The organism is Methanococcoides orientis, from assembly GCF_021184045.1.
Classification (GTDB): domain Archaea; phylum Halobacteriota; class Methanosarcinia; order Methanosarcinales; family Methanosarcinaceae; genus Methanococcoides; species Methanococcoides orientis.
Map to the genome: position 1 here is coordinate 2,359,606 of NZ_CP073710.1, position 115,343 is coordinate 2,474,948.

114 protein-coding genes and 4 tRNA genes (2 of these 118 only partly in view) are annotated in these 115,343 nt (G+C 44.8%); 61 read left to right on the plus strand and 57 right to left on the minus strand.

The genetic code is table 11. The features are described from left to right. The 7 genes from J7W08_RS11475 to pylS form a co-directional block, all read right to left on the minus strand. Window positions 1-623, minus strand: partial view of an ATP-binding protein gene (locus J7W08_RS11475; protein ID WP_233084570.1) — the 5' portion only. Its footprint begins 235 nt before the window's first position; the window shows 623 of its 858 coding nt (coding positions 1-623); its start codon is at window positions 621-623; its stop codon lies beyond the left edge, outside the window. A gap of 8 nt (window positions 624-631) precedes the next feature. After that, the gene (locus tag J7W08_RS11480) at window positions 632-1,009 is read right to left on the minus strand and encodes a NifB/NifX family molybdenum-iron cluster-binding protein (RefSeq protein WP_233084571.1); all 378 of its coding nucleotides are present in this window, start codon (window positions 1,007-1,009) and stop codon (window positions 632-634) included. Between the two features lie 400 nt (window positions 1,010-1,409). Beyond that, the gene (mtbA, locus tag J7W08_RS11485) at window positions 1,410-2,441 is read right to left on the minus strand and encodes a methylcobamide:CoM methyltransferase MtbA (protein ID WP_233084572.1); all 1,032 of its coding nucleotides are present in this window, start codon (window positions 2,439-2,441) and stop codon (window positions 1,410-1,412) included. A gap of 205 nt (window positions 2,442-2,646) precedes the next feature. Beyond that, window positions 2,647-3,426, minus strand: a complete 780-nt coding sequence (gene pylD / locus J7W08_RS11490) for a 3-methylornithyl-N6-L-lysine dehydrogenase PylD (RefSeq protein WP_233084573.1) — start codon at window positions 3,424-3,426, stop codon at window positions 2,647-2,649. Window positions 3,427-3,438: 12 nt separating this feature from the next. Further along, on the minus strand, window positions 3,439-4,521 hold the full coding sequence (gene pylC, locus J7W08_RS11495) for a 3-methylornithine--L-lysine ligase PylC (RefSeq protein ID WP_233084574.1): 1,083 nt from the start codon (window positions 4,519-4,521) through the stop codon (window positions 3,439-3,441). A gap of 1 nt (window position 4,522) precedes the next feature. Further along, on the minus strand, window positions 4,523-5,575 hold the full coding sequence (pylB, locus tag J7W08_RS11500) for a methylornithine synthase PylB (protein WP_375141050.1): 1,053 nt from the start codon (window positions 5,573-5,575) through the stop codon (window positions 4,523-4,525). A gap of 10 nt (window positions 5,576-5,585) precedes the next feature. Beyond that, window positions 5,586-6,827, minus strand: a complete 1,242-nt coding sequence (gene pylS / locus J7W08_RS11505; RefSeq protein WP_233084575.1) for a pyrrolysine--tRNA(Pyl) ligase — start codon at window positions 6,825-6,827, stop codon at window positions 5,586-5,588. 510 nt (window positions 6,828-7,337) lie between these two features. On the opposite strand from pylS, the gene cobD (J7W08_RS11510) reads away from it, so the two are divergent. The 9 genes from cobD (J7W08_RS11510) to J7W08_RS11550 all read left to right on the plus strand — a co-directional run bounded on the left by cobD (J7W08_RS11510) (window position 7,338) and on the right by J7W08_RS11550 (window position 15,533). Beyond that, window positions 7,338-8,834, plus strand: coding sequence for a threonine-phosphate decarboxylase CobD (gene cobD, locus J7W08_RS11510; protein ID WP_233084576.1), 1,497 nt, complete (start codon window positions 7,338-7,340; stop codon window positions 8,832-8,834). A 59-nt stretch (window positions 8,835-8,893) separates the two neighbouring features. After that, on the plus strand, window positions 8,894-9,499 hold the full coding sequence (locus tag J7W08_RS11515; protein ID WP_233084577.1) for an NTP transferase domain-containing protein: 606 nt from the start codon (window positions 8,894-8,896) through the stop codon (window positions 9,497-9,499). 175 nt (window positions 9,500-9,674) lie between these two features. After that, complete coding sequence (gene cobD / locus J7W08_RS11520; RefSeq protein ID WP_233084578.1) at window positions 9,675-11,171, plus strand: threonine-phosphate decarboxylase CobD; 1,497 nt, start codon at window positions 9,675-9,677, stop codon at window positions 11,169-11,171. After that, the gene (locus J7W08_RS11525; protein WP_233084579.1) at window positions 11,168-12,163 is read left to right on the plus strand and encodes a cobalamin biosynthesis protein; all 996 of its coding nucleotides are present in this window, start codon (window positions 11,168-11,170) and stop codon (window positions 12,161-12,163) included. Before cobD (J7W08_RS11520) ends, J7W08_RS11525 begins: the two co-directional genes overlap by 4 nt. A 22-nt stretch (window positions 12,164-12,185) precedes the next feature. Continuing rightward, window positions 12,186-12,773, plus strand: a complete 588-nt coding sequence (gene cobZ / locus J7W08_RS11530; RefSeq protein ID WP_233084580.1) for an alpha-ribazole phosphatase CobZ — start codon at window positions 12,186-12,188, stop codon at window positions 12,771-12,773. Further along, complete coding sequence (cobS, locus tag J7W08_RS11535; RefSeq protein ID WP_233084581.1) at window positions 12,770-13,585, plus strand: adenosylcobinamide-GDP ribazoletransferase; 816 nt, start codon at window positions 12,770-12,772, stop codon at window positions 13,583-13,585. The genes cobZ and cobS overlap by 4 nt, the downstream gene beginning before the upstream one ends. Next, window positions 13,570-14,178, plus strand: a complete 609-nt coding sequence (locus J7W08_RS11540) for an NTP transferase domain-containing protein (RefSeq protein WP_233084582.1) — start codon at window positions 13,570-13,572, stop codon at window positions 14,176-14,178. Before cobS ends, J7W08_RS11540 begins: the two co-directional genes overlap by 16 nt. A 28-nt stretch (window positions 14,179-14,206) precedes the next feature. Then, window positions 14,207-14,575 carry a hypothetical protein gene (locus J7W08_RS11545; protein ID WP_233084583.1) on the plus strand — a complete coding sequence of 123 codons (369 nt, stop codon included), beginning with the start codon at window positions 14,207-14,209 and terminating at the stop codon, window positions 14,573-14,575. Window positions 14,576-14,801: 226 nt separating this feature from the next. Beyond that, complete coding sequence (locus J7W08_RS11550) at window positions 14,802-15,533, plus strand: RAD55 family ATPase (protein WP_233084584.1); 732 nt, start codon at window positions 14,802-14,804, stop codon at window positions 15,531-15,533. 152 nt (window positions 15,534-15,685) lie between these two features. Here J7W08_RS11550 and J7W08_RS11555 read toward each other — a convergent pair whose 3' ends face one another. After that, window positions 15,686-16,369 carry a DUF5591 domain-containing protein gene (locus J7W08_RS11555; protein WP_233084585.1) on the minus strand — a complete coding sequence of 228 codons (684 nt, stop codon included), beginning with the start codon at window positions 16,367-16,369 and terminating at the stop codon, window positions 15,686-15,688. 112 nt (window positions 16,370-16,481) lie between these two features. Between J7W08_RS11555 and J7W08_RS11560 the strand changes: the two genes are divergently transcribed. Continuing rightward, a complete protein-coding gene (locus J7W08_RS11560; protein WP_233084586.1) occupies window positions 16,482-16,859 on the plus strand; it encodes a helix-turn-helix domain-containing protein in 378 nt (125 codons plus the stop codon). Between the two features lie 44 nt (window positions 16,860-16,903). On the opposite strand, the gene J7W08_RS11565 is transcribed toward J7W08_RS11560, so the two are convergent. Genes J7W08_RS11565 through J7W08_RS11575 form a run of 3 tightly spaced genes read right to left on the minus strand, consistent with a single transcriptional unit; the run spans window position 16,904 to window position 19,042 of the window. Continuing rightward, window positions 16,904-18,079 carry an aminotransferase class I/II-fold pyridoxal phosphate-dependent enzyme gene (locus J7W08_RS11565; RefSeq protein ID WP_310742499.1) on the minus strand — a complete coding sequence of 392 codons (1,176 nt, stop codon included), beginning with the start codon at window positions 18,077-18,079 and terminating at the stop codon, window positions 16,904-16,906. Window positions 18,080-18,129: 50 nt separating this feature from the next. Then, entirely contained in the window at window positions 18,130-18,621 is a 492-nt protein-coding gene (locus tag J7W08_RS11570) for an Lrp/AsnC family transcriptional regulator (protein WP_048193638.1), read from the minus strand. 43 nt (window positions 18,622-18,664) lie between these two features. Beyond that, window positions 18,665-19,042: a 30S ribosomal protein S8e gene (locus tag J7W08_RS11575; RefSeq protein WP_048193639.1), complete on the minus strand. Its 378-nt coding sequence runs from the start codon at window positions 19,040-19,042 to the stop codon at window positions 18,665-18,667. Between the two features lie 183 nt (window positions 19,043-19,225). On the opposite strand from J7W08_RS11575, the gene rnz reads away from it, so the two are divergent. Both rnz and J7W08_RS11585 read left to right on the plus strand, forming a co-directional pair. Then, the gene (gene rnz, locus J7W08_RS11580) at window positions 19,226-20,140 is read left to right on the plus strand and encodes a ribonuclease Z (RefSeq protein WP_233084588.1); all 915 of its coding nucleotides are present in this window, start codon (window positions 19,226-19,228) and stop codon (window positions 20,138-20,140) included. An 88-nt stretch (window positions 20,141-20,228) separates the two neighbouring features. Continuing rightward, complete coding sequence (locus J7W08_RS11585) at window positions 20,229-20,975, plus strand: hypothetical protein (RefSeq protein ID WP_233084589.1); 747 nt, start codon at window positions 20,229-20,231, stop codon at window positions 20,973-20,975. A 239-nt stretch (window positions 20,976-21,214) separates the two neighbouring features. Here the strand turns inward: J7W08_RS11585 and J7W08_RS11590 are convergent, their stop codons facing one another. Beyond that, window positions 21,215-21,484 (minus strand): hypothetical protein, encoded by a 270-nt coding sequence (locus tag J7W08_RS11590; RefSeq protein ID WP_233084590.1) that lies wholly within the window; start codon window positions 21,482-21,484, stop codon window positions 21,215-21,217. 39 nt (window positions 21,485-21,523) lie between these two features. Then, window positions 21,524-22,639 (minus strand): AAA family ATPase, encoded by a 1,116-nt coding sequence (locus tag J7W08_RS11595; RefSeq protein WP_445668779.1) that lies wholly within the window; start codon window positions 22,637-22,639, stop codon window positions 21,524-21,526. A gap of 367 nt (window positions 22,640-23,006) precedes the next feature. On the opposite strand from J7W08_RS11595, the gene J7W08_RS11600 reads away from it, so the two are divergent. From J7W08_RS11600 to J7W08_RS11615, 4 genes are all read left to right on the plus strand, one after another. Next, window positions 23,007-23,378, plus strand: a complete 372-nt coding sequence (locus J7W08_RS11600; RefSeq protein ID WP_233084591.1) for a response regulator — start codon at window positions 23,007-23,009, stop codon at window positions 23,376-23,378. A 22-nt stretch (window positions 23,379-23,400) separates the two neighbouring features. Beyond that, a complete protein-coding gene (locus J7W08_RS11605) occupies window positions 23,401-24,879 on the plus strand; it encodes a response regulator (protein ID WP_233084592.1) in 1,479 nt (492 codons plus the stop codon). 139 nt (window positions 24,880-25,018) lie between these two features. Continuing rightward, window positions 25,019-25,795 carry a sulfide-dependent adenosine diphosphate thiazole synthase gene (locus J7W08_RS11610; RefSeq protein WP_233084593.1) on the plus strand — a complete coding sequence of 259 codons (777 nt, stop codon included), beginning with the start codon at window positions 25,019-25,021 and terminating at the stop codon, window positions 25,793-25,795. A gap of 85 nt (window positions 25,796-25,880) precedes the next feature. Beyond that, a tRNA-His gene (locus J7W08_RS11615) sits at window positions 25,881-25,955 on the plus strand. A 332-nt stretch (window positions 25,956-26,287) separates the two neighbouring features. Here the strand turns inward: J7W08_RS11615 and J7W08_RS11620 are convergent. The 3 genes from J7W08_RS11620 to J7W08_RS11630 all read right to left on the minus strand — a co-directional run bounded on the left by J7W08_RS11620 (window position 26,288) and on the right by J7W08_RS11630 (window position 28,147). Further along, window positions 26,288-26,635, minus strand: a complete 348-nt coding sequence (locus tag J7W08_RS11620; RefSeq protein WP_048193647.1) for a DUF356 domain-containing protein — start codon at window positions 26,633-26,635, stop codon at window positions 26,288-26,290. 120 nt (window positions 26,636-26,755) lie between these two features. After that, complete coding sequence (proC, locus tag J7W08_RS11625) at window positions 26,756-27,565, minus strand: pyrroline-5-carboxylate reductase (RefSeq protein WP_233084594.1); 810 nt, start codon at window positions 27,563-27,565, stop codon at window positions 26,756-26,758. Between the two features lie 87 nt (window positions 27,566-27,652). Further along, window positions 27,653-28,147: a multiprotein bridging factor aMBF1 gene (locus J7W08_RS11630; protein WP_048193649.1), complete on the minus strand. Its 495-nt coding sequence runs from the start codon at window positions 28,145-28,147 to the stop codon at window positions 27,653-27,655. Window positions 28,148-28,230: 83 nt separating this feature from the next. Here J7W08_RS11630 and J7W08_RS11635 point away from each other — a divergent pair, with 83 nt between their 5' ends. Both J7W08_RS11635 and J7W08_RS11640 read left to right on the plus strand, forming a co-directional pair. Next, window positions 28,231-29,514, plus strand: coding sequence for a proteasome-activating nucleotidase (locus J7W08_RS11635; protein ID WP_310742500.1), 1,284 nt, complete (start codon window positions 28,231-28,233; stop codon window positions 29,512-29,514). A 24-nt stretch (window positions 29,515-29,538) separates the two neighbouring features. Then, window positions 29,539-30,123 (plus strand): endonuclease dU, encoded by a 585-nt coding sequence (locus J7W08_RS11640; protein WP_375141052.1) that lies wholly within the window; start codon window positions 29,539-29,541, stop codon window positions 30,121-30,123. A gap of 3 nt (window positions 30,124-30,126) precedes the next feature. Here J7W08_RS11640 and glmM read toward each other — a convergent pair whose 3' ends face one another. Further along, the gene (gene glmM, locus J7W08_RS11645; RefSeq protein ID WP_233084595.1) at window positions 30,127-31,470 is read right to left on the minus strand and encodes a phosphoglucosamine mutase; all 1,344 of its coding nucleotides are present in this window, start codon (window positions 31,468-31,470) and stop codon (window positions 30,127-30,129) included. Window positions 31,471-31,559: 89 nt separating this feature from the next. On the opposite strand from glmM, the gene J7W08_RS11650 reads away from it, so the two are divergent. Further along, window positions 31,560-31,874 carry a signal recognition particle protein Srp19 gene (locus tag J7W08_RS11650; protein WP_233084596.1) on the plus strand — a complete coding sequence of 105 codons (315 nt, stop codon included), beginning with the start codon at window positions 31,560-31,562 and terminating at the stop codon, window positions 31,872-31,874. A gap of 261 nt (window positions 31,875-32,135) precedes the next feature. On the opposite strand, the gene J7W08_RS11655 is transcribed toward J7W08_RS11650, so the two are convergent. Then, window positions 32,136-32,309, minus strand: a complete 174-nt coding sequence (locus J7W08_RS11655; RefSeq protein WP_233084597.1) for a preprotein translocase subunit Sec61beta — start codon at window positions 32,307-32,309, stop codon at window positions 32,136-32,138. Window positions 32,310-32,360: 51 nt separating this feature from the next. Beyond that, window positions 32,361-33,380, minus strand: coding sequence for an S-methyl-5-thioribose-1-phosphate isomerase (locus tag J7W08_RS11660; protein ID WP_233084598.1), 1,020 nt, complete (start codon window positions 33,378-33,380; stop codon window positions 32,361-32,363). A 144-nt stretch (window positions 33,381-33,524) separates the two neighbouring features. On the opposite strand from J7W08_RS11660, the gene J7W08_RS11665 reads away from it, so the two are divergent. Together J7W08_RS11665 and J7W08_RS11670 are read left to right on the plus strand one after the other, a co-directional pair. Beyond that, entirely contained in the window at window positions 33,525-35,375 is a 1,851-nt protein-coding gene (locus tag J7W08_RS11665) for an HD domain-containing protein (RefSeq protein WP_233084599.1), read from the plus strand. After that, entirely contained in the window at window positions 35,372-36,124 is a 753-nt protein-coding gene (locus J7W08_RS11670; RefSeq protein ID WP_233084600.1) for a tRNA (adenine-N1)-methyltransferase, read from the plus strand. Before J7W08_RS11665 ends, J7W08_RS11670 begins: the two co-directional genes overlap by 4 nt. A 26-nt stretch (window positions 36,125-36,150) precedes the next feature. Here the strand turns inward: J7W08_RS11670 and radB are convergent, their stop codons facing one another. After that, complete coding sequence (gene radB, locus J7W08_RS11675; protein ID WP_233085781.1) at window positions 36,151-36,819, minus strand: DNA repair and recombination protein RadB; 669 nt, start codon at window positions 36,817-36,819, stop codon at window positions 36,151-36,153. Between the two features lie 391 nt (window positions 36,820-37,210). On the opposite strand from radB, the gene J7W08_RS11680 reads away from it, so the two are divergent. The 6 genes from J7W08_RS11680 (at window position 37,211) to J7W08_RS11705 (ending at window position 46,238) form a co-directional block, all read left to right on the plus strand. Continuing rightward, the gene (locus J7W08_RS11680) at window positions 37,211-37,462 is read left to right on the plus strand and encodes a glutaredoxin family protein (protein WP_048193657.1); all 252 of its coding nucleotides are present in this window, start codon (window positions 37,211-37,213) and stop codon (window positions 37,460-37,462) included. A gap of 109 nt (window positions 37,463-37,571) precedes the next feature. Next, window positions 37,572-39,863: an anaerobic ribonucleoside-triphosphate reductase gene (gene nrdD, locus J7W08_RS11685; protein WP_233085782.1), complete on the plus strand. Its 2,292-nt coding sequence runs from the start codon at window positions 37,572-37,574 to the stop codon at window positions 39,861-39,863. 22 nt (window positions 39,864-39,885) lie between these two features. Next, on the plus strand, window positions 39,886-40,671 hold the full coding sequence (locus tag J7W08_RS11690; RefSeq protein ID WP_233084601.1) for an anaerobic ribonucleoside-triphosphate reductase activating protein: 786 nt from the start codon (window positions 39,886-39,888) through the stop codon (window positions 40,669-40,671). A 67-nt stretch (window positions 40,672-40,738) separates the two neighbouring features. Further along, a complete protein-coding gene (locus tag J7W08_RS11695; protein WP_233084602.1) occupies window positions 40,739-41,614 on the plus strand; it encodes a DUF4349 domain-containing protein in 876 nt (291 codons plus the stop codon). 62 nt (window positions 41,615-41,676) lie between these two features. Continuing rightward, on the plus strand, window positions 41,677-42,672 hold the full coding sequence (gene thiL / locus J7W08_RS11700) for a thiamine-phosphate kinase (RefSeq protein WP_233084603.1): 996 nt from the start codon (window positions 41,677-41,679) through the stop codon (window positions 42,670-42,672). Between the two features lie 26 nt (window positions 42,673-42,698). Further along, on the plus strand, window positions 42,699-46,238 hold the full coding sequence (locus J7W08_RS11705; protein ID WP_233084604.1) for an MA0829/MM1976 family S-layer protein: 3,540 nt from the start codon (window positions 42,699-42,701) through the stop codon (window positions 46,236-46,238). A gap of 197 nt (window positions 46,239-46,435) precedes the next feature. Here J7W08_RS11705 and J7W08_RS11710 read toward each other — a convergent pair whose 3' ends face one another. After that, window positions 46,436-46,957, minus strand: coding sequence for a helix-turn-helix domain-containing protein (locus tag J7W08_RS11710; protein ID WP_233085783.1), 522 nt, complete (start codon window positions 46,955-46,957; stop codon window positions 46,436-46,438). A gap of 164 nt (window positions 46,958-47,121) precedes the next feature. Here J7W08_RS11710 and J7W08_RS11715 point away from each other — a divergent pair, with 164 nt between their 5' ends. From J7W08_RS11715 to J7W08_RS11725, 3 genes are all read left to right on the plus strand, one after another. Next, window positions 47,122-48,117: an ABC transporter substrate-binding protein gene (locus J7W08_RS11715; RefSeq protein WP_233084605.1), complete on the plus strand. Its 996-nt coding sequence runs from the start codon at window positions 47,122-47,124 to the stop codon at window positions 48,115-48,117. A 76-nt stretch (window positions 48,118-48,193) separates the two neighbouring features. Continuing rightward, window positions 48,194-48,982: an ABC transporter permease gene (locus J7W08_RS11720; RefSeq protein ID WP_233084606.1), complete on the plus strand. Its 789-nt coding sequence runs from the start codon at window positions 48,194-48,196 to the stop codon at window positions 48,980-48,982. After that, on the plus strand, window positions 48,982-49,740 hold the full coding sequence (locus J7W08_RS11725; RefSeq protein WP_233084608.1) for an ABC transporter ATP-binding protein: 759 nt from the start codon (window positions 48,982-48,984) through the stop codon (window positions 49,738-49,740). The genes J7W08_RS11720 and J7W08_RS11725 overlap by 1 nt, the downstream gene beginning before the upstream one ends. Before the next feature lie 24 nt (window positions 49,741-49,764). Here J7W08_RS11725 and J7W08_RS11730 read toward each other — a convergent pair whose 3' ends face one another. The 5 genes from J7W08_RS11730 to J7W08_RS11750 form a co-directional block, all read right to left on the minus strand. Continuing rightward, complete coding sequence (locus J7W08_RS11730) at window positions 49,765-50,196, minus strand: polymer-forming cytoskeletal protein (protein ID WP_233084609.1); 432 nt, start codon at window positions 50,194-50,196, stop codon at window positions 49,765-49,767. An 89-nt stretch (window positions 50,197-50,285) separates the two neighbouring features. Further along, window positions 50,286-51,056, minus strand: coding sequence for a prenyltransferase/squalene oxidase repeat-containing protein (locus J7W08_RS11735; protein WP_233084610.1), 771 nt, complete (start codon window positions 51,054-51,056; stop codon window positions 50,286-50,288). After that, window positions 51,037-52,887 carry an anaerobic ribonucleoside-triphosphate reductase gene (nrdD, locus tag J7W08_RS11740; protein ID WP_233084612.1) on the minus strand — a complete coding sequence of 617 codons (1,851 nt, stop codon included), beginning with the start codon at window positions 52,885-52,887 and terminating at the stop codon, window positions 51,037-51,039. Before nrdD (J7W08_RS11740) ends, J7W08_RS11735 begins: the two co-directional genes overlap by 20 nt. Before the next feature lie 171 nt (window positions 52,888-53,058). Then, window positions 53,059-53,895 carry an Mrp/NBP35 family ATP-binding protein gene (locus J7W08_RS11745; RefSeq protein ID WP_233084613.1) on the minus strand — a complete coding sequence of 279 codons (837 nt, stop codon included), beginning with the start codon at window positions 53,893-53,895 and terminating at the stop codon, window positions 53,059-53,061. A gap of 37 nt (window positions 53,896-53,932) precedes the next feature. Then, entirely contained in the window at window positions 53,933-54,256 is a 324-nt protein-coding gene (locus J7W08_RS11750; protein WP_375141053.1) for a DUF134 domain-containing protein, read from the minus strand. A 207-nt stretch (window positions 54,257-54,463) separates the two neighbouring features. Here J7W08_RS11750 and J7W08_RS11755 point away from each other — a divergent pair, with 207 nt between their 5' ends. The 3 genes from J7W08_RS11755 to J7W08_RS11765 are packed head-to-tail and all read left to right on the plus strand — an operon-like array spanning window position 54,464 to window position 56,933. Further along, window positions 54,464-55,576: an ORC1-type DNA replication protein gene (locus tag J7W08_RS11755; RefSeq protein ID WP_233084615.1), complete on the plus strand. Its 1,113-nt coding sequence runs from the start codon at window positions 54,464-54,466 to the stop codon at window positions 55,574-55,576. Window positions 55,577-55,589: 13 nt separating this feature from the next. Next, a complete protein-coding gene (locus J7W08_RS11760) occupies window positions 55,590-56,153 on the plus strand; it encodes a molybdenum-dependent transcriptional regulator (protein WP_233084616.1) in 564 nt (187 codons plus the stop codon). After that, entirely contained in the window at window positions 56,154-56,933 is a 780-nt protein-coding gene (locus J7W08_RS11765) for an exodeoxyribonuclease III (RefSeq protein ID WP_233084617.1), read from the plus strand. It abuts the gene before it with no gap. A 155-nt stretch (window positions 56,934-57,088) separates the two neighbouring features. Here the strand turns inward: J7W08_RS11765 and thsA are convergent, their stop codons facing one another. Together thsA and J7W08_RS11775 are read right to left on the minus strand one after the other, a co-directional pair. Continuing rightward, entirely contained in the window at window positions 57,089-58,729 is a 1,641-nt protein-coding gene (thsA, locus tag J7W08_RS11770) for a thermosome subunit alpha (RefSeq protein WP_233084618.1), read from the minus strand. Between the two features lie 298 nt (window positions 58,730-59,027). Continuing rightward, on the minus strand, window positions 59,028-59,201 hold the full coding sequence (locus tag J7W08_RS11775) for a DUF5350 domain-containing protein (protein ID WP_233084619.1): 174 nt from the start codon (window positions 59,199-59,201) through the stop codon (window positions 59,028-59,030). A gap of 264 nt (window positions 59,202-59,465) precedes the next feature. Here J7W08_RS11775 and J7W08_RS11780 point away from each other — a divergent pair, with 264 nt between their 5' ends. From J7W08_RS11780 to J7W08_RS11795, 4 genes are all read left to right on the plus strand, one after another. Then, entirely contained in the window at window positions 59,466-60,728 is a 1,263-nt protein-coding gene (locus J7W08_RS11780; RefSeq protein ID WP_233084620.1) for a DNA double-strand break repair nuclease NurA, read from the plus strand. After that, window positions 60,718-62,556 carry an ATP-binding protein gene (locus J7W08_RS11785; protein WP_233084621.1) on the plus strand — a complete coding sequence of 613 codons (1,839 nt, stop codon included), beginning with the start codon at window positions 60,718-60,720 and terminating at the stop codon, window positions 62,554-62,556. Before J7W08_RS11780 ends, J7W08_RS11785 begins: the two co-directional genes overlap by 11 nt. Window positions 62,557-62,644: 88 nt before the next feature. Then, a tRNA-Lys gene (locus J7W08_RS11790) sits at window positions 62,645-62,718 on the plus strand. A 330-nt stretch (window positions 62,719-63,048) separates the two neighbouring features. Next, a complete protein-coding gene (locus J7W08_RS11795; RefSeq protein WP_233084622.1) occupies window positions 63,049-63,978 on the plus strand; it encodes a hypothetical protein in 930 nt (309 codons plus the stop codon). 36 nt (window positions 63,979-64,014) lie between these two features. Here the strand turns inward: J7W08_RS11795 and J7W08_RS11800 are convergent, their stop codons facing one another. After that, window positions 64,015-64,398 (minus strand): hypothetical protein, encoded by a 384-nt coding sequence (locus tag J7W08_RS11800; RefSeq protein ID WP_233084623.1) that lies wholly within the window; start codon window positions 64,396-64,398, stop codon window positions 64,015-64,017. Between the two features lie 34 nt (window positions 64,399-64,432). Here J7W08_RS11800 and J7W08_RS11805 point away from each other — a divergent pair. Then, a tRNA-Lys gene (locus J7W08_RS11805) sits at window positions 64,433-64,506 on the plus strand. 149 nt (window positions 64,507-64,655) lie between these two features. Then, window positions 64,656-64,835, plus strand: coding sequence for a ribbon-helix-helix domain-containing protein (locus J7W08_RS11810; protein WP_048204603.1), 180 nt, complete (start codon window positions 64,656-64,658; stop codon window positions 64,833-64,835). A gap of 83 nt (window positions 64,836-64,918) precedes the next feature. On the opposite strand, the gene J7W08_RS11815 is transcribed toward J7W08_RS11810, so the two are convergent. From J7W08_RS11815 to J7W08_RS11825, 3 genes are read right to left on the minus strand one after another with little or no spacing between them, the layout of a single operon-like run. Beyond that, the gene (locus J7W08_RS11815; protein ID WP_233084624.1) at window positions 64,919-65,692 is read right to left on the minus strand and encodes a sugar phosphate isomerase/epimerase family protein; all 774 of its coding nucleotides are present in this window, start codon (window positions 65,690-65,692) and stop codon (window positions 64,919-64,921) included. A gap of 21 nt (window positions 65,693-65,713) precedes the next feature. After that, on the minus strand, window positions 65,714-66,154 hold the full coding sequence (locus tag J7W08_RS11820) for an RNA-binding domain-containing protein (RefSeq protein WP_233084625.1): 441 nt from the start codon (window positions 66,152-66,154) through the stop codon (window positions 65,714-65,716). Beyond that, entirely contained in the window at window positions 66,151-66,690 is a 540-nt protein-coding gene (locus tag J7W08_RS11825; protein ID WP_233084626.1) for a dephospho-CoA kinase, read from the minus strand. Before J7W08_RS11825 ends, J7W08_RS11820 begins: the two co-directional genes overlap by 4 nt. 149 nt (window positions 66,691-66,839) lie before the next feature. Between J7W08_RS11825 and J7W08_RS11830 the strand changes: the two genes are divergently transcribed. From J7W08_RS11830 to porB, 5 genes are all read left to right on the plus strand, one after another. After that, entirely contained in the window at window positions 66,840-67,793 is a 954-nt protein-coding gene (locus tag J7W08_RS11830) for a tRNA dihydrouridine synthase (RefSeq protein WP_233084628.1), read from the plus strand. Window positions 67,794-68,113: 320 nt separating this feature from the next. Beyond that, window positions 68,114-68,656 carry a pyruvate ferredoxin oxidoreductase subunit gamma gene (locus J7W08_RS11835; protein ID WP_233084629.1) on the plus strand — a complete coding sequence of 181 codons (543 nt, stop codon included), beginning with the start codon at window positions 68,114-68,116 and terminating at the stop codon, window positions 68,654-68,656. A 3-nt stretch (window positions 68,657-68,659) separates the two neighbouring features. Then, window positions 68,660-68,920: a pyruvate synthase subunit PorD gene (porD, locus tag J7W08_RS11840; RefSeq protein ID WP_233084630.1), complete on the plus strand. Its 261-nt coding sequence runs from the start codon at window positions 68,660-68,662 to the stop codon at window positions 68,918-68,920. Beyond that, window positions 68,920-70,134 carry a pyruvate synthase subunit PorA gene (gene porA / locus J7W08_RS11845; RefSeq protein ID WP_233084631.1) on the plus strand — a complete coding sequence of 405 codons (1,215 nt, stop codon included), beginning with the start codon at window positions 68,920-68,922 and terminating at the stop codon, window positions 70,132-70,134. The genes porD and porA overlap by 1 nt, the downstream gene beginning before the upstream one ends. Continuing rightward, window positions 70,131-71,006 carry a pyruvate synthase subunit PorB gene (gene porB, locus J7W08_RS11850; RefSeq protein ID WP_233084632.1) on the plus strand — a complete coding sequence of 292 codons (876 nt, stop codon included), beginning with the start codon at window positions 70,131-70,133 and terminating at the stop codon, window positions 71,004-71,006. The genes porA and porB overlap by 4 nt, the downstream gene beginning before the upstream one ends. Window positions 71,007-71,115: 109 nt before the next feature. On the opposite strand, the gene J7W08_RS11855 is transcribed toward porB, so the two are convergent. Beyond that, the gene (locus J7W08_RS11855) at window positions 71,116-72,516 is read right to left on the minus strand and encodes an alanine/glycine:cation symporter family protein (RefSeq protein ID WP_233084633.1); all 1,401 of its coding nucleotides are present in this window, start codon (window positions 72,514-72,516) and stop codon (window positions 71,116-71,118) included. A gap of 189 nt (window positions 72,517-72,705) precedes the next feature. Here J7W08_RS11855 and nth point away from each other — a divergent pair, with 189 nt between their 5' ends. From nth to J7W08_RS11875, 4 genes are all read left to right on the plus strand, one after another. After that, a complete protein-coding gene (gene nth / locus J7W08_RS11860) occupies window positions 72,706-73,338 on the plus strand; it encodes an endonuclease III (RefSeq protein WP_233084634.1) in 633 nt (210 codons plus the stop codon). Between the two features lie 47 nt (window positions 73,339-73,385). After that, on the plus strand, window positions 73,386-74,102 hold the full coding sequence (locus J7W08_RS11865; protein WP_233084635.1) for an MJ1433 family protein: 717 nt from the start codon (window positions 73,386-73,388) through the stop codon (window positions 74,100-74,102). Between the two features lie 181 nt (window positions 74,103-74,283). Further along, window positions 74,284-75,378 carry a DNA polymerase IV gene (dinB, locus tag J7W08_RS11870; RefSeq protein ID WP_233084636.1) on the plus strand — a complete coding sequence of 365 codons (1,095 nt, stop codon included), beginning with the start codon at window positions 74,284-74,286 and terminating at the stop codon, window positions 75,376-75,378. A gap of 67 nt (window positions 75,379-75,445) precedes the next feature. Then, window positions 75,446-76,168 (plus strand): AAA family ATPase, encoded by a 723-nt coding sequence (locus tag J7W08_RS11875; protein WP_233084637.1) that lies wholly within the window; start codon window positions 75,446-75,448, stop codon window positions 76,166-76,168. A gap of 17 nt (window positions 76,169-76,185) precedes the next feature. Here J7W08_RS11875 and J7W08_RS11880 read toward each other — a convergent pair whose 3' ends face one another. After that, window positions 76,186-79,800, minus strand: a complete 3,615-nt coding sequence (locus tag J7W08_RS11880; RefSeq protein ID WP_233084639.1) for a hydantoinase B/oxoprolinase family protein — start codon at window positions 79,798-79,800, stop codon at window positions 76,186-76,188. A gap of 55 nt (window positions 79,801-79,855) precedes the next feature. Here J7W08_RS11880 and J7W08_RS11885 point away from each other — a divergent pair, with 55 nt between their 5' ends. Then, window positions 79,856-80,374: a phosphatase PAP2 family protein gene (locus J7W08_RS11885; protein ID WP_233084640.1), complete on the plus strand. Its 519-nt coding sequence runs from the start codon at window positions 79,856-79,858 to the stop codon at window positions 80,372-80,374. Here J7W08_RS11885 and purF read toward each other — a convergent pair. The 3 genes from purF to J7W08_RS11900 all read right to left on the minus strand — a co-directional run bounded on the left by purF (window position 80,371) and on the right by J7W08_RS11900 (window position 82,338). Further along, window positions 80,371-81,795 carry an amidophosphoribosyltransferase gene (gene purF / locus J7W08_RS11890; RefSeq protein ID WP_233084642.1) on the minus strand — a complete coding sequence of 475 codons (1,425 nt, stop codon included), beginning with the start codon at window positions 81,793-81,795 and terminating at the stop codon, window positions 80,371-80,373. The genes J7W08_RS11885 and purF overlap by 4 nt on opposite strands. 29 nt (window positions 81,796-81,824) lie before the next feature. Further along, window positions 81,825-81,995, minus strand: a complete 171-nt coding sequence (locus J7W08_RS11895) for a 50S ribosomal protein L37e (protein ID WP_081955726.1) — start codon at window positions 81,993-81,995, stop codon at window positions 81,825-81,827. Window positions 81,996-82,119: 124 nt separating this feature from the next. Next, on the minus strand, window positions 82,120-82,338 hold the full coding sequence (locus J7W08_RS11900; protein WP_048193690.1) for an LSm family protein: 219 nt from the start codon (window positions 82,336-82,338) through the stop codon (window positions 82,120-82,122). Between the two features lie 228 nt (window positions 82,339-82,566). On the opposite strand from J7W08_RS11900, the gene thiD reads away from it, so the two are divergent. After that, window positions 82,567-83,937: a bifunctional hydroxymethylpyrimidine kinase/phosphomethylpyrimidine kinase gene (gene thiD, locus J7W08_RS11905; RefSeq protein WP_233084643.1), complete on the plus strand. Its 1,371-nt coding sequence runs from the start codon at window positions 82,567-82,569 to the stop codon at window positions 83,935-83,937. A gap of 109 nt (window positions 83,938-84,046) precedes the next feature. Here thiD and J7W08_RS11910 read toward each other — a convergent pair whose 3' ends face one another. The 4 genes from J7W08_RS11910 to alaS form a co-directional block, all read right to left on the minus strand. Then, complete coding sequence (locus J7W08_RS11910; RefSeq protein WP_233084644.1) at window positions 84,047-84,577, minus strand: universal stress protein; 531 nt, start codon at window positions 84,575-84,577, stop codon at window positions 84,047-84,049. Window positions 84,578-84,636: 59 nt separating this feature from the next. Then, complete coding sequence (locus J7W08_RS11915; protein WP_233084645.1) at window positions 84,637-87,234, minus strand: valine--tRNA ligase; 2,598 nt, start codon at window positions 87,232-87,234, stop codon at window positions 84,637-84,639. A gap of 144 nt (window positions 87,235-87,378) precedes the next feature. Beyond that, window positions 87,379-88,449, minus strand: coding sequence for a response regulator transcription factor (locus tag J7W08_RS11920; RefSeq protein ID WP_048193693.1), 1,071 nt, complete (start codon window positions 88,447-88,449; stop codon window positions 87,379-87,381). A 281-nt stretch (window positions 88,450-88,730) separates the two neighbouring features. Continuing rightward, window positions 88,731-91,502, minus strand: coding sequence for an alanine--tRNA ligase (alaS, locus tag J7W08_RS11925; protein WP_233084647.1), 2,772 nt, complete (start codon window positions 91,500-91,502; stop codon window positions 88,731-88,733). A 317-nt stretch (window positions 91,503-91,819) separates the two neighbouring features. Between alaS and J7W08_RS11930 the strand changes: the two genes are divergently transcribed. Then, window positions 91,820-92,095: a hypothetical protein gene (locus J7W08_RS11930; RefSeq protein ID WP_233084648.1), complete on the plus strand. Its 276-nt coding sequence runs from the start codon at window positions 91,820-91,822 to the stop codon at window positions 92,093-92,095. Between the two features lie 137 nt (window positions 92,096-92,232). Further along, window positions 92,233-93,018 carry a 5'/3'-nucleotidase SurE gene (gene surE / locus J7W08_RS11935; RefSeq protein ID WP_233084649.1) on the plus strand — a complete coding sequence of 262 codons (786 nt, stop codon included), beginning with the start codon at window positions 92,233-92,235 and terminating at the stop codon, window positions 93,016-93,018. A gap of 37 nt (window positions 93,019-93,055) precedes the next feature. On the opposite strand, the gene J7W08_RS11940 is transcribed toward surE, so the two are convergent. Further along, complete coding sequence (locus J7W08_RS11940) at window positions 93,056-93,205, minus strand: hypothetical protein (RefSeq protein WP_233084650.1); 150 nt, start codon at window positions 93,203-93,205, stop codon at window positions 93,056-93,058. A 1-nt stretch (window position 93,206) separates the two neighbouring features. Beyond that, the gene (moaA, locus tag J7W08_RS11945; protein ID WP_233084651.1) at window positions 93,207-94,163 is read right to left on the minus strand and encodes a GTP 3',8-cyclase MoaA; all 957 of its coding nucleotides are present in this window, start codon (window positions 94,161-94,163) and stop codon (window positions 93,207-93,209) included. Window positions 94,164-94,240: 77 nt separating this feature from the next. On the opposite strand from moaA, the gene J7W08_RS11950 reads away from it, so the two are divergent. Continuing rightward, window positions 94,241-95,560, plus strand: a complete 1,320-nt coding sequence (locus tag J7W08_RS11950; RefSeq protein WP_233084653.1) for a cobyrinic acid a,c-diamide synthase CobB — start codon at window positions 94,241-94,243, stop codon at window positions 95,558-95,560. Between the two features lie 184 nt (window positions 95,561-95,744). Here the strand turns inward: J7W08_RS11950 and priL are convergent, their stop codons facing one another. The 4 genes from priL to J7W08_RS11970 form a co-directional block, all read right to left on the minus strand. Further along, complete coding sequence (priL, locus tag J7W08_RS11955; RefSeq protein ID WP_233084655.1) at window positions 95,745-96,803, minus strand: DNA primase regulatory subunit PriL; 1,059 nt, start codon at window positions 96,801-96,803, stop codon at window positions 95,745-95,747. A gap of 1 nt (window position 96,804) precedes the next feature. Beyond that, complete coding sequence (gene pcn / locus J7W08_RS11960) at window positions 96,805-97,542, minus strand: proliferating cell nuclear antigen (pcna) (protein WP_048193698.1); 738 nt, start codon at window positions 97,540-97,542, stop codon at window positions 96,805-96,807. An 87-nt stretch (window positions 97,543-97,629) separates the two neighbouring features. After that, window positions 97,630-97,941 carry a transcription factor S gene (locus tag J7W08_RS11965; RefSeq protein ID WP_233084656.1) on the minus strand — a complete coding sequence of 104 codons (312 nt, stop codon included), beginning with the start codon at window positions 97,939-97,941 and terminating at the stop codon, window positions 97,630-97,632. Then, complete coding sequence (locus tag J7W08_RS11970) at window positions 97,919-98,338, minus strand: NUDIX domain-containing protein (RefSeq protein WP_233084658.1); 420 nt, start codon at window positions 98,336-98,338, stop codon at window positions 97,919-97,921. Before J7W08_RS11970 ends, J7W08_RS11965 begins: the two co-directional genes overlap by 23 nt. A gap of 66 nt (window positions 98,339-98,404) precedes the next feature. Between J7W08_RS11970 and artA the strand changes: the two genes are divergently transcribed. The 3 genes from artA to J7W08_RS11985 are packed head-to-tail and all read left to right on the plus strand — an operon-like array spanning window position 98,405 to window position 100,535. After that, the gene (gene artA, locus J7W08_RS11975; RefSeq protein ID WP_233084659.1) at window positions 98,405-99,217 is read left to right on the plus strand and encodes an archaeosortase A; all 813 of its coding nucleotides are present in this window, start codon (window positions 98,405-98,407) and stop codon (window positions 99,215-99,217) included. A gap of 11 nt (window positions 99,218-99,228) precedes the next feature. Further along, complete coding sequence (locus tag J7W08_RS11980; protein WP_233084660.1) at window positions 99,229-99,858, plus strand: phosphatidylserine decarboxylase; 630 nt, start codon at window positions 99,229-99,231, stop codon at window positions 99,856-99,858. Further along, on the plus strand, window positions 99,855-100,535 hold the full coding sequence (locus J7W08_RS11985; protein WP_233084661.1) for an archaetidylserine synthase: 681 nt from the start codon (window positions 99,855-99,857) through the stop codon (window positions 100,533-100,535). The genes J7W08_RS11980 and J7W08_RS11985 overlap by 4 nt, the downstream gene beginning before the upstream one ends. Before the next feature lie 58 nt (window positions 100,536-100,593). Here J7W08_RS11985 and clpB read toward each other — a convergent pair whose 3' ends face one another. Further along, window positions 100,594-103,200 (minus strand): ATP-dependent chaperone ClpB, encoded by a 2,607-nt coding sequence (clpB, locus tag J7W08_RS11990; protein ID WP_233084662.1) that lies wholly within the window; start codon window positions 103,198-103,200, stop codon window positions 100,594-100,596. Window positions 103,201-103,529: 329 nt separating this feature from the next. On the opposite strand from clpB, the gene J7W08_RS11995 reads away from it, so the two are divergent. The 3 genes from J7W08_RS11995 (at window position 103,530) to J7W08_RS12005 (ending at window position 105,710) form a co-directional block, all read left to right on the plus strand. Further along, a complete protein-coding gene (locus J7W08_RS11995) occupies window positions 103,530-103,937 on the plus strand; it encodes a winged helix-turn-helix transcriptional regulator (RefSeq protein WP_233084663.1) in 408 nt (135 codons plus the stop codon). A gap of 244 nt (window positions 103,938-104,181) precedes the next feature. Continuing rightward, window positions 104,182-105,261 carry a sensor histidine kinase gene (locus J7W08_RS12000; protein WP_233084664.1) on the plus strand — a complete coding sequence of 360 codons (1,080 nt, stop codon included), beginning with the start codon at window positions 104,182-104,184 and terminating at the stop codon, window positions 105,259-105,261. 92 nt (window positions 105,262-105,353) lie between these two features. Then, window positions 105,354-105,710: a dihydroneopterin aldolase family protein gene (locus J7W08_RS12005; protein ID WP_233084665.1), complete on the plus strand. Its 357-nt coding sequence runs from the start codon at window positions 105,354-105,356 to the stop codon at window positions 105,708-105,710. 47 nt (window positions 105,711-105,757) lie between these two features. Here J7W08_RS12005 and hisC read toward each other — a convergent pair whose 3' ends face one another. The 8 genes from hisC to J7W08_RS12045 form a co-directional block, all read right to left on the minus strand. Then, window positions 105,758-106,840: a histidinol-phosphate transaminase gene (hisC, locus tag J7W08_RS12010; RefSeq protein ID WP_233084666.1), complete on the minus strand. Its 1,083-nt coding sequence runs from the start codon at window positions 106,838-106,840 to the stop codon at window positions 105,758-105,760. Then, window positions 106,827-107,999 carry an acetylornithine transaminase gene (locus J7W08_RS12015; RefSeq protein ID WP_233084667.1) on the minus strand — a complete coding sequence of 391 codons (1,173 nt, stop codon included), beginning with the start codon at window positions 107,997-107,999 and terminating at the stop codon, window positions 106,827-106,829. Before J7W08_RS12015 ends, hisC begins: the two co-directional genes overlap by 14 nt. Window positions 108,000-108,026: 27 nt before the next feature. Continuing rightward, window positions 108,027-108,857 (minus strand): polymer-forming cytoskeletal protein, encoded by an 831-nt coding sequence (locus tag J7W08_RS12020; RefSeq protein ID WP_233084668.1) that lies wholly within the window; start codon window positions 108,855-108,857, stop codon window positions 108,027-108,029. A gap of 175 nt (window positions 108,858-109,032) precedes the next feature. Next, window positions 109,033-109,503 carry a PUA domain-containing protein gene (locus tag J7W08_RS12025; RefSeq protein ID WP_233084669.1) on the minus strand — a complete coding sequence of 157 codons (471 nt, stop codon included), beginning with the start codon at window positions 109,501-109,503 and terminating at the stop codon, window positions 109,033-109,035. Window positions 109,504-109,925: 422 nt separating this feature from the next. Then, complete coding sequence (locus tag J7W08_RS12030; RefSeq protein ID WP_310742501.1) at window positions 109,926-111,386, minus strand: RtcB family protein; 1,461 nt, start codon at window positions 111,384-111,386, stop codon at window positions 109,926-109,928. Between the two features lie 61 nt (window positions 111,387-111,447). Beyond that, complete coding sequence (locus tag J7W08_RS12035; protein WP_233084670.1) at window positions 111,448-111,888, minus strand: archease; 441 nt, start codon at window positions 111,886-111,888, stop codon at window positions 111,448-111,450. A 69-nt stretch (window positions 111,889-111,957) separates the two neighbouring features. After that, window positions 111,958-112,566, minus strand: coding sequence for a CDP-alcohol phosphatidyltransferase family protein (locus tag J7W08_RS12040; RefSeq protein WP_233084671.1), 609 nt, complete (start codon window positions 112,564-112,566; stop codon window positions 111,958-111,960). Window positions 112,567-112,620: 54 nt separating this feature from the next. Further along, window positions 112,621-113,160: an aldolase gene (locus J7W08_RS12045; protein ID WP_310742502.1), complete on the minus strand. Its 540-nt coding sequence runs from the start codon at window positions 113,158-113,160 to the stop codon at window positions 112,621-112,623. Window positions 113,161-113,246: 86 nt separating this feature from the next. On the opposite strand from J7W08_RS12045, the gene J7W08_RS12050 reads away from it, so the two are divergent. Further along, window positions 113,247-113,320 (plus strand) — tRNA-Thr (locus J7W08_RS12050). Between the two features lie 223 nt (window positions 113,321-113,543). Continuing rightward, window positions 113,544-115,175, plus strand: a complete 1,632-nt coding sequence (locus tag J7W08_RS12055; protein ID WP_233084673.1) for an ABC1 kinase family protein — start codon at window positions 113,544-113,546, stop codon at window positions 115,173-115,175. Window positions 115,176-115,228: 53 nt separating this feature from the next. On the opposite strand, the gene J7W08_RS12060 is transcribed toward J7W08_RS12055, so the two are convergent. Further along, window positions 115,229-115,343: the end of a c-type cytochrome gene (locus J7W08_RS12060; RefSeq protein WP_310742503.1), read on the minus strand. 440 nt of this gene lie beyond the right edge of the window; the window shows 115 of its 555 coding nt (coding positions 441-555); its start codon lies off the right edge, out of view; it ends in the stop codon at window positions 115,229-115,231.

The window sequence follows — 115,343 nt, forward strand, 5'->3', positions numbered from 1 at the left end:
AGTGTTCGAACTACTTCCACTGCCAGCTTCAGGTCATGCAATCCAAAAGGAGTGGGTTCTGTAACAAGGATGCAGTAGTCAACATCCTCAAGTGTTGTCAGGACCGGACATGCGGTTCCTGGCGGTGCATCAATGATAGATGTCTTCCCAGGATCGATGTTCTTCTTAAGCTCACTGATCACAGGTGATGCCATAGTTTGTCCGATGTCCAGTAAACCTTCGTAGAGTTCAGGGCTTTTTTTATCATCTCCGGAAGTTTTTCTGATGATCCCTGTGACTATCTCATGTTCCTGTATGGCTCCTTCAGGACAGACCATAATGCATCCTCCGCAGCTGTGGCATAATGTCGGGAAAGTCAGGATCTTGTTCGGGATGGTTGCGATCGCGTTGAAACGACAGAAGTCAGAACATTTCTTACAATATGTGCAGTTCTCTTCCACAATTTCGGGGATCATGGATGATACTTCTGTGAGCTGATCCAGTTCCCTATTGAGGAACAGGTTGCAGTTTGGTTCTTCAACGTCACAGTCTATTAACTGAGCGTCCTGAAGCGAAAGGGCAAGGTTCACAGCTACGGTAGTTTTACCGGTACCGCCTTTTCCGCTTGCTATGGCGATCTTCATAATATCATTCAGTGTTGGTGATCATGGTCGTGATCGTGTCCCTGGCAGACATTTTCACTGTTTGGACTTGCAAGGTTGCCTTCTTTCCAATCGCTGATCGCTGTTTCTACAGTTCCCTGTGCTCCAACGAAGACCTCGATCCCAAATTCCGAGAACATGTTAACAGCTTTTGTTCCAAGTCCTCCACAAAGCATTACATGGACACCTGCTTCTGATAGTAGTTCCGGTGGCAGTCCAACGCCTCCGTTGTGCTGGCTTGTGTTCTCTACGATCTGGACATCATTTGTTTCTGTATCCAGTACAGTATAGGTCGGAACCATTCCAAAGTGCTGTCCGACATTATCTTCCAATCCACCATTTTTTGCAGAAGGTACGCATACTTTCATCTTTTTACCTCTCGTATATATTTGAATTTAATGTATTATGCTCATATACGATGAAGTATTTAAAGCCAATGGGAAACGTTAATATATTTATTCTCATCTGTACATTTTCATCTATTGGAAAACACTTTCTGGAGTATTCCTATTTCCATAGGGCTGGATTTTGGGATCTGAAGTCCTTTAGGTCCTAATGGGTCCCGAAGATAGTTCATTTTTGATTTTAAAGGATGCCGATAAAAATTAATGAATATGGGGTAGGCTCAGAGTGAAGCTCAGAATAGAATCAAGCCAGAGAAAAAGTTCAAACAGAATTAATTTGCAGAAGGATAAAATACGGACAAAATGAAGTTCAAATGCTTAATGAATTAAAAAAAAGAAATTAAAGAAAAAAAGAATTGGACAATTAGTATGTCCAAGTCTTTGCTACTTCGATCATTGCCTGGAGGTTCTCGGTTGGGGTCTGGCTTACGATACCACAGCCAGGTGCGAGAAGTCCCTTGCCATCGAGTTCCTTGAGTACTCTCTCGGACTCTGCTTTGACGTTTGCGACGTCTGTGTTCCAGAGGCAGTTGACTGGGTCGAGGTTACCTACGATGAGTGCTTTCTCTACCTTGCTGACTGCTGTTGCTGCGTTAACGTTCTGGTCAACACTGATTGCTGCTACACCACAGGTTTCCATGAGTGCAAGACCTTCGGTTGTGTCACCACAGATGTGGAGTACAGCTGGTACACCACGCTCTTTGAGTGCGTCAATGAGCTTCTGGTGGAATGGTACTACGAACTTTGCGTAGAAGTCTGCACCGATAAGCTGGTAGCTTGCGGTTGGGTCAATGATGGAGAATACGCTTGCGCCACTGTCGACCTGTGCGAGTGCGTATTTGATTGAGAATTCGGTTGCGAATTCCATGATCTCAAGACCGTATTCTTCCTTTGTCATGATGTCCATGAACCAGGAGTCACCGGTGATGTGCTGTGCGAGGGAGAAAGGACCGATCATACTTCCGATGATTGGGACTTCTTCTCCATATTTGTCAGCGAGGATCTTGATTGCTTCGAGGACGATGGAGATTCTCTTGCTTGTGTCTGTGACGTCGTATCCTTCGAACTGCTTGAGGTCATCGAGGCTGTTTACAACGTGGCTGATGACGGATGGCTGCTGTACGTCTGTACCGTCTTTGATTCCACAGCCGAAGAACTCTGCTTCTGCGGTGATGTCGAATGGTACACGGACTGCTTCGAAACCGACAACTGTGTGACCTGCTTCTGCGAGTCCTGCAAGCTGTACAGCATCATAGTTTGCTTCTGGCCAGAAGATGTTTACTGCTTTCATCTGGTCTACTGTTCCGGTCTGTGTGACACAGATAGCTGGCATCCTGTCAACTTTCTCTCCATTCAGTACGCGAATTAATCTTTCCTTCTGTGTGTATTCGGACATTTACATTCTCCTTAATTTAAATCCTTTATAATCGCTAGAAAGGTACATACGCTATGTATTTGCCATATATATACCTTTTTGTTTGGAAAAAATCAACTGCAATAGTCGCATTAGACAAGTATTATGGATTTATTATGTTGATTTCGGGCATGTTTTTAGCAGGCATTTCTTCCTGCCAAAACATAACTCCTTTTTCACTAACTTCTTAGAAAACTGAATAGAGCATTGCTGCTACTCCAATTACCAGTGGTTCCATTACAAGGTCGATATCATACTTTTCAACAAGTTCATCCGGTAGGGCGCATGGGATCCCGGGTGTTGATACAAGACAGCGTTCTGCGATCATTCCTTCTGATATGGTATTTGCATTTGGTGTTGCCTCAAAGACCATTGAGAACTTCCTCGGTTTGTCAACATCATATGCCTTCACACCAAGCTCTTCAATTGCCTTGTTCATGAAATCGGTGTTCGGATCACAAGCATATACGTTGAATCCCTTTTCTACAAGATGTGACGCGCCGGCATAACCCACACGTCCAAGGCCTATGACCAGTACATCCTTTGAATCGGCATGCTTGTACCTTGAAGCTATTTCCGAGTAGATCACGCCGGTGCATACATGGTTGGTTGCTATCTTACCATTCCTAAGGTTGTGGGCAATGAAGATATGGTCATCTGCCATCAGTATTATGTCCGCACCACCTGCCACTGCCTGATGGTATCCTGTTATGTCAGGATGCTCGGCAATAAAACCTTCAAGTCCGAAATATTCGGTTATTGCAAGCAAGGATGCCGAGAAATTTCCGATTATGCCGTTGCCGGAAGTTATGGGTACGATCCCTACTTTCTGTTTCTCTGGGGTTGTACCATAGACTGCCTCGCATATCTGTGCAATATCCATTCCGGTGGCTTCTTTGATGATGTTATTGTTCATGTTGAGCTTGTTCAACAGGTCTTCCAGGTCTTCAGGTGTCAATAGTGCCATAGTGATTACCTCTTACAATCCATAATGTTGTCCGATATATGCAATTCCTCTGCTGCGTGTAATTTTCACTTCATCTTCATCAATGCCTTTTGAGATGAGTGTGAATACAGTATCCTTTCCTTCAGATCTGAATATTTCAAGTCCGTTCTCCTCATGGAACAGGTCATAGCTGTTTCCCATGGACAGGACGTGTTCTCCAACGGGTATAAGTTCCCCATCTTTCAGTAATAAGTGCTCAAAGATGCAGTATCCTTTTTCAGGTGCCTTTTCTATCTCAGTTACACCATCAGTAAAAGCCTGCATCAGCATCTCTACAAGGTTGATGCCACTTGAATGGTATACGGCCGTTGGTGTCTGGCTTGGGAAACGGGCATCGATCTCGAGAACTTTAAGTCCCCTGTCGGAAGCTATTGCCTCTACATCCATGATACCTTTCAGGTTGAGGTTGGCAGCAAGCTGGTATGATATCTGCCTGAATTCAGGGTCGTGGTCGATAGGCGTAATCATATGACAATCGTAGGTATCATCGATATGTACCTTTGTTTCCTTCACCACTGCAAAATGCTTGCCATCACCGATTATCTCCAGTGATACAACATCGCCTTCCAGGTATTCCTCGATAATCATGGAAGGTTCGATCCCTTCAAGTTCACTATCGTCGTAGATTATCTTGGTTCCAATGCTGCTGCTTTCACAGGGAGGTTTTACAAAATATGGTGGTTGGGATGGTTTGTCATCCGGAGTTGGTATCCCGATGGATACAAAATATTCCTTGGACCTGTTCTTGTCCATACTGATGTGGTATGCATCAAAATCAAAAAGAACGGGACAATCCAGCTTGCTGCTGATATCCCTTATGAAGTTCAGGGTATTAAGGTTCTCATTTACCGGTATTATGGCATCGACATCCCTTGAGATGTCGATAAACCTTTCCGGTTCCTGAATTATGTCAAAACAGTAGAATTCGTCAACAACATTGCGGATAAGTGGCTTCTCGTTCCGGTCTATCAGAACAACGTCCATCCCCGCTTTCCTGGCAAGGTAGTTCACTTCGAATCCCTGTAGCTTGCCTCCTATTAAACAGATCGTCGTCATCCTATCGCCCCAACAACTTCTCGAACTCGCATTGTTCTGCGGGCTCCATGCCCATTGTCTTCAGTCTGGCGATGACGCTCTTAACATCCCTGTCCCTTTCGGCATGTTCTCTGTCGTAGTTAACGACACCTTCGAGGGATGAGTTGGAAGATATTATGGATGTGACAACGTTTGCTCCTGCGTTGAGCCTGTGAACCATTCCATCGATACCCTCAAGGTCAAGTGATGCCGGAATAAGCTTGTCCGGGTAGAGAAGGCGGAGTATGGATATTATCTTCAGTTCTGATGAGCTGTCCTTTATTTCCTTTCCTTCCAGTGGTGTTCCATGCTGTGGGAGGAATGTCATGACCCGTACCATATCCGGATCGGATGTTGCCAGTCCTCTTAATGATATGATGGTGGATTCAATGTCCGGTTCGACCTCTGTCAGGATACCATCCTCAACACAGTAGCCGATCCTTTTAGCATGGTTCCTTGAATTGATCCTGCCTTCAAATGATTGCTCAACCCTTAGTTGCTTGTACAGTTCCATGTCATATGTTTCCTGATACAAGGCAAGGAAGTTGGCACCGTTGTCCCTGAGCATTTCAAGGGTATCATCGTCAACAACTCCGGGGGATATCATGATCGGCTTTCCGACCTCTTCCCTCACGGTCCTGACAAACTCTGCCAGCCGTTCAGGTTTGTTGTGGAAGTATGGGTCTTCTCCCATTGTGAGGTCGACCATGTGTACATCTTCGGTCTTGATCACCTGGCAGATCTTCCTGATGTCTTCTACGCTAAGACGGTATCTGTCAATTTCATTTGCATTCCGATAGTAACAGAATGTGCATTTGTTCTTGCAGTATGTAGAGAAGTACACAAAGCTGTACATGAACACCTTATTTCCGAAGAAATTGTCCCTGATACGTCGTGCTACATAGTGCAGCTTTTCAATTTCATCAGGACTTTGTGTCTCAAGAAGTCTCCTGATATCATCATCGGATAACTGTGCCCCGTCTATGATCTGCTCTGCATAGTTGTCAAGGTCTTCGTTATCCATGTTCTTAAACAAGATATTCACCTCACAGATTAGTATTGATTCCGTTGTAGTACAGTTCGGACCTGCTTGCACGGCGTATGTTGGTGTAGTCATGCTTGACCTTAAGCAATCTTTCCAATCCGAAACCTGCTCCGATCCATGGTTTGTTGACTCCCCATTCTCTGTCAAGAGGAATAGGTCCGACAACTGCCGAGGAAAGTTCCAGGTCACCATGCATAATGTCGATGGTATCTCCATAGACCATGCAGTCATCTGCTTCTATCTGATACTCTATGCCCAGGTACTCGAGGAACTCACTTATGATGCCTTCCAGTTCTTCTCTGGTGCAGTTGGATCCCATCTGGCAGAAGTTCAGCATCGTGAACTCTTCCAGGTGTCTGCTGCCATCGGATTCCTTACGGTAGCATGGTCCTATCTCGAATATCCTTATGGGGTCCGGAAGTACCTTGTCCAGCTTGCGCAGGTAATTGTACAGGCAGGGTGCCAGCATTGGTCGCAGGCACATGTTGTCTCCTACACGGAATATCTGCTTGTAGAGATGATCGTCCTTATCGATACCCATTCTTTCGACATATTCGAATGGTATCATTATCGGGGATTTGATCTCAAGGAAACCTCTTTCCACGAAGAACGCGGTTATCGTCCTTTCAAGTTTACCGAGGCGATCTTCCCTGTCCTCTTCATACATCGATATGAGGTCGTTGCGCCTTCTTTGGATCAGTTCCTTTTCAAGATCCTTGAATTCCGGTAATTCTCCCTGCACCGGGATCTTGTCATCAGGCGCCATCAGTGTCTTCAGCCTCTCGATCTGGGAAGGTGAATATTTCACTTCCGGCTTGTTGTTGTCTTTTGCTCCTTTGTTCTCAGGTGTGGCAGGGGCTGCTTCACTTGCAGTCGTCGGAGTTGGTGTAGAAACTGAAACGGATTTAACAACAGCTTGTTTTGGCTTCTTGGGAGTAGGCTTCTTTGTGGAGAACACACTAACGGTCTGTCCTCTCTCTTTGAATGTTTTTTTGACAAAACGATTGATCTGTTCATCACTTGGACGACAGCGCTTGCAAGGTTTGCGGTACTTATTGTTCCTTAGGGATCTTGCAGAACGGCTGGATCTGGAATTTCTTACTGTAAACCGTGCCCCACACTCGGTTTCAATATGAATATGATTCCTTGTGATATCAAAGTCTCTTATCCCATGAAGTAATCCGCTTCGCGATAGCCAGACTCCGTTGAGTCCGACCAGAACATCCAGTAATTGCTTTTCCATAGGCCTATGCTCCTATTGCGAAGTACTTCATATTATCATCATCCTTTACTCACGCACGATGTTTGTCACATCATGGTGCTATATGTTTTAATGGAAAGCCATGTCCATCTGGCGGAAACTCCGGGAATCTAACCCGGCTGAACGGATTTAGAGTCCGTTCGATCTACATGATCAAGTCTCCATGTTGTATATGCTAAATGGTTATGGATACTCTGGCTTTCCTTACATATTCGTGGTAGACATTTAGTGGATATAATATCCAATGACTCCACTGATACACTCTCATTGCTGGGTTCCATATTTAACAATTTCGGATTAATTGTTTTTTATTCAATTCATATCTGTGAACATTTGCAGTTGTCTTATTTTAGTAATCGTATGGTATGTTTGCTATAGATTCCGTTTCTCTTCAAAAAAAACTGTTCGGAAATACAATTTCGGAGTTTCTAAAGAAAAGTTTACATAAATTAATATAGCTTTTGTTCATATCATAGCACGATTAATGTGACGATGAATCTGGAAGATGAAAGAAGTTTACCTCTCAAAAAACATATCGTGGGTCTTGTGCCTGCATCGCATGGCGGTCTTGTGCGAAAGGCATCGCAGGAATACGGGATATCTGAGTCGGATATCATAGATATGAGCGCAAGCCTGAACCCTTTAGACAGCCCATTCGATCATCCGGAATATGGTCTTGACCTGGCTTCTCTCTTTGCCGCTTCGAAGCCGGGGATGTATCACTATCCTGATAACCGTTATCTACAGTACAAGGAGGCCGCAGCATCCTTTTTGGGTGATGGGATAAGTGCTGTGAACATTATTCCCGGTAATGGTTCATGCGAGACCATACGCCTTGTTGCAGAGTGTATGCTTGATACGAACGATACTGTGGGTATCCCACAGCCAACTTTTGATGAGTATGAGCAACAGTGCAGGATAATGGGTGCAAACATCCGTTACTTTGAGCACGAAGGGCTGATGGAGATCTCAGATGAGGCATTGGATGATGTAAAGATCCTCTTTGTCTGCAATCCTAACAACCCCACTGGCAAATTAATACCAAGGGATGATATCCTTGACCTTGCAAAACGGTGTGAGGCAAACGGTACTCTTCTGTTCGTCGATGAAGCTTTCATAGAACTTGCTGACCCTTCACAGAGCGTGGCTGATGTAGCTGCGACAAATGATCATATTTTTGTACTTCGTTCTCTAACCAAGAACTTTGCAATCCCTGGCATACGTCTGGGATTTGGTGTTGCATCTGAGAAGATGGCACTTGCATTGAACACTGCAAGACTTTCCTGGAACCTTGGTTCTGTTCCTGATGTTGTAGGTACTGCCCTTCTGGAGATGGAAGGTGGATGTTACAGCAAATACCTTGTAGAGTCCCGCAGTTTCATTGAGCAGGAGAGGGACTATCTTGTAGAGCGACTTTCCGGTATCTATGGCTTTAAACCCCTTCCAAGCACTGTGAACTATGTTCTTGTTGACATTAGTGAACTTTTGATGGATTCAGTGGAACTTACAGAACGGCTTGCATCCCATGGTATCCTTGTAAGGGACTGTAGTTCTTTCTATCTGCTGGATAATGATTTCATAAGGATCGCAGTTCGCACTCGGGATGAGACTGATCGGCTGATCCGGGCTATTGGGGATGTTCTGACCGAATCCGGGAAGGATTATGCCGAGGAGAAATTAAAGCAGACCATCGAGTGTGCGGCATCCGGTGAACCTGCATCCAGAAATACTTGTGAATACTATCCATGCCACTTCCAATGCCAGGACTGTACTTTCTGTTTCTGTCCGTTCTATCCATGTGAGGATCCTCGCACAGGTGGGTGCTGGATCGATAGCACCACCGGTAGCAAGGTCTGGAACTGTGAGGGTTGTACTATAATGCACAGGAAAGAAATTGTACAGGATGTTCTGAAGATCCTCATGCGTGATATTGAGACCGAGGATAACCTTAAAGTTGCCTGGGATAAAGTAGTGGTTCCCAATCTTTGATCGGTTGTTCAGGCTCTATTATGGGTTTTTCCGATCGCCTCTAATATGGAGAATTGAAAATGGATGCTATCATTATGGCAGGTGGCCTAACGCAGAGGTTAGGCATGGAGGAGAAAGCATGTGTCATGCTCATAGATAGGCCACTTATCAATTATCTTCTTGATTCACTTCTTGGTGCAATGTATATCGACCGAGTATTTGTTCAGGTGTCGCCTTATTCCCCGGACACTGAACAATGTGTGAAGGATAATTATCCGGGCAGGGTTTCAATTCTCAGAACCTCGGGCGACAATTATGTGGGCGATATGGTAAATGCCGTAAAGGATTCCGGGATCACCGGTCCTGTAATGGTGTTGATGCCGGATCTCCCGCTGGTAACATCGGAACATATTGATATGATGGTAAAAGCCTATGATAAAGTTGGTTTCCCTGCCATGTCTGTCTACGCTCCCATTGGTCTGTATCGTGAACTTGGGTTGAGGCCGGGTACCGTTTTCAATAAAAAGGGTGAAATGCTTGTTCCTGTGGGGATAAATATCCTTGATTCAATAACTATAGATGTAGAGCAGAAAGATACTGATTACCTTGTTGCTATTCCTGAGGTTGCTATCAGTATTGATTCGGTGGAAAGTCTTCACAAATGTGAGGAAATGTTGTTGAGATGAATGCTTGTTGTGATTGAATCAAACCAAACTGATTAGCTTTCTCTTTATTTTTCCTTGTTTTACTTCAGAAATTTGTTGGTTGCAGCATCTGTTTTAATTCAATCTCATATTCCTTTAAAGAAACCTAAATTGAATAACTTAATATATTTGCTGTTCTTTACATTATTCGATAAGCGTGTCGCACAAAAAACAAATCCCCCTTAAAGATCATGTTGTAGAACTAGCCTGTCCCGCTCACGGAGGCCTTATTCGTGAGATGGCTGACCGTTATGGTATTCCTGAATCGGATATGTTGGACCTGAGCGCCAGCCTCAATCCTCTGGGAAGTCCCTTTGATCATCCTTCAGGCGGTCTTGACCTTGATGATGTCATGGAACGGGCAGCGCAGAGATTTGCCCAGTATCCGGATAATCGCTATCTGGAATATCGTTCTGCAGCGGTCAATTTCCTTGGAAACGGACTTTCTGTTGAGAATATCGTTCCTGGCAATGGTTCCTGTGAGATCATAAGGCTCGTAGCAGAAGCAGTTCTGGAGCATGACGATATTGTTCTCATACCTCACCCCACTTTTGCAGAGTATGAACAGCAATGCAAAGTTGCCGGGGCAGATGTACGGTACATAAAGCAGGAAGAGGTCATGGGACTTTCGGATGAGGTCCTTGAAAGTGCAAAGCTCCTCTTTGTGTGCAACCCAAACAATCCATCCGGTAAATTACGTAAGAGGGAAGACCTTCTTGACCTTGCGAGAAGGTGCGAACTGAATCACACCCTTCTTTTCGTTGATGAGGCTTTCATTGAACTTGCTGATGATCCGTCCCAGAGTATTGCTGATATGGTCGAGAACAATGATCATCTATTCATACTTCGCTCGCTGACCAAGGATTTTGCAATTCCCGGGGTCCGCATTGGTTTTGGTGTAGCTTCAAAAAGAATGGCAGAAGCACTTAATACTGCAAGGCTTTCCTGGAACCTTGGTTCTATCCCTGAGGAGATCGGTGTTGCATTGATGAACATGGAAGGTGGTTGTGACAGTCCTTATCTTGTTCAGTCCCGTGAAGCCATAAAGAAGGACCGGGAATATCTCATAGAACGTATCTCAAGGATACGCAAGTTCATCCCGATAGATACAACGATCAATTACATTCTTGTAGACATAAGCAATTCTTCATTTGATTCGACCGAACTGACTGAACGTCTTGCTTCCCATGGGGTGCTTATCAGGGATTGCAGTTCCTTCCCGTTCATGGGCAAGGATTACGTCAGGATAGCTGTCAGGCCTAAGGAAGAGACTGACCGGCTTTCACGTGCTATCGGAAAAGTTGTCGTTGAAAAAGCACGGGAGAATGCAAGATTCGATCTTATCTGTATGCTTGAAAGCGGGGATGCAAAGCCACAGGGTCCGAATACTGATTGCCCGTACTATCCATGTCATCATTTCCCTGGTCAGGACTGTACATTCTGTTTCTGTCCGTTCTATAAATGTGAGGATGAACGAACCGGGGGCAAATGGGTGGATAGGTCAAGTGGTGGCAAGGTCTGGAGCTGTGAAGACTGTGTTGTGGTCCATCAAAAAGATGTTGTGGAAAATATCCTCAATGAACTCTCCGGTGAAGGCCAGATGGATGATAAACTAAAAAAGGCATGGACTAAGGTCGTGGAGCCTGTTCTATGATCGAACCTTTTCTTCCTGGTACTGACCATCTCATATCGGTGCTCCTCCTTGCAACTGCATTTGACCTGTTGATAGGAGAACCTCCAACAGCTCTGCATCCGGTGGTCTGGATAGGCAACCTGATCGGCTTCTTCAAAAGATCAGCTCCTGCCACACACAGGAAGCTCTATGGTGTGCTTTTCGCCCTTGTTGTTATACTGTTTGCATCATCGATCGGCTATGCTGTGCTGCTGGTTGCAAACCTCTCTATATTGCCTGGGTTTGTGGTACTTCTCATCGAAGCTTATTTCCTCAAGTCCACCTTTGCCATACGCCGCCTTATAGAGGCTGGTGTCGAGGTCAATACTGAGCTAGTAAAAGGTGATCTGCCTTCTGCACGTCAGAAGTTGTCTATGTACGTCAGCAGGGACACCTCGCAGCTAAGCGAAGGTCAGGTCTCTTCATCTGTTATCGAGACCTGCTCGGAGAATTTCGTGGATGGCATTTTAAGCCCTCTGTTTTATTATGCGATCCTTGGGCCTTATGGTCTGATAGGGGCATACGCGTTCAAGGCAGTGAGCACCCTCGATTCAATGGTAGGCTACATGGATGAGAAACACAGGGACCTTGGATACTTCTCGGCAAAGACCGATGATGTCCTCAACTGGATCCCTGCACGTATCTGTGTTATTTACATCACTCTTGGATCTGTCCTTGCGGGAATGGTCTCACAAGGGAAGAAACTTGACCATGGTGGTGCGATAAAGTGTGCTACCAGTGACTGTCGTTCATGCTCTTCGCCAAATTCCGGTTATCCGATGGCTTCTGTGGCCGGTGTGCTTGGTGTGCGTCTGGAGAAACCGAATACCTATGTGATCGGCAAGGATTTTTCCATGCCTGTGGCAGAAGATATAAAACAAGCATCGTTGGTAATTGCTGCAGCCTCGATACTTGCAGTGATCTCGTTTGCAGTGTTAATCTATATAATTTCAGTTATAATCAACTACATCTAATCATACCATGTGAGTGATCATTATGAAACTTTCAGATATAGACTCTCAGGACCTGAAGAAGGACCAGCCAAAAGAGCTGGAAGGTGAGATCACCTCCGATATCATCGATATACTGGAGGAGGAAGGTATAACCGTGAAGATGCTTGTGGATACTGCTCTTGAGCTTTATGCTCCACATCCCGGTCTGGAGACCCGTGAGATCGCAGAAGCGCGTTTCAGGAAGGAGTTTGATATCGCCATATCTGATGCCAACCTTTGCCTTCTGATCTATTCCGGCATCCTTCTGGAAAGGGATGGTGAGAAAGGTAAGCTGCCAAATATAAGTAAGAGTTCTTATGAGAAAGACCTTACATTCATCATCGCAGATGAGGTAATCGGAATGAGCATTGCCAAGTATATTAGTGGTGATAAAGGCATGTTCGAGTTCGTGCGTTTCGACAAACAAAAACCCGGCATCCTCTCTAAGTTAGGTCCGTTCATGGACGACGTCATCGGTGGTCTTATTGGTGGGGTTTCAGCTAACATGTATACAAGGGGTATGGCTGAAGCTGCTGAAAATGAAAAAAAGTCACGTAAAAATAAAGATGTAAGTGGTGTGATAGCAGCATGAACAATTTTTTGCTTGCTCTTAAGACAAGTTTTGGTTTCCTTTCCACTATACCTGTGGGTATGACGATGGAAGGGTTTGATGAGCTGGTAAAGCGTAGCTATCTACAGACATTCGCAGGTGTGGTCCTGGGTCTTATGATCGGGGTCTTTGCTTTTATTACTGAGACTGTGATGCCGGACCAGATCAGTGCAATTCTTATCATGGTATTTATCTACTATCTTACGGGGTTGAACCATCTTGATGGCCTGGGGGATTTCGGTGATGGAGCTACTGCTCACGGTTCACTTGAAAAGAAGATAAAAGCTCTCAAGGATGTTGCCCTCGGTATCGGGGGAGTGGGTTATGCAATTCTTGCATTGCTTGCTCTGTATGCATCAATTTCTGCTCTTCAGGCTGAACTCATATTCTTCTCTGACAATGCTGCGTTAATGCTTGCAGTCTCGTTACTTGTGGCCGAGATCGGTGCCAAGCAGGCGATGCTTACGGTTGCTGCATTTGGGAAACCCATTCACGAAGGGCTTGGTTCCATGATAATCAACAGCACGACCTTCCCGAGATATGTAGTATCCTTCATACTTGGTATTGTAGCAAGCGTACTGGCTTTCGGTTCCATTGGAGTTATCGGATATCTGGCAGCCATAATTTCCGCATTTGTTATAATTAACATCTCCAACCGCCATTTCAAAGGTGTGAACGGGGATTGTATCGGAACTGCAAACGAGATCGCACGTATCATTGTACTGATCGCAATAACTCTCATGGTGATCGCTATCAATAATGGAAATGGAGGATTGCTTTGGACGCTGTTATAATGGCAGGCGGGCAGGGACTTCGACTTGGAATGGGTGAAAAACCATGTGTCGAACTTCTTGGTAAACCTCTTATAAGTTACGTTATCGATTCTCTGGAAAAGTCTTCACACATCGAACGCATATTCGTAGCAGTGTCTCCTTCAACGCCCGCTACTGAAGAGCTTGTGAGGGAGAAATATGGTGATCATATACAGGAGATCAATACGGCAGGTGACAACTATGTAGGGGATATGGTCTATGCCGTGGAGAGTTCAGGTATAAAGGGTCCTGTGATGATAATAATGTCTGACCTTCCTCTTGTGACGCCGGCACTCCTGGATTCCATCATTGATGCCTATGAATCGTGTGAGGAAGAGTCAATGTCCGTTTTCATACCTCTTTCTCTTTGCAGCGAGGTGGGCATACGACCGGACACGGTCTTCAATTGGAGCGGTAAGCTAATTGTGCCTGCTGGCATTAATATTCTTGATGGGAAGCATATCAATGAGGAGCAGAAATATCATAATTACATGCTTGATGATCCTGAGATCGCTTTGAACATAAATACGGCGGAAGATCTGAAACGGTGCAAAAATATCCTCATAAATAGATGATCTGCTTTAATATTCAAGGAGGCTAAATATGGTTGAATTCGCAATTCTGGGTGATAAAAAATATTCCATGCAAACAGTAAGGCTGGTTACGGGGAATGTCGCTGCTGGCACTGACATTCACAATATTCCTGAAGAGCAGCTTCTTCTTTGTGAGGCAATAGATGACCCATACCTTCTCCCCTTCCTTCTGGAGAAGTTCTATATGATGGAGATCAAGGATGCAGAACAGTTCAGGTTGTGCCTTATAAGGGTGCAGGTCGATTCGGACATGCGCCTTAATGAAGATATTCAGAAACATCAGCACCGTGGATATGTTTCCCGAACGATAGAGAAATTGATGTATCGTGATATTTTTCTTGAGATCGTAAGGGAGGAAGATGTCGGTGTTGAGGCTTGAAATGATTGTTGGATCGATGGTCGAATTGATGGTTCAATTCTGATCATCTGTGTGGAAATAAATCATTTTTTATATCATAACAAGGCATACTGGTATAGATAACACAGATACTAATGGGTGCTTGTCTATATGAGTAGTGGGAAAAAGTATTCATTATGTCTGTCAGGATCTCATGATTCTATTTTAAAAATATCGATATGATCTAACTATATTATCAGGTGTAAAGATGGCTGATGAAGTAACTCAAGAAAGGGTTAGCACGGGAATTCGTGGATTGGATGAAATGTTACGTGGGGGCTTCTTCAAAGGGACTGCTAATGTTGTCTCAGGAAAGTCCGGTACAGGTAAAACTATCTTTGGAACCCAATTCCTGATGGAAGGTATTGAAAAAGGCGAAACCGTGATGTGCATCATCACATCCGAGGAATCCAAGTCTCTCGTACGTGAAATGCAAGCATCCTTCGGATGGGATCTCGATTCCATGGTCGCAGAAGGCAAACTGGTATTTGTAGACATCACAGACCCAAGCCTTCGTCTCCAGAAGAGTGTGGAGATCGCTCCGACAGAGCTTATCAAGAGCTTCAAGAAACTGGTGGAAAGCAAGATCGAGGAAACAAAACCTGATCGTGTGTTCATCGATTCCATTGAAGCAATGTTCCTTGCAATTGAGTCCAACTACAAGCTGCGCACATTGATCGATGATATCTTTGGTATCTTCAGGAAACGCAATGTTACAGCTCTTGTAACCGTTGGTGTTATGTTCGGACTGGACGAGATGGTTGAATATGGTGCAGATGCTGTTGTCAAACTTGGTCGCGAGATCATAGGAAGCAACCTCCAGCGTACCATCTATGTAATGAAGCTCAGAGGTTCAGGCACCATCAACGAAGTTAGGGTACTCAATATTTCTGACAGTGGTATGGCTGTACTTGCTCAGTCACCATATCTTGAGAAATAATATTAACGTATAAATGAAAAGGTGCCTTTCAGGTACCTTCCTTTTTTACTTTAAATATACTTAAGCTGTTTTTTGTTCGCATTACCACTTTAATTATTCACTTATCGACTTAATTATTTACTTATGTGGTCTGCTTTGTTTACTGGAAGTATTTACAAAAGATACCAGTCCATATCGTTAGTTGAGTGGTCATCATGAACTCCCACGGTACGTTCCGGGATATTCAGTATACTTGTGATGGAGTCTGAAAAGTCCTGAAGATACTGGCGCTGGCTGAGGCTTCCATACTTAAAGCGCTTATTCGGGTTAGCGACCTCTTCCATAGTCTTCCTGTCAGGCACAATGACAACGTCAATGTTGGTCATTTCAACTGCTTTTTCCATGGCCGTCCTGAAGTCGCCGATACAATATGCAATTCGGTGCTTGTAGTTATCGCGTGTTCTTTCCAGATACTTTGCAAGCCTCTCACTTTCCATCTTGATGAAATCACGTTTTATCTTAGCGACATTGCACTTCCCCATCATGAACTTATAATCAGTGAAAGGGTATTCGTTATCTATCTCCCGTGGAGTGATCCCGCAGGTGCCAAATACCACAACATGTGCATCCTCTTGTTCGAGTATGCCGAAGATAATGCGGTCATACATCTTGTGTGAGGGGCTGGTATGATATGGCTTCCTCATGGCACAGGGTACGAAGATGCAAAAATCCCTCGTAGGGGGCTGGTATTCAGTAAGTACCCACTCATTTGCACGTATCATGTCGGGGTGGTATATCAGTCGCTCTGTGTCCAGTGGTTCACTTGAACGTTCATTTTCAGGAATTATAGTTGTCAAGGTGTGAGGATTCTGATAAACTATATATATAATTAACGACGTGAATATTATGGTTTTGTATAAACTGTACAAGAGTGCTTTATAAGTATCAGTAAATAATAAGTGGTGAATAATGACAGCATCAATTCGGGAAATGTTAAGGGCTAACTGTGAATGTGACGACGTGGCAAAGTGTATCTTGGGCTTAAAAGCACTTGATATGGATGCATACAAATGCTTGCTTGCCAATGGACCTATGACTGCTGAAAGTCTGGGTGAACATCTCAACAGGGAGCGAAGTACTGCATACCGGTCATTACAGAACCTGATATCATGTGGACTTGTCTATCGTGAGACCAAGACTATCGATATTGGTGGCTATTTTTATGAATATGTAGCTGTTGACCCTACGAGGGTCAAGGAAATGCTCAAGGAAAATATCGACCAGTGGTATGAGAAGGTCAGTGGCCTGGTCGAGAATATTGATAAAGAGCTTCTTGGGACTAACTGATCCGACTGGTTCTATTATAATATTTTAAAAAAGATGGATTATTTTCATAATCCGTCTACAAACGTACCTATCCTGTCAATAGCTTCCTTGATATCTTCCCTTGATGCTGCATAGGCACAGCGAAGGAATCCTGCTCCGGTATCGCCGAAGATATCTCCTGGAATTGTTACGACATTCTGCTCTTGAAGCAGCCTTTCTGCAAATTCGTCAGATGTCAGCCCTGTGCTCTTGATGGATGGGAATGCATAGAATGCTCCTTTTGGGTTGAAGCAATCCAGTCCGATATCGTTCAATCCGCCAACGATGAGCTTCCTGCGCCTGTCGTACTCCCGGACCATTTTGCTAACTTCTTCCTCTCCGTTGCGAAGTGCTTCGATAGCACCAACCTGTGCTGTTATTGGGGCGCAGAGCATGGAATACTGGTGGATCAGCATCATTGAATTGATGATCTCGGGGGCTGCCATTGCATATGCCATCCTGAATCCTGTCATTGCATATGCCTTTGAGAATCCGTTCAGCATGATGGTCCGGTCACGCATTCCTTCAAGGGCTGAAAAACATGTATGATTTCCCTCGTAGGTAAGTCTCTCGTAGACGTCATCTGATATCATCATAATATCATGTTCTACAATGACATCTGCAATGGCTTCCAGTTCATCTCTGTCCATTGTGGCGCCGGTAGGATTATTTGGATAGTTTATGATGACTGCTTTTGTTTTGTTCGTAATGGCAGCTTCTATCTCTTCGGCTGTGATCCTGAAATCATTTTCTCCTTTTGCACCAATGGTAACAGGAACTCCGCCTGCGAATATTATGGAAGGCACGTAAGCCACATATGATGGCTGTACTACGATGATCTCATCGCCAGGGTTCACGATAGCCCGTATCGCAAGGTCAAGTGCCTCACTTACGCCTGTGGTGACAAGTATCTCATCGTTTGGGTCATAGTATACATTGTGCCTTTTTGTGTATGACCTTGAGATCTCTTCACGAAGCTCCATAAGGCCATAGTTAGAGGTGTATGATGTTTCCCCGTGTTCGATTGAGTGTATGCACGCTTCCCGTATGTGCCATGGTGTCACATAATCAGGTTCTCCAACTCCAAGGGAGATGACGTCTTCGCTGTCGGACGCCATGTCGAAGAACTTTCGAATACCCGATGGGGGTACTTTTTGCATACTGTTCGATACAAACCGGGAGGGGTTACATTGTGTTCTCAAGATAGATGCCTCCATTATGAATGGGGAAAGCAGGTCAGAAGAAAAAAGTATTATGGGGAGACTGCAAGTCTCTTGACCTGATCTGGCTCATCCAGGATCAGCCCATTTTCCTTGTAGGTCTTCAGAACAAAGTGGGTGGCAGTGCTCTGGACCTGGTCCAATGTCGCGATCTTCTCCGCTACGAAGAATGCGACCTGTTTCATGGAATTGCCGCGCACTGTAATTGAAATGTCATGTTCTCCGGAAAGTAGTCTTACTGAGCGTACTTCCGGGAACTTGTAAAGCCTCTCGGCAATTGCCTGATATCCCAGTTTGCGTTCCAGTTGAACCTTAAGCTCAATGATGGCATAAACATAGTTCTCGCCTGCCAGTTCCCAGTCGATGATGGTCTTGTATTTGCGAATGATCTTCGCTTTCTCAAGATACTCTATCTTCTGGCTCACTTCCTCAACGGTCATGCCGGTGAGTGATGCGATCTCTTCTGGTACGATCCTTGCGTCTTCTTCAAGGATCTCCAGTATGTTGCGTGTTTGCTCATCCATACCTGAAACATCCTGGGTTTAAAAAGAAGTTGATCAAGTAATATTACTCGATCAATACTGCGTTGACCACGCCATCCTGTCCAGGGCGGCTTGTGACAATAGCATTGCCAGCTGCGGTCTTGATTACTGAGCCCTTTGTGATGGTGTTACGTCTGATGTAGTGCTCGTTTGCAGTGTTGTCAACAACTGTTTCGATAGCTGAAACAACTGTCTTTCCATCTGCAGGGTTTGTGACGTTTGCAGTGTTGCTCTGCAGGAGCCTTACCTTTCTGTTTCCGCCACGTGTTGAGATGTTCTTCCTCTTTGTGTCAGCAACATGTGTTTCTGCAGGTTCACGCCCGAGTTCATATTTCCTCTTACCGCGTGATGATTTGATCTTTGCTCCTGTGTATTTCCTTTTTGATCTTCCCTGAAATTGCATAAATTTATCCTCTTATTAATTAATAGTGATATGAATTTCTATCATATATAATCGGTTAATGGACTTCCTTTACTAATAGGATTCTATATGAACTTTTCGAGCCGCTCAGATTTGCCGCAAGTATCCATTAATGAATGCAAATGTGATAACAGATAAATAATTTTATCGCATAATAATTAATACATGCTTCTTGTAACATTTTTAGGTACCGGTGGTTCTTTACCCACCAAGAACCGCAATCCTTCCGCAATCATGGTCAACAGGGATGGGGAACTTATCATGTTCGACTGTGGGGAAGGTGCTCAGCAGCAGATGATGCGTGCAAAGACAGGGATGATGAACCTCTCATCCATATTTATCACGCATTTCCATGCAGATCATATTCTCGGCATACCTGGTCTTGTACAGACCATGTCCTTTCAGGGAAGGACCGAACCACTCACCATATATGGCCCTGAATGGGTGGGGGAGTTCGTAAAGTTGCTTTCGGCTCTTGGCTACTACAAGCTGAAGTTCGAGATAAAGGCTGTCAAAATGGAGCGCGGTGATGTTGTAAAGCGGGATGGTTATTCTGTCGTTGCTTTACAGACAGATCACAACGTACGTAGCATTGGGTATGCCCTGGTGGAAGATCCGAGGCCGGGAAAGTTCGACCGGAAAAAAGCTATGGAACTTGGTGTTCCGATAGGTCCTCTCTTTTCAAAACTTCATAAAGGGGAGGATGTGGAAATTGATGGCAAGGTCATAAGTTCTGAAGATGTGGTTGGTGAATCCCGGCCAGGAAGGACTATTATATACAGCGGTGATACGAGACCATGCAGGGATATCCTGGAAGCGAGTGAGGGTGCTGACCTTTTGATACATGATGGAACGCTTGCTGATGAAAAGCTCGAATGGGCAAAGGAAGCAAAACATTCCACTGCAGGTGAGGCTGCAGCACTGGCAAAGAAGGCGGGTGTAAAGAAACTGGTGCTGACACATGTCAGTTCAAGGTATTCGGATGATGTTTCTCCTTTGCTGAACGATGCAAAAGCAATATTTGAGGATGTTATAATTGCAGAAGACCTGATGTCCATCGAAGTTCCCTATAAGGGATGAATAATCTTCTATTCCTTTTATTTTCTGCATTACACAACTCTTTTAAGTTCAGGCACCCAAACTATTACTTGTAATGGTTGGTGGTACCATGTTAGGTGAACGACATACTTGCAAGTTTCATGATCTAGGTGGAAAAGAGGTAATTGATCCCTATCACATAAGTGAGTTCAATGATGTGATAATGAAGATAGCTTCCCTGAAGGGCGAGGACGTCCTGATATCCCTGAGTATCGATAAAATTACTACTAAGGTCTGTAATACTGCAGTACGGCTTGCGCAAGATGATCATGAGATGCCTTTAAACCGTATTGACCAGGCCATAGCACTTAATTTTGCAAGGTCCAAACAAGTGGAGCATGATATTAACAGGATCATCTCCAAAAAGATGAAACTTGGCCAGATGTTTCGATACCCTGAAACTTTCCGTTATGATCAGACTCGTAAAAAGGACCTTGTTCCTCGTAAAGTCCCTGTGGAAAAGAAACTGGGCATCAATATGAATTATGCAATAGAGGCATTATATGCACAGGAGAATTCCACAGACAGGTGGAATATCATTGTCAATCATGAATGGTTTGAGCTTAGTACTGAACCTGTCTTTGATCTGATGCCCGAGATGTTGCCTTCGAATTCGAAGTATGGTACAACATTGGGGGTGGTCAATATACTCCGCTTTTTTGATATGGATTCAATACGCAGGGAGTGGCAAGGTCCTGTCGATCTGTTCGATCAGGGTTGTGTGGATACGTTGCTTAAGCACAAGGTTGCTGAAATAGAGGTTCCTGGAGAAAAGGGTCTTAGCCACACTTACAAGATCAAGTGGATCGATGAATGACTGTGTGAATAACTGGTTGGCTAACGATTGATTGATTGATTGATTGATTGATTGATTGCCTACCTAATTGGCTACCTGATAGACTAAATGACTAGCTGGCTGAATGAATGAATGAATGAATGAATGAATGAATTGCTTATTATGCGTATCAATGAGTTAGTGACAGGTTCAATGGGTCAAACTGCAAGTTACGTTATAATTTAATTAACAAATAAAAAAGGTAGGTCGCTGGATCATGATCATAATATGGTCCAGTCAAGTTCTTTATCGTCTTCATCATAGAGGTGAACTTCCATGGACATTTCCTCTAATCCATAAGGCAGCTCCTTTACGCCTATGAAAAGTGAATCTCCGATGTTTACGTTGAATCCTTCTGCCTTGACCTTCGCAAAGTATACTCTGCCTCCGGAATTCACATCCTCGACGGTAACTCCTTTCCACTGCTTCAGGTTGTCAATAATGTTCACTACTCTGCATTCGAACCTGTCATTTTCTTTGATGGTGGTCATAATATCACGTTTAGTTTATTAGGATTAAGCTTTCATTTTTCATATATAAAGTCTATTCAAAGCACCAGTGTCTTCTTTTTTAACCAGTTTAGAAATTGCATTCTCAAAAAGTTCCTGTGCAACCTCTTCCCGGTCGTCTATGATCGCCTGATGCAATGCATTCTTTAGAACCTTTTCCACAATATCCCTTCCTGAAAGTCCTGCTGTAAGCTTTGCGATCCTTTGCAGGTCAATATCTTTGGCAGGAAGTGGGAATGTGCTTATGTTCTGTTCAATTATCATATGGCGGTCCTGCTCATCGGGTAATATGAACTCGATCTCTTCCTCAAATCGGCTCCTTACGGCAGAATCAAGGCTATCGATACGGTTCGTTGCTCCTATGGTGCAAACTCCCTTGCGCTCCACGATCCCATCCATTTCGGTAAGCAGTGCGTTCACGATCTCTGCCACATCTCCTCTTAGTTCCTGGAATTTCCTGTCCAGTGCAATGGCATCCAGTTCGTCAATGAATATTATGCATGGCTGCATCTCTTCAGCCCTATCATAAAGCTGGTGTATCTGGCGGGCACCTTCTCCTACAAATTCTCCGATAAGCTGTGTAGCCTTTATAGGCAACAGTGGTACCTCTGTTTTGTTGGCAAGAGCTTTTGCGAGCATTGTCTTGCCAGTTCCGGATGGTCCATAGAACAGTACGTTTCGGGGTGCCCATTTACCAAACTTTTCCGGATCTTCGAGAAAACGCTCGATAAGTTTACATTTCCTACGGGCAGTTGTCTGGCCGATAACATCTTCAAATGTGATCCTTGTCGCAAACTCGGGTGTAATAGGGATCTTATCATCCTCATTGACAACTATGGTGGTTTCCATTCCAATGACCGATTCGGGCGGTTCCACATCGAGGATCTTGTAAGCAAAGTCGGGATACATTCTGTGGTCAAAAAGGTATTCTCCCTTGCGTGCCAGAAATCCCTTCCACTGTTTTCTTGCATATTGTTCGAAGATATCAGGGTCTTCTATCTCTGGATATTCATCAAGCATACTGCTAAGTGGATAACCCTTGGGTTTTAGTATGACTATGTCTGCAGTGGAGTCGGACGTTTCGATGTTTTCTTCCCTATTTCTATTTAATGTTGTCTTCTGGGCAGATCTGACTATTTTATCAACTCTTTTTCGTCTTACGATGAGGGTATTAGTAAACGATCTGATTTAATCTATTTCCTGAAAGCTCCTTCTCTATATGTCATCTGGAGCTCGAATGCTGGATATATTACTAATCTTAGAATGAGGCAACTAATTACATTTCTGTATATGACCTTAACGGGATAATTATTATATATTGGTCTGTGATATATTATATAGGAAAAGTGATAGTTCTATAAATATGTTTTATACTGTGCCAGAATGAGTGCATGATGTCAGGTTTGTTGTTGTGTTTTCCTTACTATGGCGGTACGCAGGTGCCCCGGATAAAATTTAAAAAGAGCTAACAATTTTTAATAATAGTCTTCAAAAAGTGGTAATTATGGAACAAATTTTGGTTGTGGAAGATAATCCTATGAATATGGAACTTACTGTGGTTCTGCTGGAATCATGGGGTTATAATGTTGGGCAGGCAGTAGATGGTGCGCAAGCTCTTAATGAAGTTAAAATGGGCAATTATGATCTTATTTTATTGGATATGCAGCTTCCTCGCATGGATGGACTCGAGGTGCTTGAGCATCTTAAGAATGATGTGGAAACTGCAGATATACCTGTGGTGGCCCTTACAGCCCATTCAATGACTGGTGATGGGTGTAAGTTCCTGAATGCCGGGTGTACGGGATACATTTCCAAACCCATCAATGTGCCTGAATTCAAGGACCAAATAGCTGATTATCTAAAGGGATCTGCTTAACTGAGTTATTTTTGGTGTAGCAATGAATGAAAGTTCAGTTCCAAAAATACTGGTCGTCGATGATGAACCTTTGAATGTGGAGCTAATGGAGATCTATCTTTCCGGGGATTATGAGGTAATCTCTGCTTATGGTGGTGCAGAGGGACTTGAAAAGGCGAGGACTGAAAACGTCGATCTGGTACTTCTCGATGTCATGATGCCTGATGTAAGTGGGTTTGATGTATGTACGGCCCTGAAGGATGATCCTCTTTATCAGTTCCTGCCTGTAGTTATGGTAACTGCTCTTTCAGGTAAAGATGATAAAATAAAAAGTATAGAAGCAGGTGCGGACGATTTTCTTTCAAAACCAGTTGACAGGCTTGAGCTTGAGACAAGGGTCAAGTCCCTTATAAAGATAAGGCAACTGCATAATAGTCTCATCTCCCAGCGCGACGAGGCACAGAAATATCTTGATGTTGCAGGTGTCATTCTTCTAGTACTTGACAAGAACCAGAATGTGATGCTTGTCAATAGGAAGGGTTGTGAGATCCTTGGGAGGGATGAAGAGGATGTCCTTGGGAAGAATTGGTTCGATTCATTCCTGCCTCCAGAAGAATCCGATTATACGAAGAAGATATTCTCCAGTTTGCTAAATGGTGAAATTGACGAATTTGAATACTCTGAGAATTCCATAATCACTGCTGAAGGTGAAGAGCGGATAATAAGCTGGCATAATTCCCTTCTCATGGATGGAAATGGTGATATTTCGGGTATCTTAAGTTCCGGTGAAGATATCACAGAGCGCAAAAAAACAGAAGTTGCATTGAAAGATTATGCAAATCAGCTGGAGCATTCCAATGAATTGAAGGATCTTTTTATTGACATCATCCGGCATGATCTAATGAACCCTGCAGGTGCTGTAAAAGGTTTCACTGATATTCTTCTTAAAAGAAGTAAGTTTGAAGATGGTGATCTGCGTATGCTTAAGGCGATTGAGCGTACGAATAAAAAACTGATCACTATGATCGAGAGTGCTGCTACGTTCGCAAAGATCGAGTCAGTATCTAAGGTAAGGCTCAATGTTATGGACCTTGGAGAGATCCTGAACAATGTTGCGCACACCCTTGAGTCGCAGTTGAATGAAAACAGGATGAGTCTACATATGTCTCTTAAAGGATCTTATCCTGCACTTGTCGATCCGATGATCGAGCAGGTCTTTGTGAACTTCCTGTCAAATGCAATAAAGTACAGTCCTGAAGATACTTGTATCACTGTGGAAATTGAGGATCTTGGTGGGGAGTGGAAGGTAAAGGTCATGGACCAGGGCTTTGGTATCCTTGATGAGGATAAGGAACTGGTCTTTGAACGCTTTAAGAGGCTGGATAAAGGCAACATAAAAGGCACAGGATTAGGACTTGCTATTGTTAAGAGGGTCGTTGACTTGCATGGTGGTAAGGTTGGTGTTGCTGACAATCCGAATGGGGAAGGCAGCATGTTCTGGGTCACTTTAAAAATGGCATGATCTTTATTCTCTATCTTTTTTGAGTTGTTATTTTCATTAAGTTTTATCTTTTTTGTATGGCGTTTTTTGCCGGTTCCAATAAGTTTAAGATACATGTATCCAATGACCCTTTGGATTTTAATTATCACGAGGCAGTAATATGAAACTTGATGAGGTCACAATTTCAAGAGCGATTATAGACGAGTTCTCTAAGGTATTCCTTGATTACACAGAAGTAGATGTTGCACTTGTAGGTGGAGGGCCTGCAAATCTTGTAGCTGCAAAGTATCTTGCAGAAGCAGGCTTAAAAACAGTGATCTACGAGAAGAAGCTGTCCGTGGGTGGCGGCATGTGGGCTGGCGGGATGATGTTCCCACGTATCGTTGTTCAGGAAGAAGCACGCCATATTCTGGATGATTTTGATATTGACTATCATGAATATGAGGAAGGTTATTACATAGCCAATTCCGTTGAGTCCGTTGGTAAGCTTATAAGTGGTGCAACAACTGCAGGTACTGAGATCTTCAACCTTGTGAATGTTGAGGATGTCATGATTAGGGAAAATGATGAGGTATGTGGACTTGTCATCAATTGGACTGCAGTGGAGATCGGAAGACTTCATGTTGACCCTCTGGCAATACGTGCCAAGGTCGTGGTCGATGGTACCGGTCATGAGGCAGCTGTCTGTAACACTGTGCAGCGCAAGGTTCCTGGGGCAAAACTGGGTGAACTTGGGGTTGTTGGCGAAAAACCAATGTGGGCAGATGTTGGGGAGCGCATGCTTGTGGAAACCACAAAGGAAGTATATCCAAACCTGTATGTTGATGGAATGGCAGCCAATGCTGTAGCAGGTGCGCCACGTATGGGTCCGGTATTCGGTGGAATGCTTATTTCCGGTAAACAAGTGGCTGAGCTTATTATTGAAAGGCTCAAATAAGCCCTCTTTCTTCATTTTGAGGAAAAAGTTTATCTAACAAAAGTACTAGTATAAGGTGCTTCGCTGTGAAGCACCCTATTACCATGCCGGGGTAGGGTAGCGGTTATCCTGTAGCCCTGTGGAGGCTACGATCCGAGTTCGACTCTCGGTCCCGGCCCCATTCTCTTTTACTATTCTTTAAATTATTATCTTGAAGTTCGGCTACTAATTATCTTTAAATTCGTTTAAGAAATCTTATAATTTTGTCTATGGTCTGCCTTAAGGTCTGTCCTATGATCATCTCATAATTGATCCGGGAAATCTGTCATAAATGTAGTATTAATACAATCTTTATGCTATCATTTTAGCTCTTGACCTTTTATTATCCATTTCTAAGTATGGTGCTTTAACTACTTCTGTATTTTACAATTTTAAAAATATGCTTGAAATTACAAGGGCAAGTTATGTGAAAATGAACTTAAAAAAAGAAACACTGCGGCTGTATGGCCGCTATTATATTTCGAATGCCCTGTCAAATTCAGGGTAAAGCTCGGAACTGTCTGCGAGTTCCTCAAAAGCATCATGTCTCGGACTGACGATTACAACATGTGCCGGAGGATGTATCTTCCTCAACTTACTGATCGCAGCGCCTGCGTTGGTATCAAGTTCCACCAAAGCAGCAGAATTACATTTTGCTTTTAATGGTACTCCTGAAACGCTTACAAGAAGCTGATCTGCATATGATGGTTCAATCCTTTTTGGATTTGATCCAAACTTCATACTTCCATAGTGTTCAAGATCGTGCAAAGCTATTTTTATTTTATTCGGGTCCTCTGCCCGAATCACCGCAAAAGATTTCATTTTTTGTCCCCACATAAACTTTATTGAAGTTTAATAAAATAAATAGGGTCATAAAGATATATCAATCTTTGGATATTGTTCTTTATTTTATTATTTTATGACTTCAAAGGAAAGTAATCTTTACTTACCTAGCTCCTTTGACCTTGTGGATGACTCAATTACTGCATTCATGAAAGCAGCCCTGATGCCACTTTCTTCGAGGGTGTGTATTCCTCGAATCGTGGTTCCTGCAGGGGATGTGACCATGTCCTTAAGCTCTCCCGGATGCATTCCTGTCTCAAGGACCATCTTTGCGGCACCAAGAACTGTCTGTGCTGCAAGTGTTATGGCGCTTGCACGGTCAAGTCCTTCATAGACCGCACCGTCTGCCATTGCCTCAATAACAGGGAATATGTATGCAGGCCCACTGCCTGAAAGTCCTGTGACTGCGTCCATGAGCTTTTCCGGGACTTCGATTGCACTTCCAAGAGATCTGAATATCTCGAGTGCGACCTCTGCATCCTCTTTGGTTGCATTGCTTCCTGTACATATTGCAGATGCAGCTTCAGCGACTGTTGCAGCGATATTTGGCATTACTCGTATGACCCTTGTATCGCTGTTCAACTCATCTTCTATAGCTGCAAGAGGAACGCCGGCAGCAATTGATATTACAAGCTTGTCGGATGTGATGTCATCTTTTATCCGTGCAAGTATATCTTTAAGTATCTGTGGTTTGATTGCAAGAACGACAATATCGGAGTTCGCGATGGTATGGGAATTGTCTGTGGAAACGCTGATGCCAAGTTCATTATTAAGTTTCTCCAGGGCAGGTTCGTAGACATCACTTGCATAGATACTGATGTCGCTGTGCGCTCCAAGGATACCTCTTATGAGGGATTCTCCCATTTTTCCTGTGCCTATGAATCCGATCTTCTTGTCTGTAAGGTGCATATTTTTTCCTTTTCCTGATTAGAAATATTTGATGCTTAGTCCGTTTATATAAAAAAAGGCCATTGGTAATGGCCATAGTCTGCTTTTTTATTTTCTCTTGATGGTCACAATATCGCCAAGGGTAGTACCTTTGTTCAGGCGATCAGCATTCCATTCCCCTTCACCAAGGCGTTCTGTAAGGTGGATATTAAGTGTTTTTTCGATCTTCTTCCTTACAGAATCTTCGGGGACGATCTCTGCTCGTTCGATCTTCTTGATAAGTGATGCCTTTTCTTTTACTTTTGCGGCAAGCACTTCCTGGCTCCATCCTCGTTTTTCACGGGCATCGCGTATGAGCTTGTCGTATTCATCAACAAGTTCATCGTTAAGTTCTGCAAAAGGATCGCGCCTTTGTCCAGTCCTTTTTGGGACATCTCTTCTTATTTGGGGAGATACTGGTGATATCTTCCTGGACACGGGTGAGCGAGCTTTTACTGCAGTTCCATACTGTGAGCATTTGCTGCACACTTTAAGCTGGCTTCCATCAATTGTGACGTCTACTGCCTGTCCTTTGATCTCTGTGCCACATATTTCGCATTGCATCTGGTATCATCTCTTAAAGGCTCTTTGCATTGCTCTTTACGAAAGGGCTATATATCGTCTCTACTTAAATATTATTCGGGACTATGAGTGAAACAATAGATGATGAGCCAAGAAACGACAACTACGGCTTCCATAGTATTGGTAATAATGCCGGAGATCTCGTTTCCGGAAACGATGAGGACTTTTCTAAATATCTGCTGGATCGAATGAAGCAGCTGGAGTCTCGCAACACGCTCCTAAAAGAGCAATGTGGGCAAATGGAGTCTGAAAAGCGCTTTATGGAATCCCAGAAGCTTAAGTATGAGCGTGAGTCTCAGAGGCTTCAAACGGAACTGGATCAGTTGAAATCCGTTCCTCTGGTAGTTGCAAATGTGGTTGATGTTTTTGATGATGACAAGGTTCTTATCAGAAGCAGCACCGGTCCGCAATTTCTTGTAAAGGCTTCTTTGGAACTTGATGAGGACGTTCTGGTTCCTGGTGTCAGGGTAGCTTTGAACCAACAGACATTAGCCGTTGTAGAGGTCATTCCCGAATCCGATGAACCGGTCGTATCTGCTATGGAAGTTATCGACTCTCAGGAGGTAGATTATTCCCAGATAGGTGGTCTTGATGACCAGATACGAGAGATCAGTGAATCTGTGGAGCTTCCTCTAACAAGACCGGAATCCTTTGTGCGCATAGGCATCTCCCCTCCTAAAGGGGTAATGCTTTATGGTCCTCCCGGAACCGGGAAAACGCTACTCGCCAAAGCTGTGGCACACAGGACGCATGCTACTTTCATAAGGGTGGTAGGTTCTGAACTTGTACAGAAATACATAGGTGATGGTGCAAAGCTTGTCCGTGACATCTTCGAGATGGCAAGAAAGAAAGCACCTGCTATCATATTTATCGATGAGCTGGATGCCATTGCTGCTACACGTTTGAATGACACCAATGGTGCAGACCGTGAGGTGCAGCGAACTCTCATGCAGCTGCTCGCCGAGATGGACGGTTTTGACAACAGGGGTGACATTCGCATAATAGCCGCAACCAATCGTCCGGACGTACTTGATCCGGCAATAGTCCGCCCGGGAAGGTTCGACCGTGTTATCGAGATCCCTCTTCCTGATCAGGTTGGTCGTGAAGCCATATTCCGCATCCATACTGACTTGCTTTCAATTGATGGCAACGTTGATCATGAGAAACTTGCCAAACTAACTGAAGGTGCAAGTGGTGCGGACATCGGAGCTATTGTCATGGAGGCAGGTATGTTCGCGGTTCGCCAGAACAATGACAGTATCAGTATGTCTAACCTGGTCGAAGCTGTGGAAAAGGTCATGTCATCACCGGATGTCATAACTGACCAGTCATTGCAGATGTTCTCATAACACTTTCAGATCGGTCGTGTAAGCTTGGTTTTTCATATCAAACCGGAGATAAGAATACTTGGCATCGATGATTCTGCACTGATACGTGACAATATACTGATAGTCGGGGCTTTCTTCAGGGGGGGGCAGTGGCTGGATGGGGTAATGCGTTCTGAGGTCACTCGGGATGGGATGGATGCTACTGACCGCATGGTGAAAATGGTAACTTCCAGCAAGCATTATGATCAGATAAGGGTCATTATGCTGGATGGTGTCACATACGGTGGTTTCAATCCTGTGGACATTGTAAAGTTGAACGAGGATACCGGCATCCCTGTTATTGTCCTTATGCGTGAGATACCGGACATTGAAAAAATAAAAAAAGCCCTGTGTAATCTGCCGGATGCCGATGAGCGATTGCAGACGATGATGCGCGCAGGCCGGGTCATCAAGACAATATCAAAGGACCCCTCAAATCCTGTTTTCATTCAGTGTGCAGGTATTGAAGCCTGTTTGGCATGTGAGATCGTACGTTTGTCTTCCACAAGGGGTAACATTCCAGAACCATTGCGCATTGCTCATATGATCGCCACAGGCATTGTCTGTGGCGAGTCAAGAGGGAAGGCCTGATGATCAGGCCTTGCACTTTTCTACCAGTTCCACACCTTCGTTCATGAGCTCTTCAGCTCTTCCCTTTGTTTTTGCCTCTGCGAATATGCGTATTATGGGTTCGGTTCCTGATGGTCTGATGAGCAACCAGCCGTCCTTGTGCCAGACCTTGACACCATCGGTGGTATCAACTTCGTATTTTCCACCCATGACGTGTTCCTTTATGCTCTCCATGGCTGCCTGAAGTTCGGTGCAGCGGATCTTCGTCTTGGAATTGAAATATTCAGGGACACTTTTCACAAGGTCTGATAATGTCTTTCCAGATGCCATTATCTCAAGCAGTTTTGCAGCTGCCATGGCGCCGTCACGGCAATACTGGTGCTCCGGGAAGATAAGTCCGCCATTACCCTCTCCTCCAAAGACCGCGCCTGTTTCCATCATCTTTCTTGCAACATTGATGGAACCGACGGCTGTCCAGTGAAGTTCGACCTCTGCTTCCTCAGCAACGTCCAGCATTCTCTGTGAAGAGCTTACCGGTGTAACGATAGGACCTTTGTTATTTTCCAGGATGTATTTTGCCATCATGGAAAGGAGTATCTCCTCATCAATGAAATCTCCGTTCTCATCGAAGAAAACTGCCCTGTCAGCATCTCCGTCCTGTGCAACACCCATGTCTGCACCTCTGCTCTTCACGATGTCTGCAAGCTCTGTCAGGACATCAGGTGTAGGCTCTGGGTTGCGCCATGGGAATGTCCCATCGATCTGTGCATTAAGTGTGATGACCTCGCACCCAAGTCTCCTGAGCAGGAATGGTAATGTGAGGGAGCCGGCGCCGCAGCCGGTATCCACAACGACCTTGAACTTCTTTTCCCTTATATTCTCAGCATTCACTGAATTGATGACGCCGTTGATGTAGTATTCGTTGGCATTGTTATCTATGTGGAAGTTGCCTGTTCTGTCCCAGTTTGCGGTGGAGAACTCCTTTGACATGTAGATCTTTTCTACAACTTTCTCTCCTTCTCGTGAGAATTCGCTTCCATCCCCAGCAACCAGCTTTATCCCGTTGTATTCTCTGGGATTGTGGGATGCGGTAACTCCGATGCCTGCATCAGCATGGTCTCTTACATAATATTGTATTGCAGGAATTGGTGCGGTGCCTATGTCTATGACAGTAACTCCTGTGGAAAGTGCTCCTGCGATAGCTGCAGATTTTAGCATCTCTCCTGATATTCTTGTGTCACGACCGACAGCGATTATTCCCTTTGAGCCCATATAGGTCCCAAGGCTTTTTGCAACATCTATTGCAAGCTGTGGTGTGATGTATTCATTGGCAATGCCCCTTACTCCGTTTGTACCGAAAAATGCCATTTGATATCTCCTTTTTACAATTGCTTTCCTATGGGTTCTGACACTATTTTATATTTTTGAGGTGTGACATTTGACCAAGTTTAAATTATATGAGTTCCAATCTATGCCACATGATGATGCGTGACAAAGGGAAACTGGTTATCTGGCCGGCAAACCTGGACAGGTCCAGGTCCAGAAAAGATGGCAGGATCATCTCCAGGAAAAGTTCTGTGGAGAAACCCGATCTCAGAGAACTCTCAAAAGCAGCTGAGAAGCTGAACCTGAACCCTGAGGTAGAGGCTGATAAAAAATATCCTCGCTCCTGGTGGGAAGGAAGCGGTCGTATACTGGTTGATAATGAAGAGCCAAAGACCATGGTTGCGAGAAAGATCGCAAAAGCAATTAAAGAAGCACGTGGTGGCTGAAGTCGGATCATCCTTTATCCGGCATTTGTTTCTCATTTTTTAAGCTAATTGAATTTTAACCACTTGAAGTTAAACGAAGTGAACCTGAACTCCTTGAGTTTTAACTAGTGAGTTTATACCAAGTAAATTTAAACCAAGTGAGTTTGTACTAAGTAAATTTAAACCAAGTGTAATTTGGATAAAGGCTAAGGATAAAAAAGTGACCTTAAAAGCTATCTTGGTTTTAAATGAAAAAAACTCAAACTAAAAATATGAATTAGGTTATGGCCAGAGGCCAAAACCTGCACTTAATGCAAGAATAACAATTCCACAGAGTGCTCCAAAGACCATAACTGTCTTTGGCTGCAGGTGAATTGCTCTTTTATCTGCATCATAATATGTCATAAGACCTGCGGATGACATAAGTCCGCTTCCGCCAGATTTTTGTTTAGCCATAATCTCTCCGATTGTTTTTTAAATTTTTAAACTTTGTGGCTGTTATTTGGCTTACATTATCACTTCATCCAGGAGGAATGGTGGCTGGAATATTCCCTTTTCAGTAACAATGGCAGTGATATTCTCCATCGGGGTGGCATCAAAAGCCGGATTATATACCTTTACATTCGCCGGAGCTATCTGTTCATTGCCAATATAGCGAAGTTCATCTCCATCCCTCTCTTCGATCTTTACTGTCTCTTCCCATCCATTGGGATCGAATGTAGAGACCGGTGCTGCAACAAAGAATGGGATCTCATGTTCCCTTGCAAGCACTGAGTGTGTGTAAGTTCCGATCTTGTTGAAGACAACGTCCTGTGTGATCCTGTCTGCACCCACTATTACTTTGTCAACCATGCCGTTCTTCATCACATGGCCGGACATGGAATCTGTGATAAGCGTGACCGGGATGTTGTCCTGCATAAGTTCCCATGTGGTGATACGGCCACCCTGGTTCAACGGCCGTGTCTCACAGGCAATGACCTCTATCTCTTTTCCCTTTTCCACTGCAGATCTGATAACTCCCAGTGCTGTGCCCCAGTCCACACATGCCATCCTACCGGCATTGCAGTGTGTCATTACCCTGTCACCGTCTTCAAGCAGCCTGTGGCCGTGCTTTCCGATGGCTTTATTGATCTTCACATCATCATCTGCAATTCTAAGTGCCTCGGATATCACAATGTCCTGTATGCTGTCAAGGTCATAGGCATCTTCTGTTGCTTTTAGCACCCTGTTAACAGCCCATGCAAGATTTATCGCTGTAGGCCGTGTTGCTTTGAGTGTGTCACCAGCGACCTTCAGGTCCTTGAGCAACATTTCCATGGATGTTGCACTGCTGAGGGTTACTGCAAGTGCCATTCCAAACCCGCCAGCTGCTGCGAGTGCAGGAGCACCCCTGACCCTCAGTGACCTTATTGCCTCACAAATTGAAGCAAGGTTATCGCATTCAATGATCTTGAGCTCTTTTGGCAGGTATGTCTGGTCTACCAATGTGATACTTTTGGCTTCATCATTCCAGTCTATTGTTCTCATGTGGACCACTTCATGACCTCTAATGGCACTTCCAGTTAAAAAAGTATTCAATTTGTTCTTCCGGTAATCTTACAATTAATGAAACCATTTTTTGGCATAGTCCTGACATTCTTTTTATATATGGTCTTTTCATATTATTGTCTAATGACAAAACCCAGGGTGTTCCATGACCCTGTTCACGGAACTATCATTTTATCCGAATTAGAACAACTTCTGATCGACACTCCTCAGTTCCAGAGACTTCGGGGCATACAGCAACTAGGGCTTGCAGACGTCGTATTTCCAGGTGCTAATCATACACGCTTTGAGCACAGCGTTGGTACCATGCACACAGCATCTCTTTTAGGTAATTATCTTGAACTTGAGGACGAGTCTGTACTGAAACTCAGGCTTGCAGGTCTTCTTCATGACATTGGTCATTCTGCTTTTTCTCACGCTGTGGAAAGTATCCTCAAAAGAGATCCTGAGATAAGGCCGAAAGTGAATGGCAAAGGCTTCCTTACGCATGAGGCTTTTACAAAACATATCGTTTCAGAGGTCCTGCCGGGAACGTCTGTTATTTCCAGATTTGTAAATGATGAGCTTGGTCGGGACCCTTATGATTTCTTTTCCGAGATCTCAAAGATCGCCACAGGTGATATTTCCATTGAAAAACCGTACCTTTCACAATTGATGTCCGGTGATATCGATGCAGATCGGATCGACTTTTTGCTTAGGGACTCGTATCATACGGGGGTATCGCTGGGGCTCATCGATCTTGACCAGATCATACAATGTCTCTGCATCAGGGGGGATAATGTGGTCCTTGGTGATCCTGAGGCTGGAAGTTTCGGTGAGGAACTGACACTTGCAGCAGTAGAATCCATGCTTATTGCCCGCTCCCATCACTACACTGCTATCATACATCACCCTCTCACACAGTCTGTGAGGGTGATGCTTCTGAATGCCCTGGAAAGCACTTTGTTAAAACTGAGGGGAGAAATGGGAGATGAGGCAGTTGCTGAAATGGTGGCAGAGTTCTTTACAAGTTATAATGATGCTGACCTGCTCAATCTGATAAGCAGGAATGGCGATGAGACTTCAAGGAAGCTGTTGAGCGATATCCGTGATGGCAGGATATATACTCCTGTGGCAAGGTTCAATCAAAAGACGCTCTCTCCCGGAACAAGGATGGCACTTTCCACGATCGCACAACACGGTGTGGCAACAAAAATGCTGGAGAAAGGGCTTGAGAAGGAATTAGGTGATGTGCTTGTGGACCTTAGCATTGCAACAGGTGTTCCAAAGAGTGCAATGGTCATCGCAGGTGGTCATGAGAATTTCTTCTATGATGAATCTGCTCTTGCCAATGGACTGGTGCGTGCTATATCCAGGCAGATGTCCCTTACGGCTTTCACTCATCCGGATGCAGCTATAGGTTCAGAATTGGCCTCCGCACAAGAAAAGATGCGTGATCTTGTTGATGACCTCTCTCCGAGATTGCTGAATTTTATAAGGGGTGATCAGTACCTGCCGATCGAAGGTCTGATTCTTCTTCTTTATGCTATCCACAAGCTTTTCGAGGTGGAAAAGGACGGCTTCATCTCAATTCCACGTATCAGGAACATTACATGGCTGTATCGGAATGTAGCATTCTTCAGGGAGGACAGCAGGTTAAAATACCTGTTCGACTATGATTTCCACACAAGATACGGTTTCCCTTACAGCAACAAGGTCTATGAGGACATTCAGCTGCTGGTCGCCATGGGTATTGTGGACGAGGATCTGCGCTACTTTGAGAAGGACGGACGCTTCAGGCAGCGTTATGAATATGCTTTCACCGATGCAGGTGTGCAGTATGCTGCTTCGATTGTTGATTCCTATGGGCGTGAGTTCGGGATGATAACCGAGTATCTTACAGTGAACAAACATTCAATACCTCGCGATATTGTGACAATTCCTCTGGCAAGGTACCAAAGGGACAGGAAAAAAAGGACATCAGGTGCAAATAGATGAAATTAGGTGAAGTAGTGCTGTTAAAGACCAGCCACAGAGGAAAGATAAGGGAATTCATTACATCAGTATCTGATGAAAAGTTCCACACGGACTTTGGTATGATCGAGATGTCAGAGCTTCTGGAAAAAGATGCTGGCGATACTGTGGTTTCCCACATGGGTCAGGAGTTCGTGATTCAGCTTCCAAGGATGCCGGATTTCTTCAGACATGCAAAGCGCACCGGCGCACCTATCATGCCCAAGGACATAGGTATGATACTGGGTTATACCGGCATCAACAAGAACGATGTTGTGCTCGATGCGGGGACCGGGTCAGGCATCCTTGCCATGTATCTGGGTTCCATTGCAAAGAGGGTACTGAGCTTTGAGATACGGGAGGACTTCGTTGATGTGGCCCGTGAGAATATCCGCCGTGCAGGTTTGGAAAATGTGGAGGTTCGCTGTGGGAATATCGTTGATGAGGTCGGAGACCTTGACGAGAAGTTCAATGCAGTGATCCTTGATACAATTGATTCGGCAAGTGTTGTGCCTCATGTTCCTTCCATACTGGCTCCGGGTGGTTTCCTTGTTACTTATTCTCCGTTCCTTGAACAGACTGGCCAGATAAGAAAAGCAATAGATGAAGCTGATTTCTTCGAAGTAAGGACGATTGAATGTATTGAGCGTGCTATGTCCTTCTCAGACCGCGGTACACGTCCTTCAACTTCAAGGGTCGGGCACACTGGTTACATTACCATTGCCAGGATATAACTATGGCAGTGATCTAAAAAAAGAATTTACCTGACACCATCTGCGGTTATTGTGAATTCGCAGGTGGTACCTTCGGGACGGGATCTATGTTTCCAGAGCTTTGCACGGCGTGTGCCGGTGCCTGTTCTTTCAAGCTGGACGATCGTCTTGGATATGTGTTCAAGGCCGCTGCCTCCTATTGGTTTGAGCGTATTGGTACTGATATCTGAGTATACCTGGTTGGTTATTACCACCACGATGCCACGCTTACGTGCAAGGCTGTGAAGGAATCCTATCTGGTTCGATAGCTCTCTTCGTGTCCTGATACTTGAATCATCATCGTCCAGTTCTAACCGGTAGTATGCGGTCGCAGAGTCCACGACAATAAGACCGACATTCTCGGTGCTTATCTTTTCAGTTTCCCTTACTGCAGAATACTGTTCTTCAAAAGTATGTGGCTCGAAGATTATTATGTCCTGTGCGATCTCTTTGGCATTCTCCCCGGCTATTTGCCTGAATCTGTCGGCAGAGATTCCTTCTGTGTCAATGAAGATCGCTTTCCTCCCCTTCTTAACACATTCCACAGCAAGCTGGAGGCATATGTTCGTTTTACCACTGCCGGCTTCTCCGAATATCTGGGTAACCACTCCTGCTTCGAATCCGCCTCCTAGAAGTTCGTCTATGGGATGGCAGCCTGATGCTAGCTGTTTGTTTATTTTCTACACCTCTGCTTGTGGGATGTATCTGGTATTATGGAATTTATGATATACATCTTTTGGCAAAGGTCATTTGTCTGGTTGTTCCAGTTAGTCTTACTCGTTTTGTATCAATACTGGTAACAGACATGGTTTGGCACATTTCATTATTATAATGATGAACTCTTTTATTTGTTACCATATTTGTTACCTCCTATGTTATGTTGTTATTCAGTTGTAGGTGTAAAAAGCATTATTAACTGAGAACTCCATACTATTGGTTTACTCGTGTAGAGGTCTTTCCCGCATTATACCGGGGCTACTGAATTCGATTATTATTTTTCAGTTGCTATGGGGGGTTTGTGTGTTGGGTCTCTTGCTTATGTTTAAAGATCAAATGGATGGAAGAAATATGCCTGGTGTTATTATCTATACAACGGAAACATGCCCGAAATGTGTGCAGCTGAAGAAGGTATTAAAAGCAAACGATGTGGCTTTCACTGAGGCTGACATGTCAACTCCCGAATCATTGACAGAGTTACGTGTCAACGGTGTTTTCACAGTTACAGCTCCGGTGCTACAGATAGATGATGATTTCCTGACATATGATGAGCTCTTTAACAGCGAAGGCGTGAACCTCGATTCACTAAAAGATATACTATAAGGGAAGTGATCATTTGTCATCTAATACAAAGCTTATCGATGATCCCGAGGGGGAAATAGAAGTGGGTACAAAGGAGCAGAATCAGGCTGCAGATAAGCTGGGAGCTGACATGATGCCTCTCACCGAACCGCAGTCCATGCAGCAGACACTTGACGGCCAGTTTATCTCAACAATGCCAAAGGTTAGAACAACCGATGGTCATATGGTGAACTGGGACCGCAATATCGTGGTGAACCAGTTACTGAAGGAAACTGCGCTGAGTGAGTGGTACCATGGGATCGATTCCATCACAAAAGATGAAGCTCATGATATTGCCAGGGAAACAGAGAAGCGTATCCGCAGTATGAACATAAAGTTCCTCTCAGGTCCGCTTATCAGGGAACTTGTAAATATGATCCTGCTGGAGCGTGGACATCTTGAATGGCGTAATGTCTCCACAAGGGTAGGTTCTCCTGTTTTCGATGCATGTGAGATCGACCAGGGATCAGGCTTTGAGGCAAATGAGAATGCCAACCTGCAGGAAAACGCTGAAACTTCCCACAAGAAGAAAGCTGATAAGATCTCAAAGGAACAGTACCTTCTGTTGCTCCCACCAAAGGTTGCAGACCTTCACCTCAACGGTGACCTGCACATTCATGACCTTGAATATTTTGGTACCCGTGCTTTCTGCCAGGACTGGGATCTCAGGTATTTCTTCTATTATGGATTGATGCCTGATGGATCAGGTGCAAAGGCAAGCGTGGCAGGACCTTCCATGAAAGCAGAAGTTGCAATGCTGCATGCTGTAAAGGCTCTTGGAAGCGCCCAGACCAACTTTGCAGGCGGACAGGGATTCTACAATTTCCTTACCTTCTGTGCTCCATATTTTGAAGGCAAATCATACAAAGAGATCGAGCAGCTCATGCAGATGTTCGTCTATGAGATGACGCAGATGATGGTGGCCCGTGGTGGTCAGCTTGTGTTCTCTTCAGTACAGTTATCTCCTGGTGTCCCGAAGATGTGGAAGGACAAGCCTGTGGTCTACAAGGGTCGTGTCTGGGATGGTAGCAATGATACTGACAGGCGTGTCTATGGTGACTATGAGCGTGAAGTAAGACTTGGATTCAAGGCACTTATGAACGTCATGCTGGAAGGCGACTATTGGGGCAAACCATTCAACTTCCCTAAGCCTGAGATCTCCATTGAGCCTGATTTCATGACAGAGGACGAGATGTTCAACCGTGCAAATCCGGACCTTCCAACCTATGATGAACTGTACACCATGACCTTTGAACTGACCGCAAAATACGGAACTCCGTACTTTGACAACCAGCTTCCTGAATACAGGGGAGCCGGAGAGGGCATATCCTGTTACCAGTGCTGTGCATACCAGTTCTCCGCAACTCCTGAAGATGATGCTGAGTTCGAGGACAAGATGTACTTCAGGGAAGGAAAACATTTCTCAATGGGTTCCTGGCAGGTAGTTTCATTGAACTGTCCAAGGGCTGCATATGAGGCAGACGGTGATGACCAGAAGCTGTTCGCTCACCTGAAGCACCTTATGGATGAGGCAATGGAAGTGTTCCAGACAAAGGTCAAGTGGATGACGCCTATCATCGACAATGGCAGGATGCCATTTGCAACACAGCAGCCAAAGGACCCGATAAGCGGTAAGAAAGGTGCAATTGCGGTGGATATTGATTCGCTGGTCTTCACCATCGGTGTTGTGGGCCTTAATGAGATGGTCCAGTATCACACAGGTTCCCAGATGCATCAGTCAAAGGCAGCTTTCAAGGTTGCTATCCGTGCCATGACAGAGATGGAGATGTATGGAAGAGAACTTTCGGAGAAATATGGTATGGAGATCGCTCTTGCAAGGACTCCTGCAGAGACCACCGGCCAGAGGTTCGCAGTTTCCGATATGCTTCACGAGGAGTACAGTGAAAAGGTACTCACCGTTGCAAAAGGCGATGTTAAGGCAGCAGTGGATGGTATAAAGAAAACTCACGACCTGCCGGTCTATTATACCAACGGTACTCACGTACCTCCGGGAGCAGACATATCCCTGGTTGACAGGATCAACATCGAACATGTGTTCTTCCCTATCGTTGACGGTGGAGATATCATGCACATCTGGATGGGCGAGGGTTCACCTGATGCAAAAGGTCTGAAGGATTTTGCAATGAACATTGCAAGGAACACTCAGGTAGGATACTTTGCATTCACCAAGGACATGACCGTTTGTATGGATGATTATCACATGATGGCAGGTCTCAAGGAAAACTGTGAGAATTGCGGATCCGATCACGTTGAACAGCTTTCAAGGGTTACCGGATACATTCAGGCTGTTGGTGGCTGGAATGCTGCAAAGAGGCAGGAACTGGAAGACCGTAAACGTTACTCTTCTGCCGATATGATCTGATATGCCGGATGTCTGGTATCTGATGAAAGTGAATTTTGGGGAGATCATCCCCATATCAACCGTTGACTGGCACGGAAAGGCGTCAGTCGTTCTTTTTTTACGTAGCTGTCCCTACAGGTGTCCCTATTGCCAGAACTACGAGATCCTTACAGGTTCTGATATGCTGGATGCAAAGGAACTTGAGAAAAAGATCGATTCTTCCTCACTCTTTGTGAGTAGCGTCGTGTTCTCAGGCGGTGAACCGCTTGTGCAAAAGAAAGCAGTAATGCACCTGGCTGCCTATGCAAAGAAAAAAGGACTGCTTGTGGGGATCCATACGAATGGCTATTATCCGGAAGTTGTGGAAGAACTGATCGATGGCAGTCTTGTGGATAAGTTCTTCATCGATGTCAAGGGTTCTCTGGACGATCCTGTGATGTATGGCAAGGCCATCGGGTACGGCGATGATGTTATTGTTCCTGATCCTGCTGAAGTTGTGGAAAAGGTAAAGCAGACATTATCCATTGTCACTGACAGGGAAGTGGAATATGAACTGCGCACCACTGCAATACGTGGTTTTGTAGGGGATCCTGATGACATCGCAGCGATCGCAAGTTCTATTGTTCCGTATATTTCAATTTCGAATGTTCCGTATGTGATTCAGCAGGGTCAGCCAGCTCACTCAATGAGGGAGGACCTGCGTGACATTACACCCTTTTCTCGTGATGAGATGCTGGAACTTGCCAGACGTGCCCATGAGTTTGTCGGGAATGTATGGATCAGGACAAAAGAAGGTGGCAACGAACAGGTTAACTTCGAATCCGTTTGAAGTTTAAGTAAAAACTTTATATGTTCGCGTTATAGCTTTATTTATAATGTTATAGGAGCATAGCAACATGAAGCGAACATATCCATTACTATTTATTTTCCTGCTTACCTGCGTTATTGCAGCAGGATGCCTTTCAACTGACAGCAATACTCAGTATGCACCACAGGAAGAAAGCTTTTCCTTTGGGAACAAGATGGCCGAACTGAGTGCAGATGAGGCCTGGTATGATTCTGATGACCGCTCTTTCAATGTAGCTGACAGCGGGGAATCCACAGGAAGCAGTATAACACGCAAGGTGATAACTACTTCTGATGTTTCCCTTGAAGTAAAGGACGCTCCGGAAGCAGTTGATTCAATTGGCAATATAGCACTTGAATATGATGGCTATGTTTCCTCTTCATCTGTCTATGATACTTACTATGGGGACAGCGAAAGCATGTCCGGATACATCACCATACGTGTCCCGACAGCTGAACATGATACTGTACTTGACAGGATCGAAGCTCTCGGGAAGGTGACCTCAAAGAGCACCAGCGGTGTCGATGTGACCGAGGAGTATATCGATGTGGAGGCACGCCTGTCGAACATGGAAAAGCAGGAACAACGTCTTCAGGAGATCCTGGAAATGGCTACCACCGTGGAAGAGGTCCTTGAAGTGGAAAAGGAACTTGGACGTGTTCGCGGTGAGATCGAAAGCCTCACAGGAAGGCTCAATTATCTTAACGACAGGATCGATTTCTCTACTATATCTGTAAGTGTCTCCGAGCCTCGCAACATTACTCATTCATGGGGACTTCGGGATGCTTTGTCCGATTCCGTGCGTGGTTTCATAGCCAGCGTCAATGGTATCATCATCTTTATCGGAATCGCTCTTCCAATATTGATATTCGTGACCATTGTTGGCAGTGCAGCTATCTTTGTTAAGAGAAGGGTATGGCGATAATTCTTTCTTTTCCCTTCTTTTTAACCACATTGCTAATAAATATTGAATCTATAAGGTATCCCATGGATAGGTCTGATCTTATTTCCGACATAGCTGAACGCAAACTTGTTTCCAGACTATGCGGTATCTTCAGCCAGGATGAATGTGGCTCCATCATGGCAGGCGCAGGAAAGGATGATTGTGCTGTCCTGGATGTCTCAGATGAGGATTGCATGGTCATTACCACGGACATGCTTCATCGGAAGACTGATTTTCCTGTTGTTATGACTCCCTGGCAGATCGGCTGGATGTCCGCTGCTGTTAACCTGAGCGATGTGGCTTCCATGGGTGCAAAACCTGTGGGTTTCCTTTCAGCTCTAGGGGTTACGAATGATATGCAGTTGGGGGATGCCGAGGATATTTCCCGTGGCATGGATGCCTGTGCAAAGTTCTGTGATACATCGGTCATCGGTGGTGACATCGATCTCCACGACGAGCTGACAATAACAGGAACAGCCCTCGGAATGGTCAAGAAAGAACACCTTTTGAGAAGGACCGGGGTAAAACCTGGCGACCTTGTCTGTGTTACAGGAAACGCAGGTTCTGCTGGTGCTGCACTGCTGGCGATCCAGCACGACCTTGATGTCAGCGATGAACTGCTGAATACATTGCTTGAACCTGTCCCACGCACGGACGAGGGGCAGAAGCTTGCAAAGACTGGTGCGGTAACTTCCATGATGGATACAAGTGACGGGCTGGCGATGTCCCTTTATGATCTGATGGATGCCAACAGCATCGGTTTCAGGATATATGAGGACCAGATTCCAATTGATGATGAAGTTCGCTCTCTTGTAGGGGATGATGATGCCCTTGATCTTGCTCTTTACACAGGCGGAGATTTCGAGTTGCTTTTCACAGTCTCACCTTCGATGCTGGAAGCCGCGAAATCCGTTTGTTATTTAAATGTTGTAGGCGAAGTTACTGATGACACTTTAATAACTATGATAAACAGAGAGGATGCAGAAGTTTCGATATATCGAAAAGGTTATGTGCATTTAGGAAGATTTGATAACATATAATCATACAATATTCGGAGAATTAAACAATGAATAAAGGTTTTAAATTATTACTAATGAGTTTGCTCATCGTAGGGATGAGCTGTGGGGTGGCGATGGGTGCTGACCCTGTACTATCTGATGAAAGTGTGTCTCCAGATGGTGGCGACACGTCACAAATTTTCACATTTGAAGTAAAATTCACAGATGATGATAATGACACTGCTGATTATGTGACGTTGACAATCAATGGTGGCGATTATACATTAGATCCAGTAGATTTGGGTGACGTTAATACTACAGATGGTAAAATGTATATTAATTCGTCTGTAGGTCCTTTCTCTTCAGGGGATTATGGTTATACATTTTCATCCTTCGCTAATGGCAGTAGTTCGAATGAACCTTCTGGAACATTAACAGTTACATCTATACCTGCGCCACAAATAAGTTCCCCTTCCCCTTCTCCATCTTCAGATCCTGTTGAAACTGATACTGGTGATTCACAGGCCTTCTCTGTAGATGTTGATCAGGATGTGACAGTTGTCTGGACAATAGGTGACACCGAAGTTCAAAACAGTTCAGCAACTGCTTCTTCAACTTCTACTTATAGTAATGCTTCTGCAGAACTTGGAAGTTACACTGTCAAAGCATACATCTATAATGCAAATGGTAATGACAGTCATTCATGGACATGGGATGTGGCAAATCCGAGTCTTAGTATTACTGATTTTGAGCCATCAGATGATGAACCTGAATCTTTTGTAAACGAACTTCAGACTTTCAATGCAACTACAAATCAGGATTGTACTTTTGAGTGGTATCTTGATGATGTCTCAAAACAAACAGATTCTGGTTTCTCATCTTCTTATGAGATCACCCCCACATCTATTGGAACTTACACTGTACGTGTTGATGTTTCCAATCCAAATGGGACCGCTTCTCAGGAATGGAACTGGGAAGTCCAGCCAAAGACCTTCTATTCAGGCGACCGCATCTGGGAAGAAGATATCCAATCTAAAGACAAATACACCTGGAATTACCTGAGCTATTCCGGCTTCTACTATGACCTTGACACTGGCGAAGGTTCTGAATCAATGACCATGGAGGACATTGGAAGGGATATTGATTCTGGAGATCTTACATATGAAACAAAGGCTTTCGAAACCGAATTTGAGAGTAGCAGATGGAATGAATATGAAGTCATCGGATTTATGGCAGAGAAATATTTCGCCGGTTATCCTGAAGATGCTTTTGGACCTGGATTCGATGAAGTCCCGTTGATGTCAGAAGGCATACTTTCAAAAGTTCTAATCGATGACGATGACAAGAAATCTGTCTATACAGGTGCAGGACTTGTCCTTGAAGATGGATATGTACTGAACATTGTAGAGGTCGACATAAACGGTGACAGGGTATACGTCAAGCTATCAAAGGACGGCGATGAGATTGATGAGGGTATCCTTTCTTCAGGTTCCACATACATCTATGAGAAAGATATAGGCGATGTTGATGATGTCCCTATAATTGCAGTTTATTTCAAGGAGATCTTCAGTGGAATTGAGACAAACGCTGTTTTTGTTGAAGGTATCTTCCAGATCTCTGATGAATATCTGGAGATCGATAGGGGCGATGACTTTGGAGAAATGGAGATTGACAGCGTTGATTCCGATAGCATTAAAATGTCAAACGAAGATGACATTTCCCTTGACAAAGGTGACATTGTTGACATCATGGGTAAATTGAAATTCATTGTTGCAGACAGTGGTACTTTGAGATTTGCACCATTTGTGGACATGTCTGAACCTGGGACCTACGAACTCAGAGGTACTGTTGTAGAGGAAGACGTTTTCAAATGGACTCCTATGAACTTTGAAGGTTTCTACTATAATATCGATGAAGGCATAGGCACAGAATCACTTGAAGTGCTTGGTCTTGATGGAAACGATATTGAGGAAGGCAACCTGACCTATACAACAAGACCGGATAATGTTTCCTTTGAATATGGTTCATGGGGCGAATATGAGGTAATTGGTTTCATGGCAGAGAAATACTTTGCCGGTTATCCTGATGATGCCTTTGAATCTGGTTTCGATGAAGTTAGCCTGATGGAAGAAGGTATGCTTTCCAAGGTCCTGATCGATGACGATGACAAGAAGTCTGTTTATGGTGGTTCCTCTTTAATTCTGGAAGAGGGATATGCACTGGATATTCTTGAGGTTGATATTAATGGAGAAAAGGTTTTTGTGGAACTCAATAAAGATGGGGACCGCGTAGACTCCACAATTCTGTCTTCAGGAGATCCTTACATTTATGACAAGGATCTGGGTGATGCCGAAGATGTACCTATAATTGTCATCAATTTCGATGAGATCTTCAGTGGAAGGGAGTCAACAGCCGTATTTGTTGAAGGTATCTTCCAGATATCTGAAGACTATCTTGAGATCGAAGAGGGTGATGACTTTGGTGAAATGGAAGTTTCTAACATTGAGGATGATATCATCGAAATGGAAAATGAAGATGAAATAACACTTTCCGATGGTGATGAGATCGAGATCATGGGTGAAATCCAGTTCAAGGTTGCAGACTCCAACACTCTTCGCTACTACCCATTCGTCGAAGTAACCGTTGAACCGGATGAGGCACTTGATGTAGAAATAGATCCAGAGGTTACTGTAGAAGGTGATGAGGTAGTCATAACCGTAACATCACGTGGCTCTCTTATCAGTGATGCAACTGTCAAAGCAGGAAGTCTTACACTTGGTACCACAGATGATGAAGGTATAGTGGAATATGAGTTCGTTTCTGATGGCACCTACGATATAACTGCTGAGAAAGATGGCTATGCTACTGGAACTGCTGAAGTCGAGGTAATATCACCTGACGACCTGAGCAGGAAGATGAGCATTGAAGTCACTCCTGAGGTCATCTATGAGGGTAACCTTGTGACATTCACCATCGTGAAAGCTATTGGTGGAGATCCAATGGATGATGTCAGAATTTCTCTTGATGGTAAGACCATTGGACAGACCGGTAGTGATGGTGTTGTAACAGATGTTATTACTGAGCCTGGTATGCACAAGATCGTTGCTGAAAAGTCCGGTTTCCTGGATGCCGAGCTGAACATCGAGGTTAAGGAAATGCAGGCAAAGTTCGAGTTCAGTGATCTTGTGCTCGATCCGATCGAGGTAAGGTCCGGCAAGGATGTGAAGATCACATTGAATGCTGTGAACAATGGTAATGCAGAAGGTAGTTACTCACTTGAATTGAAGGTCAACGATAATGTGACAGATTTCCAGGAGATCGCTCTTGGTATCAATGAATCTACAGAAGTGACTTTCGATTACACTGCCGGAGAACCTGGCAGCTATCTTGTGAAGGTTGGAGGAATGACTGCAACCCTCGAAGTAGTTGAAGGTGTAAGTACCATAGTTTACCTGCTTGGTGGTTTAGCAGTAGCAGTTCTTGGTGGTGCAGCATACCTGTTCACAGCAGGTGGCTGGACAGTTGAGACTGCAGGTCCTAAGGCAAGTGAAGCAATGGCTGCACTTTCTGAGAGGATTTCCAACCTGCTTTCAAGAGGTAAGGAATAACTGAATTTGGACCAACTGGTCCGATAAGCTGCCGGCAGAAGTAATGTCTGGCAGCATCTCTTTTCTTTTTTACTTTATTTTCGATTTTGTTTTTACTATATCCAGGCTTTATTTATTCTATTTACAGGCCTATGGCTATTCAAATTGTCAAGTTCTGGATGTTCTGTATGTAAAATAAGAAAATAGTGAAAGATCGCTCATTCGATCTTACGTGCTACTGTTTCGATAGCTTCTACAAGGCTGTTCTTTGGCATGATGGTTGCAACAGGGATGCGGATTATCTTTTCAACAGTTGTGCTTACAATCGGTGCACACACAAGTGCTTTGGCACCTTCCCTTTCGGCACGCACGGCAGCGATGATGGCTTCTTCCATTGATGTGGCGGAGTATTCTCTGATGGTGCAAAGGGTGCCGGAGATCTTTCTCTTTGTTTCATTTATATTGTCCAGTACAGGACGTGCAGCTATGACTGCAATGAAATCTCCTTTTTCGGAACCCTCGATCGTTCGGATGGTCTTCACTATCTGGCGAAGTGTCCTCATGTTCGGTTCCCTGTTCCCTGACATGAGCTTATAAAGCGTGCTTGGGGGAATATTTGCATATTCTGAGAACTCTATTGCTGTGAGCTCAAGGTCTTCTTTTATGACTTTCAAAAGTGTGTTCTGAAATGCCTCATCTGATTCAAAAGCAGCATCAATAACCTTATTTGCAACGCTAATATTAATTCCTCCGCTACACTCCGATTTCCATAAAGGATATATTTCGCTTCGTATTAATACTTTTAGGACATAATGAGGGCATATGTGGTAAGATATAAATAGAACATTTAGACGAAATACAATGTTACTAAGATTAATATTATAATTCGTCAGGAGGTTTTTATTTGAAAATCACAACAATTGCATTCATTTCTATTATGCTGGTTGCAGCTGTATTCCTCTCCGGGTGTACTTCTGCACCTGAAGAAGATGCCGCGATCACAGAGATCAATATTGGCTATCAGCCAAGTACACACCAGATCGCCCACATGACAGCTATGGAGAAAGGCTGGTGGGCTGAAGACCTTGCACCATTTGGTGTTGAGGAAGTGAACGAGTTCGAGTTCCCAACCGGTGCTCCTGAGATGCAGGCAATGCTTGCAGGCGAGCTTGATGTTGCTTACGTGGGCGCAGCTCCTGTTATCTCTGCACTTGCTACTGGTCTGGATGCCAAGATCGTTGCAGCAGTCAACACACAGGGTTCCGATCTTGTACTTAGACCTGAGATTCCGTATGAGAGTCCTGAAGATCTCAAAGGGTTGACCATTGCAACATTTCCGCCAGGAACCATTCAGGATACACTCTTGAGGAACTGGCTTATTGAGAATGGCCTTGATCCTGTTAATGATCTTGAAATAAAGGCTATGGGACCGGGACCTGCTAAAGCAGCTATTGCAGCAGGCCAGGTAGATGGGGTATTCCTTCCACATCCTTCTCCAACTTTCATTGAAGCAGAAGGAAATGGTCGCTCTGTCGTTGCATCAGGTGAGATCATGCCGGATCACCCATGCTGTGTACTGGTTGTAAGTGGTGACCTTATCAGGAACAACCCTGAAATGGTCGAACAGATAGTCATGACACACATTAGGGCTGTAGAATATGATTCTGCAAATCTTGAAGAAGCTGCAGAAACATATGGTACCAAGCTTACCGCTGATCAGGAGATAGTCCTTGAATCCCTTGAGGATTGGGATGGTGTCTGGTCTGCAGATCCACGTCCGCTTGTAGATTCAACAGTTGAATATGCAAACATACAGTATGAACTTGGATTCATTAATGCAGAGCTTACAGCAGAAGACATGTTTGATGTGAGCTTCTATGAAGCTGTGTCTGAAGACTAAATAGAAACATACATTAATGAACAAAATATATATTGCCGGACCTGAGGGTTAATCCCCTCAGTCATCCGGAGGCAACATGAGTAAAGACAGCACAAAAAGAATTTCAGGCAGGGGTATAGAACTACTTTCTCTTGCTATTACTATCATTGTGTGGCAACTGGTGGCTGACTATATTGTTGCTAATAAATTCAAGCTTCCGAGCTTTACTGATGTTCTATTTGCTTTTTTTAAGACTATAGAAAGCGGAGCATTGTTCACTGACCTTGCTATAAGTCTGTTGCATTTCGGAATTGGTATCATTTCAGCTTTGGTGATAGGGATACCCATAGGCATCTCAATGGGTTGGTTCAAGACTGTAAATCGTGCTTTAGACCCTATCATTGAAATTATAAGGCCTATTCCACCTCTTGCATGGATACCTTTTGCTATCATATGGTTCGGTCTTACTCACATTTCCGCAGGATTTGTAGTATTTGTAGGTGCTGTTTTCCCGATAATAATCAATAGTTTTGATGGTTTCAAAAGCGTTCCAAAGGTCTATGTAGAGGCTGCAAAAGTTCTTGGCTGCATGAAAAGTGGATCTCTTATCCGCCATGTCGCTTTCCCATCAGCATTGCCTTCAATTGCGGCTGGTATTCGCATAGCGATGGGAGTTGGATGGATGTGTCTTGTAGCTGCGGAAATGTTCGGAGTGAGCAGCAGTGGTCTCGGTTACAAGATATGGTGGCACTATTACCTGCACCAGATGGACTTTGTACTTGTTTACATGTTGATCCTCGGTTTCCTGGGTCTTCTGATCGATAGGATATTCAGGTGGTATGTGGATGGGCATCTGCTTAAATGGCGTGAAGGGGTCGTGGTATAATGGGTGAAGTGAAAGTATCCGATGTCTCGCTGGCATTTGAAAAGGAAAATGGTGAAGAGACTCTTGCATTGGATAATGTAAATCTTGAGATCAAGGACAAGGAATTCGTTTGTTTCATAGGCCCTTCAGGCTGTGGAAAGACAACACTTCTGAGGATCATTGCCGGGCTTGAGTTCCCGGATTCCGGTGAGATAACCCTTGACGGTGAAAGGATCGCACTTCCGGATTCCAAGAGAGGTATGGTATTTCAGGAGTATTCATTGTTCCCCTGGAGAACTGTTATCCAGAACATAACATTCGGTCCGCAGATGCAGGGGATGAGCAAAGGTGAGTCTCTTGAGAGGGCGGAAAAATACCTGAAACTCGTTGGTCTTGAGCAGTTCAGGAACAGCTATCCATATGAACTCTCAGGTGGAATGCGTCAAAGAGTTGCAATTGCACGTGCTCTTGCAAATGAGCCCAAGGTGCTTCTCATGGACGAGCCGTTCGGTGCACTGGATGCACAGACCAGGAATACCTTGCAGAACGAACTTCTCGATGTATGGGCCAAAAATCAGATCACCATTGTGTTTGTTACTCACAGTGTGGATGAGGCCGTATTCCTTGCAGACAAGATCGTTGTTATGACTGCAAGGCCGGGCAAGATCAAAAAGGTCATAAATGTGGATCTTCCACGACCTCGTGACAGGACAAGTTCTGAAGCAAATGAATTGCGTCACCAGCTTCTCAGGATGCTGGCAGAAGAAAGACGTGATTAATGCAAAGAATATGAGCTTTCCATTTTACATGTCGGAACGAACAATAAGCTTTGTTCCGGATTCAATTTCTTTAATGTCTACTTTTCCGATGAGTTCAAGGGCGGTATCTGCTTTTGCAAAAGTGATCTCACATCCCGGTCGTATGGACATCTCATTGCCACATATTGCATGACCAGTGACCTTCACATTGTCAAGCATTGTAAGGTTGTGGGCAACATCAACATTCCCTCCTATCTCGCAGCGTGTGCTTATCAGGGCATCAGATGCTTTGATATTTCCTTTGACAAGGGATGCCTTGCCAAGTTCAAGCGAACCACTTACCTCGAGGTTTTTCCAGAAGTTCGCGCCTGAACCGATGATAACATTTCCATCAAGCCTGACACTATCTTCGAAAAATGCTTTCCTTCGAATAATGTAAGTATTTGTATCTGCGTGGTATTTGACAAATTTATCCATTTTATGTTCCACATCCATGATCTTAAAGGCGGATTGGTCCTGTCCTGTAATATATGTCCTATCAGCTGCTTTATTAATCTGTCTTTTTGTTAATATATCCTATTGTTCTTTAAAGATCTCAATGTGATAAGTGAAAGTGCTGTTGCTGTAACGTCTCCTTCACCTTTTCCCCATGAACCGTTAACATTCTGCCTTGATAGGAGCCAGTTCTCAGATGCTTCAAGGTCTTCTTTATACCCTGCGGTCGATAATGCCTGGATCACGAGATTGCTTGTGGAGATGAACTTCCAGCCACCGTCTTCGTTCCTCTCTGATAGTATCCATTCTGCACGCTCGTTGATGAAATCGGCAAAAAGGTCTTCTTCGATCAGATGATCCTGTTCGATCAGGGCAGTAATGATAAGTGATGTCGTTCCCACGTGTTCCCATTTCTCGCCATAGTTCTCTACAAGCCACCTGCAGCCTTCTGGATCGTGAATGCCCATGTCTGCCAGGGCCATTAATGCGTAAGTGGTATCATAAACATCATTTTCCCACGAGCCGTTGCTTTCCTTTCTGGAGGTAAGCCATTGTGAGCTACCTTCAAGATCAATGTCTGGTGATCCGTGGTCTGATGATGCAAGCGCGGAACAGGCTCTTGCTGTTTCCCTTACTGAATCGTTCCAGTTGGTTCCGCTCCTGAGTTGCATCAGCCGGGAAGAATAGTCATTTTCAACATCCCAGAGTTCACATGCAGTTACTAGGCGTGATAATTCCTTTGCACTGGATGGATCCTGCTGGTATATCCATATAAATGCTCTGTCTATTGCATCTTCCATGCGATAGATGACGTTGACATCATTATTTAGTGTTTTTACCATGAAGGTTGTATCGATGCCGTTCTTCGTACTCTTTCTGTTTTCCCGGGTTCCATTGTTTCACGTGTCCGAAATAACCTGTGACCCTTGATACATGATCGATCGCAGGTTTATTACAAATGGGACATTCAAGGTTCATTCCGCGGGAAACATGCCTGTTCTCACAGACAGAGAAGTCAGGCGAGAAGCAGAAGTATGCAAGGTTCGTTTCGGAAAGTTTCTGTATTAGTTCGCTCATTCCTTCGGGGTCGGGAAAACTTTCTCCCATCCAAATATGGCTTATAGTTCCTCCGGTAAAATATGGGTGGAACTCTGATTCTATCTTTATCTTCTCTGCCAGGGATATCTTTGAGCTGTAAGGTACATGTGTGGAGTTCGTATAATATGCATCATGACTGCTTCCCTGCATGTGTGCTTTTTCACCGAAGGAGGACCTGTCAAGCATGGCAAGCCTGTGTGCGGTGCTCTCTGCAGGGGTCTGTTCGAACGTGTATTCAATTCCGTCTTCCCTTGAGTATGTCTCTATCTTTGCAAGCATATGACGAATTATCTTTATTCCCATCTCATGCTGCTCTATCAGACCTTCTCCTGTAATGTTCAGCAGGCATTCATTAAGTCCGACCACTCCAAAGGTCAGATGTCGCGAATCAGGATCGAAATACGGGAGGTCATTTTCAGTTCTCTGCAAAAGCCAGGGTAGTATCTTCCATTCGTATAATGACCTTCTGACTATCTCCTGTCCTTCGAGCAGGGCTTTCCTTGTTATCTCCAGAACTTCATCCAGCCGTTCAAAGAACCTATCGATATTTTCGATCCTGTCTATCCCATTTGTTCTTTTTGTTCTGTCTGAATCAAGTGCAACTCCTGGCAGGTTCACAGTTACTATCTTATTGGAACCGCTTCCCATTCCGCCAGCTGTCCACACTCCTCCGGAATGTCTTGCAAGAAGGCGGCAGCACATGGCCTGTACAGTGTTCTCTTCAAGATAATCTGCGGTCAGGTTCAGGAAATATGGAGCACCTGTGGAAGACGTGGCATACATCGTTTTTTTCCATAAGGGGTCTTCAAGGTCAAGGTCTTTTGTTATGGCTGTAGTTATCAGTGGGAATGTGAATGGAAGTCCGTCAGCGTCACCATTTGCTGCGATCTCCATAAATGCGTCGTAGATAGCAAGTGCCTCTTTTTCAAATTCTGAGTATGTCCTGTCAATGAACTTACCATCATAGACCGCAGGTTCATTTGCAAGGGATGAAGGACAATTGATACGAAGTCCGATGTTGGTGAATGCACTCTGTGCACCGATACGGTTGGACTGGTTCATCTGGAACATGAATCCCTGTACTATCTGGAGAAGTTCCTCTTCATCGATATCCGAATAGTGAAGATGCGGTGCAAGTAGCCAGTTGAACATATCAATAGCCTGGGCTCCTGCGAAGAACTGCTGGGAATGCAGCATGAATGACATTGCATGGAACATGGCTGCATTGAATTGTTTTGCAGGAGCACTTCTGGAGTCCGGGAACTTCAGTCCGTCCATGAGGAATATCCTGCCATCAATACCATTGCAGTAAGGCTTGAATGGATCGCTCAGGTCGTGTATGTGTATGTTACCTTTAATGTGTGCATTGGCAACATCTTTAGAGTATAGCTTTTCAAGTGCGTATATTTTCTTGAGCTGAGATGAAATGTGCATGTCAATGACAGAAGGACTAAGTCGTGTGTTGGCATTTTCTCTTATCAGCCAGTTCTTTTCATACAGGACATCATCTATCAGTTCGTTAGTGTCTTTAAAATCAAGACGATTGATCTCCTCTTTATCTTCACTCCCACTCATGACTAAATGTTTGGAAGTCAAGATTTAAATAGCTATTTAGAAGGACTGAACAAAAGTTAGGCCATGTATCAAATATAGTGTTCGGTCAGTGGGTCAAATATATCAAAAAAGGGTGAGGGGACATCAGGGGTGGTTGTTTCACCATCTCTTGCCAATGTCCTCTTGAGGTGATTATTTTACGAAATCTTCGACAGCGTCAACGATCTCATTGAAGGTCTTATACCATTCGGAATCGCCTTTGATATCTTCATGGACCTTTCCACTGTCACTTGTGGCTGCAATTTCTGTTTCGATAGGTAATGTGCCAAGCACTTTCACTCCAAAGTCCTCTGCTGCCTTTGATACTCCGCCTGATCCGAATACGTGTATTATCTCGTCACAGTGTGGGCAGATGATACCGCTCATGTTCTCAACCATTCCAATAACAGGAACTTCGATCATGTTTGCGAAGTTGAGTGACTTCCTGACACTTGTAAGTGCAACATCCTGTGGTGTTGTGACAACGACAGCACCATCGAGGTTTCCAATGAGCTGTGCAATGCTCAGTGGTTCGTCTCCTGTTCCGGGAGGCAGGTCGATGATAAGATAGTCCAGCACGCCCCAGTCAACTTCTTCGAGGAATTGTTTGATGGCACTCATCTTAGCAGGTCCTCTCCAGATCACAGGGGAGTCATCGCTATCGAGGAGAAGTCCTACGGACATGACCTTCAGGTTATCGCTGACCTTTACCGGAACAATGCCTTTTTCTCCTACAGTTGGTTTCTGACCTTCAACTCCGAACATAGTTGGGATTGTGGGGCCGTGTATGTCGCTGTCAAGAAGACCGACCTTGTATCCGCGGTCAGCAAGTGTGGCAGCAAGGTTGGCGGAGACTGTGCTTTTTCCCACGCCGCCTTTTCCGCTCATGACCATGATCTTCTTCTTTATGCCTCTAAGATTGGTTACGAGCTTTGGTTCTTCTGGCTTTGCGTTAAGCAGACTTTCCGGTGATTGAATATTGGATGCCATTTTAAATCTCCTGTGATTATTTTTGAGTTACCAGAGTTCAGTTCTCTTCGTTCTGGTCTTTGATGCTGACATAGTTTCCACCCTTGATCTCTATTGCCTTTCCTGTGGTCAATGCAAAGGCTATCTTCTTTCTTGCACTCTTAAGATCTTCCCAGAATGCACGCCTTGAGATCCCCATCTGTGTTGCTGCTTCCTGCTGCTGGAGTCCTTCGTAATCCACAAGTCTTAATGCTTCCAGCTCTTCCACTGCAACGGAGACTACCTCAAGCTCCGAAAGTGCAACTCCACGTGGCTTAAAATAGAATCCTTCCGGGTTGCATTTGACCCTTCTGGGGCTTTTTGGTCTTCCTCTGCATGTCATAACATCGTATCTCCTCATATGTTAGCTTATATATAAGCAATTCCCACAATGCTTTTATATTTATTCCCATGTGTTTAAAAACGTTTTTTTAATTGCATATCCCGCTCCACTTTTTTCTAAAAAAATAACAATGGAGGTTCCATAAGCAAAAGGCTATTATGTATTTTCACAATTATTGTATTAGAATTTATTGAGGAGATGCTGTATATGGATAAGGATATGCTGATGTGGGACGAGACCATTTTCAGGGATGGTAGTGTTCTTGAACTGGACCATCTTCCTGATCATTTCTCGCACCGTGAAACACAGATGCAATCCCTTATGTACAGTTTGCGGCCTGCTCTTCGGGGAATGCGTCCTATCAACAGCCTTCTCAGTGGGCCACCGGGTACCGGAAAGACAACGACGGTCATGAAGGTTTTCGGGGAGATGAAAAAACACTCGGAAAATGTGGTTTTCGTAAAGGTGAACTGCCAGATGGATTCTACAAAGTTTGCTGTTATTGCGAGGGTCTACAAGGCGCTTTTCAAAGTATCTCCTCCTGCATCAGGAGTTGCATTCAGGAAACTTTTTGAAAAGGTAATGAACTTCCTTGTAGAAAATGAGAAGACGCTGGTTGTCTGCCTTGATGATATCAATTATCTTTATCATGAAGGAAATGCTGACGATGTCATGTATTCCATGCTCAGGGCTCACGAACAGTTCCCGGGAGCAAAGGTTGGTGTGATCGCTATCGTGAGTGATACCGGAAAGCTTTACCAGTTCGACCCGAAGGTGAACTCGGTGTTCCTGCCGGAAGAGGTTGCTTTCCCAAGGTATGCGTATGATGAGCTCCAGGACATCCTTGGCAGAAGGATCGATCTTGCATTTTTCCCTAATGTCGTATCGGATGAAGTAAAGGATGCTATTGTGGAATACGTTGATATGACCGGTGACCTCCGGGTGGGCATAGATCTTCTGAAACGTTCGGGCCTGAATGCCGAAAGGCGAGCCAGCAGGACAATATCTGTTGAAGATGTGGAAAGTGCATATGAAAATTCCCGTTTATTGCATCTTGGAAGGAGCATTATGTCCCTTACACCCGATGAGCGAACACTTCTCGAGCTTATCGCAAAGCAAAGGGAATGCCAGACCGGTGAGCTCTACAAGCTTTTCCATGAACAGACTGGTCTTGGATACACTCGGTTCTATGATATGGTCAACAAGCTCAATGATGCACGCTATGTTAGCACTGATTTTTCCGGCAAAGGCACTCGTGGTCGTACACGTATCGTGAAACCAAGATATCAGCCGGAAGATATTCTCAAGTGCCTTGAATGAAGGGGGTAGGACGTTGGAGACAAGAACTAAAGTATGGCTTACAGAAGATGGGAAGCATATAATCGGTGCTGGTAAGGTTAATTTGCTCAAAGCCATTGATGAAGAACGTTCTTTAAGTAAAGCATGTAAAAAACTCGGGATGTCTTACAAACATGCATGGCTCATCCTGAAGAAAATGAATGAACGGGGAGACCAGGAGGTCGTGTACACTGTCAGGGGTGGAAAGGACCAGGGTACTTTCCTGACCGAGTATGGTAAACAACTTATCGATGAATACGAGGCAAGTCGTACCTACATTGATGAAACGGTTGGTGATGACACCTCATGGGAGAACATTGCCTTCAAACTATCTGCCCGCAATAAATTGATCGGAAGGGTGGTCGAAGTTGAAAAAGGTGACATTGTCTCTAAGGTGAAGATCGAAGTAGATCCTGCAATTCTTACATCCATTGTAACAGCAGAGGCTGTTGACAGACTCGATGTAAAGGAAGGGGATGAGTTGTTTGCAATCATCAAATCCACCGAGGTCATGCTGGCAAGACCTTCTCGGGTATCAGCTGAAAATGAGGATAATTAAATGGCTTCTATCAATATTATGTCATGGAATGTGAATGGTTTAAGGTCCATGGTGAAGAAAGGTTTTCTGGAATGGGTGGCTGAATCTCAACCTGATATACTCTGTCTTCAGGAGATTAAAGCACAGGAAAGGCAGCTTCCTACTAATCTGCGACATATTGATGGCTACATTCCTCATTTCTTTTCGGCAGAACGTAAAGGTTACAGTGGTGTTGCGGTTTATACGAAACTTCCTCCGGTAAATGTTGAATATGGTCTCGGTGAGAAGCGCTTTGATGTGGAAGGCAGGACTTTGATCGCAGAATTTGAGGATTTTGTTCTTTTCAACATATATTTCCCTAATGGGAAAGCCTCTGATGAAAGGCTCCAGTACAAGATGGATTTCTATGATGCATTTATGGAACGTGCAGATGGATTCAAGGATGAAGGCAAGGATGTTATCGTATGTGGGGATGTGAACACCGCTCACAAAGAGATCGATCTTGCAAGACCCAAACAGAATGAGAAGTCCTCCGGTTTCCTTCCTATGGAAAGAGCATGGATCGATACTTTCCTGGACCACGGCTATCTTGATACTTTCCGGATGTTCAATCAGGGGGCAGGACAATACAGCTGGTGGGATCAGAAGACGCGTGCAAGGGGCCGTAATGTTGGCTGGCGAATAGATTACTTCTTTGCAAGCGAGAGCCTGAAAAATCGGATAACTTCAGCTTACATACTGTCGGATGTTATGGGTTCTGACCACTGCCCGATTGGCATCGAATTAGAGGTCGGTCAATAATTGGAATGATATTTTGTTGATAGCCGGGCTGTGTAGCTTTTGCTATCCAAAAAATATGGGTAATTATTTTATGAGAAATAGTAAGTGAGAATTTGTATTTATTAAAAAGAATTGTTGGGCGCAAAATGCGCCCTTATGTTTTTTATTTTTTGAATTTACATCATTGGAGGCATTCCGCCGCCCATACCGCCCATGCCGCCTTCTGGCATTGGTGGTGCTCTGGTTGATGCAATGATGTCGTCGATCCTGAGGATCATGACTGATGCTTCAGCTGCTGAGTTGATTGCCTGGGTCTTTACCCTGAGTGGCTCAACAACGCCGTTCTCCCACATGTCGATGACAGTGCCGGTGTAGACGTTAAGACCAGCGGTCTTTGTGCCTTTCTCATGGTGTGAGCGCAGTTCAACAAGCATGTCTATTGGGTCAAGACCTGCATTTTCTGCAAGTGTCCTTGGGACGATCTCGAGTGCTTCTGCGAATGCTTTGACTGCGAGCTGTTCCCTGCCGCTGAGTGTTGCTGCGTACTCGTTGAGTCTGAGTGCAACCTCTACTTCAGGTGCTCCGCCACCAGCGACGAGCTCTTCATCTTCGATTGCAACAGCGACTACACGGAGTGCGTCTTCGAGTGCTCTCTCGATGTTGTCGATCACGTGCTCTGTACCGCCACGGAGGAGGATTGACACGGACTTTGGATTGACACAGCCGGTAATGAATACCATGTTGTCGCCACCGATCTTTCTCTCTTCGACAAGTTCTGCCTGTCCAAGATCGTCTGCGTTCATCTCTTCGATGTTGGTAACAAGTTTTGCACCTGTGGAGCGGACAAGTTTTTCCATGTCGCTCTTCTTGACACGCCTGACTGCAAAGAGACCTGCCTTTGCAAGGAAGTGCTGTGCCATGTCGTCGATACCTTTCTGGCAGAATACGACGTTTGCGCCACTGTCGGTAATGCTGGTCACAAGGTTTCTGAGCATTGCCTCTTCCTGATCAAGGAATGACTGGAGCTGGTCAGGGGATGTGATGGAGATCTCTGCATCGACTTCTGTTTCCTTAAGTTCGATAGCAGTGTTGAGGAGTGCGATCTTTGCGCCTTCTACCTTCTTTGGCATGTTGGCGTGTACCCTTTCCTTATCAAGGATCATACCTTCGATGAGTTCGGAGTCGTCGATACGTCCGCCGACCTTCTTCTCGATCTTGACGTTCTCGATCTCGACCTTGTTTCCGCCGTCCTGGTCGACGATGCTTGTGATAGCGTCTACAGCGATCTTGGAAAGTACTTCCTTTGATGCTTCTGCGCCTTTACCGGTCATTGCTGTGTCAGAGATCTTGGTAAGCATTTCCTTGTTGTCGCATGTGACATGCTTTGAAAGTGTTTTGAGGATCTCTCCTGCTTTTTTGGAGGCCATCCTGTAACCTGCTGCGATGATGGTTGGGTGGACGTCCTGCTCGATCATTTCTTCTGCTTTCTTGAGGAGTTCGCCTGCAACGACAGCTGCAGATGTTGTACCATCTCCAACTTCATCGTCCTGTGTCTTTGCGACTTCGACGATCATTTTTGCAGCTGGGTGCTCAATGTCCATCTCTTTGAGGATGGTTGCACCATCGTTTGTGATAACTACATCTCCAAGGGAGTCTACAAGCATCTTGTCCATACCTTTTGGACCAAGGGTTGTTCTTACTGCTTCAGCAACTGCCTTTGCTGCCATGATGTTGTTGCTCTGGGCATCCCTGCCTCTAGTTCTCTGGCTACCTTCTCTTAAAATGAAGATAGGCTGTCCTGACATCTGTCCTGCCATATATTTTAACCTCCTATATTAAACATAGATCAATGTAACTACCTGTGTCTCAGGTCGTTTTTACATGTTTGTAGTTCTATATATAATTTACTGATAACTGGTTTTTCCGGACCTAATTTCCAGTGATCACTGGGTGAGCTTGTGAACTGCTTACGACTAATACTATCCGTGCACAAAAAGCATCAGCTATGCGGTTAACATACCGATGGTTCATTTAATTCAAAAAAAGATAGTCGGTCCCTTTCAAAGAGACCAATCTTGATAAAGGACTGATCTTTCAGTCCTGAAAGAGAGATACTTAGTTTACAATAGCTTTTGGTGATCTCTTAAGGAAACGCCTTTTTGCGCCACCTGAGGTGAATCTCTGTGCAGGTCCTGGATGTGCCTTTGCTCCGAAAGCTTTCTGCACTTTGATTATCCTTCCCTTTCTTCCTTTGACCTTTACCCATTCAATGCTGCCTGTTTTACCCATTATCAATCCTCGTTATGATTTTATGTTAATATTAATTTTAAGGCCCTGATGGCCTCTGATATCTATTATATTTGTAATTGGCACAAATGTGGATATTTGTGACCTGATAAATACAATGTTATAGGTTTCCTTTAGATGTAATGTTTATAGTTAAAGTTTACGGAACTTATGATGTGTGAAGACTGATTGTTTCAGGCCAGTAAATTGAGCAATTGAATATAAAAAATAAACAGATATATCTATGTTCCTGTACATTTGTTTCACATGACCCTTGAGCCGGTTCACATTAAAGCCATTTCCAGTATGGTATCCCGTATCGATAGTTTATCGGAGGACGATGAACCGGAAAAGGCACCTGAGCTTTTTGAACTTCTCAGTGAGCTGGAATATGAAGGTAAGGTCGTGCTCAAGGCACTCGGTAAACTCTTCCGTGCAAAAGTTGACATCGATCGGATGTCTCTTGCAAAAGACCCCTTTGAGAAGACCTATTCCTGCGATAGCGGCAGTACCAATCCGATATCTTTCAACAGCGGGCTGTATGTGGATCTTTGTCATTGCAGTATTGCTTCAACTCCTACGGATATCGATCTTCATTCAAAATGGACCATGGTGATGTCAACGTACTCTCCCGGTACAGGCATGGTTATCGACACAACAGGGGGTTGGGACTACTTTGATGAAAATGAGGGTCGTGCATCCATTGTAAAGATCAGACCCGGACTGCTCAAGAAAAGGGTTGACCGGATGGTGCATAATATTGCATTGTACCTGTCAGAATCAGAACACATACTATGGCTCATGGAAAAATTCGATGAAGATGGCTTTTTCATAATGGATGGTCCTATTTATCCAAAACAGTTGATGTACTGGATGGTTGTGGAATCCGATGAAGTGCAGATAAGGGATGACGACAATGCAAAACGGATCCTGCAGAACTATGTGGACATCATGGACCATCATATTGCTAACAGAAGACCTCTCATCGGCTTTGTGAAAAACCCGGAGGATATGCAGACAATGATAACTCTCCGGAAAAAATATTCTATGGGCGATCTTCCCTGGCTGAGGGATTCACAGTTCTTCAAAAATGTGCTCTCGCCGGGAAAGGACGAAGGAAAAGGTAGCAGATGGATAACCTATACCAACTGGTTCCTGCAGCCCAATCAGTTCTATGAGAATATGATGGATAGCACTTCTCTTGTTCTGGATCTGGATCTTAAGCATGAGTTTCCCAAAGAGGACTATGCGATCACATTTTTCATGGTCTTTGTTCCGTCCATTGATGTTCTTTTCAAGATCGAATCTCCTTATGGGATAACAAAGGATGAGCAGATGCGGGACCAGATCACAAGGAAAGTTCTGCACGATATTGCTGTGAATGGCATCCCTATGACACTTTCAAAGGCAGATTCCCTTGCGAAGATAAGGATCTCGGAAAAAAAGCTGATCAAAGGCATGTTCAAAGGACAGAAGATCGATACTATTTACAATGATGTGAGATGGGGTGAATCAATAGATGATCAATGATACAGACTTATTGGCCTATGCTTCAGAGAGTGATCTTAATGATGAAAACGCTACGGAGCTAATTTCGGAAAACAGGGCTACTTCAAAAGTTCCTGAATTCGAGGAGTATGATGTTGGGGCTTCGTTCGATCTGAATACCGGTGATGCGGACAACGCCTTTGGTATCATAACGACAGGTTTTGATCCTCTCGAGGTCACCGAATCCGGCTCGAGGATCGCAGGCTACATCACTACGGATCACAGGTCACAGGTACGCCTGGGCACATATGTTATAGTACCTTATGAGAACGAACACCTCTTTGCACGTATATGGAAGCTCCAGTACCAGCAGCAGTTCGAAGTGGATGATGCTACCGAGATACATTCACGCAGGATGCTCAGGAGCAACACCACTGCAGAGCTGGATTACAAGTTCCTAGCCTACCTTGATCCGATATGTATCCTTTATGAGCATGTACCCGGGGATGAATCCTCTCTTATGCGTCGTATGGCAGACCGTATCCCAAGGCCCAACACTCCTATATTGCCGGTAACTGAAAAACTGAAGATACAGACCGGGCTTAACATCCCTCGCGAAGGTATCTTCCTTGGTCACCTGAGCGTAGGTGGTGAACTGGTACGAACACATGCATCACCACCGACCGTGCCTTACTATCTGAGGAATGATTATTCCATGGGCGACCCATTGATATTCAGGCATATGCTGGTCTGTGGAAGTACCGGTACCGGTAAGACCTTCCTCACAAAGAACATCCTGCGCCAGTTCATGAGCGAGGATAACAGATATCAGGTGCGTGACAATGGGGATGGTGTAAAAAAGAACAAGAACCCGTGTCTGGTGATAATGGATCCTCAGGATGAGTATTCTCAGCTTCTGGAGGATAATCCTGATCTTGTCTCTTCCGATGAACATAATATGAACTCAGAGAGCGTGAAGTTTGGTGGCGTCCCTTCCACAAAGACCTTTGTGGCAAAGGTGGATGGGCAAAACTACAATGGCAGGTCACGTGCCCAGCAGGCTGAATTTACAATACCTTTCGAGATGGTCAGAAGCAACTCCTGGCTGATCGCTGCAGCAGGACTTACTGAGCTTCAGGGAATCGCTCTTGAACTTCTGCTTGAGGATTACTTCAAAAGACCTGGAAAACATACGTACAACGGCTTTATGGAGCACATCGATGATGCAGGCGTGAGGGGCACTTATGTTGACAACGGCAAGATTCACGAAGCATCCTATGATGGAATTGTAAGGAAGGTCAGGAACCAGGCTTTCAAAAGGGTCTTCGACCAGCCTGCAACCCCTATTAATGAAATGCTTGCTGATATCTTCAAAGCAGGGCAGATCTGCGTATTCCCTACTGAGTACATCTCGAACACCAGGATACGGGATCTTATCACACTTACTCTTATGACCATCGTTGTGGACAACAAATTGAATACATCCGGCGATGCACTGGTCAAGGAAACTCCGATCATCCTTGTGCTGGATGAAGCACACAGGTATCTCTCGAAGGGTGCAGGAGAACACTCTAAGCGCATCATCTCCAAGTTCGCGGATGCAGCCCGCCAGGGCCGTAAGGAAGGCCTGGGTCTGTTCCTTATCACGCAGGACCCTCAGGATATAGATGAAACAGTGTTCAAGCAGGTCAACAGTCGTGTGATCCTGAACCTTTCCAACGATGCCGCAATAAGTGCAATGAAGGTCAAAAAAGAGTATGAAAAGCGTATTCCATATCTCAAGAAAGGACAAATGATAATTCAAAGTCCTGACAACAGCGATGTTGTGGAAGTCATAGGGCTTTCAAAGTGTGTTGTAAAGCATGTCTGAAAAAAGAATTTGAGGGGCTATGTCTCCTCTCTTCCGATATGTATATATGTGGGTACTACGTATGGGGGGAACTACTCATACATGCGTTGGGCCGGTAGCTTAGTCAGGCAGAGCGATGGACTCTTAATCCATCGGCCGAGGGTTCAAATCCCTTCCGGCCCGCTTTTTATGAGATGCTAATTCTATATTCTAATTCTCTATCTTTAAATTTCAATCTGACTATTTACAATCGGATCATTGTTGATATCAGGCTTACAAATGTTTCTCATGGGATCTTATCTTCCTCCCGAATTTTGTAGACTATTTTGGGGCAGTTTTATTTTCGTCTATAAACCCGGAGTAATGCTCAATACATTTGCTCGGTCTACCTACAAAAACTTATTATGTGATATTATCAATCATATAACAAAATAATAATTTTCACAAAATTTAGTTTGTAATGTGGCGGTATGTGTGAATAAAACAAACGTTATCCCGGTAGTGAAAGTCTGTATGCTTATGTGTGTACTCTTCCTCGTATTTTCAATGGGTGTTGTCAATGGAGGAACGGGGGAATCTCTTGATCCGGAATGGGTACAGATTTTTTTCGGAAAATCCAATGATAGTGTCGCTGGCTATTCTGTCCAGCAGACCACTGATGGAGGGTATGTACTGACAGGTTATTACAGCAGCTATCCTGAAAATCTGATCGTGGATGAATTTGATGATACTAATTGGGTAACGGAAGGAGTCTGCCTTATCAAGACCGATGCTTCCGGCACTCTCCAGTGGTTCAGGCTTTTTGATTCTCAATATGGTAATGAAGGCCAATCCGTACAACAAACCTCCGATGGGGGTTACATCATAGCCGGTGAGTATGGGGGAAACAATCGTGATGTCTGGCTTATCAAGACCGATACTGAAGGCAGAAAGGAGTGGGATAAAACATTCGGTGGCCCTGAAGACGAAATGGGATTTGCTGTTGTGCAGACTTCGGACGGGGGATATATTGTTACTGGTTCCACATACTCGTACGGTCCGTATGGGGAAAACATCTGGCTTATCAAAACGGATTCCAATGGCACTAAAGAATGGGATAAAGTATTCGGCGGTTCTGAACATGAAGGCGGGCGAGATGTTATACAGATTTCAGATGGTGGGTATATTGTAACGGGGGGTAGCTGGCTTATCAAAACCGATTCTGATGGCAATGAGGAGTGGAATAAAACAGGCGTGGACGGCCGCTCTGTCTGGCAAACTGCGGATGGAGGTTATGTTATAGCCGGTGAGATTGGGTACGATCTACAGCTTACCAAAACAGATCATTTCGGTAATACGGAATGGAGTAAGACATTTGAGGAATTTGGTACGGGAACTGCTTATGCTGTCCAACAAACTCTCGAGGGTGGCTATATTTTAACCGGCAGTTACTATGCAGGTTAGGACAATGTTGATGTCTGTCTTATAAAAACCGATTCATCAGGTAATAAAGAATGGGAGAAATCGTTTGGAGGCGGTGGTGAAGACCGGGGCTTTTCCGTCAAACAATCCACTGATGGGGGATATGTACTCACAGGTGTCACTTCCTCTCAGGGACCCGGAGGGGAAGATGCCTTCCTGATCAAGACCGATCCGAACGGCAACGCCGGGGATGGTAAGATGACTCCTGTGCCAAGAAATGTGTCCCATTTGCAGGATACTATATCTCTTGTCGGCTTCATGGTCATTTTCCTGTTGCAGCTCCTGGCTATCCCACTTCTTGTATTCCTGATACTCGTTTATCTGTGGAAAAGGTATAAATGAACAATTCTGTTGCAGATCCGGATGGATTGAATTCCCTTTCTTCCGAAACCTATATATCATGAAAATACCTATGGAAGCCAGCTTCAATAGAATTGGGCCGGTAGCTTAGTCAGGCAGAGCGATGGACTCTTAATCCATCGGCCGAGGGTTCAAATCCCTTCCGGCCCGCTTTCAATTCATATCTTTTTTCGGAATAATTATTGAATAACTATATTGAATAATTAACTACTGTAATGCTTATGATGTCTTACATATCATATTGATAACCTATGCCACGTATAGTGTTGCATACTAATTTCCATCTTTAGGTGAGAACAATGCCAAAAGTAAGTGTTGATATTCCACAGGAACTTCTTGACGACCTGAACGCACATGTAGGAAATGACAGGAAGTTCGTCAGCCAGTCCGATGCTATAAGAACTGCCATCCGCAAGATGCTTGACATGATGGATGATATCGACCGGAGGCATGGAAGGTTGGATCAGGAAAGGCCCTGATGGCTTTTTAATGCAAATCCATTTAGTTCGAACTAAATGGGGATCGAAAATATAAATTTAAAAAATAAGAAAAAGGCTAAGTCTCAAAGCCCTTTTAGGAAATTCAGACTTTCTCTTCCTTCTTCCAGGCTGCTCATCTCGGTGACGAGCCTGCCCTTGTAACCGGATAATCCTTTTTTCACAGCTTCCCAGTTGACAGAACCCCTGCCTGCGGGGAGATGCTCATCTCTCTTGCCCATGTTGTCATGAAGGTGTACATGCAATATCCTGTCCCTGCATTTTTCAAGGAATTCCTCGAGGTGTCCTGTTGTGTTCGCATGTCCCACGTCCAGGGTCATTGCGACGTTGTCACGGTCAACATCGTCCAGTATCCTTAATATTTCATCAGGTTCCCTGCCAAATATCATCGGGAAATCGGGCATATTCTCCACAGCAATGGAGATGCCATATTCTTCAGCAGTATCACATAGTTCCCGGATTGAACGGACGTTCGTATCCCATGCACGTTCAGGCACCTTCTTTCCGTATGGTGAAAGGTATCCGGGGTGCACGACTGCAACTTCCACAAGTCCGGATGCCAGGGTGAGGTAGTTCTTCATTTGCCTGAGCACTTCTCCGTGTATGCCTGGATTGAGGCCTGCCATGTTCATGTCCGAGAATGGCATGTGCATGGTAAGCACAAGATTTGTGGTCTCAAGTACTTCCCTGATCTTTGGCAGATTTTCTTCGCTAAGGCACTGGGTACCTTCCTGTACCATCTCCCAGCCTGTAAAGCCTATGTCCTCAAGTTCATAGACCCATGGGAAGGGTTCCTCAAGGACTGCATTTGATGAGAAACTTAATCTGCTGACGTCCATGCTATCTCACTTCCGGGGGTTTTAGAGCTTTGGCATTTCAGGTTCAAAGAGTGGTATTCCTTCCTCTGTTGGTGGTGCTAACCACTCGATGAGTATCTCCATCTCTTCCGCGGTATCTGTCGTTATATCAACGTGTATGGATCCGAGGGGTTCATCCTGGGTAGCTAAATTCAATTTACCTATTGTTGCTACCTGCTTGTTAATGAGGAATCTGCTTCTTGTCGGATTCCTGTAACTGCCTGCTTCCAGTCTGGTGCGGGCAGTATCAATGATAAGTTCTCTCCTGAACAGGTCATGAATGTTCCTGAGACTCTCGATATCACCGTTACCTTCGATGAAATCACCTTCGTCGGTAGTTACTGTTTCTATCTCTATAAGCGGGAACATGTTCATGACTGCCTTCTCAACACGTTCCTTATCCTCTGTGGGATTGACGGCAGTTCTGACTTTTACTTCTATCATGTGTTCTCCAGTATTTCATTGATAGTATTCCTGAATGCATCGATGGTGTCGGTGTTATCGACAGTTATGTCTGCCACTTTGATGGCTTCTGCAAGTCCCCATCCAAGTTCCCGTTCATCTCTTATCTTCAATGCTTCGATATCGGTCATATCATCGCTTCTGCCACGGTTCGTGACCCTTTCAAAGCGTGTTTCCAGAGGTGCATCGATGAAGACCAGTGTAAAATCGTCTCCGAAATGCTCCTTGAAAAATGTGACCTCTGCTATTCCGCGTACACCATCCACAACGACAAGGTCTTTTCCTAAAGCCTCTATCTTTGGAACACAACGCTTTGCAACAGCATCCATGCCTTCCTTATCTCGCAGGTCGTTTGCCACGCCGCCGGTGTTGGCATCTGTGGGGTCGAGCCCTCTTGCTTTGACCTCGTCGCGTATAACATCTCCCATGTTTACAACATCGATATTTTCTTCCTTTACAACATCTGATGCTACGGATTTGCCTGCTGCCGGCATTCCTACAAAAGCTATGATCTTCATATTTTGTGATCCTGTTGTGGTTTAAGTAATAATATATTGAAATTATAATGTTCATTACACTGATTAGTGTATATTATATGTATGGTGAACGGGATTATCAAGGTTTTGATTTTATATATCAGTATGTCTTTGTGTGAGTTGAGCTTAATATGAGACTGGGCGGCGTGGATCTTACTGGTAACCTTTTGCTTGCACCTATGGCGGATGTGACGAATCTGGCCTTCAGGCTGATGTGCAAAAGATATGGCGCGTCCCTGACATTTACTGAGATGATAAGTTCAGATGCAGTTGTACACGGTAATGAGAAGTCTTTCCTTCGGGGAATGACCTGTGAGGAAGAGCGTCCTTTTGGAGTGCAGTTATTTGGTCACTGTCCTGAAACGATAACTACTGCAGCACTTGCTATTGAGGAAATGTTCGAGCCGGTGGTAATTGACATTAACCTTGGATGTCCATCACCTACTATTACAAGTGCCGGGTGTGGTTCCGCACTACTTCGCTCACCTGAAATTGTGAGTGAGATCTTCAGGGATCTTTGTGAGAACGTGAACACGCCGGTAAGTGCAAAGATACGTATTCTTGAAAGCGTGGATGACACTCTTGATATTGCTACCCGGCTGGAAGAAGCTGGTGTCTGTGCGATCACTGTCCATGGACGTACAAGGGAGCAAGGCTATCAGGGGTTTGCAGACCATAGTTATGCAAAGCGCATCAAAGAGGAACTCTCAATTCCGGTTATCGCCAATGGGGACGTAAAAGATGGTGAGTCTGCAAAACGTATTCTGGAATATACCGGATGTGACGGGTTGATGGTCGGGAGGGCAGCGATGGGTGACCCTCATGTTTTCTATCGAATATCCCGTTACCTTGAGGACGGTGAGGTCATTGGAACTTGCTGTGGACAACGCAGGGATGATCTACTTGAATACATTGAACTGCTGGAAAAGTTCGATCTGACGTCACATGTGAACATGAAGGCACATTCGCAGTGGTTCACAAGGGGCTTAAAAGATAGCAGGCGTATGCGTATGGAGATGGGTAATGCCGATTCCCACGTTTCTCTTGTGGAATGCATTCGGAATATGTGCGGGAATGATTCTTAATAACATTTTGTACATATGTGCATTAAATATCATAACTGTCGCATGATGCCGTTTTTCAAACATATTCTTCTATTTTAGGGTTAGTTTTTTTCATCGATTTACCGAAAGACTAAATAGTAATTAGGATTGTACACAATTAAACATTGCATTTAGACTGCGATATATATTTTTGGCAGTCAATGTGTGTGAAAAACAACTACGGTCTAAAGGTTCATGCCTTTTGGCGATACATTCCGAATACTATTGGACCTTGTCCAAAACGAATGTGGTAGCTGTTCATTATCGAATAATTATAACTTATTGTCTTACGGAGAATACACATGAAAGAAATAAGAATACACGGTAGAGGCGGACAGGGTTCTGTTACTGCTGCCGAGCTGCTGGCTGTTGCAGCTTTTGCTGATGGTAAGTTCAGCCAGGCATTCCCTGCTTTTGGTGTGGAACGCCGTGGTGCACCGGTTCAGGCATTTACAAGGATCAATGATGATCCTATCAGACTCAGGGCTCAGGTATACGAGCCGGACTATGTTATCGTCCAGGACCCAACACTCCTCGAAGTAGTCAGTATCGCAAGCGGTGCAAAGGACGACGGAATCATTCTTATTAACAGTGATTTTGATCCGGAACACTTCGACCTTGACACCAATGCTAAGATCATGACGGTCAACGCTACAAAGATCGCCCTTGATATTATTGGAAGGCCTATTGTGAACACTGTTCTCTTAGGTGCTTTCGCAGGTGCATCCGGTCTTATCGACCCTGCATCCATCAAGGAAGCTGTTATGGAGCGCTTCCCCGGCAAGGTCGGTGAGAAGAACGCAGAGGCTATCCAGAAAGCCTACGATATGATGATGGAGGCTTAAATTATGACAATCCCACCAGGAGGAGTCTGTGCTCCAGGTTCCACTCTTGTTAACAAGACCGGCGGATGGAGAACATTCAAACCAGTCTATGATTATGACAAATGCATCAAATGCAAGCTCTGTGAACTCTTATGTCCGGATATGTCTATAGATCCAAAGGACGATGGTTTCTTTGAGTTCAACTATGACTTCTGCAAAGGATGCGGTATTTGTGCTAACGAATGTCCAAAGGACGCTATTGAAATGGTTCTGGAGGAGAAATAATGAAGCGTGATTTTGAGAAAGACAAGAAGGACATGGTCGTCGTCGAGGGTTCATATGCAGTTGCAAGCGCTGTAAAATCCTGCAGGCCAAATGTTATCTCAGCATATCCTATCACCCCTCAGACACATATTGTGGAAGACCTTTCACAGTTCATGGCTGACGGGGAAATCCCAAACTGTGAATACATCATGGTAGAATCAGAGTTCTCTGCCCTTTCCGCATTGGTAGGTTCATCCGCAGCAGGCGCAAGAAGCTACTCTGCAACAACTTCCCAGGGTCTTGAACTCATGCACGAGGTCCTTTTCAACGTTTCAGGTATGAGATTACCTGTTGTAATGACCGTTGCAAACAGGGCAGTAAGTGCACCTATCAACATCTGGAACGACCAGCAGGATTCCATCTCCCAGAGAGACACTGGCTGGATCCAGCTCTATGCAGAGGATACACAGGAAGTTTCCGATATGACTGCACAGGCATTCAAGATCGCTGAGGACCCTGATGTCCTGCTTCCGGTAATGACCTGTATGGACGGTTTCATCCTGTCCCACGTCTACGAACCTGTTGTACTTCTTGACGATGACCTTGTAGCAGAATACCTGCCACCATTCGAGCCTGAGTTCAAGCTCGATCCGAAGAACCCAAAGACCTTCGGTGCATTCGCAGATCCAAACTCTTACACTGAGTTCAGATTCCTGCAGCAGCAGGCAATGAACAAAGCACTGAAAACGATCGAAGATGCTGCAGACGAGTTCTATGACCTCTTTGGCAGGTACTACGGTGGCCTTATTGACACATATGAGACAGATGATGCAGATATCGTCCTCATGGCAATGGGCTCAATTGTAGGTACTATCAAGGATGTCATTGACACGCTCAGGGCAAAAGGCGTCAAGGTCGGCTTATTGAAGGTAAGGTCCTTCCGTCCGTTCCCAGTTGAAGCTATTCATAATGTTATCAAGGATGCAAAGGTCGTTGTGGCACTCGATAAGAACATCTCTATCGGTCTTAACGAAGGTGCGCTCTTCACTGAGACCAAAGCAAGCCTTTACAACACTAAGATCGATGTTCCTGTGATCGGCTTCATGATCGGTCATGGAGGTCGTGACATTCCTGTAGAGACCATCGAGAACATCATCGATGAGGCAAAGAAAGTAATCGATTCAGGTATCAGTGTCGAAAGTCAGTTTACTGACCTGAAGGAGGAGTTGTTATGAAATCACTTTTAGCACCAGGACACAGGGGATGCGCAGGTTGCTGTGACGCAATGGCTGCAAAGTTCACACTCATGGCTGCCGGCGAGGACTGTATTGTTGTAAGTCCTACCGGATGTCTTGAAGTTATGACCACCCCATATCCTGAATCCTCATGGGAAATCCCATGGATCCACTCACTCTTTGAGAACAACGCAGCAGTCGCATCAGGCATTGAAGCTGCACTCAAGGCAAAAGGCGAGATGGGCAACACAAAGATCATTGCAATGGGCGGTGACGGTGCAACCCTTGATATCGGTATGCGCTCCGTATCCGGTGCATTCGAGCGTGGACACGATTTCACATTCGTCTGTATCGACAACGAAGCATACATGAACACCGGTGTACAGAGAAGTGGTGCAACACCATTTGCTGCATCTACCACAACAAGTCCATCCGGTACAGTATCTTTCGGTAACATCCGTCCAAAGAAGAACATGCCTGCTATCATAGCTGCACATGGTTCACCATACATTGCTACAACTTCCATCGGATATCCAAAGGATATGATCAGGAAGGTCAAGACAGCAGTCGATGTAGAAGGTCCTACCTATGTGCATGCACATTCACCATGTACAACAGGATGGGGATTCGATACTTCCAAGACCGTAGAGGTCGCAAAGATGGCAGTAGAGACATGCCTCTGGCCACTCTATGAAATGGAAGATGGTGAGATCACCAAGGTCAAGAAGATCAAGAATCCAAAACCAGTAGAAGATTATCTCAAGATGCAGCGCCGTTTCAAGCACCTTTTCACAAAGGAAGGCGGAGACGATTTCATAAAACAGATCCAGGCGCTCGCTGACAAGAACATTGAGAAATTCGGGTTACAGTAAACCCGAATCTCATTTCTTTTTATTTTATTCTATTTTTTATCGTTCCTGGTCTTGTATAACTGTTACTTTCCTGTTTTTCCTGCCCTTATTATTTCAATTCAAATATAGCTCAATAGCTGTCTTTTTCCTCTTTAAGCCCATCAAAGTATTTTCTGGTCTCATGAGATATTATCTTGCGTAATGCCAGGATAGCTATCAGGTTCGGGATCACCATAAGTCCGTTGACAATGTCTGCAAGGATCCAGATGGTATCAAGTGTAAGGTAGACTCCGCCTCCTACAAGTGCGATGTAGATGATCCTGTAGGGCATGATCCCCCGGACACCCACAAGGAATTCCACACATCTTTCTCCGTAGTAGTTCCAGCCAAGTATGGTCGTAAATGCAAAGAACATCAGTCCTATTCCGACAATGTAGATCCCGATGCTTTCAAGACCTGTGGAAAATGCATAGCTGGTCATGTAAGCACCTTCGTATTCACTTGTCCAGGATCCTGTCATTACAAGGACGATCCCCGTCATTGTGCAGAGGATTATTGTGTCGAAGAATGTCCCTGTCATAGAAATGAGGCCCTGTTTGGCAGGCTCCTTTATCCGGGCTGCTGCTGCTGCTATTGGTGCACTTCCAAGTCCCGACTCATTGGAGAACACTCCTCTTGCGATCCCCATCTGGACCGCGAGGATCATGGTGGAGCCGAGGAAGCCACCTGCTGCAGCTGTCGGTGTGAAAGCGGAATTTATGATCAGTGAAATCGTTGAAGGGAGTGCGGTGGCATTTGTGGCTATTATGAGCAAACATCCCAGCACATAGGCTATTGCCATGAATGGAACTGCTACCTGTGCGACCTTCGATATGCTTCGGATACCGCCGATCGTTACCATGGCCACAAGTACAGTAATTACAACTGCAGTGTAGAATGGGGGGACATTGAGTGTTATAGCTGCTGAATCAGCGATCGCATTGACCTGTGGGAAGATGCCTATCCCGAAGAATGCAACACCGATGCCACTAAAGGCGAAAAAGACCGCAAGTGGTCTGCTATAGAACTTGTCCGAAAGGCCGTTAGTTATGTAGTGCATGGGTCCGCCTGCCATCTGTCCGTTCTCATCGACGGTCCTGTACTTTACTGCAAGCATGCATTCGGCATATTTTATTGCCATTCCGAAGAACGCTGCCAGCCACATCCAGAAAAGAGCACCAGGTCCTCCTGCCTTGATAGCAGTGGCAACACCCACGATGTTCCCTGTTCCAATTGTAGCTGCAAGGGCCGTTGTCAGGGCTGCGAAGCTGGAAATATCTCCAGCATTATCGTTGTCTGAAGGCTCTGGGCTTATCACATAACGCAATGCCAGAGGTAACCTGAAGACCTGTATGAAACCGAGGCTAAGCGTGAGGTATACTCCTGTTCCCACAAGGAAGAGCAGCAATGGTGGTCCCCAGACAAAGCTATCGATGTTCCTGAGAATACTGAGAATATCAGTTTCGGGACTGAACAGGTTCAGAAAATCCATATTATTCTCTATAGGCTCTTAAAGTATATTTATTTCAATGGTTCTTTCTGTATGTCTGTTGCAGGATACTTTCCTTAATTCAATTGTTGAGTCACTTATTAGCTCAACTCTTGATCCAATTCAATTCATTTCATTTCATTTCAGGAAAACGTTTTGTATTGTGCTAACAAAATAGCTGTGAGGATCACAATGGACAATACAGAGAACTTCGACCAGATATGGTCTATACTTAAAAACGAATATCCTGATCCGCAACCTGAGCTGGATTACACTAACGAGTTCGAGCTCCTGATCGCGACTATCCTTTCAGCACAGTGCACAGATGCACAGGTGAACAGGGTTACAGCTGAGCTTTTCAGCAAGTATCCTGACGCAGGGTCTCTTGCTGCAGCTGATATCAATGATCTTGAAAAGGAGATATATTCCACCGGGTTCTATCGGGCAAAATCTAAGAACATCAAAAGGTCATCACAGCTGATAATCTCTGATTTTGAAGGCAAGGTTCCGGATACCATGGAAGACCTGACCTCTCTCCCCGGGGTCGCAAGGAAGACTGCCAACATCGTTCTTGCGAGGGGGTTTGGCAAAGTTGAAGGCATTGCCGTGGACACACACGTGAAAAGGGTCTCCGGCAAACTTGGGCTTACTGAGAATACTGACCCGAAGAAGATCGAACAGGATCTTATGAAACTTGGGGATCAGGCTGAATGGGATGATCTTTCAATGACACTTATCCTTCACGGACGTCGGGTTTGTGATGCAAAAAAGCCGAAGTGTGGAATTTGTGTTGTTGCAGATCTGTGTCCTTCAAGGATCGAATAAAAATAATGTTGGGAGTAATTAAGATGAATATCCGTTCAAAATATTTAATGTTTGGATTTGGCCTTGTTCTGGTATCGGCTATCCTCCACCTGATACATTACCTCATATTCCATGACATGCACCATATCTCGATCTATCTTGTAGGTAGGATAGCCTTTGTACCAATGGAAGTTCTGATTGCCTCTTTGATCATCCACCACTTCCTTGAGCGTATCGAGAAAAAACACCAGGTGGAAAAACTGAACATGATTATTGGGAGCTTTTTCAGTGAGGTTGGTACCAATCTTCTTACAGTGATCTCTGACGCAGATCCGGACCTTGGCAGGGTAAGGGAGAAATTTGTCATAAAGGACGTGTGGTCAGAAAGTGAGTTCTCAAACCTTGAGAGCTTTCTTAAGAATTATGATTACAATGTTGATGCAAGTAAGATCGATCTGGTGCCATTTTCTTCGTCACTGGTCAGCAAAAGAGCGTACATGGCATCTCTGTTACAGAACCCGATAATGTTCGAGCATGATCCCTTCACCGAGCTCCTCAGGGCTGTATTCCACATGACAGAGGAATTGGATTACAGGGAAGACCTTTCAGCTCTTCCGGATTCTGACAAGATGCATCTTTCAGGTGACATTAAAAGGGTTTACAGTTTACTGGCACGCGAATGGCTGGTGTACATGCAGTATCAGAAAGCCAATTATCCGTTCCTGTTCTCACTTGCGATGAGGACGAATCCATTCGATAAGAATGCAAGTGTGATAGTTCAGTAACGACTTAATGCTGTTTGGCAACAATTCGCTGATGACCTAAATATGAAAATTCATGAGAGTTTCCATGAGCATTTCAAATTCATGGAAGTTCTCATCTATTAGGTTGAGTTTTCTTCTTTCTTCACTTTCACTCCACTTGCCAAATACTTAAAACCAACTTCCTATATACTATCTCTTTACAATGTCCCGAGTTATCCTCCATGTTGATATGGACTACTTTTATGCCGCCATCGAAGAGCGTGAAGACCCTTCAATTAAGGACAAGGCGGTCGTTGTGTGCATGTATTCCAACAGGGGTGAGGAAGGGGGGGCGGTAAGCACCTGCAATTACATTGCAAGGGAGGCAGGGATACATTCGGCAATGCCCTGCAGGCTTGCGAAGTCCATCAAGCCGGATGCTGTATACCTGCCGGTCAGGAAAGAGTTCTATACAGAGGTCTCAAACCGGATAATGGAGATCCTCAGGTCATACGCTGATGGTGATGGCGAGCTTTTTGAGAAGATAAGTATCGATGAGGCTTTCATAGAGATCACCGATGGGGCAGGTGGTGACTTTGGCAGAGCAGAGCAGATCGCAGAGCGTATCAAAGCGGATGTAAAGGAGATGGAGGGTCTTACCTGCTCGGTGGGTATTGGTCCTAACAAGATCATTGCCAAGATGGCATCCTCCCGGCAGAAACCGGACGGTATCACTCTTATCCGGGAAGGGGAGGTAGGAGATTTCCTGAATGAGATGCCTGTTTCAAAGCTCTGGGGTATAGGCAATGTCACCGAAGATAAGCTGGCAGAGATGGGCATTGAGACCGTGAGCCAGCTTGCAGGGCGGGATGTTCAGGAGCTGATCGGAGCTTTCGGAAAGACTCGTGGTACGTGGCTCAAAATGGCTGCATCGGGTATCGATGACAGTCCGGTAAAGGAGAAGACCAGCTCTGACCAGATAGGGAGGATGGCTTCGCTGACCCATGATACTCGCAAGAGCGATCTTGTGCTATCTCTGCTGGATGAGCTTGTGGACGATGTGTTCGGAAAAGTTCAGGCACGAAGTGTATCTTTCAGGTCTGTTACAGTAACTGCTATTTATTCGAACTTCAAGACCGTAACTAAAAGCCACACTCTAAATCATCCTGTTGCAGAAAAGGCAATTCTTCGGGAGGTATCCTATCAGATAATGGGTGAGTTGCTGGATAACAGTAGGCTTAATCTCAGGCGTATCGGTGTGCGTGTTGGGAATCTTCAGGAAAACAAGGGTCAGAAAACACTGGCGGAGTTTTTCTAAGAATTATCTTTTGGTATGGTGAAAGTTACTGATATTTATTTATTCATAATAAAAGGGACGATGGCTAATGTTCTTAAGGACAATTTCACTAAGGGACTCGAAAGAAATTGATGAAAATACTTACCCTTTTACAATTCCTGTTATCAGGAACTTTCGGGAACTTGAACTAACAAGCAATGTAACTTTCTTTGTAGGTGAGAACGGATCCGGTAAATCCACTTTGCTGGAAGCCATAGCCCATCAGGCAGGTTTCAATACTGCAGGGGGAAGCCGCAACAACCTTTACGATGTTGAAAAGTCTTCATCCGTGTTCGGTGAACATCTTCGTTTCTCGTGGATGCCAAAGGTAACTGAAGGCTTTTTCCTGAGGTCGGAAACGTTCTACAATTTTGCATCTCATATTGATGAGCTTCAGAAAATTGACGGGAGGGCATATGATGCCTATGGTGGAAAATCCCTTCACGAACGCTCTCATGGTGAGTCATTCCTTACTCTTTTCAACAACCGTTTTGGAAATGGCCTCTATCTCCTTGATGAACCGGAAGCTGCACTCTCTCCTTTGAGGCAGTTGTCGCTGCTGAAGATAATACATGACATGGAATTGAGGGGCAAGGCACAGTTCATTATTGCCACACATTCTCCTATACTCATGGGTTATCCCAATTCCCAGATCCTCGACTTTGATGGCGACCGCATAACCGAAGTCGAGTATGGGGATACAGACCATTACAATATCACAAAGGATTTCCTCAATGCAAGGGAGCGGTATTTCAGGGAACTTTTCCGCTGACTATTATTTTTTAACTTTTAATCTGGCTGCCCGAACCCGCCGCCGCCTGGAGTCTCTACCACAAAGACATCGCCCTCATACATATCTATCTGAGCAGTCCCTTCGATCTCCTCGCATTCTCCACTCTTTCTGATTACTATGTTCCTGCCGCATTTGCCTCCATCTGCACCGCTCATTCCGAAAGGGGGGTATTTCCTGTGTGAAGAAAGGATCGCTGCTTTCATTTTTTCAAGGAAGCGTACCTTGCGGACCACGCCGTTACCTCCATTGTATCGACCCTTTCCTCCGCTTCCTTCCCTTATTGAGAACTCTTCAAGCAGTACGGGGAAACGCAGTTCAAGTACCTCCGGGTCGGTTATCCGGGAGTTGGTCATATGTGTCTGCACAGCATCGGTTCCGTTAAAGCCATCTCCTGCTCCCGAACCTCCGCAGATGGTCTCATAATACTGGTATTCGTGGTTACCGAAGGTGAAATTGTTCATTGTCCCCTGTGATGCTGCCATTACTCCTAATGCAGCATAGAGGGAATCGACAATGTACTGTGAAGTCTCGACATTTCCTGCCACCACTGCAGCAGGATATGATGGATTCAAAAGGCACTCCTGTGGTATGATGATCTCAAGTGGTTTCATGCATCCTGCGTTCAGCGGGATGTTCTCTTTTACCAAGGTGCGGAAAACATAGAGCACAGCAGCCCTGCAGATCGAGGCAGGTGCATTGAAGTTACTCTCCTGCTGTGGCGAGGTGCCGGTAAGATCGATGCATGCAGAGCGTTTCTCATGATCGATGGTAATATTGACACATATCTGGCTGCCGTCATCAAGTGTGTAGGTAAAACTGCCGTCATGCAGTACTTCGATAACCTTTCTGACAGCTTCCTCGGCGTTGTCCTGTACATGCTGCATGTATGAACTGACAGTTTCAAGTGAATATTTTTCCACCATTTTCTCAAGCTGTTGTATCCCTTTTTCATTGGCAGCCACCTGGGCTTTGAGGTCTGCGATATTCTGTTGAGGATTGCGTGATGGGTGGTCGTTCGATGTCAATAATTTCAGGGTATCCGCTTCCTGGAATGCTCCCTTGTCCATCAGTTTGAAATTCTCTATCAGGATCCCCTCTTCGTATATTCTCCTGCTCTTTGGTGGCATGGACCCGGGTGTCAACCCTCCTATGTCCGCATGATGGCCACGGGAAGCCACATAGAAATGCACTTCTTCTGTTTCGCAAAAAACAGGTGAGATAACAGTAATATCTGGAAGATGTGTGCCTCCGGCATATGGGGAATTGAGCATGTAGGCATCACCTGCTTTCATTTTTCCTTTAGTGGATCGGATCATTGCCTTGACCGATTCCTCCATTGATCCCAAGTGAACCGGGATGTGGGGGGCGTTTGCTATAAGGTTCCCTTTGTTGTCGAAAAGAGCACAGGAAAAGTCCAGACGTTCCTTTATATTGACCGAATGTGCGGTGTTTTGCAAACGGTACCCCATCTGTTCGGCAATGGACATGAAGCGGTTGTTGAAAACTTCTAGCATTACAGGGTCAGCATCAGTGCCAATAGCAACGTGTTCTGCCGTTGGTTCTGTGCGAGTTAGTACAATGTGGTTCTGCGGCGTGATCTCTGCTTTCCATGAAGGCTCCACAACAATGGTGGTCGTGTCTTCGATTATGAGCGCAGCCCCTTTCACCACATGCCCGGGTTTCAGGCATTTTCTTATGAATACTGGAGTCTGGTGGTATTCTCCGTATGCGTACATCTCAACGGTTGTTTCATGGGAACACTCGCCTTCTGCTACTTCGTTACTGATGTTCTCTTCCGGGATCTCATTTAGTCCAATGATCTCCAGTGAAATGCTGGAAATTACAAGGTTGCGGTCTTCCATGACAAAACCGAACTGATCTTTGTGAGTTTCAAGGAAGTTTTCCACGATCGTTTCGATCTTTCCAAAGCCGATCTCAAGGGATGTGTCAGTGCCTCCATATTTCACATGCACCTTACGTTCGAGGACAATATTTTCTTCCGAAACTCCCTGTTCTTTCATTTCAGCAGAGCCCTCTTTTTCCAGTTCTTCGAACGATCTTTGGATCTCACTGATCACTTTACCTGTAAGTTCTTTTTCCACAGATCTCTCAAGGATCATCCTCTGGTCTGCAAGCCCCATTCCATACGCTGATAATACTCCGGCATGGGGATGTATGAACACACGTGACATTCCGAGGGAATCCGCAACGAGACATGCATGCTGGGCACCTGCACCGCCGAAACAGCACAATGTGTAATCCTTCAGGTCATATCCTCTCTGCGTTGAGATCTTCTTGATCGCGTTTGCCATGTTCTCCACGGCAACGGTCAGGAAACCTTCAGCAACCTGTTCAGGTGTTGTCTTCTCTCCTGTGTCTGCAGATATTTTCGATGCAAGTTCGGAAAAATGAGAGCGTACTACATCAGCATCCATTTGCATTGTTCCGGATTGTCCGAAAACATTGGGGAAGAACCCGGGGATGATCCTGGATAGCATCACATTGCAGTCTGTAACTGTCAGTGGACCTCCACGTCTGTAACAGGAAGGGCCGGGATCGGAACCTGCAGAATCAGGTCCAACCTGATATCTTCCTTCTTCAAAATGGAGGATGGACCCTCCTCCGGCTGCAACTGTATGGATGTTCATCATTGGTGAATAGAGGTGTATTCCCGCGACCTCGTTCTCAAAGGAACGCTCATATTCTCCTTTGTAATGTGCAACATCGGTGGATGTTCCTCCCATGTCGAAACCGATGATCTTTTCAAATCCTGCCATCTCCGAGACCCTGGCAGCTCCAACTATCCCTCCTGCAGGTCCTGAAAGGATGCTGTCCTTCCCCCTGAAGGACATTGCATCGGTCAATCCGCCATTGGATTGCATGAACAGCAATTTTGTATTGTGCCCCTCCGCATGGAGGGTCGAAAGTATCCTGTCCACATATCGCTGCAGGACAGGCGAGAGGTAGGTATCGACCATGGTGGTCTCTCCACGACCCACGATCTTTATCAGTGGACTGACGTTGTGGGAAAGTGAGATGCTGTTAAAACCGATCTCCTGTGCAATTCTCTCAATGGTAAGTTCATGTTCGGGGTATCTGTATGAGTGCATGAGCACAACTGCAAGCGAACGTATCCCGTTAGCATAGACGAGTTCTAGATCCCTTCTGATCTTTTCTTCATCAGGCACGATCAGTTCTTCACCTTGGGAACTGAACCTCTCTTCTACTTCGATTACTTGCTCATAGAGAACTTCAGGCAGTTTGATGTCCAGTGCGAAGATCTCCGGACGGTTCTGGTAACCTATCCGCAGTGCATCCCTGAAGCCTTTGGTTATCACAAGTGCAGATGGCTCGCCTTTCCTTTCCAGAAGTGCATTTGTTCCCACGGTGGTTCCCATCTTGATGCACTCTATTTTCTCTGTGGGGAGTTCATCATTTTTTGATAGCCCGAGTGTCCGGCGTATACCCTGTATGGCTGCATCTTCATAGTGCTCCGGGTCTTCTGAGAGCAATTTTTGTGTAATGATCCTTCCATCCGGTCTCATGGCGACAACATCAGTGAACGTACCGCCTCTGTCGATCCAGAAATGCCATTTTTTACTATTGGACATGCTTGGGAACCTCTATTGCAAAAATGTTTATCCTATACAGTTCCTACAATTATTTATGTCGTTCTCATCCCTGGAGGTCCAGATAGTTCAGATGCTGAACTCCTATCCAGTACTGGATCCTCTTATGGTGTTCCTTTCTGTTATGGGTGAAGGTACTTTGTGGTTATTAATGGGGTCATATCTTTACCTTTCCGGCTCAAAAAGAAAAGCAGTGTATTTTGGTCTGGTGATATTATCTGTGTGGGTAACGGCCACTGTTCTTAAATCCTGGCTAACGGTGCCAAGACCTGAGGACGTACGGTTTGTTGTAGAAGCATCAGGATATTCAATGCCAAGTATTCACTCAGGCATGGCATTTGCAGCAGCAATGTTCTTGCATTCAATGGCAGGGAGGTACAGTTCCCTTTTGTGGACTGGTGCTTTAATTATGGCTATTAGCCGTGTGTTTGCAGGGGTCCATTATCCATCAGATGTGATAGCTGGTGCTATTCTTGGTATTGTGATAGGATACCTCTGGATAAGAATGGAGGCTCTTACAATTGTATATGTACAAAAAAGAGAGAATATGGATTAATTCTCGTTCTTGAACTCATTAAGTTTGAGTTGCTTGCGGTGGCACTTTTCACCGGGGATCTCTACTGGGTAAATTTCAGTGAGGCATCCAAGGCAAAGTTCACTCCTGTCAATACCGATCGCCTTGACAAGACCATCGATGCTCAGGTATCCAAGTGAATCTGCAATTATGGCATCTTTGACCATTTCAAGTGGTTTTTTGGCAGCTATAAGCTCGTCCCTTGAGGCCATATCAATTCCAAGGTAGCATGGGGCAATGATCGCAGGACTTCCGATCCTTGCATGTATCTCTTTTGCACCGGCGTTGCGTACCATTTCAATGATGCGGCGTGATGTAGTTCCGCGTACGATGCTGTCATCGATAAGAATGACCTTTCTGTCCTTGAGGTTCTCGGAAATAGTGTTCATCTTAAGACGTACTGCTGTTTCCCGCATTGCCTGTCCGGGCAGGATGAATGTTCGGCCGATATAACGGTTCTTCATCAGGCCTTCCCGATAGTCGATGCCGGACTCTTCGGAATATCCGATGGCGGATGTGATCCCTGAGTCGGGTACGGGGGATACCATGTCGGCTTCTACAGGATGCTCGCGTGCAAGTTCCCTTCCGATCTTTTCACGAACCTTGTAAACAAGCTGTCCGTCAATAATGGAATCCGGTCTTGCAAAATAAATGTACTCGAAAACACAATGTGCAGCGTTCTTTTCGTTGAACATCTGGTGGCTTTCAAAGCCATTGTCTGTGATCTCTACAACTTCGCCGGGTTTTACATCCCTTGTAAGTTTGCCGTTGAGCGTGTCAATAGCCACACTCTCTGATGCAACAACATATCCGCCGCTGATCTCCCCTATGCATAATGGTTTGAATCCCAGGGGGTCACGGGCAGCAAATAGCCTGTCATCGATCATCAGGGCAAGGGAGTAGGATCCCTTAAGTCTTGACATCACGGCTTTGATAGATTGCACAGGATCATGTTTTAGCAGTTCCTTAACAAGAAGGTGTGCTATGACCTCTGTATCAGAATTAGTAATAAAGATTCGACCTTCGGATTCAAGTTCGTCCCGAAGTTCATGGCCGTTCACAAGATTGCCGTTGTGTGCAATGGCAACGTTACCACTCTTGTAATTGACCATTAATGGCTGACAGTTCTCGATCTTTGAGTCGCCGGTAGTTGAGTATCGGACATGGCCGACACCAATGTTACCTTTGAGTTTCAGAAGATCCTCTTTGGCATAAACTTCCGGGACAAGACCCATGCCTTTAATGGACTTGACGGTCTTTCCACATTTGACCGTAATTCCGGTAGATTCCTGTCCTCTATGCTGTAAGGCATAGAGAGCATAGTATATCTGAAGTGAAGCGGGTTTCGTCTGTGCATCTGCGTCATGCATCAACACCCCGACAACGCCGCATTCTTCTTTCATTTATGCTCCGATCGAGAATAAGTCCTTATTTAGTATTTGCACTTTCTCTGCCACTGGTAGCTTCTCATGCGTGATGTTTTTCCGAAACCGCATGATGTGCACTGTTTTGTATGGATGTTGAGTGAAACGCTTCCACAGCGTCTGCATTTAGCGTGTGTGCGTTTTTGCCTCTTACCCATTGATGGAGTACCTTTTGACATCTCTTAATCACCTTTTGTAAATCTATAATGTACTATAATGTAATATGTTCCAGTATATCTCAACTGTTGTTAGCTGTAATTATATTGGTGGGTTTATCCCTGATGCACCTATTATTCTTATAGGTTACGGAGACACGTAGACAACGTTATCTCCTCTGATAACAACGCCACCGATCTTGCGTACTACTTCGCCGTCACTTAATTCTTCTGCCTCTTCAAGTACAAGGTTCATGTGTACATCATATCCCTGAAGTACACCTCTAAATTCTCTTGTGCCTTTTAGCCTGACAATGACAGATGTGTTCAAAGCATCGTTCAATATATCCAGAGGTCTGTTTCCCATTATTAATCGCCCCTAATGCATTATATGATTTTGATAAGCTATGTTATTTCCGAACTTAATAAGGTTTTAATTCTTGATTTAGTTCTTGATTAGAATCTCCATTGTTGCAAATACTCTATATAAACCTGTCGAAGATCGGTCTATGTTGGGATATTTCTTTAATGATCCTGGCAGATAGTTCCGATGTAACCACTTGGTTTTTATTTAACAAGTTCAATCTTGAACTTCATGATTATGGAAGGCAAGAACATGGATGAGATGGATGTAACTCCCGTAGTATTGACCATCGCCGGGTCTGATTCCGGCGGTGGGGCAGGTATAGAGGCTGACATCAAGACATTTGGGTCACTTAATGTGCACGGGACATGTGCCATAACCTCAGTAACGTCACAGAACACCACAGGCGTGAAGAGTGCATATGATCTCCCTCCTTCAGTGGTATCTGACCAGATCGAAGCTGTATGCACTGATATGGACGTCAGGTGGGCAAAGTCAGGCATGCTTTCATCCGCTGACATTGTCAGGTCAGTGGCAAAAAGTGTGAAAGAATATGGTCTTCATATCATCGTGGATCCTGTAATGGCCGCAGAGGCTGGCGGGGATCTTCTGAAGGAAGATGCCGTTTCCGTCCTGAAAGAAGAGCTGCTGCCCCTTAGCTATGCTACAACCCCCAACATCGGTGAGGCACAGCTACTTTCCGGCATCACAATAAATTCACGTGAGGATGCCAAAGAAGCGGCAAAGGTTATCGCTTCTCTCGGGGTAAAGAATGTAGTGATCACAGGAGGGCATTCTGATGCAGTGGACCTTGTCTACGAATCTGAAAGTGATCTCTTTGCAGAGGTGCCCGGAAGGTTCATTGAAGGTGGTACCCATGGCTCAGGGTGCACTTACTCCTCAGCACTTACGGCTTATCTTGCAAGAGGCTACTCTATTGTAGATGCTGCCATAGCTGCAAAAGAATTTGTTGAATACGGCATCCTTCTGAGCAAAAATGTCGGTAAGGGTGTATCACCTGTGAATCAGATGGGTTATCTTCAGATGATGGCAACAAAGGATGATGTGTTAAATAATACCGAAAAAGCCGTTAGGATGCTTGAGGACAGTCTCAATTTCTCCAGGCTTGTCGCAGAAGTTGGTTGTAACATAGCAATGGCCCTGCCGCACGCAAGGAAGGTCTCTGATGTTGCTGCTGTCAATGGTAGGATCGTCAGGCTTCAGGGCAGGCCAAAGGTAGTAGGTTGTGTCAGCTTTGGTGCAAGCAGCCATGTTGCAAGGATCGTTCTTGCGGCAATGGAGTTCGATCCGGAGATCCGTGCATCGGTCAACATAAGCTATTCAGGGAACGTGTTGGCTGTCTGTGAGGATATGGGACTTACAATGTCCTCTTTTAGCCGTGCAGAAGAGCCGGAACACACCCATACCATGGACTGGGGTGTGACCTATGCAATTGATTCCTATGGAAGGGTTCCCGCCATTATCTCTGATGCGGGCGGTATGGGAAAAGAACCAATGGTCCGTGTTCTGGGAAGGGATGCAATAGAAGTTGCAAGTATCGCCCTGGAGATCGCAGACCGTCTTGCAGCTCTGGAGGCTTAACGTCTCCTTCTTCCTTTTTTAATATTTTTATCTTAATCTGACCTTTATCTAAGATTGCATCTATGATCATATCTAAGGTCATATTTATCTTAAAGATCGCCTTGATCCTTTATCTGACGACCAGAAGTTCTGTCGGTGAATTTCTTATCACCTTTTCCGCAACACTTCCAAGCCTGAACCTGCCGTCAGCGGTCTTTCCAAGTGTCCCGATAACCAAAAGGTCCACGTTCTCTTTCTCTGCAATATCAAGAATAACGTTTGCAGGATGCCCCTCCTCTACGCGGGGTTCGAACTCTGCGCCAAGCTCTTTGCAAAGGTCTTCTACATAGGATGTAACCGCATTGCCTTTCTCTTCGAGGTGCTTGTGCCTTTCGGTTTTCCACATCTCATCTGCCACCCGGGCAAATTCATGCCATTGTTCCCTGGTCATGTGTTCGGTGACCGCCATTTTCATTGATGCGACGTAGTCCCTGTGGACGGCTTCAGGAGTAACACCTACGGTCTCCATCTCAACAACATAAAGTGCAAGTACTTTAGCACCGCTTAAAGCTGCTATCTTCACTCCTGATCTTGCAGCTTTCTCTGCATTCTCAGAACCGTCGGTAGCTATCAATATTTTGTTGTACTCTTTATTAACCATAAAAAACCCCCGCTTTTAGTTATATAAAACTAGAGCGGGGGCAAAAATAACTGTTTTGGTCAGCGGACTATCACTACGACCGTACCATTGACATCAAGAACATCCACAGCCCTGCCGGCAGAGATGACCTCTTTCTCAATTACAACACTTTCAGGCTCAAGTTCAATATCCTCGCCATCAACTGTTATGTTGATGTTGCCCTTTGAAGCGATGTCGGCAACTTCCACAGGATCCATTGATGTGAGGGTCTTGATGATTGCTCCTGCCTGCTTCCTGAACTTTGGACCAATGATGCCCATGTTCGGCTTGATGTTCACAGGAACATGCTCAAAGTCAGGTTCGCCTTCGATGATCTCTACGGTTGAGTTCGTCACGCCGATAAGGTCGGAAGCGTCTCCAAGTGTGCCGTATACCTCTATTTTCTCAAGAGGAGCATTTAGTGCCATGCCTGATTCGGACTTGTATCTTCTGACATTGCTAGCGATTTCCTTGATGAGCTCCCCGTCCTTTTCGATGGATTCACTGATGAGTGACTCGTCAACTTCCGGCCAGGCCTGTGCGTGTACGCTGCCTTCTCCGATCCTTGAGTACATCTCTTCAGCAAAGAATGGTGCGAAAGGTGCAAGCATGCGTGAGAGAGCATCGATAGCCTGGTAAAGCGTGTATTGTGCAGCTTTACGGGCATTTTCGTCATCTCCGTATAGTCTGGATTTGACAAGCTCGATATAGTTGTCTGCAAGGATCTCCCATGCAAATCCCCTGATGGACTTGTAAGCCTCATCGAACTGATATGCATCAAGACTTTCGGTTACTGACACGATAAGCTTGTTAAGGTTGCTCAGAAGCCATTTGTCAATGATCGCAAGGTCTTCAGGTTTGGTGTTCACGATGTCGGAAAGGTTCTCCTCAAGGTGTGACATAGAGAACCGGTAGATACTCCACATCTTTGTAAAGAATCGTGATGCTGATACGACATCCTTCCACCTGAACATAACATCTGATCCGGTGGAGCCACCTACGGCAGCCCACTGCCTGAATGAATCTGCACTGTACTTTGCAATTACTTCTTCCGGTGAGATGATGTTTCCAAGTGACTTGCTCATCTTGTGACCATCTTCTCCAAGTACCATTCCGTTGACAAGTATGGAATCCCAGGGTTTCTCGCCTGTCAGCGCCTTTGAGCGCAGGATACTGTAGAATGCCCATGTGCGTATGATATCGTGTCCCTGTGGACGCAGCTGTGTTGGGTTTCTCATCTCCTTGTCGCTTAACCAGCCTGCTACGTGCAGGGCTGTGAGGGAAGAGTCCATCCAGGTGTCAAGTACATCTTCTTCTGCTTCGAAGTCAGTGGAACCACATTTACATGCTACAGGTGGCTGTTCCTGTGTAGGGTCCATTGGTAACCATTCTTCTTCTGCTACCATGACCTCTCCACATTTCTTACAGTACCAGACAGGTATTGGTGTTGCAAATATCCTCTGGCGTGAGATACACCAGTCCCATTCCATGGTTCCTGTCCAGTTCTGGAGCCTTACCTTCATGTACTCAGGCAACCACTCGATCTCATCGGCGGTCTTGAGTATGTCCTCATTATCGATCTTCACGAACCACTGGCGCTCGGAAAGGATCTCAATGGGGGTCTTGCATCTCCAGCACATACCGACATTCTGGTCGAGTGTTTTCTGGTCATAGAGGTATCCTTCCTTCTTAAGGTCCTCAATGATAGCTGCCTTGCATTCAGGAATTGTCATGCCTGCATACTTGCCTGCGATCTCTGTGATGAGGCCGTTCTTGTCAATGGCCTTCCTCAGTGGAAGATCGTGCTCTGCCCACCATCTGACATCCTGCTTGTCACCAAAGGTACAGATCATGACAACACCTGTGCCAAATGCCGGATCTACATCCTTGTCCCCGATGACCTTTACATCGTGGCCGAACAATGGTACCTTCACGGTCTGTCCGATATTCTCATTGTATCTCTCGTCATCAGGATTGATGGCAACTGCCACACATGCTGCAAGCAATTCAGGTCTTGTGGTTGCTATTTCCAGTTTGTCGAAGTGCAGGAAGTTCAGTTTTGTATCCCTTGCATCGTATTCGACCTCAGCAAAAGCAATAGCTGTTTCACATCTTGGACACCAGTTCACAGGGTGCTCTGACTGGTATAAGCGTCCCATTTCCTTCATCTTGACAAAGGATCTCTGGGTCTTGACATAGTAGTCAGGGTCCATTGTGATGAACTCATTGCTCCAGTCAGTGGAGAATCCGAGGCGAAGCATTGTGGCGCGCATCTTCTCGATGTTGCCGACTGTCATCTCCTCGCATAGTTTTCTGAACTCGGTACGTGGTATCTGGTTCTTGGTAATGCCGTGGATCTCCTCTACCTTTACTTCGGTAGGAAGGCCGTGACAGTCCCAACCCTGTGGGAACATTACATTGAATCCCTGCATTCTCTTGTATCGTGCAACGAAATCGATGTAACACCAGTTGAGTGAATTCCCGATGTGGAAATTTCCTGTAGGATATGGTGGTGGTGTATCTATTATGTACTGTGGACGGCTTTCATCCTTCCAGTCAAAATGATACATAGACATATCCCAGGTGTCCTGCCATTTTACTTCAATTTCATTAGAATCGTATTCTTTAGGAATCGCCATTAAAACACTCCGATTATTTGTAAACAGTTATCGCATATTTTGTTAGATTGAGAGGTTTTAGATTATTTAAAATATCTGGTTGGAACTATGGTATGGCTTTGTATGAGTTCGTATAAAAAAGCTAAAAAACAAAAAAAGAAGGTTTTAGTTGGAATCTGTTTCTTTTGGTTCCCATCCAAACCTTTTCATGACCATCTTGATACGGGCATTGATCTCTCTTTTATCAAATGGTTTTGAGATGTAGTCATCGATTCCAAGCTGCATACCTTTGAGCTTGTCCTCTACCTCTGTCTTTGCAGAGACCATTATGACTGCAATATCCTGGGCATCGCTGTTCTGCTTGAGTTTCTCTACGACCTCATATCCATCCATGTCCGGCATCATGATATCCAGCAGGATCAGGTCGGGGACTTCTTCGATGGCTTTCTTTACAGCTTCTTCTCCGCTATATGCTATCAGGAAATCGTAGGGTTCTGTGGCAAGTGAGAGTCTGATCAGTTCAGGAATATCTGGTTCGTCGTCCACGACGAGGATCTTCAGTCTTTCCTTTTGCATCTTTTTCTGACTGTAGCTCAGGTCGATCTTTCCATCAACGATGGTATAGCGGGCATCAAGAATGTTCATTCCGATGTCTGTATGCAATTTACCCTGTTCCGTAATATCAATGATCACTTCAAAGAAAGATCGCATCAGGCCTTCGGTCTCAGCCGGAAGGGCGCCTTTTCCAAGCATGGAGATGATACTGCCCTGATTTTCACGAACGTTTCGTTCAAGGAATTTAATAAAATTCTCTACTATCTGCAGGTTGTCCTTGGAAAGTACTGTAAGGTCGTCAAGAACGAGGATAGATCCGGGTTTTTGACCAAATATCTTTGATGTATGTGAACCGATCTTTATGTAATCTGTCACAGAATTGCAATAAAATGTATTAGGATCGTTCTTGCCAGGTCCCTCTGTATCAATGAACCACATTCTTTCCATAAACTCATCGACTTCAAGACCGTATTCTTCAAATTTTTCAAGAACATGCTTCCTGGAGGTCTTAAGGCAAAGCCATACAATGTTGCGCGAAGGATCAAACTTCATTGCAGAATGCGTGTAATGATAGATCATCCTTTCACTGAACACATTGATCGGTGCTAACAATAATGCATTCTTTGTGGTTAGTTCCTTACAAAGCGTGCCCATGATCTCATCAGTTTCTTCTGCAGACATCTTACCCTCACAATTTCAGTACATTCTATTGTTTTTTTTCTAATATTAATCTTTTCAAATCAAATGGTATTTTTTAATGTGGTAATACCTGTATTTTCTGATCACATGGCATAATTATCAGGTTTTAGGATAACGAATGTAAAAAAAGAGCAAAAAAGTAAAGAATGGCAGAAGATCTGCTTCAAATAGTAAGTTCTGATCAGCACTTGAACATTATTAAAAGGTGCTCTTTTTTGGCAGTGCCGCAAAAGAACTCCTTTTTGTTTAAGTTCAATTCCCGGTCAGTCGAGCTGTTCTTTTAACAGCTCAATGCCACGATCCAGGGCGCCGGTCATGTTTGATGGGTCAGTTCCTCCGCCGCGGGCCATGTTAGGACGTCCTCCGCCACCGCCTCCGACAATTGCGGACATCTCTTTGACGATCAGGCCAACGTTGACGCCGTTCTTAACAGCTTCATCGCCAGCTGCTGCCACGATCTTAACACCGTCCATCTCGCTTATCAGCACAGCAACGACATCGTTCTCCTGTGTCAGTTCACCAGCTGTTTTTGTAAGTTCATCGCTATCTGCATGCGTGACCGCCTTTGCGATCACCCTGATGCCGTTGATGGTCTCAGCGTCTGTGATCAGCTGGCTTACTCTTACATGAGCAAGTTCGTCTTTGAGCTTTGTGTTCTCTTTCTTGAGGTCCTTCCATTCGTCAAAGAACCTCTCGATAGTAGATGGCAGTTGTTCTGCTGATACGCGCAGTGTTTCGGATGAATCGCGCACAAGTGTTTCGAGATCCTGCATTGCTTTGATAGCAGCTTCTCCCGCAGCATATTCCAGACGTTCGACACCGTCCTGTATGCGTTCGGTCTTCAGTATCTTGATCGGTCCCACAAGTCCTGTGTTCGTACAGTGGGTACCTGCACATGCCTCGATGTCATTGCCTACCTGCATGACGCGTATCATCTTTCCTGGGGGTACACCACCCTGGTAAAGGCGGAATCCGTATTTCTGTTCTGCCTCTGTCCTGTCCATCCAGTCACTAAGCACACGTTTGTTCTCCATGACTGTACGGTTTGCGATCAGCTCGATCTGGTCCAGCTCTTCCTGTGTGATACGTTTGTAGTGTGAAAGGTCAAGGCGCGCCCTGTCCCTGAACTTCTGGGCACCTGCCTGCCAGATATGGCTTCCAAGGACATCCCTTGCAGCATCATTGATTATGTGGGTTGCAGTGTGATGTCTTGCATGTGCCATACGGCGCTCTTCATCAACCCTGCCGACCACAAGGTCACCTTTTCTGATGTGCAGTTCATCCTCGATATTATCAATGGTATGGACCACCACTCCGTTGTAGATCTGGGTGTCCACCACATTAAGTACAACATCCTCAACGGTCAATGTTCCGTGATCAGCTGGCTGTCCGCCGCCCTCCGGGTAGAGGAGAGTATTGTCAAGTACGATATGCTTCTCAAATATGTCGAGGACAACACCTTCGAACTCCATCCTGTTGGGCTCGTCATAGAACAGGCGCTTTGTCTTTGGCAACTTTGCGATCCTGTCTGCAAAAGGAATGACCTTTTCTTCTTTCTCTTCGGACTTGCTGTGCTTATCTGCTACCAGTGAATAGAAATTGTCCGGAAGGTCTACTTCCACACCGACCTCTGATGCAACAGATTTTGAGATCTCTGGTGGGATTCCCTGACTGTCATACATGTCGATTATGGTCTCAAGAGGGATCTTTTCTCCACTCTTCTTGTAATGTTTGGCAGATTTCTCCATCATTCTCCTGCCACGGTCAAGTGTGTCCGCGAACTTGCGTTCCTCGTGGGCCAGAATATCCTCTATGACATCGAAGTTCTCCTGGAATTCCGGATATTCCGGCAGGTTGTCGATATGCATCTGAACGATCTCAGAGATCGGGATCTTGATGTCAAGGTCTTTCATCATCCTGAGTGTCCTGCGTATGACAAGCCTTGCAAGGTATCCTGCCTTGACATTTGATGGTATGCCGCCGTCACCGAGCATGAATGTGAGGCATCTTGTGTGATCTGTGATTGCGTAGACGCTTTCCACAGGTTCCATTATGGAACTGAGCTTTTCGACGGTGGTTCCGATGCTGGATGCGACCTGCTTCCTCAATTCGAACAGGTTTGCTTTCTCACTGACATCCATGAGCCCTGCCAGGCGTGCATTCTGTGAAAGGATATTGGTGTACTCTTCGTTCTCAAGCTCATGCTCGATACCTGCAAGTCCCATTAGCTCGTTCACAATGCCGGGGAAGACTGCATCATAGATGGTAGGTGAACCCTTTGATGCCCACACGAACCTCTCAAGGCCGTATCCGGTATCCACGATGTAATTATCCATCTTGGAATACTGGTCACCCTTGATGTTTATGTCTCCCTTTTTGTCCTGCTTCAGATCCATGAAAACAAGAGTTGCAACCTCAAGTCCGCCGATAAGTGTCTCCACACACGGTCCTGCATTTCCGCCGCCTGCCCATGGTTCTTCTTTGTATGTGACGGCCATTGGGTCTGCACCAAGAGAGTTGAGAAGCCCGTCACACAGTTCAAGGGTGTGGTCTTTCCAGTATATCTCTTTCTTCTGATTGTTGAAGGCATGGTGTGCCATCATTTCAAAAGTGGTAAGGTGCCTGCCACTTCTTCCCACAGCATCGAGGTCAGAAAGCCTGATGCATGGCTGGGAAATTGTGAGTGGGTTTGCCGGTGGTGGTACCTGTCCGGATGTTACAAATGGCTGGAAGTCGGCAATTGATGCAATTGTCAGGTAAATGTCGTCTCTCCATCTGGCAATGACCGGGTATCTGTCAATACGGGTGTGATCCTGTTCCTCAAAAAATTTAAGGTAGAACTCCCGCATGTCGGCAAGTTCCATCTTTTTCTTGAATACAGGATTGCCTATGAATGAATACGGGTCGCATGGTGCATCTCCGCATGTTGACCTTTCCTGGTCTCGTGTCCAGAAGTATTTTCCACATTTAGGACACTGTTTTCTGATAAATCCGTTATCAGAGAAAAAATCGATTTGATATTCATCTTCAAGCATAATGATTCCAACTGTAAGTGTTATTTTGTAATCATGCTGTATGCAATATATGTAGTACGTATAATGTGTTCTACCACGTATCGTTCAATAGTTTAAATAAATATCTCATTTTGAGCACAATCATGTGTCACTACCTGCTTCACTTCTTTGTTTCTTAATGACCCATTGTGTCTGCTGGTCCTTTTATTAGACGTATTTTTAATTTTGTCTTTTCCGATGTGTCCATATTTTCTTCATTTCTGCAAAAATCATGGACATGCTGGATATATGCATGTCCATAGAAACTATGTATTGTACGTTAGGAATAGATGATCACAATGCAAGCAGTCAAATATATGTCATTGGTCTTCAGGGGCGCAATAGAAGAGTATGATGCTACAGGTGTTCGCCCATCAGTTTTCCTGGATGGCTCCGGGGATCTGCAGATATATCTTTGTGACCCTATACTTGATGATCCGGAGATGGGTGAATCTGTACCTGATATGGAACTTGAGGTTAATGGTGGACAGTTTGCAGGGTCCATTGGTGACAGCTTTAATGTTACCTACAACAAGGTAAGGTCAGAAGTAGGATCTGAACAGTTACCAATTTAATTCCTCTCTTTGAATAAGAACTTTTTAATGGCATTGGTCCCGGTCTATTTTCTGAAGTTCGCATTCCACAACTCCCTTTTTCTTTTTCTCTTTTTGTTCCATTAACTATAATACTACAGAGAACAAAGAAAGCAACAATGTCAACACGAATACTGCTCACTAATGATGACGGTGTCTACGCTGCCGGTATCAGGGCAGCCTATAGAAGTGTATCTGATCTGGGTGATGTCACAGTTTCAGCACCTGCTATGCAGCAAAGTGGTGTGGGACGCTCTATATCCATATTTGAACCACTGCGCATTAATCGTACAGTCATAGACGGCATAGAAGTAAATGCAGTGGGCGGCACTCCTACAGATTCTGTAATACTTGGAATATTTACTATCATGAAGGAATTGCCTGATCTTATCCTCTCTGGCTTCAATATCGGGGAGAACATAAGTACTGATACTATCACAACATCCGGCACCATAGGTGCTGCACTCGAAGGTGCAAGTTATGGTGTTCCTGCCATTGCAGCCTCCATTCAGGTAAAGGAAGAAGGTCTTAAATTCGATGATCTCAGGGATTTCCAGCATGACTTCGATGTGGGAGTGAAGTTTGTAAACAGGGTGGCAAAAAAAGTGTTGAAGGAAGGTCTTCCTGAGAATGTGGACCTTTTGAACATCAACATCCCACATTTTGCAGAAGATGATTGTGAAGTGGAAATCACAAGGCTTGCACGCAAGTTCTTCGACACTGATGTGGAAGAGCGTCATGATCCTCGGGGGACGTCATATTACTGGATCACAGGTGACCTGATCCATGAAGCAGAAGAGGGAACTGACGTCAACGCCATTGAGAACGGTCATATATCCGTGACACCGATCTCGCTGGATGCTACATCTCCGATAAATTTCTTGGATATAGAACATCTGGTCTGATGTTTTGATACCTCTGGCCAGATGAAAATAATTATATTTATTTTTTAAGTTTGATGGTGAGGTTTTTCCAGTTCTCATCGACACCGTGAAGTGTCTCCACAGAAGAACTTGTCATTGCTCCAAGTATCTTCTGTACGAAATGGTTGATCTCGATATCATTACCGTCTACTGTAAGTTCTACTTCCATTTTATTGATCTCCAATAATTGTTTTTTTCTCAATGATCCTTCTTTCTTTAGAGTCCCTGTAAAAAGGAATTCTACGTTCGATGGATGCTCTCAGGAGCTCTGGAAGGTCTTCGGGATCAGCATTTGAGAAATCTATAAGATTATCATTGACAAGAAGGCAGGGTTTTAACTTACCATCCGCAGTTATCCTGAGCCTGTTGCAATTAGCACAGAATTCTGCATTGTCAATAGGTCGTACGAACTCAACTTCTGCCCCGTCGATAATATAGCTTTTACGGTGATGCATTTTGCGCATCCTTGTGGTATCTGCACGCCTTTCAAGATCTTTCTCGATCTCTTCAGCATCGAGGTTGTATTGTGCACCTTCCCTGAAGTCCATGACCTGTATGATTTGCAACACGAGGTCTCCCTTGTGAGCTCGAACGAAATCCAGCATATCATCTATCTCATTCTCATTTATGCCCTTGAGGAGGACCATGTTGATCTTCACAGGGGTAAGGCCAGCATCTATGGCTGCATTTATCCCTTCGAGGACATCATTCAGGTTTTCCGGTTTTCCATGTGTGATGTAAGCATATTTTTCCGGATCAAGGGTGTCAAGACTTATATTAACGCGGTCCAGTCCCGCTTCTTTCAGAGCGTATGCTCGGTCTTTCAGGAGAACGCCGTTGGTTGTCACTGAGACGTCCTTTAGTTCCGGCAATGCCCTGAGTATATCCTCGAAATCTTTCCTGACAAGAGGTTCACCACCTGAGAACTTGACCTTATTGACGCCGAACTTTGCTGCTGTGGTCACTATGTCTGAGATCATTCCAACCGTCATCTCATTTCTGCTGCCTTCATCTCCTTCACTGTGGCAATAGATGCAGTCAAGGTTACAGCGGTTGGTAAGTGATATCCGAAGACTTTTGACCGTTCGTCCGAACTTGTCTGTAAGAAGATCATTTGAAGTTTTCATGTTCGTATACACTAGAATGGATTATGTTATGAACAGGAATAGTAATGGATATATATAAAACCAACTCAATTAGTGGCATGAAACGATCGGTCCTAATTGCAGGAACACATAGCGGTGTAGGCAAAACCACCGTGGCAATGGGTGTTATGGCCGCCCTTACGAAAAGGAATATGAAAGTACAGCCTTACAAGGTTGGTCCTGATTACATAGATCCTACTCATCATACTGCTATCTGTGGCAGATCTTCAAGAAATCTTGATACATTCATGATGGGTGTTGATGGTGTTCGCAGAACTGTTGATAACAGCTACAAGGATGCTGATATCTCTGTCATCGAAGGTGTAATGGGTCTTTATGATGGTATGAACTCAACGGAGATCGCCAGCTCAGCCCATGTTGCCAAGTCTCTTGGTATCCCTGTTATTCTGGTAGTGAATGTGCACGGCATGTCAAGAAGTGCGGCTGCCATAGTCAAAGGATTCACCGAGTTCGACAAGGATGTGAACATTGCCGGCGTTATCCTTAACAGGGTGGGAAGCCCCCGACATGCCCAGATGATCAAAGATGTTCTTCCCGACATTCCTGTTGTGGGAACTGTTCCAAGGAACAACGACATAAAGGTACCTTCAAGGCATCTTGGCCTGCACATGGCTTCTGAACAGGATTATGATGTTGGTAAGCTTGCAGAGTTCATTGAGGAGAATGTTGATATCGATGAGATCCTCTCCCTTGCTTCCGAGCCAAAGAAGCCTGAGGTGGAAGATGAACGATGTGTTGGTAATATGTCTGAGGTCACAATTGGCGTTGCCCGTGATGATGCATTCTGTTTCTATTATGAAGAAATGTTCGACATGTTCCGTAAATGTGGTGCAAAGATCGAGTTCTTCAGTCCTCTTGATGGCGACATCCCTGAAGTGGATGGTATGTACTTTGGTGGTGGATATCCTGAGCTTAACATTGCTGAGCTTGAAAAATCAAGGACGACCAAAAAGCTCAAAGACTTCTCAGCAGACGGCATGCCTATCTACGGTGAATGCGGAGGACTACAATACCTTTGCAGTTCCTATGAGATCGAGGACGTTGTTTACAAGATGGCAGACCTTTTCCCTGCAGAGACTATCCTTACAAAGAGACTTCAGGCACTGGGATACACTGAAGGTGTTGCAAAGGGCAAGTTCATAAATGGACCTGTCAGGGGACATGAGTTCCACTACTCTCTCACAGAATGTGACAGTGATTCAAGGCTTATCTATGAAATGTCACGTGGAAAAGGCATCATGAATGGCAAGGATGGTATCACAGAGCACAATTCTCTGGCAAGCTATATGCACGCACATCCGGGTTCTTTCCCTGTGGACAGTTTTGTGGAGCAGTGCCGCAAATATAGCCGAAAATAAAGTAATGGGAAAACAGAAGTTATTGCTGGTGTAGGTGAAATCTGATACTCAGTATGATCTGATGTTCACTGGGAACTGAAGATCAATAGAAACTGATGCCAGTACTAAATGAAAACTAGTAGAAACTGATGCCAGTAATAACTGAAATTCAGTAGTAACTGTTCGAAGTTCAAAAGGAGGGTCTTCAAGCCTTCTTTTCTCTTTCTTTTTCCATTTTGTTCTTGAGCCACATCCTTCTGCTGTAGTAGCCTAACGGATGCTTTGTGTTCTTGCAGATCTCATCCGGATTATAGCAGTTACCATATGTACGCATTGTATTGCAGGATGGTGGTTTATAAGATGTTCCTGATGAGCCGGCAATATGCTGGATCTGGTATCTTGTCTTCTCCTCGTCAAAGTCAGGAGATACATTGAACATGGCTACGACCTCGTCCACGGTCATTCCGATGTTCAACAGGAACGATGTCATTGCAAATCTCATTGAATGGGCAAGATTCACTCCTGCCCTGACATTTGCAATAGCCTGCACAATACATGGAGGGAACAGTTCGCTTTCTACTTTCTGGAACTCCCCAACTCCAAAGTCGGATTTTTTCTCCTCAAGGGTTTCATTGATATCTGCAAGGTATGGTGTGCATGCCTCGCTGATCTCCTCAGGAATTGAAAGTGGAAGGGCATTCTGTATGCGTGAACGTATGGCTTCCTGCAGCAGGCGGGCAAATTCTTCCTTGCTGATCCTGACATGGCCTGCTTTCATTTTCCTGTTGACCAGTTTCCAGTTGAGGTCCTTTAAGGTAGTTGCAAGTTTGATGTAATCTGTAAAATGAAGGTCAAAAAGGATATCGTGGGACTCCACGTTCTCGTAGGTCTCTGCATTGATCTGGAAATCAAGGCCAAGCTCCTGTAGGAACTCCGGTTGCTGGGTCTTAAGAATCTTGTATGCAGCTTTTGCTTCGGCAAGTGCATATTTTCTTATCAGGAACTGGTCATCGATACAGGATACAAGTATCCTTGCAAAAGGGTATGACAAAAGTTCGGTGAGGATCTTTCCCTCTTCCGAAGCTGAAGGTGACGGTTTTTCGATCTCACCTGTAAGCGATTGTATCACACGCTCCTTTCCCCTCATGCGGGCAGAGTCAAGTGCGCGGGAGGATAAGAGCTTCTCTGGTGAAAAACCGAGGCCACCGACATACTCGGATGCCTCGGATACAAAAGGATATAAGGCGAGATCTCTGCTGTCCATTTTAGTCAGATTCGATCCTTGGTGCCAGGAGATATCCGATAGTACCGGCTCCATTAGCGATGGAGAAGTTGATCTTTATCGGGAAGTCCTTTCCAAGGTGTAGTGTAACTTCATTGGATTTTGAAGCGGGTTTGATTATATCTGACAGGTAGTCCAATGAGAACAGTGAACGTGTGTCATTTGCCTTGATATCGATCAGCTGGTCGCGTGACATTGTGAGTTTCACACGGTCAGTATCGCCTTCAGCTTCCATGAAGAAATTCTCTCCTTCAACGCCAAGTAACATATGGTCACTTATCTTCTCTGCAGCTTTGACAGCCTTCTGGAGATCCTTGCCGTTGAGGACGATCTCTGCTGGAAGCTCAAGCTGTGGGATCCTTGGCTCTGCACGAATGGTTGACGGGTCAAGTAATGAGAGGGTGTATGAGAAACCTCCGATCTGGATCTTTAGTTTCTTTGTATCTTCATCAAGTTCCATCTGGACCTTGTCATCCCTGTCTGCAACTGCAAGTATATCACTTACTCTTGACAGGTCTAATCCCAATTCGCAGTCATCTGCACTGAAATCATCAAATGCATCAGTTGCCAGGTCAAAACTGACCATTGCAACATTTGCAGGGTCTACTGCCCGAACCGCGATTCCTTCCGGTGATATCCTGAATCTTGCTTCATCTACGAGTACAGATAATGTTTCGACTGAATCTTTTAGAAGATATGCATCAATTGTCGCCTTGAACATGTTGTTTCTCCGCCAAATAGTTTCGATTTCAACTTCTTTATATCATTTACAGTATATATGCTTTCACTGTTCTTCGCACATATATCTTCAGTCGTATTCACGCCATGTGAAGCTGCATTTGGTGCACTTGAAGAACCTGGTCTCAGATTCATCAGCAGATCTGAGTTGTCTTAGCCACCAGTATGCTATGTTGTTTTCACATTCAGGGCATCTTGCTGTAGTTGTAGGAAGTCCTTCGTCAATATCGCCTTCAAGTACAGTGACCTCTCTTTCTTCACGGTTTGATCTTGATACCAGTTCAGGGTTTGTTTCCTTATCTTTTTCGTACCCACATTTTTTACATTTTAATGACCCTTCGATGGGGAACATCATGCTCTTACATTTTGGACAGAATTCCATTAATATCATCTCCTGCGTCGTCAATCATTTTTCGGTGGTCAAAAGCTATATCCGGTAGCTCCTTCAGGTCGAATGAGGCTACTTCAGCTGCGTCAGTTGCGGCTTTTGGTTCGCCGTGGCCTATCGCAAGGTAGCATACCGATACAGTATGTCCTCTTGGATCTCGCGAAGGCTCTGAATACACTCCTATCAATTTGACAAGATCGATAGATAGTCCGGTCTCTTCATATGCTTCCCTAATTGCCGCAGCTTCGGTCGTCTCGCCTATCTCCACGAAACCACCCGGTAGTGCAAATCCGTTTTTGAAAGGGGGATTCTTTCTTTTTATCAGTATAATCTTACCATTTAAGATGATTACGGCATCAACTGTGAGCAGGGGGGTGGTGGGGACTGTCATTTGAACAAAACCTTAATACATTTAGCAAGATACTATATATGATACCTGTGATAAAGGTGTTTGATAATGATAGAAAACGTACTATGGATTGCAGTTGCCCTGATGGTATTATCCTCGATCATACCTGCAACAAGAGGAATAAAGTTCCTCACAGGTGGGGTAGGGTGGATATTCTTTTCTCTTCATTGGGCATACCAGCCGCTACATTATATTGAGATCAGTGACTATTTTAATGTAGTTCTGACCCTGGCAATTGCTGCCTTCTGCCTTTTCATGGCACATAATATGATACGTGAGTACAGGGAACCTTCAGAGTCCGGACTGTCTCAGGATACCAATATAATTCTGATGGTTACGAGCGCAACGGCAATAGGTTCATTGTTCTACTTCCCTTTCGCGAACATTCCTTCCCTGAACCAGTGGATTATATCCAATGTGACCAATGCTACAGCTGGTTTGCTTGGCCTTCTGGGTTACAATGTGGAGTCTACATGGCATAAGATAACCTATAATGGTTACACCGTGCAGATCATACTTGCCTGTACTGCCATCGAAAGTATCGCTCTCTTCACTGGTTTGATAGTTTCCATCAATGTTTCTTTCAAAAGGCTCATGTCAGCTTTCATGATCTCTGTGCCGGTAATATTTGCACTGAACATTGTCAGGAATGTTTTCGTAATTGCAGCTTATGGTGACCAGTGGTTCGGACCTGAAAGCTTTGAGATAGCTCATCATGTGATCGCGAAGTTCGGTTCAGCTATTGCGCTCTTTGTGATAGCATATGCAGTGATGCGAATATTGCCTGAGCTCCTTGACATGATCGATGGATTATGGCAAATGACAACCCGGCAGATCAGGGATATATTACGGAAAAGCTAAGGACTTCAGAAATGTTAGCTAAAGATTCGACTTCATGGGTCGCTATTGTGGGCCTGTTAGCTCTGGCGAGCACAATAGTATCCAATTTTACAGGTCTTGGATTACTTCGTTACCTGTCATATCTTTGTCTTGCTCTCTTTATCTTTGTAGTATGGTTCTTCAGGGACCCTGAAAGGACAACAAAGATATGTGACCATTGTCTGTTCTCTGCTGCTGATGGTAAGGTAATAGATATCAGCAATGGCAAGGTCTGCGTTTTCATGAACGTTCATAATGTTCATGTCAACCGTGCCCCTATCTCCGGAACCATCCGGGGCATAACTCATATAAAAGGCGGGCATATACCAGCTTTCAATAAGGATTCTGAAAGGAACGAGCGTACGATCACAGTTATTGAAAGCAGCCACGGGGATGTGGAAGTTACTCAGATAGCTGGTGTTCTGGTTCGTAGGATAGTGTCATATTTGAAGGTGGGGGACAAGGTGGCCAGTGGACAAAAGATCGGGATGATACGCTTTGGTTCCCGGGTCGATGTGACAATTCCCTCTGATTTTGAGATATCGTGCAAGGTCGGTGACCGTGTGTATGCAGGGGAAACCATGATCGCAAAAGAAAAAGGATTCAAGAGGAAAAAACAATGATGTTCAAAACCCTCCGGGTCCCGGATCTTATGACACTTGGGAATGCCCTTTTTGGCATGATGGCGATCTTCAGTGCATGCTCCGGGTATGATGACCTTGCTTTCATACTCATCCTTTTCGCAGCTATTGCTGATGGCATGGATGGTTTTCTGGCACGTCGGATGCCTAACAGTGCTATCGGTGAGTATCTGGATTCCCTTGCAGATGCTATCTCCTTTGGTGTTGCACCTGCAGCTGCCTTATATTTCATCTATGGTTATTCTCATCCTTACCTAATGGCCATTGTGGCATGCTTCTATCTGTTCTGTGGAATTATAAGACTTGCAAGGTTCAACACAAAACAGAAAACTATCTCTGATTTTGAAGGTCTGCCTATAACCGCAGCTGCTGTAGTGATTGCTTCCTATCTGCTCATGGCAGACAGGTACGTCCAGTTCTACGGAGTTATCGCAATTATGCTGTTGCTCTCTTTGCTTATGGTAAGTGAGTATCCTTATCCTAAGTTGAGGGGTTCAAAAGCAATGGCTTTTGTAGCCATCGTATTCATTTTACCCATAGCATCCTACATTGTATTGCCTGCATATCTTCCAATATTCTCAACAGCAATGTTCCTGCTTCTATTACTTTATCTTGAGTCTCCTATTATGAGGGTTCCAAGAAAGTATTATGAGGATTAATGGGGCTTGAGTGGGAATTTAAAATAGAGATGGGGGCTTCAAACCCCCTTTTAATGTCTTATTCTTCAGCCTGACTGGTCACTTCCACAGTTATGCCGCGTTCGTTCGCATCCACAACGATCGTGCATCCTTCGAGAGCTTTACCTTCAACGATCAGTTTTGCAACTGCTGTCTCGACCTCGTTCTGAATGACACGTTTAAGTGGTCGTGCTCCGAAAGACTCGCTGTATCCTGCATCTCCAAGATAATGCTTTGCAGCATCGGTGAGCTCAAGGCTAATCCTCTTCTCCTTGAGCCTGTGGACAAGGTCTGCAACCTTAATATCTACGATCTGCACAAGCTGGTCCTTTGTCAGCGGCCTGAAGATGGCAAGTTCATCGATACGGTTGATGAACTCCGGTCTGAAGTGTTTGGTCAGCTCGTTCTGTGCCATCTCCTGCATACTGGCGTATTCTTCCCCCTTCTCGAGCTTTGAGATGGCGTAGTCCACGCAGATGTTCGATGTCATGATGATCAACGTGTTCTTGAAGTTCACAGTTCTTCCGTGTGAATCTGTCAGGCGTCCATCATCAAGTATCTGGAGCATGACATTGAATACATCATGGTGGGCCTTTTCGATCTCATCGAACAGAACCACTGAATATGGTCTCCTGCGTACTGCTTCGGTAAGCTGCCCTCCTTCTTCATGGCCGATGTAGCCCGGCGGCGCACCGATCAGCCTTGATACAGTGTGCTTTTCCATGTATTCGGACATGTCGATGCGGATCATGTTGTTCTCATCATCGAAGAGCTCAGTTGCCAGTGCTTTGGCAAGCTCTGTCTTACCCACGCCGGTAGGTCCGAGGAAAATGAAGCTTCCGATAGGCCTCTTCGGGTCCTTGATGCCTGCATAGGCACGGATGACAGCGTCGGAGACAGCTTTTACTGTTTCATCCTGTCCGATCAATCTCTCATGGAGCTTGTCTTCCAGGTGGATAAGCTTCTCTCGTTCTCCTTCCATGAGCTTCGTGATCGGGATGTTCGTCCACTGGCTGACTACCTGTGCAATCTCCTCTTCACCAACTTCTTCTTTGAGAAGCATCTCCTCCTGCTGCTCCTGAAGCTTTGCTTCCTCCTCATTATACTGGTGCTCAAGAGGTGCCAGTGTGCCGTATTTCAGCTTTGAGGCCTGTTCAAAGTCCCCGCTGTTCTCAGCAAGTTCAAGCTGGATCTTTATCTCTTCGATCTGTTGTTTTAAGGAACTCAGGTTTGCGATGATGTCCTTCTCTCCCTGCCATTTTGCACGCATTGCGTCGGACTCGGCACGGATGTCTGCAAGCTCTTTCTCAAGGTCTGCAAGCCGTTCTTTTGAAACCGCATCCTTCTCTTTCCTGAGTGCTTCGCGCTCGATCTCGAGTTGGAGGATCTTCCTGTCGGCTTCGTCCAGTTCCGGTGGTTTGCTGTCTATGGATGTCCTGACCTTTGCAGCAGCCTCGTCCACAAGATCGATGGCCTTGTCAGGCAGGAACCTGTCCGAGATGTAACGGTCGCTGAGAACTGCTGCTGCCACAAGTGCAGTATCCTTAAGCCTCACTCCGTGGTGGACCTCATATCTCTCTTTCAATCCTCTCAGGATGGAGATGGTGTTCTCTACATCTGGCTGGTCCACCAGTACAGGCAGGAAACGTCTCTCAAGAGCTGCATCCTTCTCGATGTACTTGCGATATTCATCAAGGGTCGTAGCACCGATACAGTGTAGTTCCCCCCTTGCAAGCATTGGTTTTAGCAGGTTGCCTGCATCCATGGCGCCTTCAGTGGCACCTGCACCTACTATGGTGTGTAACTCGTCGATAAAGAGGATGATCTGTCCTTCTGAGTCTGCAACTTCCTTCAGGACCGCTTTGAGGCGTTCCTCAAACTCTCCTCGAAACTTTGCTCCGGCGATCAGTGAACCCATGTCAAGTGCGATGATCTTCTTATCTTTCATGGCATCGGGAACATCTCTTTTTGCAATACGCAATGCAAGACCTTCGACAATCGCGGTCTTTCCTACACCTGCTTCTCCGATGAGGACGGGGTTGTTCTTCCTGCGCCTGGAAAGGATCTCTATGGTGTGTCTGATCTCCTGGTCCCTTCCGATCACAGGGTCAAGCTTTCCCTGTGCAGCAAGTTCGGTAAAGTCAATTCCGTATTTTTTGAGCGGTTCCATGGTGTCTTCGGGATTTTCACTTGTAATGCGTCGGTTCCCCCTTAGTTCTTTTATGGCCTGTAAAGCGGCTTCAAGTGTGATCCCAGCTTCTCCAAGTATGCGATAGCTGGGACTTCCTTTCTCTTTTAGTAATGCTATGAGCAGGTGCTCAACGCTGACATATTCATCGTTCATTGAACGAGCTTCCTTGTCAGCAGTATCGAGTACCCTGTTATATGACTGGCTTACGTATGCCTGCTCACTTCCCGGGCCTGATACCTGTGGGAGTCCGGATAAATGCTCCTCTAGCTTTTGGACAATCGTCTGTGTGTCAGTACCCATATTGTTGAGAAGTGTAGGTACAAGGCCGCTATCCTGTTCCATTAATGCAAGGAACAGATGTTCACAATCTGTCTGCTGGTTATAGTACCTTGCAGAAATGGTGAATGATTTCTGGACAGCTTCCTGTGCTTTCTGTGTAAAACGGTTTAGATCCATTTGAACCTCCTTATGTTATGGTCATGTAATGGTTTGTTCTACTTCATGTGATCAATATATGGATTACATGTGCGTACTCAACAATGACCCAATTGCATCTTGAAGCATACTCCCCTTGCTTACTTGATAGCATAATTGTATTTCCAGATCACAATCGGGTATTTTTGTGAGCTGCATTATTTAACACTTCAAATTGTTTGTTCTAGTACTTAAGCATTTTGTATAATTCGGGAATACATTTCTATTTTATGCTATTCATTTTAATTTTATCGATATCATATAAACAAAAACAAGAAGGTATATATGCTTTGAACCTCAATGTATAATTGATGGCTCATCAGATCATTCTTATCAATATTGAAAAACCTGTGGAAAAAGATCTCGAGAAAGATATTCACTGGTTTTGCGATAGCTTTGGTCTTTCCTCTGGCAGGGATGTCGAGAATATTTCCAAAAAGATCGTCATGGACCTGCTTTCAAATCTGTCTCATGATGAAGGAGTTACTTCTGAAATGCTTGCACGCTCTCTGGGTATCAATTTATCCCGGGTAAATCATCACCTTCGCAACCTTATAGGTTCTGGTCTTGTATATCGAAGAAAAAAGCTGCTGTATCTTCGTGGAGGGAGCCTTAAAGCTGCTGTCTGTGAGATGAGGAAAGATTCTGAAAGGATATTCGATGAACTGGAGAAGATCGCAGAAGATATCGATAATGAGGTCGGCTTGAGAAGTAGATGAGCTTTAGCTTCCTGTTTTTGATGTCTTGATTAGAATGGTTCGGCACTCTTATATATTGCATGCTTATATATTATATTTTGAATGATTGTGGGGTACAGTTATTCATATTCGGTTTCAGGGAGGTATTCCTATCACCGCAAATGATGCATCTGGCGTAAAAGATGATCCTGACGCAGATCAGATGAGATCTTCTTCTAAAGAAAAGTTCAAGGGGGTAATCTCCGGTAATAAAAATATGGAGGGGATGATCAAAAGCAGAGAGTCCCTTTTAAGGAATGTTCTGGAAGCTACAGATGATGGTATATCCTTTTTTGATAACCACGGAACGATCAGGCTGACGAACAATAAGTTCAGGGAGATCTGGGATATTCCTGATGAGTCTGAAATTGGGAAGGATTATATCGAGGCATTTACCAAATATGGTGTACCTCAACTGAAAAATGCAAGTGAGGTCCTTTCAAAGGTTAAGACGTTTTCAAGATCGATTGAAAGAGATTCAGATATCCTTTATTTCAGTGATGGTCGCATTTTTGAGTACCATCTTTTCCCTGTTATCACAGATGGTATGGTCAAAGGACATGTTTGCAGTTATCGTGATATCACGATGAGGAAAAAGGTGGAGTATGATCTTCAGGAATATGCCCGGGAACTGGAACGCTCAAATGAGCTTAAGGATCTTTTCACTGATATCATACGCCATGACCTGCTGAATCCTGCAGGTCTTGTCAAAGGATTTGTTGAAATATTACTTAAAAGGGAGTTCGATCCGGATACTACTGGAAAACTCCTTGCTATTGAAAGAAGTAATAAAAAGCTTATCGACATGATCGAATCAGCTTCCAAGCTTTCAAGGCTGGAATCTACAAGTGAACTGGAATTCAAGGAATTGAATGTTGGTGCATTTTTGAGGATGGCAATAGAGGCTCTTCGTGTTCAGTTCAAAAGTAAGAATATAGTTCTTGAAAACAATGCAAATGGTATCTATAAAGCAAAAATAAGTCCGGTGCTGGAAGAAGTTTTTGCGAATTTACTTTCAAATGCAGTAAAATATAGTCCTGAGAACAGCAAGGTGATTGTTGATATTCTTGACAATGGTGAAGAGTGGAAGGTAACAGTAACTGATTTCGGTGAAGGGGTTGCTGATGAGGATAAACCGTACGTTTTCGAAAGGTTCAAACGTGTTAACAAGGCTGCAGTGAAAGGAACGGGCTTGGGTCTTGCTATTGTCAAAAGGATAATTGACCTGCACGGCGGTGAGGTAGGCGTGGAAGATAATCCTGCAGGCAATGGAAGTGTTTTCTGGGTAACTGTAAAGAAAGCCTGATATTTCTTCCTGTTCTATTGCTTTCAGGTGACCGTATTAACTTTATATTTTCAGGTCAATTTCGCTGCAGCAATGATCATGGTAGGTAACATATGGCCGAAAACACAATAACTGACAGGGATAACGTCTTTTTTGAAGCTGGAATTAAACTTGGAGCTTTGTATCATCAGTTCACCGGTTCTCCTGTGAGCCTGAGGACGGTGGAAAGTCTTGAGACTGCTATTGCGCAGAGTATCTCGGTTCAACCTTGTGTGGAGGGGATAACCGTTTCTATCGACAGGGATATGGTACGCTCAAAGCTTAATGATGAGTTTGGTTACTGTGAGCTGGAAGGTCGCATGCTCAATGTCCAGATCGATGCAAAATACGGCTCTGTAAGGGCACATGTTTCAATGGAGTTCAACAAAGAACTGGATTATCCGTTAATGAAAATAGATGAGATCTATTGACTGCCTTTATCAGGCAGTCAGATAGATGTCTTTAAGGTGTGAACGGCTCAGATGGAAGAAAAGCCTTCCACTATCCTTTTGTTCTGTTCTTCTGTTCCAATGGTTATGCGTATGAGTGAATCTCCTGCATTGGCAAAGGATGTACAGTCACGCACAATGATCCCTTTTTTGAGTAATTCTGTGGTAACATCACGTGCTTTGTGTGGGGTTACGTCAACAAGGACAAAGTTTGCCTGAGTGTCATATACTTTGAACGGGATGTTATCCTGAAGATACTTCTTGCCCGTACGTGCCAGATCAATGCTTTTGTTGAGGTGCTCGGTATCTGAAAGCGCAGCAACACCTGCAGCTACTGCTGCGGAGCTTACATTGAATGGAGTTGCTATCTTCATGTATTCTTCCTTGAGCCATATTGGGAGCATGCCGTATCCGATCCTCATTCCGGCAAGACCGAATGCTTTTGAGAATGTCCTTCCGACGATGATATTGTCATATTTTGGAACAAGATGTGCGATATTCTTGTCAGAAAATTCCACGTATGCTTCGTCAACGAAAACAAGGGCTTCAGTGGCTTCTGCGATCCGCAGTATGTCTTCTTCCGGTACTACATTGCCTGAAGGGTTGTTGGGTGAGCACAGGAAAATTATCTTTGTTCGTGGTGTGATTGCATCGAGTACTTTTTCAACATCCACTGAGAAATCCTCTTCACGCTGTACATAAACAGGAACTGCACCGTTTGCACGTGCAGATATCTCATAGTAGGAGAACGTTGGCGTTGTAAGGATGACCTCATCACCGCGGCTGATGACAAGTCTTGTGAGTCCGTCCAGAAGTCCGTCCATGCCGGGGCCCGATGCTACAATATGGTCTGCATCTATGCCGGTGTATTCTGATATCGCTTCCACGAGCTCACGGGCATCGGCAGATGGATAAATACTGATCGCCTGTGCATCTTTTATGAGCGCTTCCACTGCTTTTGGTGATGGGCCCAGGGGGTTCTCGTTCGAACCAAGCTTGATGACAGATGCAGGGTCCAGTCCATAGGTCCTGACAATATCATCAATTGATTTGCCGGGAACATATTTTGCAATGGATGCTATTTCTTCCTTTATCAGATCATATCTGGGCAAGTACATCCACCACCGTGTCGATCTGTTCTTTGGTGATAACCAGAGGAGGTGCGATACGGATTACTTTCTCGGATGTACAGTTAAGGAGCACTCCGTTTTCCCTTGCAAGGTCTACAATGTCTGCACAGGGTTTGTTGATCTCCACGCCGATCATAAGGCCACGTCCGCGAACTTCCACGATGTTGTCGAGTTCAAGTGAGTTGAGCTTGTCCATGAAGTACTTGCCCATCTGTGCTGAGCGGTCCACAAGACCTTCGTCTCTGATCACGCCTATGGATGCAAGGGATGCAGCACATGCCAGTGGTCCGCCTCCGAAGGTTGCAGCATGCTGGCTCTTTCCAAAGGATATGCCATCACGTGCCACAATGGCACCCATGGGGAATCCTCCGCCGATTGCTTTTGCCATGGTCATAATGTCAGGAACTACCTTTGAATGGTCTTTACAGAACCACTTTCCTGTCCTTCCAAAACCAGTCTGGACCTCGTCGAATATCAGGACCATATCGTTCTCGTCACAGATCTCACGTACCTCTTTTAGGTACTCATCTGATGGGACATTGATTCCACCTTCTCCCTGTATTGGTTCGACGATAACTGCTGCAGTATCTTTTGTTATTTCATCCCTGATCGCCTGTGCATCATTGTAGGCAACGAACTTTTCACCCTGTATAAGAGGTTCAAATGGTGTCCTGTAAATGGATTTGTGTGTAACTGTGAGGGAGCCCATTGTACGGCCGTGGAATGAGTGTTCCGCTGCGATGAACTCGGTCTTTCCTGTTGTGACCCTTGCCAGTTTCATTGCAGCCTCAACGGCTTCGGTACCGGAGTTACAGAAGAATGCACGGCCCATGTTGGTAATATTGATAAGTTCCTCGGCAAGTTGTGCCTGCACATCGGTATAGTATATGTTTGAAACGTGTATGAGCTTCTCCGCCTGCTTACTGATCGCTTCTACGACGCGAGGGTGGCAGTGTCCCACATTGTTCACGGCAATCCCTGCCACACAATCGATGAACTCATTACCGTTTATGTCGCGGACAACTGAGCCTTTCCCGCTCTCAAGAGCGATGGGCTGGCGTGTGTATGTCTGCATTACGTACTTTTCATCCTGTTCTACAATTGATTTGTAATCTTTTGATAGGGTAGTCTCTTTGGTCATAGAATACCTCAAAATTAGTTATGTTCGTCAAATATCGAGTGTCATCAATTCTTTCTCATTGAGGACATCCTCTTCTTCACGGTCGAAGACGATCCCGCCTGATGCTCTCATGACACCGTCCACACGTGCGCTTTCATGTATCCTTATGGAATTGGCATTGATCTCTCCAAGGATGTGTGTACCTTTATTGATGTGTACATCTCCACGTGAAACTATGTTCCCGTGTATGGTGTTGTTCTCACCAAGGTTCACTGTGTTCATGGTACGTATGCTTCCGTAGAGTGTAGTGCCATTTGCCAGGTCAAGTGAAGTGGCGCGGATGTTTCCCACAAGGCGGCAATCGCTTCCGATAACAGCATTTGAAGGAACTCTTATGGAATCGATGGAGATCTTGGAGCCGTTTGGTATGATCATGGCAGTAGTGCCGATGGTCTCAACTTCTTCGTCAAACATTTCACTTAATGCCTTTTCGACCTCTTCATCCTTGCCCATGCGTAAAAGTTCGGTCAGGTACAGGAAAAGATATGCTATTACGGGGACCGGGTTCCTTACAACGATCCATCCCTTTGCCTCGAATCCGTCACTGATCTTTACATTGTTGCCGATATCAAGGTCACCTTTGACCACAAGCTTCCCGTCAATGGAGACGAACTCTCCGATGTAGGCGTTCTCTTTTGTCTTGACAGTTCCGCCAATGTGGGACCAGATATCGATCCTGATGTCTGATCTGGCATTGATATCGCCGGAAACCTCAACCCTTTCTCCGAGGATCGCAGAATCAGCTATCAGGCCATATCGTATATCTGAATGGTTACCTACTATGATGTCTCCATCCAGCACGATATTGTGCTCTTCCATTTTTGTATTGTCAGGAATGACAAACGTTTTAAAGAGTTCCTCTTCTGCGATGATTTCACCCTCCGGCGAGATGAATTTGAGGCGATATATAAGCTCACAGCTTATTTAACCTGTTGCTATATGTATATTTTGACGTTAGTTTCCTCTGGTGTGGTTCTTCCGGATGCCTGCAGAGTTACTGTTCACATCCGCAACGTACGTCCACTGCAGCGCCGGTATCAAGTGCTTCAACCTCATCGGGTGAAAGCATGAGCTGTCCGGTAGCAATGGCCCTGTCGTTCTCATCTACAATGATTACCTCATCGCCGCTTCGAAGACCGGGGTCTATGGATGTCACATGTTTTGCGAATGTGGTCTTTCCTTTTGAAACAAAAGGTACTGCATCATCGCATACTGTCACTCTAAGGCCAGGTGCAGGAACGTGTGCGTGGATCGCTGTGGCCGCGTCCATGCTAAGTGTGAGCATTCCATCCCTTGCTCTTGCTGTTGCGATACGCTTGCCATCGATCATGATCTGCCTGATACGTTTTGTCCTTGAGAGCTGGAAGGTCACGTCATCAGAAAAAAGAATATCTCCACATCCCTTGCCGAACTGGTAGTCAGCCATAATACGAACCTTTTTGATCATCTTCGCCTTTTTATCCATGGGCGCAAGATTAATGATAGAACTTAAAATGGTTGACGGTCGGATATTGGAAAAATACATTGCAATTAATTCGTCATAACCTCTTTTATATTTAAACGATATCGAACATCTTTAAATATTATTATCTCTATCTATTATTTGAGGAAGCGGACAGATTGCTTGCAAACTTTTGTGTTGTAAATGACTGTAATCAAGCAAACCATTCATCCCCTCAAACGAAGCCGTTTCCTCACTCTCTTGTAGTTTTTTTAATGTTGTTCAACTGCTATGATCATTTCTGAATATCTTTCAATCGATCATGTCTTAACTCTACTGGTTATTTCTTAATTCTACTGATCATCTTTTCACATCAGACAACTCTAAGCAAAGCTATATCGTTCTAGTATCCTGCCAGATCAGTTCTTATGATATATTCTGTCCGATCAGCCTTTAACAACACCAAGGGGCATCATTCTGGCAACCTTTCTTGCGATGCCAAGATCATGCACAACATTGACAACATCACTGCTGGACTTGTAAACTCCAGGTGCTTCCTCCGCGATCACGGATGGATGTGCAGCCCTTACCATGATCCCGCTTTTTTCAAGATCGCTCTTGATGTCTTCGCCGTGGAACTCCTTCTTTGCATGTGCACGGCTCATTACCCTGCCCGCTCCGTGGCATGCGCTTCCGAAAGAGATGTCCATTGAAGCTTCTGCTCCATGAAGTACGAACGAAGCTGTTCCCATGCTTCCAGGTATCAATACCGGCTGGCCCACATCGCGGTATGCCTGTGGAACGTCCTTATGTCCTGGGGGGAATGCTCTTGTAGCTCCTTTCCTGTGGACGTAGACATTCTTTTTCTTACCGTCCACGGTATGCTCTTCCAGTTTTGCTACATTGTGTGCAACGTCATAGACCAGATCGAGCCCAAGCTCGTCGATGTCAGACCTGAAAACATCTGAAATGATCTCTCTGGTCCAGTGGGTGATTATCTGCCTGTTGTTCCATGCATAGTTGGCAGCACATATCATGGACCTGAAGTAGTTCTGTGCTTCATCGGACTGTGCCGGAGCACATGCAAGCTGTTTGTCAGGAAGTGCTATCTTGTACTTCTTTGAAGCCTGTGAGATGGTACGCAGGTGATCGGTACAGATCTGGTGACCAGTGCCTCTTGAACCACAGTGGATCATGAATGATACCTGTCCTTCTTCCAGACCAAAGTTATCAGCAACTTCCTGATCGTATATCTTATCGACATACTGCACTTCAAGGAAGTGGTTGCCGCTGCCTAATGTTCCTGCCTGTGGCCGTCCCCTCTTGCGTGCCTTGGTGCTTATGTGGCTTACATCTCCGCCTTCTATGCATCCGCCACCTTCACAGTGTTCAAGGTCTGCCTTCTCACCGTAACCGTTCTCAACTGCCCAGCGGGAGCCATGCAGGAAAATATCATCCAGTTCGCTATCAGATGCCCTCAGTCGGCTTTTGGAACCTACGCCCGCAGGTACTGACTGGAATAGTTTCTCAGTAAGTTCTTTCATTACCGGACGGACATCTTCAACAGTGAGGTTGGACCTGACAAGGCGTACTCCGCAGTTGATGTCAAAACCCACGCCTCCCGGGCTGATAACCCCCTCTTCCTCATCAAAGGCGGCAACGCCTCCTATGGGAAACCCGTATCCAAGGTGTGCATCAGGCATCGCCATGGAGTATTTCTGTATTCCGGGGAGCATTGCCACGTTTGCGACCTGGTCGAGTGCTTCCGGTTCAAGGTTGTGGATAAGTTTGTCTGAGAGATATATCCTTCCCGGGACGTTCATTCCTGGTTTCGATCCGATCGGGATCTCCCATATATTATCGTCTATCCTTTTGAGTGATTCCTTTATGCTGCCTGCATCTTCCATGCGTGTCCCTCCCACTGTGATCTATAATTATTATGTTTCCTTGTATGATCCTGTGATCTGATCATGTGTCAACTGTTACCTGTACCATGAAACCTTCCGGAACTTCCTCTGCCTTCAGGTCATTGTAGGTCACAGCTTTGACTTCGGTATCGATCTCGTGTTTTTCAAGATCGATCTCTTCACCGCTTGCTTGTGCTGATATTGTGTATTCGCCATTCACCTGTGTGATACTCTCCACTTTGAACTCTCCGAAGGCTATGAAATCCACTTCGAAGAGGAACAGAAGTTCTGAGAGCCAGTCAACCAAAAGATCGTCTATGTCAGGTGCTGTAAGTTTGATTTCTTCTGTGTGTTTGCAGTCAACCTTTGATGTATTGATCATTACGTTGAACATGGCAACAGCTGCGTTCTCAAAAGCCTCTTCCATTGTTTTTCCGTAGGCTTTGAACTTTGCATCTGCGGTATGTTCAAGATATTCATATTTCAGGTCAGGAAACTGCATGATTTTTAAATGGACTTTGCTCTACTTTAAACTATTCCAAAAATAATCGGGGTCAGAAGGCCAAAACGTTTAGAGGCGCTTCCATATGCTGCCCATTCTCTGTATCGTTGTGATATGGCTTCCGAGACCTATGACGATTATGCACCAGCCTATCATTGTGTATCCCAGGACAGGTTCACTGTAGATGTAATATGCTAGTGAGGCAACCAGTATCAGCACCAGTCTGTCAGCTCTGCCCATGATCCCGCCGTAGAATCTTCCGATACCCAGTGCCTGTGCCTGTGTTCCCAAATAGCTTACAAGCAAGACCAGGATGATGGTTATGGTGCCGATCTGCCATTGCACATGCCCGCCGAAGAACATTCCGCAGATGATGAACACATCGGAATAACGGTCTATTACATGGTCAAGGAAGTCGCCTTTCTTGCTATCTGTGCGAAGGTACCTTGCTACCGCGCCGTCAAGTGCATCAAAGGCTGAATTGAGCCCGACAAAAAGTATGGCTGCAAGTGCAAAGTATGGCCTTTCGACCGAGAAATAGAAACAGATACCTGCCAGTACTGCAAATCCAAAGGAAGCTATCGAAAGGGAATTTGGTGATATTCTCCTTCTTGCGATCGCTATAGCTACCGGATCAAGTATTCTTGTGGCAGCAGGTCTTAATGCGTCAATGGTCATGGACTAACCTTTATCTTGCTCTTTCTTATTAGGTGTTATGGTTTTCCCTTATCTTCACTTCTTTGCAAGATCTACAAGATATTTGATCCTGCAGGAATGCTCTATCTGGGTTGTGATTATGTAAGCATCAGTAAGCGTCTTTCCTATTGCAAAGGTGCCATGGCTGTATGCGATCGCTCCTCGGTGTTCAGAAAGTGCTTCTGCTGCTCCCTCTGCCAGTTCAGCGGTTCCCATCATTCCTTTGAATATGGGTATCTCGTGAAGGAAGTGTATGCCTTCACTGTCAAGGGGGATTATATTGTCTGAATCTGCTAAAAGGGTCTGGGTCACCGAATATGGGCAGTGTGCATGCAGGATAGCAAGAGCAGTTGTGTTCCTGTAAATGGCACGGTGTACGATGGTCTCTGTGGACGCTACCTTGTCGAGTTCCGATGTTCTCTCAATGGGAACTTCCACTACACTGTTCTCAGTGATCTCATCAAGTGCTGCACCACTCCGTGTTATTATCATTTTGTCTGCGATACGTACGCTGATATTTCCAAAATTGGACTCTACCAGTCCATGATCTACCAGCTTTTTCCCATATTTTGCCATTTCTTGCCACATGATAGTTCTACTATGCTAAAATCAACCATAACATTTATTTGTTATTATGCATTGTTAGGGTACGTTTCAATAGCGCCTCGATGGCTCAGCCCGGCAGAGCGAGTGATTTGTAATCACTAGGTCGCGTGTTCAAATCACGCTCGAGGCTTATTTTCCTTTTTTTTGCACGATTGAACCATTGTTTAGATTGGTAATCCTATTGTTCAACAAACTTTATTTTGTTTCACATTAATGTTTGTAATCAAGTTATTCAATGCTTTTAGTGATGGAACTCCGATGTTTTAGTTTTCTGGATGAAAACCCTTCCACGGTTTTAATGATGTTTTCTTATATAGAAATCCTCTTTAAGAAGAAAACAAATATGTAATATAATGTTGGAAAAATCCAAACGATATGGGGCTATCATTAGAGTGTTCTTGAAGTATAATCTATTTTCACTGATGTATAAGGATATTCATAAAGATTACATTTCCAACAAGAAATGCACATGTGCTTTAGATTTAAAGAATCGTAGCAATGCTGCAAAGCTTCGTCTTGCTTTTGAGGAACTTGGACCAAGTTTTATTAAATTAGGTCAGATGTTGAGCAAGCGTCCTGATTTAGTTCCATACACCTACCTATTGGAACTCGAAGAATTACAGGATAAAGTCAAACCGCTTGACTTTGATAAGATGCGTGAATCCTTTGAAACCGAATGCATCTGCGAGATGGGGAAGGGGAAACATGAACATAATCCAACCTGTTATCATTGTAATGACATATTGGACGTATTCGATGAACTTGATACAACACCAATAGCAAGTGCATCAATAGGCCAGGTATACCAAGGGGTTCTTAATGGAAAGAAGGTTGCAGTGAAGATTGCGCGTCCAAATCTAATTGATACAATTAATTTAGACCTCGAAATAATCAATGATCTAAAACCAATCTTTATAAAATTAATGGGAGTTGGAGACAACTTTGATTCTGACCTATTTCTTCGAGAATTTAGAGAAATGCTTCATAATGAGCTTGATTACAAAACCGAAGCCATGAACATGATGCGCTTCTATGAGAATTTTGAAGACGTAAAAGATGTTATCATTCCAAAGGTCCACCTTGATTACTGTAGAGAAAGCGTACTGGTAATGGATTTTGTAGAAGGAACTTTGGTTAAAGATGTAGATGACATTGGTCAGGAACTAAAATCTCGATATGTCCAACTTATAAGCTCGAGTTACCTGAAGCAAGTATATCTGGATGGATTTTACCACGCCGATCCACATGGTGGAAATATTGTAGTAAAAGATGGTACAATAGCGTTCATTGATTTTGGTGCAGTGGGTAAAATCGATGATGAGTTAAGGCGTAATATGTTGAACTTGTTCTATGCTATAAACAAAAAGAAAGTGGATATGGCAGCGGATGCATTTTTGAAAATAGGTAAGCTGAACAAAGAGGATCTCGATATTTCAAGATTTAAGTGGGATATTGATGAACTAATTACAAAGCAACATAGGGGTATTGGAGAACGGAAAAGTGATAATTATGCACTTCTTGCTTTGAAATACAATATGTCCCTTCCGAGTGCATTTTCTACACTCGAACGTGCACTTATACTTGTTGAAGCGGTCTGCCTTAACCTTGATTCGAACTACAATGTCATGGATGAAGTGCGTCCAATCATATCCAAAGCCCTAAAAGAACGGTATTCACCAATGCATGCTGTTGAATTCGTCCAAATGGAAGGCGATGAATATGTAGACATATTCAAAAACCTACCGTCTGGAATCAATGACGTAATTGAAACTATCCGTGGATACAAACTTGAAAGATTAGAAGCCAAGAGCAATACTCTCAAAAGATACCGCCTACTTGGGGAATCAATGAGATATACATTACTAATAGCCTTGATAATCTCATCTGTGTATCTGATTATTCAAGGAGACTTCAGTTCTTTGGGAATTGTTGGATTTTTAGTATCACTGATCATGAGTGCCTATACGTTGAGAAGCTCTTTATGACAAAAACAGCAAACGTGGGGGTTGGGTATCCCACCTTAAAACAGATTAATCGATCAAAGTGTTTTCAGATAGTTAATCAGATCTTCAATATCCGCATCTGACATGTCCCACTTTGGCATTGTGTAATCAAGTTCCTCACCAGAAGGATCCTTGCCTTCCCTTATGGCA

Bases quoted from the DNA above. Each gene is read 5' to 3' on its own strand.
- mtbA (WP_233084572.1), bottom strand. From the start codon at position 2,441: ATGTCCGAATACACACAGAAGGAAAGATTAATTCGCGTACTGAATGGA.
- J7W08_RS12005 (WP_233084665.1), top strand. From the start codon at position 105,354: ATGGCCGAAAACACAATAACTGACAGGGATAACGTCTTTTTTGAAGCT.
- J7W08_RS11910 (WP_233084644.1), bottom strand. From the start codon at position 84,577: ATGGTTAATAAAGAGTACAACAAAATATTGATAGCTACCGACGGTTCT.
- J7W08_RS11980 (WP_233084660.1), top strand. From the start codon at position 99,229: ATGTTAGCTAAAGATTCGACTTCATGGGTCGCTATTGTGGGCCTGTTA.
- J7W08_RS12055 (WP_233084673.1), top strand. From the start codon at position 113,544: ATGTTGGAAAAATCCAAACGATATGGGGCTATCATTAGAGTGTTCTTG.
- rnz (WP_233084588.1), top strand. From the start codon at position 19,226: ATGCTTCTTGTAACATTTTTAGGTACCGGTGGTTCTTTACCCACCAAG.
- J7W08_RS11735 (WP_233084610.1), bottom strand. From the start codon at position 51,056: ATGGTAAAAACACTAAATAATGATGTCAACGTCATCTATCGCATGGAA.
- purF (WP_233084642.1), bottom strand. From the start codon at position 81,795: ATGAAAGAAGAATGCGGCGTTGTCGGGGTGTTGATGCATGACGCAGAT.
- J7W08_RS11775 (WP_233084619.1), bottom strand. From the start codon at position 59,201: ATGGGTAAAACAGGCAGCATTGAATGGGTAAAGGTCAAAGGAAGAAAG.
- J7W08_RS11605 (WP_233084592.1), top strand. From the start codon at position 23,401: ATGAATGAAAGTTCAGTTCCAAAAATACTGGTCGTCGATGATGAACCT.
- J7W08_RS11590 (WP_233084590.1), bottom strand. From the start codon at position 21,484: ATGACCACCATCAAAGAAAATGACAGGTTCGAATGCAGAGTAGTGAAC.
- J7W08_RS11610 (WP_233084593.1), top strand. From the start codon at position 25,019: ATGAAACTTGATGAGGTCACAATTTCAAGAGCGATTATAGACGAGTTC.
- J7W08_RS11855 (WP_233084633.1), bottom strand. From the start codon at position 72,516: ATGGATTTTCTGAACCTGTTCAGTCCCGAAACTGATATTCTCAGTATT.
- J7W08_RS11480 (WP_233084571.1), bottom strand. From the start codon at position 1,009: ATGAAAGTATGCGTACCTTCTGCAAAAAATGGTGGATTGGAAGATAAT.
- J7W08_RS12015 (WP_233084667.1), bottom strand. From the start codon at position 107,999: ATGACCAAAGAGACTACCCTATCAAAAGATTACAAATCAATTGTAGAA.
- J7W08_RS11650 (WP_233084596.1), top strand. From the start codon at position 31,560: ATGAGTTCCAATCTATGCCACATGATGATGCGTGACAAAGGGAAACTG.
- J7W08_RS11875 (WP_233084637.1), top strand. From the start codon at position 75,446: ATGTTCTTAAGGACAATTTCACTAAGGGACTCGAAAGAAATTGATGAA.
- porD (WP_233084630.1), top strand. From the start codon at position 68,660: ATGACAATCCCACCAGGAGGAGTCTGTGCTCCAGGTTCCACTCTTGTT.
- J7W08_RS11680 (WP_048193657.1), top strand. From the start codon at position 37,211: ATGCCTGGTGTTATTATCTATACAACGGAAACATGCCCGAAATGTGTG.
- J7W08_RS12025 (WP_233084669.1), bottom strand. From the start codon at position 109,503: ATGGATAAAAAGGCGAAGATGATCAAAAAGGTTCGTATTATGGCTGAC.
- J7W08_RS11785 (WP_233084621.1), top strand. From the start codon at position 60,718: ATGATCAATGATACAGACTTATTGGCCTATGCTTCAGAGAGTGATCTT.
- cobS (WP_233084581.1), top strand. From the start codon at position 12,770: ATGAACAATTTTTTGCTTGCTCTTAAGACAAGTTTTGGTTTCCTTTCC.
- J7W08_RS11820 (WP_233084625.1), bottom strand. From the start codon at position 66,154: ATGATAGAAGTAAAAGTCAGAACTGCCGTCAATCCCACAGAGGATAAG.
- priL (WP_233084655.1), bottom strand. From the start codon at position 96,803: ATGGACAGCAGAGATCTCGCCTTATATCCTTTTGTATCCGAGGCATCC.
- proC (WP_233084594.1), bottom strand. From the start codon at position 27,565: ATGCACCTTACAGACAAGAAGATCGGATTCATAGGCACAGGAAAAATG.
- nrdD (WP_233084612.1), bottom strand. From the start codon at position 52,887: ATGAGTGGGAGTGAAGATAAAGAGGAGATCAATCGTCTTGATTTTAAA.
- J7W08_RS12000 (WP_233084664.1), top strand. From the start codon at position 104,182: ATGATCAAAAGCAGAGAGTCCCTTTTAAGGAATGTTCTGGAAGCTACA.
- J7W08_RS11810 (WP_048204603.1), top strand. From the start codon at position 64,656: ATGCCAAAAGTAAGTGTTGATATTCCACAGGAACTTCTTGACGACCTG.
- thiL (WP_233084603.1), top strand. From the start codon at position 41,677: ATGGATAGGTCTGATCTTATTTCCGACATAGCTGAACGCAAACTTGTT.
- J7W08_RS11940 (WP_233084650.1), bottom strand. From the start codon at position 93,205: ATGGAAGTAGAACTTACAGTAGACGGTAATGATATCGAGATCAACCAT.
- J7W08_RS11705 (WP_233084604.1), top strand. From the start codon at position 42,699: ATGAATAAAGGTTTTAAATTATTACTAATGAGTTTGCTCATCGTAGGG.
- glmM (WP_233084595.1), bottom strand. From the start codon at position 31,470: ATGGCATTTTTCGGTACAAACGGAGTAAGGGGCATTGCCAATGAATAC.
- J7W08_RS11750 (WP_375141053.1), bottom strand. From the start codon at position 54,256: ATGACATGCAGAGGAAGACCAAAAAGCCCCAGAAGGGTCAAATGCAAC.
- J7W08_RS11900 (WP_048193690.1), bottom strand. From the start codon at position 82,338: ATGGGAAACAGACCTCTGGATATATTGAACGATGCTTTGAACACATCT.
- pylD (WP_233084573.1), bottom strand. From the start codon at position 3,426: ATGGCACTATTGACACCTGAAGACCTGGAAGACCTGTTGAACAAGCTC.
- J7W08_RS11515 (WP_233084577.1), top strand. From the start codon at position 8,894: ATGGATGCTATCATTATGGCAGGTGGCCTAACGCAGAGGTTAGGCATG.
- J7W08_RS11995 (WP_233084663.1), top strand. From the start codon at position 103,530: ATGGCTCATCAGATCATTCTTATCAATATTGAAAAACCTGTGGAAAAA.
- J7W08_RS11985 (WP_233084661.1), top strand. From the start codon at position 99,855: ATGATGTTCAAAACCCTCCGGGTCCCGGATCTTATGACACTTGGGAAT.
- J7W08_RS11585 (WP_233084589.1), top strand. From the start codon at position 20,229: ATGTTAGGTGAACGACATACTTGCAAGTTTCATGATCTAGGTGGAAAA.
- porB (WP_233084632.1), top strand. From the start codon at position 70,131: ATGAAATCACTTTTAGCACCAGGACACAGGGGATGCGCAGGTTGCTGT.
- pylC (WP_233084574.1), bottom strand. From the start codon at position 4,521: ATGACGACGATCTGTTTAATAGGAGGCAAGCTACAGGGATTCGAAGTG.
- J7W08_RS11695 (WP_233084602.1), top strand. From the start codon at position 40,739: ATGAAGCGAACATATCCATTACTATTTATTTTCCTGCTTACCTGCGTT.
- J7W08_RS11965 (WP_233084656.1), bottom strand. From the start codon at position 97,941: ATGGAATTCTGTCCAAAATGTAAGAGCATGATGTTCCCCATCGAAGGG.
- J7W08_RS11950 (WP_233084653.1), top strand. From the start codon at position 94,241: ATGAAACGATCGGTCCTAATTGCAGGAACACATAGCGGTGTAGGCAAA.
- J7W08_RS12040 (WP_233084671.1), bottom strand. From the start codon at position 112,566: ATGACCATTGACGCATTAAGACCTGCTGCCACAAGAATACTTGATCCG.
- pcn (WP_048193698.1), bottom strand. From the start codon at position 97,542: ATGTTCAAGGCGACAATTGATGCATATCTTCTAAAAGATTCAGTCGAA.
- porA (WP_233084631.1), top strand. From the start codon at position 68,920: ATGAAGCGTGATTTTGAGAAAGACAAGAAGGACATGGTCGTCGTCGAG.
- J7W08_RS11755 (WP_233084615.1), top strand. From the start codon at position 54,464: ATGGATAAGGATATGCTGATGTGGGACGAGACCATTTTCAGGGATGGT.
- J7W08_RS12035 (WP_233084670.1), bottom strand. From the start codon at position 111,888: ATGCAGTTTCCTGACCTGAAATATGAATATCTTGAACATACCGCAGAT.
- J7W08_RS11525 (WP_233084579.1), top strand. From the start codon at position 11,168: ATGATCGAACCTTTTCTTCCTGGTACTGACCATCTCATATCGGTGCTC.
- J7W08_RS11895 (WP_081955726.1), bottom strand. From the start codon at position 81,995: ATGTCAAAAGGTACTCCATCAATGGGTAAGAGGCAAAAACGCACACAC.
- J7W08_RS11665 (WP_233084599.1), top strand. From the start codon at position 33,525: ATGACAAAACCCAGGGTGTTCCATGACCCTGTTCACGGAACTATCATT.
- J7W08_RS11795 (WP_233084622.1), top strand. From the start codon at position 63,049: ATGCTTATGTGTGTACTCTTCCTCGTATTTTCAATGGGTGTTGTCAAT.
- J7W08_RS12030 (WP_310742501.1), bottom strand. From the start codon at position 111,386: ATGGAAGATGCAGGCAGCATAAAGGAATCACTCAAAAGGATAGACGAT.
- J7W08_RS11660 (WP_233084598.1), bottom strand. From the start codon at position 33,380: ATGAGAACAATAGACTGGAATGATGAAGCCAAAAGTATCACATTGGTA.
- J7W08_RS11970 (WP_233084658.1), bottom strand. From the start codon at position 98,338: ATGACAGTCCCCACCACCCCCCTGCTCACAGTTGATGCCGTAATCATC.
- dinB (WP_233084636.1), top strand. From the start codon at position 74,284: ATGTCCCGAGTTATCCTCCATGTTGATATGGACTACTTTTATGCCGCC.
- pylS (WP_233084575.1), bottom strand. From the start codon at position 6,827: ATGGAAAAGCAATTACTGGATGTTCTGGTCGGACTCAACGGAGTCTGG.
- artA (WP_233084659.1), top strand. From the start codon at position 98,405: ATGATAGAAAACGTACTATGGATTGCAGTTGCCCTGATGGTATTATCC.
- J7W08_RS12045 (WP_310742502.1), bottom strand. From the start codon at position 113,160: ATGGCAAAATATGGGAAAAAGCTGGTAGATCATGGACTGGTAGAGTCC.
- J7W08_RS11835 (WP_233084629.1), top strand. From the start codon at position 68,114: ATGAAAGAAATAAGAATACACGGTAGAGGCGGACAGGGTTCTGTTACT.
- J7W08_RS11720 (WP_233084606.1), top strand. From the start codon at position 48,194: ATGAGTAAAGACAGCACAAAAAGAATTTCAGGCAGGGGTATAGAACTA.
- J7W08_RS11570 (WP_048193638.1), bottom strand. From the start codon at position 18,621: ATGGATGAGCAAACACGCAACATACTGGAGATCCTTGAAGAAGACGCA.
- J7W08_RS11730 (WP_233084609.1), bottom strand. From the start codon at position 50,196: ATGGATAAATTTGTCAAATACCACGCAGATACAAATACTTACATTATT.
- J7W08_RS11825 (WP_233084626.1), bottom strand. From the start codon at position 66,690: ATGAAGATCATAGCTTTTGTAGGAATGCCGGCAGCAGGCAAATCCGTA.
- J7W08_RS11780 (WP_233084620.1), top strand. From the start codon at position 59,466: ATGACCCTTGAGCCGGTTCACATTAAAGCCATTTCCAGTATGGTATCC.
- J7W08_RS11800 (WP_233084623.1), bottom strand. From the start codon at position 64,398: ATGATATATAGGTTTCGGAAGAAAGGGAATTCAATCCATCCGGATCTG.
- J7W08_RS11575 (WP_048193639.1), bottom strand. From the start codon at position 19,042: ATGCAATTTCAGGGAAGATCAAAAAGGAAATACACAGGAGCAAAGATC.
- J7W08_RS11815 (WP_233084624.1), bottom strand. From the start codon at position 65,692: ATGGACGTCAGCAGATTAAGTTTCTCATCAAATGCAGTCCTTGAGGAA.
- J7W08_RS11560 (WP_233084586.1), top strand. From the start codon at position 16,482: ATGACAGCATCAATTCGGGAAATGTTAAGGGCTAACTGTGAATGTGAC.
- J7W08_RS11690 (WP_233084601.1), top strand. From the start codon at position 39,886: ATGAAAGTGAATTTTGGGGAGATCATCCCCATATCAACCGTTGACTGG.
- J7W08_RS12020 (WP_233084668.1), bottom strand. From the start codon at position 108,857: ATGGAAGAGCACAATATCGTGCTGGATGGAGACATCATAGTAGGTAAC.
- J7W08_RS11765 (WP_233084617.1), top strand. From the start codon at position 56,154: ATGGCTTCTATCAATATTATGTCATGGAATGTGAATGGTTTAAGGTCC.
- J7W08_RS11620 (WP_048193647.1), bottom strand. From the start codon at position 26,635: ATGAAATCTTTTGCGGTGATTCGGGCAGAGGACCCGAATAAAATAAAA.
- J7W08_RS11630 (WP_048193649.1), bottom strand. From the start codon at position 28,147: ATGCAATGCGAAATATGTGGCACAGAGATCAAAGGACAGGCAGTAGAC.
- J7W08_RS11885 (WP_233084640.1), top strand. From the start codon at position 79,856: ATGTCGTTCTCATCCCTGGAGGTCCAGATAGTTCAGATGCTGAACTCC.
- thsA (WP_233084618.1), bottom strand. From the start codon at position 58,729: ATGGCAGGACAGATGTCAGGACAGCCTATCTTCATTTTAAGAGAAGGT.
- J7W08_RS11545 (WP_233084583.1), top strand. From the start codon at position 14,207: ATGGTTGAATTCGCAATTCTGGGTGATAAAAAATATTCCATGCAAACA.
- J7W08_RS11920 (WP_048193693.1), bottom strand. From the start codon at position 88,449: ATGTCTGCAGAAGAAACTGATGAGATCATGGGCACGCTTTGTAAGGAA.
- J7W08_RS11600 (WP_233084591.1), top strand. From the start codon at position 23,007: ATGGAACAAATTTTGGTTGTGGAAGATAATCCTATGAATATGGAACTT.
- cobD (WP_233084576.1), top strand. From the start codon at position 7,338: ATGAATCTGGAAGATGAAAGAAGTTTACCTCTCAAAAAACATATCGTG.
- J7W08_RS11655 (WP_233084597.1), bottom strand. From the start codon at position 32,309: ATGGCTAAACAAAAATCTGGCGGAAGCGGACTTATGTCATCCGCAGGT.
- J7W08_RS11880 (WP_233084639.1), bottom strand. From the start codon at position 79,800: ATGTCCAATAGTAAAAAATGGCATTTCTGGATCGACAGAGGCGGTACG.
- J7W08_RS11915 (WP_233084645.1), bottom strand. From the start codon at position 87,234: ATGGCGATTCCTAAAGAATACGATTCTAATGAAATTGAAGTAAAATGG.
- nrdD (WP_233085782.1), top strand. From the start codon at position 37,572: ATGATGCCTCTCACCGAACCGCAGTCCATGCAGCAGACACTTGACGGC.
- J7W08_RS11635 (WP_310742500.1), top strand. From the start codon at position 28,231: ATGAGTGAAACAATAGATGATGAGCCAAGAAACGACAACTACGGCTTC.
- clpB (WP_233084662.1), bottom strand. From the start codon at position 103,200: ATGGATCTAAACCGTTTTACACAGAAAGCACAGGAAGCTGTCCAGAAA.
- J7W08_RS11865 (WP_233084635.1), top strand. From the start codon at position 73,386: ATGTTTGGATTTGGCCTTGTTCTGGTATCGGCTATCCTCCACCTGATA.
- moaA (WP_233084651.1), bottom strand. From the start codon at position 94,163: ATGAAAACTTCAAATGATCTTCTTACAGACAAGTTCGGACGAACGGTC.
- alaS (WP_233084647.1), bottom strand. From the start codon at position 91,502: ATGCTTGAAGATGAATATCAAATCGATTTTTTCTCTGATAACGGATTT.
- J7W08_RS11550 (WP_233084584.1), top strand. From the start codon at position 14,802: ATGGCTGATGAAGTAACTCAAGAAAGGGTTAGCACGGGAATTCGTGGA.
- nth (WP_233084634.1), top strand. From the start codon at position 72,706: ATGGACAATACAGAGAACTTCGACCAGATATGGTCTATACTTAAAAAC.
- J7W08_RS11725 (WP_233084608.1), top strand. From the start codon at position 48,982: ATGGGTGAAGTGAAAGTATCCGATGTCTCGCTGGCATTTGAAAAGGAA.
- J7W08_RS11830 (WP_233084628.1), top strand. From the start codon at position 66,840: ATGAGACTGGGCGGCGTGGATCTTACTGGTAACCTTTTGCTTGCACCT.
- thiD (WP_233084643.1), top strand. From the start codon at position 82,567: ATGATTATGGAAGGCAAGAACATGGATGAGATGGATGTAACTCCCGTA.
- J7W08_RS11745 (WP_233084613.1), bottom strand. From the start codon at position 53,895: ATGGCATCCAATATTCAATCACCGGAAAGTCTGCTTAACGCAAAGCCA.
- cobZ (WP_233084580.1), top strand. From the start codon at position 12,186: ATGAAACTTTCAGATATAGACTCTCAGGACCTGAAGAAGGACCAGCCA.
- surE (WP_233084649.1), top strand. From the start codon at position 92,233: ATGTCAACACGAATACTGCTCACTAATGATGACGGTGTCTACGCTGCC.
- J7W08_RS11930 (WP_233084648.1), top strand. From the start codon at position 91,820: ATGCAAGCAGTCAAATATATGTCATTGGTCTTCAGGGGCGCAATAGAA.
- J7W08_RS11670 (WP_233084600.1), top strand. From the start codon at position 35,372: ATGAAATTAGGTGAAGTAGTGCTGTTAAAGACCAGCCACAGAGGAAAG.